The sequence below is a fragment of the Maribacter sp. UH1 genome, from assembly GCF_056839145.1.
This window is the reverse complement of record NZ_CM166387.1, coordinates 2,102,916-2,218,258: the sequence shown is the minus strand read 5'-3', so window position 1 is coordinate 2,218,258 and position 115,343 is coordinate 2,102,916. Positions and strand designations below refer to the sequence as shown.

The following is a 115,343-nucleotide window of genomic DNA, read 5'->3' as shown; positions in this document are numbered from 1 at the left end:
TAAACATCCAATTGGATAGTTATAAACGTAAATTTGCAAAAAATTGAAGGATGGATTTTCATTTCGACTTAAGAGAGATTGCTACCGCTAGTATGGTACTATTCGCCGTAATTGATATTTTAGGCAGCATACCCATTATCATTGGTCTCAGAAAAAAAGTAGGTCATATTCAGTCTGAGAAAGCATCAATTGTAGCTGCCGTAATTATGGTCGCTTTTTTGTTTCTTGGAGATGAAATATTAGGTTTAATTGGTATTGATGTAAATTCATTTGCAGTAGCAGGTGCTTTCATTATCTTCTTTCTGGCCATTGAAATGATTTTAGGTATTACCCTATACAAAGATGATGAACCCGAAAGTGCTTCAGTAGTACCCATTGCCTTTCCCTTAATTGCCGGTGCAGGTACACTAACGTCATTACTTTCTTTACGCGCAGAGTATTACGTAGAGAACATAATCGTAGCCATTGTCATCAATATAATTTTCGTTTTTATAGTTCTTAAATCATCTGTTAAGATTGAAAAGATGTTAGGTAAAAACGGAGTAAACGTTATCAGAAAAGTATTTGGAGTAATTCTTATGGCAATAGCTGTTAAATTATTCGCCGCTAATATTAATGAACTTTTCTAGACCGTTAGAAGGTTGTACTTTTATAAAAACAAGTTTATGAGCAAGACATTATCCATAATATTCATAGTAATTGCAGTAGCACTTATAGCCTATAATGTAACTCTAGTGAATTTTGCCGACCCTTTTGAGAAAAATAGTACCATAGCATTAATTGGAATAATGGCTTCATTATGCGCCATTGTGCTTCTTTTGGTATTTGTTACCAGCAGAAAAATTCAAGATAAGATCAATAAAGATTAGTTGTTAGCGTTAATTTCAGCAGATTCTTCTTGGGTAATTACACCGCCATCTAGTTCCAATACCTTTTGAAGCATAAGGTCTTCATCTGCCTTGATTTTAGCGTGTATATTGGTATTGAACAACTGTTCTGCAATATTGGCTTTTAAAAATCTTTTAATACTATCCTCGTAATCATAGAAATTCATTCTCAAATTTCTATCTACAGAATAGGTTACAAACTTCTCAAAAAGTATATCGTCAACTCTAAAATCGTTCACAAATTCTTCTTGATTATATTGAGCATATCTTTCTCTATCTTCATCTAAGTGCTCAAAAACAAAAAAGGAAAGGAAACCTAAATTATCCATACTCTCTACAGCTTCTTCTTCATTGCTACCAATGGGCACAAAAACATCAGGTATAATACCGCCACCACCATATACTACTTTTCCTTTAGGAGTAGTAAATTTTAAAGAATCTGCTACCTTAATACTATCTACGGATATCATTTCACCACTATGGAACCGATCTGTAAAACGTTGATAATAATCTTTGGTACCGTTAGCGTACGTTTTTTGAATACTTCTACCCGTAGGAGTATAATATCTAGAAACAGTAAGTCTTACAGCAGAACCATCACCTAAAGCCATTTCTCGCTGCACCAAGCCTTTACCAAAAGAACGGCGACCAACAATAGTACCTATGTCATTATCTTGTAAAGCACCTGCTACAATTTCACTAGCAGAGGCGGACCTTTCATTAATCAAAACATAAATTGGCTTATCTTCAAAACTACCGTGATCCGTGGCAAAACTCTTATTGATCTTTCCTTTCTTGTTCTTGGTAAATAAGATAAGCTTACCGTCTTCAAGAAACTCATCAGCCATTTCTTCTGCCATACCTAAATAACCACCAGGGTTATCACGTAAGTCTAACACTAATTTATCTGCACCACGCTTCTGTAATTTTATCAAAGCATCCTTAAATTCCTCATAAGTAGATTCTGCAAAACGATTCACTTTTATATACCCAATATCCTTAGTTAACATGTAAAAGGCGTCAACACTTTTTAAAGGCACTATACCACGCCTAACCTTGACATTGAAAGTTCTATCTTCTGATTTTCTGTATACTTTAAGATCAATAGATGTACCCTCTTTACCTTTCAGTTTTTCAACAATAACCTCACTAGGAAATTCTTTCCCAAACAAGGTATCCTCATCCGCCATTAAAATACGATCACCTGGCAAAATACCTTTAGAATAACTTGGACCGTCTTTAACGGTTTTGATAACAGCTATAGAATCTTTATAGGTATAAAAATTAATACCGATACCTACAAAATCGCCCTTCATATTTTCGGTTACACCAGACATTTCTTTTTCTGAAATGTATACAGAATGAGGATCTAATTTTTCTAGTATACTATTTACCGTAACATCTACGATACTATCTGTATTTACATCATCTACATATTCATAATCTATGTAATCTATAAGCCTGTTGAGTTTGTCTTTTTTAGAATTGGTAGAAAAAAGACGTTCTGGAGAGTCATTAAAATTCAGTTTTCCGCCTATAAAAAACCCTAATGCAAGTGCAGAAGCGATAATTAAAGGAAATAGAGCACTGTATTTTTTATTCATCATTAATGTAAACGTTAGATAGTAACATTTATTTCTGGCATATGTTGTAATTCAACTCCAGCTTTTGCTAAAAATTTTAATCCTGAATCATCTTTATAGCCTACCTGATACACTACACGTTTAATGCCAGATTGGTGAATTAGCTTACTACATTCTCTACAAGGTGATAAAGTAATGTACAATGTAGCCCCTTGGCATGATTGTGTAGAACTGGCTACTTTAAGTATGGCATTAGCCTCCGCATGTAAAACATACCATTTGGTATACCCTTCTTCATCTTCACAGTAGTTCTCGAACCCTGTTGGGGTGCCGTTATATCCGTCAGAAATAATCATTCTGTCCTTAACTATAATTGCACCTACTTGTTTCCTTTTACATGAAGACAATTTACCCCATTCTTTAGCCATTCTTAAATAGGCTCTATCATATTTTAATTGTTTCTCTTTCTTCATTTACAGTAAGCTTTATTCAAGCACTTATCCCTAAGGTAGTTGCTTTGATCAGTATCAACAATATCTTAGGCTAAACTTTAACAATCTAAAAAGGAAATGTTTCATAAAGCAATGGTAGCGTTATAAGTATAATCAAAATACTACCTACCATTACAAATAAACTTTGTTTCACCTTTAATATGGTTTGGATCACATAGGCCAACATCAATACCAGCAAAACTATAACTACTTGAGATAATTCAATACCACCGGCAAAACCTAATAACGGGGCCAGCTTGTCTTCTTCTCCCATAATCATCATTTTAAAATAATTAGAGAATCCAAAACCATGTACTAGTCCAAAAACACCGGTAACGAGAACATGAAACCAAATAGTTTTATCGTCTTTTTTATCTGTACTACCCACTAAATTAAAAAGAGCCGTGCTAACAATGGTAACAGGTATTAAAAATTCAATCCAACTAGCATCTATCACCATCACTTCGTAAACAGAAAATACTAATGCCAAACAGTGGGTAAAAGTAAAAACAGTAGCCAAAAGCAATACATTTTTCCAACTCTTAAAAGTAAATGGTAGTGCCAGCGCAGCTAAAAATAATATATGGTCATATGCATTGATATCCAACACATGTTGCAAACCTAATTCTATATAAAACCAAAATTCTTGCATTCCACTATATCTATATAATTAGTATTCTAATTTAATCCACGTTCTTTTTGAATGGTCTCATAAGCCTCTTGTACTTGCTTAAACTTTTCTTCTGCACCTTTCTTAATAGCCTCGTCTTTTGTATTCACCCTATCTGGATGATATTTTTTAGCCATTGCCCTATACGCCTTTTTCACTTCGGCATCCGTAGCGGATTTTTGAATATCCAAAATTTTATAAGAGTTGTTCGCAGATTTAACGAACATGGCCTTTATACTTTCAAATTCGTTTAAAGAAACCCTAAGATATCCTGCTATTTCCCTAATTTTCTGAATTTCAGGATTGCTAATATTACCATCTGCTTGTGCAATACCGAATAAAAAATGAAGCAATTGTAAACGTACTTCATAACGCGTACGCTGCGCCAAAAAAGTACATACCTTCTGTGCAGATATCTGACCTTTCTTATTGATCTCGTTAAAACTTCTAAAAATAGCGTTCGCTTTGTCCTTACCATAGGTACTTACAAAATACTGACGAACATAATCCATTTCTGACTGGCTAGCTTGTCCATCTGCCTTAATAACGATAGAACAGAGCGATAAAAGATTCAATTCAAAATCTGCCGCAGTTACATTTGGTCTAGTATAATCTTCAAACACGCTACGCGCACTGCCTTTATTAGACCCAAAAAAGCTATCTATAATACTACCGGCAAAGAATCCTAACACCGCTCCAGATAATCCTCTAAAAGAAAAGCCTATTATGGCTCCCAACCATTTAATCATTTCGTATGCTCAATTTTGCCAAAGATAAAATATTACGAATAGAAAGTTAGGCCAATGAAAAGTTAAGGTCTGAAGCAGTGCTGCGACTAATTGATTATCTTTGTGATAGTTTAATTAAAACATTAAGAATATGTACCCTGCGGAATTAGTAAAACCAATGAGAGATGACCTGGCTTCTGCCGGATTTGAAGAATTATATACAGCAGATGCGGTAGCAAATGCCATCAATAAAGAAGGAACAACTTTAGTTGTTGTAAATTCTGTTTGTGGTTGTGCAGCGGCAAACGCGAGACCTGCTGCCAAAATGAGCTTGCAGAACGATAAAAAACCAGACTTTGCAGTAACCGTTTTTGCTGGTGTAGATAAAGAAGCTGTTGATGCAGCAAGAAACCTAATGGTTCCTTTCCCTCCATCTTCACCATCTATGGCATTGTTCAAAAACGGAGAGCTAGTTCACATGATCGAGCGTCACCATATTGAAGGTAGACCAGCTGAAATGATCGCTCAGAATTTAGCACAGGCTTACGACGAGTTTTGCTAAATTTTACGGCATAAACAATATTCCTACAAAATAATAGGATTAAAAAACCGCTCTAATTGAGCGGTTTTTTATTTTTGTAAGATGCAGAAGTTGCTTTCTTATATATTAACACCCATTTTTTTTATAGCATTTGGTCTATGTCTTGGGATATTTCATCCCATTCAATGGTTAGGTTTTAAACTTTTTGGATATGAAGGCTTAAAGCCCACAGTAAGCAAGCTTAACTTTTGTTTAATGCGTAGTACAAACATTTTAGGTACTACATACAACTTCACCAATAATTTTGATTTACCAACAGATAGACCTTTGATCATTGTCACCAACCATCAAAGCATGTACGACATACCGCCCCTAATCTGGTATATGCGTAAACACCATCCAAAGTTTGTGAGTAAAAAAGAATTGGGAAAAGGCATACCTAGCGTCTCATTTAACCTAGTGCATGGTGGATCTGTACTTATAGACAGAAAAGATGGTAAATCTGCCATCATGGAAATTGGGAAACTTGGTACTTATATTGAAAAGCATAACAGAAGCGCAGTTATTTTTCCGGAAGGGACCAGAAGTAGAGACGGACACCCAAAACCATTTAAGCCCATGGGGCTTAAAATGCTTCTTAAAAAAGCTCCTTCTGCACTGATTGTTCCTATAAGTATCAATAATTCGTGGAAATTGGTTCGCTTCGGGCAATTTCCAATGGGATTGGGAGCTAAGGTTCGTATAGAAGTTCAGCAACCTTTAGAGAATAAAGGCAATTTAGATGACCTGATCCAACAAATTGAAGCATCCGTAGTTAGCGGGATAAATTCCTTTAAATGACCCATTCAGAAATTGTAGAAGAAACCATAATATTTGTCAAAGAAACCTTGAAAAATGCCGAAGGAGGGCATGACTGGTTTCACATTCAACGTGTATTCAATAACAGCATGTTAATTGCAAAAGAAGAAGATGACATCAATATTTTAGTCGTTAGCCTAGGTGCACTTCTTCATGATATTGCAGATGCTAAGTTTAATGATGGTGATGAAGCTTTGGGACCAAAAATGGCAGAAGATTTTTTGTTGAGTCTTGGTGTACCTAAAAGAACGATCAACCATGTAACCAATATTATAAAATACAGTTCATTTAAAGCCAGCTTAACAGACGGCAAGATGAAGAAGAAGCTATTTACTTCTAAAGAACTCAAAGTAGTACAAGATGCAGATCGTTTAGACGCTATTGGAGCCATTGGAATTGCTCGTGCATTTAATTATGGTGGATTTAAGAATAGAGCCCTCTATGACCCTAGTATACCGCCTAATTTAGAAATGACCAAAGAAGAATATAAGAAGTCAGAAGCACCTACATTGAATCATTTCTACGAGAAATTATTGCTTTTAAAAGACAAAATGAATACCGAAACAGGTAAACGTTTGGCGGAAGAACGTCATCAATACATGATAGATTTTTTAGAACAATTTTATCAAGAATGGAATCCTTTAAAAAATTTAACTTAAATTCACAACGTAATTCAACAACATCAAACCATTAAAAAGGGTCTCAACATACATTGAGACCCTTTTTTCATTTTATAATATCTTCAATTATTTTGTTGGCAACTCTCTAGTCAACCAACCACTTCTACTTGCGGTTACAATTGCATAAGGAGTTATCCAAAAAAGACCGAACGTAAAAAGTACGCTGTATGAATATGCCCAAACCGACTCGGAAATCGAGTATCTTTTAGCATAGAACAATACTGGAAAAGTTGATAAAACCAATATACTTACAAAAGTAGAACTTAAGAATAATAATGGGTGAGTGAACACAAATACCAACATGAACAATACAAATGGGTAGCATAATACAATTCTTGAGAATTGGCTAAAGAACAATAATCTTGTACCTGTTTTTGGCCCTTTTCTAAAGTTTCTAAATACATACTTAGACATTTGAATGTTCTCACGTACATTACTTCTACCCCATCTAATGAACATTTTGTAAAGCCCTTTATACTTTTCAGGAACATTAGTATACGCAAATGCATTTCTTTGGAATAATACGTGGAAACCTTGCTTTAAAATCATGTTTGTCATAGCTCTATCTTCACCTATATCTGAAGCTTGACCCATAAAGGTTTGATTGATCCACTCATCTAAACAACCGAATACTGCAGTAGCTCTGTAAGCTGCTAAAGCACCTGGCGTACACAATACGGAGTTTAAAGTACTTTCAGATGAACGTACAAACTCAAAACTAAGTGCAAAACTTACGTCAAGCATTTTAGGCAAAATCTTATCGTTATTCAATACACGAATATTACCTGCAACAGCACCACAATTTTCATCAACGATAAACGGACTTACTAGATTTCTCAAAGTATCCTTATCAACGATAGAATCACTATCAACAGTTACAAATATCTCACCTGTACCTTCATTAAAACCTCTGTACAATGCATGACGTTTACCCATGTTTTTAGGTTGTTGACAAATAGAAACTCTATCGCCCAATTCCTTTTTAGCTTCCTGCATCCAAGTCCAGGTATCATCTTTACTACCATCATCAATAGCCAATAGTTGAATTTTATCTTCTGGATAATCACTTTCTGCTAAACTTTTTAAAGTTGCCCAAACTTGTTTGCCTTCATTATACGCAGGTACAATAACGGTAACCGTCGGTAACTCTTCATTAGATACCGATGGAATAGCCTTATATTTTAGAAATCTAATAAATGTGTAAATAAAGAAACTCAATTTAAAAACGAAAAAAGCAGCAGCTACGATCATGAATATAAATCCGATCATGGTACTTCTTCTTTCCAAATGCAATTGTGTGAAGTCGTTTTGTAGAATATAAGCTAAGTAAGCTGAACCAAACATTAGCACGAATGTGCTTCCCATTACAAAAATACCCCATGCATTGGCATTTTCAATTAGATGTTTCATTCTAGAAAAGAAAGGCTTCTTCTCTGTTTTATTGGTAGTGTTTTTTAAAGTTTTCATATTCCCTTTGGTAGTGTTCTTGGTTTTCATAAATAGTTCTAGTATTTATTTCTGCCCTATCTACGCTTAGAATTACCTTTTGGATTTTATTTTAACAAAACTTTTTAAAGAAATTGTTTACCCTAAACTATTGCACGCTTTTTAAACTTCACCTGCTAATTTAAAACCATAAATTTTTGACTTATTTGCAATATTTAACTCGTTTCCATACAGTTATAGCTATTATTAATTACACTTATGAAATAAGAATTCTAAAAAAATAATGGCGATTGGAAATTGGCAGGACAATCAATACACAAGTGTAAAAAAGGTTAACCTTAGAATAGTTTTAGCTGCCCGTCTTTATAAGATTCGTGTAGATTGGTATTTAATTTGGGAAAAGATTTATCTTTAAAATAGGTTCGCTTTGCCAACCTTACCATATCATGAATTTGAGTAGCAATTTTACCATCTCCCCTGCTTCTTACACCAAATCTACTGTCGTTTAAATTACCTCCGTGGCAATTTTTAATTTGGTTCAGAACTTTATCTGCCTTGTCAGGTAATGTTTTATGAATCCAATCAGTAAAAATCTCACCAATTGCTCCGTTTAGTCTAACTACGGTAAATGCCATTGACAAGGCACCATTTTCTGAAACCGTTTTAGCCAATTTCAAAATCTCATGACTATTTATTCCCGGTATAATTGGTGCCAACATAGCATTGACCGGTATACCGTTTTCAGATAAAATACGTATAGCTTCAAGCCGTTTTTTATTGGTTGTAGTTCTAGGCTCTAAAATTCTTCTTGTTTCTTCGGATAAGGAGGTAACAGAAATGTTTACACCTATTAATCCGTATTCATTAAGTTCTTTTAAAATATCCAGATCTCGCAAAATCAAAGCATTTTTAGTTATGATGCCCACCGGATGCCTATATTTTAAAAATACCTCTAAACATTTTCTAGTTAGTTCAAACTGCTTTTCTGCAGGTTGATAACAATCTGTATTACCCGACATGACTATGGTACACGCCTTCCAACTTTTACTTCTTAATTTAGCTTCCAAAAGTTTTGGAGCATCATGCTTTACCAGAATTTTTCGTTCAAAATCCAATCCTGCACTATATCCCCAAAATTCATGTGCATTTCTGGCATAACAGTATATGCAACCATGCTCACAACCTTGATACATGTTCATGGAGTAACTCATACCAACATCTGGACTAGTTACTTTATTGACTATCGTTTTTGGAAAAATAGGAAGGTATTGGGTTTTATTTCTATCAGCAACTTCCCCTTCTACTCGGCAGAATTCGAGAAAATCATCTCTAGTTTCATAATTATATGCAGAAAATTTATTGCTAGTATTTTTCTGGGCACCTCTTCCTTTAACCGAAGAATTGTATTTCATTAAATAGGATTTATTCCAAAATTATGGAATAAATCCTAATATTATATTTATTTAACACCCACTTGAACCAATTGTTTTTTGGTTCCTCTTTTTGCGTAGAACATTAATTCATCGTTCTGTCTATCAATATAAGGTACAGATACCATCAAAGGCAAACGAGCTTCTGTATCGTCAATAACCTTGTTGTATTTCATATGTCCGTTTTCATCCAATCGAATTAAAAAGACATTCCTATTTCTACTAAGTCCTTGCTTGAACATGATCCGGTCTTCACTCAACTGCTGCGGATTTTCTGATGACGTACTAATAAAAAAGTAGGTTGTATTATTTTTTGTATAAGCACTATAAGAAGCATAAGCACCGTCGCCCTGTGTTACCTCTGTCTTGTTGATATTTCTTGCCCAAATTAAATCTCCCGAAGAGCTCAATTTTGCACTGATAATATCATTATGGTGATATCTAGTTACCGCAACGCGCCCACCACTAGAGTTAGATTGTACACTTTTACTTGTAAAGTACTCTTCAGCATTAAATAGAATATTCCCTTCATTGGTAATATCCATTCCTTTAAACACTAAATCTTTTATAGCCTTGTCATCTTCACGTCCAAACTTATCCATCATAAACTGTTCAGAAAACTGGTTAAATTTTTCAGTCTTCATTTCTAGAGTTTTCGGATGTAAGTTGAAATACGATATTCCGTTATAACGATTATCTTTTCTATCCGCATAAAAACCGATACAGAGCAATTCATCACCTCTAAAAATGGGTTTTAAAGATTCTGGAAATTTACCGGGAGTATAAAATGACTGAGTGCTTCTACCACTATTAGAAATTCGAATCATTTCGTATTGAAACTTACGCTCCGTAGCATTGAAACGTTTCTTTTTAAAATATGCCTTACCTACCAAATACACATTCTGCAAATCTTTTGAGAAGGCTATATTTTCAAATGCATAATTCTTTTCGGCTACCTCATCAGAAAAATCATGCTCCATTAACTTGTTTAAGTTGGCATTGAATACATGAATTGTGTGCTGATCGATCTTTCTTTTCTTATAATGTGTAGTTATGGCAAATGCCGATTTATCATCATTGAATAAAATAGAAGTGGTAAAGCCAGATGAGAAGTTTCTGTTATAGAAATTTCTATCTAAAGGCTGTTCTACTGGCTCAGACGCTATAGATAACAAGGTTTCTTTTGTAAACTGAAATTGAGAAAACGGGCTTCTATGCACTTCATATTGATAACTTCTGGTATTATAGTTGTACTCTAAAAACAACAAATAAACCTGCCCATTACGAACATAGGCGTCTATGAAATTGGCATTTTTAAGTTTATAATTATATTCAGAGACTAGCTCTAAATCCTTATTATAATGTTCAATAAAATACCCTTTTGGTCTTAGTACAATACCTGTATAATATGCACGGACCACAACAGTACCTTCGCTACCATCATCTGCGATAGCAAGCATGTTAGAGTATCTATATTTATCATGAAATTTTTCACCAATAGTATAGGATACAAGTTCTTCTTGAGCAAAGGAGCTTATAACATTAATAAGAAATAAAAATAAAAAAGCGCTACGTTTTAACATAACCAGATTGGTTTATGTCATGAACCTGGAAACTCTGCTTTTCTTTTCTCTAAAAACGCAGTGGTGCCTTCGGTAAAATCATCTGTTCCAAAACAGGCACCAAAAGCTTCAATTTCCTGCTCATAACCATTTACAGTATTCTTAAAACCAGCATTTACTGCTTTTATTGCATGTGAAATGGCTACAGATGAGTTATTGGTTATTCTAGATATAATTTTATGGCACAATGGCAATAATTCTTCTTGCGTAGTAACATGGTTTACCAAGCCATAAGCGTTTGCCTGTTCTGCAGAAATCATACCTGCGGTCATGATCATTTCCATAGCTCTTCCCTTACCCACTAATTGCGGTAAACGTTGTGTACCACCGTAACCAGGTATAACACCTAAAGACACCTCTGGTAGTCCCATTTTGGCATTATCACTTGCCACTCTAAAATGACAGGCCATTGCTAGTTCTAATCCGCCACCTAAGGCAAAACCGTTTACTGCTGCAATTACAGGTTTGGATAAGTCTTCTACAAAATCGAACAATTGTTTCTGTCCCTTAGCCGCTAATTTTTTTCCTTCTTTTTCACTGAAATCAGAAAATTCTGAAATATCGGCACCAGCAACAAATGCCTTTTCACCACTACCGGTTAAGATAATAGCCTTAACACTCTTATCTTTTTTTAAATCTTTAAAAGCATCATGCAATTCGCCTATGGTTTGCTTATTCAAAGCATTTAATTTAGTAGGACGATTAATAGTTACAATTGCAGTAGTATCCTCTTTTTTAATTAATAACGTTTCGTATGACATTGTTGTTGATTTGTTGAATTATACATTTTCTTTGGGAAACTTTACACAGAAGACCGTACCCTTACCTAAATGAGATGTAAAGTTGATTGATCCCTTGTAAGTTTCCACGATATTTTTTACCATTCCTAATCCTAGCCCCATACCACTAGTTTTAGTGGTAAACTTAGGTTCAAATATTTTTTCTTCATTATCCTTTTCAATACCATAACCATTATCTGCCACAGATATTTTAACCATATCACCTTCAGATGCCACACTGACCAAAACTCTTGGAGATACCACATCTGGTACAGCTTGAATAGCATTCTTCACCAAATTGGTTACTACACGTATTAACTGTGTACGATCTAATTTCGCAATTATTTCCTCTTCCTCCGCAATGAAATGAATATAATCTTCATTAAAGATATCTAAAGCCAGTTTTACAATTTTAACCACGTTCAGCGTCTCATTCTGTTGCGCAGGCATCTCGGCAAAATTAGAGAAGGCAGATGCTATGCTACTCATAGTATCTATTTGCTGAATTAAAGTGTCTGAGTATTCTCTAAGTTTTTCATGAATCAACGGGTCTTCTGGATCAAATTTACGTTCAAAACTCTGTACAGTAAGTCGCATTGGCGTAAGTGGATTTTTTATCTCGTGCGCCACTTGCTTTGCCATTTCTCGCCAAGCCTGTTCACGCTCACTACGTGCCAATTTTACGGCGCTCTGACCTAATTCATCTATCATACCGTTATAAGCGGCAATTAACTTTTCTATCTCCTCACCAGGATTGTCAATATAAATCTTCTTGTTCTGTTTGCTTAAGTTGGTTCTACCCATCATGGTAGATATAGTCTCTAAAGAACGGGTTATATACTTGGATATAAAAAAAGCAAAGGCAATTGCCATAAGCAACATCAACAAGTACACCCCAGACAGGCGGAATAGAAATTCCTTTAATTCATAGTCGTTAAAAGAATTATCTTCAAAATAAGGCAGATTAAGAATACCAATAGGTTTAAATTTTTGATCGGCGATATAAGAAAAAGATGCTTTGTACTTATCACCTGCCAAAGCATTTTCGCGTACATAATGCTTATTAGGACTAATCTCCAATTTATTCAATATCTCAGAATCCAGACACATTGAAATAGAATCATTGGCAAATTTTGGACGTGAACTTTTTATAAGTTCCCCATCTAAGCTATAAATATTGAAATTCATGTTTTGCACAACGGCAATCTCATAAATTTCATTTTTAAATATTAAATCTAGATTTTCCGTAGTTACGGGATAGGTCGTTTTCTGAATGGCAAGATCAATACTCTGTCGTATCTGCTCTTCTTTACGTTCCATTCTATTTTCATGGTAATCCTTAGACTGTTCGCGATATTGGTATACCGTAACACCAGCAATTAATACCGATGCAATTAGCACCAAAAATATCATGGATAAGAAAATACGTGACCGTAAAGATACTCTAGTTAACAAGCTTCTGGTATTTCGTCTAAAGTTAGCAAATATCGCACCAAAAACGGGCAAATTGGAAGTTCAGTCAAAAAAACCTAATTTGAAATACATAAAAATGTAAAAGTTATCGAACAATAATTTTTTTGCACGTAATTTCTTACTTTTATTTGCGTTAATATACAGTACTTATTTAAAAGTTAGCATGTTATTGAAATACTACTTTACTTTTATTGCCTTTTTTGTAGTAATTACATTTTCCTGTTCTGCTCAGTCTGAACAGCAAGAATCTCCCCATTTTCAGCACATACAAGATGGTATGTCTCAAAGTAGCGCTACCGTACTTTTAGAAGATAATTTTGGTTTTATTTGGATAGGAACCAGAAATGGGCTTAATAGATATGATGGAAAAGATTTTGAAATTTACACCAAAAGTTTAGATGGCATAACTGGTCTAAAACATGAATATATCGTAGCCTTACATGAAGATGGACAAAATATTATCATCGGTACAAATGAGGGTCTTAGCCTTTATGATCGTAGTTTAAATATCATAACTCCATATCCGTTCATCAATGAAGGTGAAAACATTAAAGACGAAGTTTTTGAGATAATAGTTAAAAAAGACGGTATACTTTGGTTGGGGTCAGAATCTAGTGGTTTTTATAGTTACGAGCTAGAAACTGGTAAAGTAAAACATTTCCCTCCCCCTAATAAACATATAAATATTGGCAATCCTAGACTTAATAAAGTTATTAAAATTGATGTTTTAGATGCTAACCGCGTTCTAGTTGTTTTTACCTATAATACCGTTATCCTTAATTATGAGATGGAGATTATTAGTGAAATATTGCAAACAGAGGCAATGATCACCGGCATAAGATCATCAGATAATAGTTTATTAATAGGTTCCGGAACTGGCTCTCTATTTAAGCTGGATATAGCAGACAATTCAATTAGTTTCACCAAAGAAAAAGAGGTTAGTCCTGGTTTTGGCATACGATCTTTAGAAAAAAATCTTGATGATGAATTGTGGATAGGCACAGAAAATAACGGTTTATATATTTACAATGACAATCTAGATTTTATAAGACATATTGAGTACAGTGTTACAAAACCCAATTCCATTTCCGGTAATTCTATATGGGCTTTATTATGTACACGAGACGGTACAATGTGGATAGCCCCTTATAAAAGCGGGCTAAACATTTATGATAAAGAATACTATAAATTTAGACATGTAAATTCTGACCCATTCAACCCAAAGGGACTAAGTAATAAATTAGTGAACTGCTTTGCAGAAGACGATAAAGGCAACTTATGGATTGGCACAGATGGTGGAGGTATTGATTATTGGGACCGTGCATCAGATACATTTGAAAATTATTCGCTAAGAAATAAAACATTTCCCAGTAATGTGGTTCTTTCCATAATACAGACTAAAGATGACGAAATATGGGCAGGCACATGGACTAATGGTATAGCCGTTCTCAATACAAAAACAAAGAAAACAAGTGCACTAACCTCTGAGAATTCATTTTTAAAATCAAACATAATAATTGATCTTTTAAAAGATAAAAAAGAGAGAATTTGGATAGTAAATTACTTTTCTGGTGTACAGGTTTATGATCCCAAAACCAAGACACATGAAAATATAACGCTTAAATCAGAAATTGACGGAAGTATAATTAATTCCATATATCAAATCTTTGAAGACAACCAAGGTAATATTTGGATTGGGACATTAAATACCGGTTTATTTAAATTAACAAAAAATGGTGACGAATGGTCAAGCGTTCATTATCACTCCAAAAATTCTTTAAGTAATAATTTTATAAATGTTATCATTCAAGATAACGAAGATACTGTTTGGGTAGGTACACAAGGTGGACTTAACAAATACAACCCAGAAACAGATTCATTTTTAGTGATTGCTAAAGCTGATGGTTTAAAAAACGATGCGATTAAAAGTATTATAGATGATAGAAATAATCACTTATGGCTTAGCACCGAAGAAGGAATTATTAGATATAACAACAAAACAGGTGAAACAATTAATTACGATGTTGGTGATGGTCTTCAATCAAAAGAATTTATTGCAAGTTCATCTATAACTACTAAAAAGGGTGAATATATATTTGGTGGCATTAATGGCTTTAATATTTTTACTGCAAGTGATGTTGAAAAAAGAAAAGATACACTTACACTGTTTGTCTCTGGATTGAAACTTTTTAATCAACCCGTTTTGCCAAATGATGACTTTGGAATATTAGAAAAAGATATTAGTCAAGTAGACTCCCTAACATTTAACTACGATCAATCTGTTATAAATATAGATTTTAAAGCCCTTACTTTTAGACACCCAGAAAGTGTTAATTATGCATTTTACCTTGAAGGTTTTGAAAAAGATTGGAATTATGTTGGCAACCATCCAACAGCAACATACACAAACTTAAATCCTGGAGAATATACATTAAGAATAAAATCCACTAATTCTGATGGCGTTTGGGTTGATAACGAAATAGATCTTAACATTACCGTGACACCACCCTATTGGCAAACTTGGTGGTTTAAGGCATTAATGATCGCTCTAGTATTATTGATATTCTATATAGCACAACATATTAAACTACAAAATATCAGAAAAAATCAACGAAGTCTAGAGTTGAAAGTTGACGAACGTACTAAAGAACTACAATTTCAAAAAAATAAACTTGTAGAAGCCGCAGACAATTTAAAATCAAAAAACGAAGAAATTCAACGTTTTACATACGCAGTATCCCATGATTTAAAGAGTCCGTTAAGCAACATTAAAGGATTGGCCAGTCTAATACCATTAGAAATGGAATTAGAAGACCACCCAGATGTAGCTGAGTACTTGAGTTTAATTGACGTTTCTTGTAATAATATGAACGAGTTAATATCTGACATTACTGAAATAGCTAGGTTAGGTAAAATTGAAAATAAAAATGAGCTTTTAAAAACAAATGAAATATTAGCGCTGTCAAGAAATCTTATTAAAAGCCAGCTCAAGAACAAAAATATAGAGCTTACCATAGCTGAAAACCTTCCCAGCATTTTTGGTGACCTTAATAGAATAATACAAGTTTTTGGAAATTTCTTGGACAATGCCATAAAATATATGGGCAATCAACCTAACCCTAAAATAATTGTGGATTTTGAGGAAGATGGTGACAATAATATCTTTTTGGTAAAAGATAATGGTTTAGGTATGGACGAGCAGGCATTAGAAAAATTGTTCACACCATTTGAAAGATTTCATGATAACGTAAAGGGAACAGGTTTAGGCTTGTATATGGTTAAACAAATTGCCATTTCTCATGGTGGTACCATCATAGCAGAATCTGAAGGTAAGAACAAGGGAGCAACCTTTAAGCTTGTACTACCAAAAGCTAAAATTGCGGCAAAAAAAGCAAAAACATCTATGAAGTCGTAAATTAACAAATAAATCGTTTTCGTTTAATTTACAATTATGGATAGTTACGCTTCGGGATTCTTGTTCCTTATTCTTTTGTAGAGTTTTATACCCAGCATTAAAAGTATTCCTAAAACTATAATACCCACTACCCCAAAAATCCAATTAAAAGAACTTTTTAAGATTACCAAGAAGACAACTGCGAATAAAATTAGCGTGGCACCTTCATTCCATATACGCATGAATTTAGAGGTGTATTGAATATCATCTTGTTGAAACTTCTTGAAAATTTGATGGTTTTTTAGGTGATATAATATCAGTAACACTACAAAACCAAGTTTTATGTGCATCCAAGGTTGCGTTAGCCATCCTGGGTAAATAATAAGCAACCAAATAGCAAAAAATATGGCTAAAACAGCCGATGGCCAGGTAATGATATACCACAAGCGTTTGGTCATCAACTTTAATTGTTTGGAAAGAATTTCCTTTTCAGGTGATGCTTTTAGTTGAGCTTCTATATGATAAATGAATAATCTAGGAATATAAAAAAGCCCTGCAAACCACGTTATTACGAAGATGAGATGCAGGGATTTTATATAATTGTAATATTCTGTCATAAGGCTTATAAAAACAAGCTCAAAGTTAGTAAAAGCGAATAGAACTTATCTTATAATCTTATAGCACCCACTCCTGCATCCCATAACGTTTTATTGTAAGCAGGTATAGCTGTATTGATGAATTGCTTTCCTTTAGCTTTTAAACCAGTCCATTGTGCATCTAATTCAGCCTTAAGGTCTTTACTTGCCTTGTTTAATCTTGGAATACTACTATTTGTTTGATTGATCATGAATATATATTCCGCAGAAAACTTATTTGGGAAATTCTCTACATCATCATATGCTTGAGATTTACGCTGTACCATATCGGCATCCCAAGCTTTCATATCCGCAAGTAATTTTTTGCCCGCTGTTTTAACGCTAGGGTCCGTAACTTTTTTCAATACTTCAGTCAAATCTTTTTGAGCTGCATACAACTGATTGATCATATTATGCATTTCTGTCAACTCTGCTTCTGCGGTAGTCATAAACGCATCAAATTCTTCATACTGACCAGGTTTTGTCTCATAGGTTGGCACCTCTTTAATTGTTCCGGTCGTAGAAACTGTTTGCCCGTCTACTATTAATTTAAAAGTATACGTACCAGGGGAAACTTTATGTCCGCTAAATCCTGCTTCAATATATACATCAGGTACTCCTGGCATAATTGGGTGTTTCATATCCCAAACAAAACGATTCAATCCTTTTTTCTTACTCAATACTGGTGCAGGTGGCGCACCACCACCATTATGTTGTTTGTATGTAGGATCTTTTTCTGAACTAATGGTCCTAATCATTTTGCCTTTAGCATCTGAAACTTCTAAGGTAATTGCCGTACTATCTGCTAATTTTGGGAGCTCATAATACAATACCACCCCGTTAGCTGGATTAATGCCGTTAAATGCATCACTACCCGAAAATGTATCTGAATTACCACTCAACGGACTTCTCCAAGAACCGTTATAAGCATCTTTGGGCTTTAAAATTTGAAGGCCCGTTTTAGAAGGTTGGTATTGCCCAAGTGCAATTACATCATCTAGAATCCAGAAAGAGCGACCAGAAGTAGCCACTACCATATCACCTTTGTGCATTTTTAAATCTGTAATAGGTGTTTTTGGTAAATTCAATTGAAAAGGTTCCCAAGATTTACCTCCGTTCCATGATGCATAGATACCTTTCTCCGTACCGGCGTAAAGTAAATCCTTTTTGAACTCATCTTCACGAACTACACGCGTAAAAGCACCATAAGGAATTCCGGAATTTATAGCTGTCCAAGTTTTACCATAGTCTGTTGTTTTATAGAAACCGGGCGTATAATCATTAAACTTATACCTGGTCGTTGCAATGTATGCTGTAGCCGGGTCATGCGGAGAAACCTCTATCGCATTAATCAAGCATTCTTTTAATCCTTTAGGCGTTACATTTTCCCATGTTTCGCCTCCATTTTTAGTCAAATGCACCAATCCGTCATCACTACCTGTCCAGATAAATCCTTTTTCATGCGGAGATTCTAGTATGTAAGCCAGCGTACCATAATTCTCGGCACCTACTGCTTCATTAGTATACGGTCCACCACCATTACCTTGTTTGGCATCTATATTGCGTGTAAGGTCATCAGAAATTTTATCCCAAGTTAGACCCATATCACGGGTTCTAAATACATATTGCGCTCCGTGATAAAAGGTGCCCAATTCATGCGTAGAAGCTATTATCGGAGCATTCCAATTAAACAAATACCTCATATCCCTAGCCTCACGACCTAAATATTGAATAGGCGCTTGCATGATTTGAGTTGCCGCTTTAGACTCCATATCCATCACCTCTACCGTACCTAAATACTGACCTCCCATAACATATCTTGGGTTGTCTGGATCAAAGGCTAAAAAGGCACTTTCACCACCCGCAGAATCTGTCCAATCTCTTGTAGTAATGCTACTGCTACCTGCAGACAGACTAGCTATCTTCACAGACCTATTATCTTGTTGACCTCCATAAATATTATACGGAAACAGATTGTCCACACTAATACGATAAAATTGAGCTGTAGGCATGTTATCTTGAGTGGACCAAGTTTTTGCATAATCAAAAGAAACGGCAGCCCCACCATCATTAGCGATTACGATATTCTTAGAATTATTTGGATTGATCCATAGATTATGATAATCCCCATGTGTTCCTGAAAGCGTTTCCCAAGTTTTTCCACCATCTTCAGAACGAAGCGCAGGTGCACTTAAAACATACACCGTATCTTCATCGTTTGGATCTATAAAAACCTCAATGTAATACCAAGCGCGTTGTACCAATCTATTGTCTCCACTAACCATGCTCCATGATTCACCGGCATCATTTGAAACGAAAAGTCCACCTTTATCTGCATCTGAATCACTTTCAATAAGTGCATAAACTTTGTTAGAGTTTGACGGACTAACCGCTATTGCCATTTTTCCTTTTTCCTCCGGAAGCCCATTATGTATTTTCTGCCAAGTTTCTCCAGCATCCGTAGATTTATAGAGACCACTACCTGCACCACCACTAATAACCATATTTGGTTTACGTTGATGTTCCCACATAGCGGCATACATAATTTCAGGATAATTGGCATCCATAGAGAGCTCAGAAGCACCAGTTAAATTATTAACGAAAAGCGTGTTTTTCCAAGTCCTACCACCATCAACAGATTTATAGATACCACGTTCTGCATTACCCTCAAAAAGAGCACCCTGTGCAGCCACGTAAACAATATCAGGATTTGTAGGATGGATGATAATTCTTGAAATATGCTGGGTTCTTTCAAGTCCCATTTTCTTCCAAGATTTACCCGCATCAGTAGACTTATATACTCCGTCACCATAAGATGTCATAACACCACGTGGTGCATGTTCTCCCATACCTACATAAACGATGTTTGGGTTAGATGCCGATACCGAAACCGCACCAACAGAGCCCAGTTCAAAATAACCATCAGAAATATTTTCCCAACGTTGCCCGGCAGATTCTGTTTTCCAAACTCCGCCACCAGTTGTACCCATATAGTAAGTCATGGGGTCACCGATAACTCCAGTTGCAGTTACCGAACGCCCACCTCTAAACGGACCAATATTTCTGAATTTTAAAGGTTGAAAATAATCGTTGGCATTTTGGGCAAAAGTTATGGTGATTGCCAGTACCGCTATAAAAAAGAGTAGTTGTTTTTTCATTTTAGGTTATTTGGATGTTGTTTTAGGCATTCTAAATTGTCAGTTTGAGCGGTTTTATAGGAGTAATGCATAAAGAAAAATTATATCGAAAACCATTTTGAACACAAAAGTTTCTCGATACTAATTTTTTCATACTTCAAAAATTCACTCGAAATGACCGTTTTTGACTTTACTTACTTTCATCAATGAACAAATAATTCAAATTAAGCGCGTTAAATCCTTTATTGAATTCTTGAAGTTCAGATGATATTACGCTATCAAATATTTGAAGCTCTTTATTGATCTTAGCTGTCAATTCGTTCTTTACAGCAATATCTTGTTCCGTTGGCGGAAAATCATCTATAGAAACCAAACTATTTAAATGACCTAACTTATTGGTCAATTTAATTGGAAAATTTAAAGGATCCTGACCACTTCTATTTTGAGTTTGGTATAATGCCTTCTCTACCTCACCCAGCTTTTCTTTCATGGCTTTGGCTTTCTCTACCAAATCTTTGGTACGATCATCATCCTTATATTGTTCTGTAAACGAATTCAGTTGCTTCGTAACATTTCTTATTTTCTTAATAGATTGATGTGCATTTTCAATGGTAGTATTAATATCTGTGATAAAATCGAATTGTTGTTGCATTTCCGCTACTGAACTTTCAGCTCTTGGGTCTGGTAAAATGGTGAACGTTTCGCTACTATTTGTTCCGTTCACATTTAAGTGTACTTTGTAATCCCCAGGTACGGCTTTTGCACCATCAAAATTGGCCCACCAGAAAATCATTCCTTCTAATTTGGTAGCACCTTTACCACGCGTATCCCAAACAAAAGTGTTGCCTCCTTTTTTAAGGTCTAGTTTCTTCGCTTCGACTCCGCTCAGCGACCCACCTTTCTTCAAATGGTTTTTATAAAGCGCCAATGTATCACCAGCCATATTAGTATACGTTAATTGAACAGTGTCTTTTTCAGAATAGTTCTTCAAAAGAAAATGGGTAATAACACCGTTCTCCAAATTCTGACCTGAAGTTTTTGATGGCTTCTTACCTGCCCTACCTTTTGTACGATACGAATCTTTTGGCTTGAACAATATGGTATTCGAATTCTTCTTGCTTTCATCTAATTGATGCAACACCGTTAAATCATCTATTATCCAAAGGCTACGACCTTGCGTTGCCACAATTAAATTATCATCTTTAATAGTCAAATCTGTAATTGGCACAATAGGTAAGTTCATTTGAAAAGGAGACCAACTAGCTCCGTCATTAAAAGAAACGTACATACCTGTTTCGGTACCTGCATATAGTAAACCTTTCTTTTTAGGGTCTTCACGAACTACTCTTGTAAAATGTTCAGAAGGGATACCGTTCGTTATTTTTGTCCACGTATTACCGTAATCCGTAGTTTTATAAAGATAAGGCTGAAAATCACCTAGTTTATATCTTGTTGCGGCAACGTAACATGTTCCCTCATCAAAGCTTGATGGCTCTATACTGTTTATCATATTCCACTCTGGCATGTTTGAGGGCGTGACATTGTCCCAAGTTGCACCAGAATCTTTAGAAACATGAATTAATCCGTCATCACTACCTACCCAAAGAATACCTTCTTTCAACGGACTTTCATTTGCCGTAAAAATGGTACAGTAGTATTCTACACTGGTATTATCTTGAGTTATTGGCCCTCCACTAGAACCCAATTTAGTTGGATCATTTCTAGTTAAGTCTCCACTTAACACTTCCCAACTTTGCCCTTCATTTTCCGTAACATGCACGTAATTGGAAAATGTATATAATTTCTTAGGGTTATGTCTACTGAATAGAATAGGGAAATTCCACTGAAAACGATACTTCATAGCTTCTGCACCGGCACCCATTGGGTTGTCTGGCCATACATTAATACCCCTTACCGTTTTGTTTTTGTGATTGACCCTGGTTAAAAATCCGTCATAACTACCACCATACACAATATCATTATCTTTTGGGTCCACAGCAATCCAAGCAGATTCGCCACCTGCCGTAGTCTCCCAATTACTATCATCAATAGTTCGCCCATCACTTCTATGATCAATACGTAAGGTTGAATTATCTTGCTGTGCTACATAAATTCTATATGGAAAAGAGTTATCTGTTGTTACACGATAAAATTGTGCCGTAGGCTGATTGTAGTAAGTACTCCAGGTTTCACCACCATCATAAGAAATTTGAGCACCACCATCATCGCCAATGATCATACGTTGTGAGTCTTCAGGGGAAATCCATAAATCATGATGATCACCATGAGGCGCATTGAACGTATTGAATGATTTACCTCCGTCGGTCGACTTGTGGTAATTTACATTCAACACATACACTACATCTTCATCTTGCGTATCGGCATATACTCTTGTGTAATACCAAGCTCGTTGTCTTAGCTTTCTTTCGGAATTAACGATTGACCAAGATTTACCTCCATTTTCGGAACGGTACAAACCACCTTTTTCCTTATTCTCTACTATAGCCCAAACCTTTTCTGAATTCTTCGGAGATACGGCTACCCCGATAATACCCAAAGTATCTTTTGGAAAACCTTCATTTTTTGAAATCTCTGTCCAAGTTTCTCCACTATCCATACTTTTCCAAAGTGCAGAACCGTCACCACCACTTATTAAACTGTAAGGGGTACGTTGTGCATGCCATGTAGAAGCATACAAAATTCTTGGGTTGTTAGGATCAAAGGTCAAGTCTACCGCACCCGCTTGCTCATTTACAAATAGCACTTGTTTCCAATTTTTACCACCGTCTGTACTTTTATAGATACCTCGATCTTTCGTTGGTTTGTAAATATCCCCTAGAACCGCTGCATATACCGTATTATAATCTGTAGGATGCACACGAAGTCGTGGTACGTGCCTACTATTTTTCAATCCGGCAGTAGCCCATGTTTTACCTCCATCTTCCGTTTTCCAAACTCCGTAACCTGATGACACGTTACCTCTTAAAGTTTTTTCACCACCGCCAACGTATATTACGTTCGGGTCACTTTTTGCAACCTCAACGGCACCTATACTACCACCGAAATATCCATCGGAAATATTATCCCAAGTACGACCACCATCCAATGTTTTCCAAACTCCGCCACCTGCTGCGCCAAAATAAAACAAATTAGGCTCGCCAGGCACGCCAGTAACAGCTGCAGATCTACCACCACGAAACGGACCGATCAATCTATAGTCCAAGCTAGAATATAGCTCTTCAGGATACGTTGGTGCTGTACTTTGAGATTTATTTCTTCTTTGAGATAATAATGATAATGGTAATAGAAAACAAGCCAGCATGAGTATGCCAGCATTGGTAAGGTGCTTTTTCATTTTGATAGTTTGATGTTAGTCTCCTCTAAAATTAAACATTTTGTTACGCAAATGTTGATTTTAAGATTTTATTAGCATCTCTTAAGAAGTACATTTATCAAATTATCAATCCAACTATCTTTTCAATCATTAATTATCAAAAGCAAAAACAAAATACTACTTTCTTCCTATACACAATCAGGTTCGATAGAATCTCATAAATACAATCAGATTTAAGCTGATTGGTCATATTTTACAAACTTAGAATCATTTTCTTTAAGAAGTTTTAAATAGGTAATTTGATTAGAAATCAATTCTTTAAGTTTCCACACCAATAAAAAAATGGCACCGGCAATTAATTGCGATAAAATAAAATTCATAATCGTATTCTTTAGCGTTTCTAACACTACTTACGAAAGAATTTTGAAAAGGTTTTATTTATCAGGGGCTTAAACCAAATTGGTATTAATCTCTTTTCGCAAGTAATACCCTGTAACAATAGTTGCAAGAACATCTGCAATGGGGAAAGAAATCCAGACACCAAGTTCTCCTAGATAATTTGGCAGAATTAAGATTAGAGGAATAAAGAAAAAGCCTTGTCTACATAACGTCAATAACAATGCGGGCACGGGTTTTCCTATTGCTTGGAAATAAGCGGCACCAATAAGTTGAAGTGCAATAATGGGAGTAGCAGCAAATACCCAACGCATAGCAGACGGTGTGTTTTCTAAAACAAAGGCGTTTGTTTCAAGCTCCAATGCACTCATATCTGGTTTATGGCTTAAAAAGAGACCGGCTATTTCTGCAGGAAAAATCATGAGTCCCGCGAAAACTAAAGTCGCCAATAGTGCAGCATATTTTATTGCGGTATATATAGATTCCTTTACCCTATCATATTTTTGAGCACCATAATTAAATCCTGCAATTGGCAAGAAGCCTTGTGTGACCCCAAATACCGGAAAAAGGGCAAACATCAACATTCTACCGATTATGGCATATACCGCTACCATAGCTTCTCCTCCCAAATCGAATAAAATATTATTCATCAACAGATAAATAACACTCACAACAGCTTGGCGAGAGAGCGTCACGACGCCAAGTGAGCTAATCTCTCTGATTATAGAAAATTTGATACGTAAATACTTCGGGCTTAGTTTTAATTCTGACTTATCGGACAGGAAAAAATAAACAATGTACATGAAGCACAGAAAGTAACTAATAGTGGTTGCCCAAGCGGCTCCTTCCATTCCGTAATCCATCACATTAATCAGCAAATAATCTAAGACTAAATTACCAATAGAAGGAATAATCATTGCAATCATAGCAAATTTTGGTTTGCCTTCCGATCGTATTACATTATTACCCATCATATTAAGACCTAGGAACGGTACACCATATAAAACAATAACATAATAGATTTTGGCCAATTCAAAAATGGAGCCTTTACCACCAAATGCAGGTATCAATGTGTCAACAAAGGTGAGCCCTACAACCACCATTAAAGTGGTGATCAAAATCGTAAACGATATCTGATTACCAAATGTACGTATTGCTTTTTCCTTATTATTAGCACCCAGAGCACGAGAAATAATACTGGCACCACCAATACCGATAGCCATACCCAATGCTCCTATAAAAAAGGAAATAGGTAACACTACGTTAATTGCCGCAATGGCAATTGAGCCGATCCAATTACCAACAAAAATAGAATCGACCAGTACGTTTAGCGACATTACCAATATACCTATACTTGCAGGTAATGCCTGTTTAATGAGCAAACTTGATATAGATTCCGTGCCCAATTGTTCTGCGGAAACGTTTGCCATTAGTGTGGTTTTTAATTAATTATATGCCTAGATTAAATTGCTAAACCGTAATCTCTTTATTTTGTTGAATTGCTGTGGCAATGTGGTCCCATAAATTAATGCGCTGTTGCAACGCTTTTTCAGAGCATTCTAAAACGTCATGCCATTTCGTCTCATCATCTCTGCATAATTCTTGAATCATTTTTAGTGATAGCGGACCGTGGTCATCCCCATCTAACTCAATATGCCTTCTTAAATAGTACTCCAGCTTAGGATATGCATCTTTACCAGCTTGATCAACAATTTTCAGAAACATATCTGGTATTAAATCTTCTCTACCAAAAGTAAAAGCTGCTGCAATTTTATGAGGTTGTTGTGTATTAATGGTTTCAAAAGTAAAACTCAAGAATGACTTAACCGCATCATTCAAATCAGAATTATCAATTGTTTTAAGAACGCCATTCAACTCATTCATTCCATTTAGGAAACCTGATATTTTAGTAGTATCCGCGCCTACCTCAACCATAGCGTCCAGGTACATTTCATAATGACTTTTTAAAACACCTAACTCATTAACATCAGTTTCCTCTTCAAGAACGATCTCATTAATAAACCGTGCGGTATTTGTATTCTTTACCGGTTTCCATGGCAATGAAATACAAGTTAAATTAATCTGTAATGCCTTTAAAAGCGACATAAAATCCCAAACGGCATATACATGGCTTTCCATGAATATTTGTATATCAGTTACTGATTTCAACTCCTTATAAAGTGCGTGATTTCTTAATTTTTCTCTTAACGGTTGTAATATAATTTCTATTTCTTGGATTTTCATAGCAGTGATTGTCTAAGAATTATAATATTTTATGTGCTTGGAGCTACATCTAACTTATCGGTAGATTGCCAATCATTTACCCATTTTGCCATAACCTTTACCCAAGCGTCGTTGTCGTTCATACAAGGAATATGCTTGTAATCTATACCACCAGCTTCCATAAACTGCTCTTTACCTTCCATTGCAATTTCTTCCAATGTCTCTAAACAATCACTAACAAATGCAGGGGTGATTACAGCCAATTTTTTCTTGCCTTCTTTAGCTAGTCTTTCAAACTCATAATCGGTATAAGGTTTTAACCATGGATCACCAGCCAAACGAGATTGGAACGAAGAACTTACTTGCTCTTCTTTTAAGCCTAAATATGCTTTTACCATTTCAGTAGTATCATAAACCTGATGTCTATAACATGTATTATGTGCAACAGAATTTACATTACAACACGTACCATCTATTTTACAATGAAAACTAGTAGGGTCACTTTTGCGAATATGACGCTCAGGAATACCATGATATGAAAACAAAATATGGTCATAATCAAAACCTTCTAGCCCATCTTTTATACTTTCTGAAAGCGCTTTAATAAACTCCGGATGCTTATAAAAAGCAGGTAACGTTGTAATTTTCATATCTGGAAAACCTGCTTCTTGCTCTTCCAACACTTTTACGACTACCGTCTCAAAGCTAGACATTGCATAATGCGGGTATAACGGCACCAAAAGCACATCATCAACTCCCTTGTCTTTAAGCTCCTGCATAGCTTTTTTAATAGACATGCTACCATAACGCATACCTAAAGCCACGGGCATTTCGGTCTGTGTTTTTAATTTATTTGAAAATCGCTCAGATATCACGACTAACGGAGAACCTTCTTCCCACCATATTTTAGCATACGCTTCAGCGGATTTCTTTGGTCTGGTCTGCAAAATAATTCCCCTTACAAGAATTGTTCTTAACCATTTTGGAGCATCGATTACTCGCTCATCCATTAAAAATTCATCTAAATACGGCTTAACATCCTTTGCGGTAGGACTCTCTGGCGAACCCAAATTGACCAATAATACTCCTTTCATAGCGTATGTGTTTGTTATTCGATTGCAAAAATAAGACATGCAAATCGATGATATTTTAATTTTCGGCAATAGTTTTTCTATACTCTCATAAAGCAATCTAATAACTGGTCAAATAATTTTTAGTACTGTTTAATTTTAGTAAGTTGTAATTCGTCAAAAACTATAACACATTTTATAATGAATACATTTTTTGATACAGTGCCAACGAATGCACTTTACTTTTTTATAGCCTCCACTTTAGGTGTTCTAATTGCGTATTGGATTATTTCTTTTTTGATTAAAAAATTTGGCAAAGACCCCAAATACTTAATACCACACGGTACGTTCAAAAAAATAAGCAGTCCAATATTTTTAATTATAGTTTCTATCTGGCTTCGATCACCCTCATTGCGCACATTGTTGCAATTAGAAGATTATAGCTATTATTTTAAAAAGGCAAGTACCATTCTATTTATTCTATCACTTACTTGGTTATCACTAAATCTTTTAAAAATTGTTAAGACCATAATAGTTAGTAATTACGATGTCAATGTAAAGAACAATTTAAAAGCAAGAAAAATTTACACCCAGTTCAACATTCTGGAACGCATATTTATTTTCATCATTATCATTTTTGCCGTTGGCGCAGTGCTCATGAGTTTTGAGAGTATTCGCGAATTAGGGGTCAGCATTTTTGCATCGGCAGGTGTTGCTGGTATTATCATTGGTTTTTCCGCACAAAAAATGATCGGTACCGTATTAGCGGGAATACAGATTGCAATTGCGCAACCTATTAAAATAGATGATGTTGTTATTGTTGAGGGAGAATGGGGATGGATTGAAGAAATAACCTTAACCTATGTTGTTGTGAAAATTTGGGATAAGAGAAGACTCATTGTTCCAACACCTTATTTTATTGAAAAACCATTTCAAAACTGGACCAAGACTTCGTCTGATATTTTAGGGACTGTTTTTCTTTATACAGATTACAACGTATCTTTTGATGCACTTCGTGAAGAATTGACCAAAATTCTTAATAGTACGGATCTATGGGATAAAGAGGTCAACGTACTTCAAGTAACGGAAAGCAAGCAAAATTCAGTAGAAATCAGAGCCTTAATGAGTGCCAAGGACTCCCCTACCGCATGGGACTTACGTGTACTTGTACGTGAAAAATTAATTACTTTTTTACAACAAAATTACCCTGAAAGTATTGCAAGAAATAGGGTTATGCTGGAAAAGGATACTAATATCCATTCTAAATAAAATGTATCCTAAATAGGGTAAAATATTAAGTGTTTAAAGCCGTTAATTTAATATTAAAATTATGGAATGAAAGTTTTAAAGTTCGCATATTTAAGTTTGATCGTATTTTCTTTTTTTAATTGTTCAAAAAACGAAGAAACAAAGGAATCAATCATACAACCAGAAGTCAACAAATCAGAAAATCCAGTCTCCTCACCTGAAATTATTGAAGAGGAAGTATATTTAACTGTAAATATTGACGTAAATAAAAATACTACCGATAGCGAAGATTGGATAATCATTCACGATGACAACAATAATTTGGTTGATTATAAATCATATGACAGTGGAGACGAAATAACTTTCAGTGCTTATCCCGATTCAATTACATCCTCATTGAGTATAACAGAGTTTAGTCAAGTTATAGATTATGTAAATGATTTAAATGATGGAACAAGCCCACAGACACGCTCTGAAATAGGCAAGAAATATGAGATTTCAACAACTAATGGCCTTAAAAAAGGAGATGTTTTTAACATTAATTCAACTGTATTAAATGAACCACAAAATCGAACTAAAATTGGCGAGTTCAATATAACGATTGAAGATATACCTCAAATTAAAAATTTAAATATTTCTACAAAAAATGGAGTTATACCATATAGCTATTCTCCTTCTTGGGAAGGAAATGAGCTAATAGATTATACTGAAACATTAATACAGAATGAAGGGGAACAAGAATATTTAATCTCCATAATAGACGGAAACTATACAAATAAGTATATTCTTTTTTCTAATCCTGAAAACCAAGATTTAACTATAAATTATTCTGAATTCAAACAATTTGAATCTACATTAGAAGTAGAAATTCCTTTAAATTCAAGTTATTTAATTAATATAGGAGGATTTGATATTGATGAATCCTTTAATTACTTCGGAGGTTTCAAATTACTAGATATTTCTTTAAATAGGAATAATATAAATTTAAACTTCATTACTTTAAGTTATCTGAGTAAATTTTCAAATTATCGTACACACTTTATTTTAGAGACATCAGATTACAGTTATTATAAAACTCAGTTTGGCTCAAAATTAGATAAGCTTATCATACCTAAAAATCCTAATTTCATAATAAATAACGAATCATCCTTTGAAAATTTTAGTTTTAGCACAACAAGTGATTTTAAATCTTCAATTTATACTTGGAGACATATTGAAGGTAATTACCCTTATGGTAATTACAACATAACTTCTCGAAGTATTGAAACTCCTAAAAACACAAAAAAGATTGTTGGTAGTATTCCATTAGAAATATTAGAAAAGTATCCAGACATAAATCTTGACAAAATTAAACCTTACAAAACTTTCTTAAATTTACAAGACATTAACTTTAATGAAACTTATCCATCAATGGAAGGAATTTTAATTTATAATAATTAAATGTTTAGAAGATTTATAACTGTCTTATTGATTTTCATAGGTCAAATTTTACTAGCCCAACAAATCACCTGCTCTCCAAAAGACAAAGCTACAGTTGAAAACAAGCTAGTAGAAATTGATGGAATGTATGATGGCAATTTCGGTGAAACTATGGTGAGCGTTGGTAAAACGTTTATGAAGACTCCTTATGTAGCAAAGACACTTGAAATTGGCGATACGGAAACATTGGTCGTAAATCTTCATGGATTAGATTGTACCACCTTTGTTGAAAATGTGCTAGACCTTTCAAAACTTTTAAGAGCTGACGACCTTTCTTTTGATGCATTCATTAAAAACTTAGAAACAATCAGATATAAAGACGGCGAACTAGAAGGTTACGCTTCTCGTTTACATTACTTTTCTGAATGGATTGCAAACAATGCAGAGAAAGGACTTTTAAAAGATATCACCGGTGAAATCGGTGGTGCTGAAATCACGAAAGACATTAATTTTATGAGTACCCATAGAGATTTGTATCCGTTTTTGGCTGATGACATGAATTACTCAAAAATTAAAGCTTCTGAAAACTATTTAAACAATCAGGCTATTTGTGTATTGGCACAAGATAAGATTGCCGAAAACGAACATTTAATTAAATCTGGAGACATTATAGCACTTGCTACTTCTATTAACGGATTAGATGTTACCCATACAGGTATTGCCACTCGCGAAAAAGATGGCAGAATTCATTTACTGCACGCATCTACAGGATTAATGCAAGTTGAAGTTTCTAAAAAACCACTCGCAGAATATTTAAAAAGTATTAAAAGCAACACAGGTATTATGGTGGCGAGACCACTCTAAAATTCTAACTTCCAGATAAGGCCAATAAATATTTCTTTGGTGTGGTATTATACTTTTTCTTGAAAGCAGCTATGAAATGACTAGAAGTACTATACCCTACTTTGAGCCCAATTTCATTGACATTATACTGACCGGTTTCTAAAAGTCGTTTCGCATAATCCATCTTATGATCAAATAAAAAACTGTAGACAGAATCGCCATAAATTTGCTTAAAACCTTCCTTTAAGCGCTTTAAACTTAAACCGACCTCACTTGATAATTCTGCCAATGTCGGTGGTTCTGCCATATTAGCTAATACGATTTCCTTGGCTTTTTTAATTTTTTTTACATTTTCCTCGTCGGCTAAATAAGGGCACTGTTCAATATCGGCATTTGGACTCCTATTAAAATACAAGGCTATCAATTCATAAATCTTACCTTTTACATAAAGCGATTTTATAGAAGGATGTAAATTATAATTCACGATCTGACTCAAAATAACCGCAATTGATGGTGAAAAAGGCTCTTGAGAATAGTATTTTTTCTCCTTATTATCTGCACTTAAAAACGGAATGTAATCTGCCTCTGCGGTAAATAAGGAATGAAATTTTCGCAAGGTCATTACCACTGAAACCAAAGATGATTTCGGATTAAGATTTAGATTCAAAGGTAAGTCTAACTGTGTGTTAAACAACAACAAAGAATTTTCCTCCTTTACATCTAAGCTATAATTTCCTTGGTTAAAATTATAGGTACCGCTACCCTTTAAACAAAAGTGAAACTGTATAAATCTTTTACTGATATCACGAGAATATTCAACTACCTTATCTTCATCATTTTGAAATTTAAGAACGTAAAATCCGTCTTCGATCAAAACTTCGTCATATGACCCTTGAGCGTTACTTTTTATATCCATTTTCTTCAATTGATTTTATATCTATTTAGAAAGTATCTAAATAAAATTGTACCTATTCACTGAAACCACCATAAAATTATGGCTAAAAAACTGATAAATATCATATTTTGATCAAAAATTCGGCAGACGACATTAATTGTACCTCTAGCGTTGTTTTTATTGAATGGATGCTCATATTTTTGTATCCGCTTTATGAAGGACTATCACATTTCTAAACATAACTCCTTTTACACCATTGGTCTTAACTATAAAAAGGCTGATGCTGAGGCTCGTGGTAAATTTAGTTTAGACGAAGTTGCTGTAAAGTCACTTTTAGAAGAAGCTAAAAATCAGGGCATAGATGGGTTATTGGCAACATCAACATGTAACCGAACAGAGTTACATGGTTTTGCACAACACCCTTTTCAACTTATAAAATTATTATGCGACCATTCTAACGGAACTGTTGAAGCGTTTCAAGAAGTAGCATATGTGTATAAAAATAAAGAAGCTATCAATCACTTGTTCCGTGTAGGTACCGGTTTGGATAGCCAAATACTGGGTGATTTTGAAATCATCAGTCAACTAAAGCAAAGTTTTAAGCGTTCTAAAGAGTTGGGAATTGCCAATCCGTTTATTGAACGTCTTTGCAATAGCATTATACAGGCGAGCAAACGTATTAAGAATGAAACTGAAATCTCATCTGGTGCAACATCTGTAGCTTTTGCTTCGGTACAGTATATTATGCGTAATGTAGAAAATGTTTCAGAAAAGAACATTCTCTTATTCGGGACAGGAAAAATTGGTCGTAATACATGCGAAAATTTAATTAAGCATACAAAGAATCCACATATTACTTTAATTAATAGAACAAAAGGCAAAGCCGAGCAAATTGCCGGTAAGTTCAATCTTAAGGTGAAGGATTATGGCGATTTACAGTCAGAAATAAGAACTTCAGATATTTTGGTAGTTGCTACAGGTGCTCAAAAACCAACGATTACCAAAGAATTAATATACACCAATAAACCGTTATTGATTTTAGATTTATCGGTGCCAAAAAATGTGGATGCCAGCGTTTCGGAAATGGATAATGTTACTGTAATCCATTTGGATCATTTATCGCAAATGACGGATGAAACCCTAGAGCGTAGAAAGCAATTTATTCCAGAGGCGGAAGCAATAAACGAAGAGGTGAAAAACGATTTCAACCAATGGTTAGAAACTAGAAAATTTGCCCCGGTAATTAAAGCTTTAAAACAGAAATTGAAGACCATTAAGGATGAAGAGCTAGACTACCAATCCAAAAAAACGGTCGATTTTAATTCGCATCAGGCAGATGTAGTAACCAATCGCATCATTCAAAAAATAACCAAACAATTTGCAAATCATCTTAAGGATGACACGGTAGATTCCAATTCAAGTTTAGAATTTATCCAAAAAGTATTTCAATTAGAATTGGACGAAAAATGAGTAAAGTAATACGATTAGGCACACGCGATAGCGAATTAGCGTTATGGCAGGCAAATACCGTAAAAGATCAACTTCAAGCATTAGGTCATAAAGTAAAATTAGTCCCTGTAAAATCCACGGGAGACCTTATACTAGATAAGCCTTTATATGAATTAGGAATTACGGGAGTGTTTACCAAAACATTAGACGTTGCCATGATCAATGGCGATATTGATATTGCCGTACATTCTATGAAAGATGTACCTACCGCACTGCCAAAAGGCATTGTAAAAGCCGCTGTTTTAAAACGTGGTAATTACATGGACATCATGGCGTTCAAGGACAATGAAGAATTTTTAGGTTCTAGAGATGCCGTTATTGCTACCGGAAGTCTTCGTAGACAAGCGCAATGGCTAAATAGGTACCCAACACATGCCATTGTAGATTTAAGGGGAAATGTAAATAGCCGTTTAGAAAAGTTGTACAACAACGAATGGAACGGTGCTATTTTCGCAGCTGCAGGTTTGGAACGTATTGGTTTGGAACCAGAAAATACGATCGGACTTACGTGGATGCTACCAGCCCCTGCACAAGGAGCTATTATGGTAGTTGCCATGGAAAATGATGAAGAAATTCGTGAAGCTTGTGCTCAACTAAATCATGAAGAAACCGACACTTGCGTAAGCTTGGAAAGAGAATTCCTTAGAGAGTTGGAAGGTGGTTGTAGCGCACCGATCGGTGCATTATCCTACATCAACAAAGAAAACATTGTTACCCTAAAAGGGGTTTTACTAAATGTTGATGGAAGCAAGAAGCTAGAAGCTGAATTAACCGCACCACTAGGTAAACACCAAAATTTAGGTATTGACTGTGCGAAGAGCATTTTAGCTAGAGGAGGCAAAAGATTGATGACAGAACTGGCAAATGCCGGTTTAGAGATTAATGTTTTTTCTACTAAGAAACTGACTCCGCAACAACAGTTGTTATTGAATATATCCGTGAATGCAGATTCAGACGATTTTATAAAAATTAATCCGAATCGTATTTCACCCATCATATTGAAAAAGACCCACAAAAACGTTGTCTTTACCAGTAGAAATGCAGTTGAAGCTGTTCTAGCCAGTAGAAGTGCCGCAGAATTAGATTTTGAAAATATTTACTGTGTAGGCAGAAAAACGCGAAGGCTATTAAAAAATGCATTCGGTAAGATCACGCATTATGAAAACAATGCAAAAGATTTAGCCAACCACTTAGTGGAGTTTATTGATGGCACAGAGGTCACCTATTTTCATGGTAATTTAAGTTTAGAAGAATTGCCAAGCATCTTAGAGGAAAACAATATTGAGGTAAACGCCATAGAAGCCTACCGAACTAAACTATCCGGTAAAGCCATACCAGAAAGCGCAAAAGGCATCATGTTCTTTAGTCCGTCTAACGTAGAAAGCTATTTAAAAGAGAATTCTACTGACAGGGTTGCCTACTGTATTGGTGAAACTACTGCAAAAGCTGCTAGAGAACATTTCAAGGAAGTAAAAGTTGCCAAAATACCAACGGTAGAAAGTGTTATTGAATTGGTGAATGCGGATTATGAAGATTAGCTAATGGCTGTTGGCTATTGGCTGCTAGCCTTTGGCTGTACAATAAATTATGAGGGACTTTAAAAAGCTTGAAATATGGAAATATGGAATCACCATAGTTAAGCATGTTTATAGTTTAGTTCAAAAGTTACCAAGCGAAGAAAAATTCGGACTTAAATGTCAACTTTCTAGAGCCGCAGTATCAGTTCCTTCAAATATTGCAGAAGGATGCAGTAGAAATAGTGAAGTTGAATTTAAACGCTTTTTAGAAATTGCACTAGGTTCTCTTTTTGAAGTAGAAACTCAATTAATAATATCAGAAGAATTGAAATTTTTAGATAGCGGAGACTTGAAGTCAATTTTTGAATTGATTTCAATAGAATCTAAAATGATCAATAGTCTAATTAGTAAAATAAAAAATAGCTAAAAGCCAAGGGCTAGCAGCTAAAAGCTATTACAAGAATATGAGCTTAAAAAACGACTTATTTCTAAAAGCCTTAAAAGGTGAAACGGTAGAAAGACCACCAGTGTGGATGATGCGTCAGGCAGGTAGATATTTACCTGAATTCATGGCCATCAAAGAAAAATATGACTTCTTTACCAGATGTCAGACTCCAGAATTGGCATCAGAAATTACGGTTCAACCTATTCGTAGATACGGTATGGATGCCGCTATTTTGTTTAGTGATATTTTGGTAATTCCACAGGCAATGAACATTCATGTGGAAATGAAGCCGAATTTTGGTCCGTATTTACCGAACCCTATTCGCAATCAAAAAGATTTGGATAGCGTTATTGTACCAGATGTTCATGAAACATTAGGTTATGTAATGGAAGCCATTAAAGCGACAAAAGAGAAACTGAATGATGAAGTTCCGTTAATAGGTTTTGCAGGTTCCCCTTGGACGATTTTATGCTATTGTGTACAAGGTCAAGGAAGCAAAACGTTTGATAAGGCTAAAGAATTATGCTTTACACAACCTGTTGTTGCACATGAATTACTTCAGAAAATTACAGATACCACTATTGCATACCTTAAAGCAAAAGTTGCTGCAGGTGTAAATGCGGTTCAAGTATTTGATTCTTGGGGTGGCATGTTATCGCCTACCGATTATCAAGAATTCTCATGGCAATACATTCAGCAAATTATCGATGCTTTAAAAGATGAAGCTCCGGTTATTGTTTTTGGAAAAGGATGTTGGTTCGCACTAGGTGATATGGCAAAATCAGGCGCTTCTGCATTAGGTGTAGACTGGACCTGTTCCGCTAGAAATGCGCGCTATTTAAGTGGTGGAAAAATCACCCTACAAGGTAACTTTGACCCTGCACGTTTATTATCTCCACCTTCCGATATAAAAAAGATGGTACACCAAATGATCAATGAATTTGGTAAAGACAGTTACGTGGTAAATTTAGGTCATGGTATTCTACCAAATGTTCCTGTTGAAAATGCCAAGGCGTTTATTGATGCCGTAAAAGAATATAAGCAAGACTAACCTATTAAGGTTCAAAAGCTTTAAAGTAGCCGATATAATAATCGCATAATGAATTCATTTCAATTTCAAGATTTCGAAATAAATCCGATTTCAGAGAGAGATGGATGGCGTTTGTGCGATTTTATATCTACCAATGCAGACCATATTAAACGATACTTCCCTAAAACGGTTGCTGCAAATCTTAATCCCACCTTATCCAATATTTTTGTACTTGAGAAAGTTGCCGAATTTCTTTCAGGTAAAGAATACTTGTTTACCCTAAAAGAACCAGAACACAGAAAAATTATCGGTTTGGTTTATCTCAAAGAACTAAAACGAGCCGAAAAAGAAGCAGAAATTGCTTATTGTATTGACTACGCACACCAAAATAAAGGTATTACTTCTACCGCTGTTAAAACCATTTCAGAATGGGGCTTCAGCGAACAACATTTACAGCGACTCAGAATCATTGCTCATAAAACGAATCTTGGCAGTATTAAGGTAGCAGAAAATTGTGGTTATCTTTGGAAAGAGACACTATTAAAAGAACACACTCCGCCTAACGAAGACCCGTTAGATATGGAACTTTATGTTTTACAGAATGAAAGATAAATTTTACGCTTACATAGAACAACTTCAAGATACCATTACTTCTAAATTAGAGGAAGTAGACGGTACAGCTACTTTTAAAGAAGACATTTGGGTACGCCCAGAAGGTGGTGGTGGCCGTACAAGAGTTATTGAAAACGGAGCAGTTTTTGAAAAAGGTGGCGTAAACATATCCGGAGTACATGGCGAGCTTCCGGATAGTATGAAGGCATATTTTGGAGTAGAAGATGCTAATTTTTTTGCCTGCGGATTAAGTTTAGTATTACATCCAAAGAATCCAATGGTACCTACAGTTCATGCCAACTGGCGTTATTTTGAAATGTATGGTAAAGACGGCGAAATTGTAGATCAATGGTTTGGTGGCGGTCTAGACTTGACTCCCTATTACCTGTTTGACGAAGATGCCGTTCATTTCCATGAAGTTTGCAAAACTGCTTGCGACAAACATAATCCTACATTCTACGACACCTATAAAAAACGTTGCGACGAGTATTTCTGGAATACCCATAGAAACGAAGCACGCGGACTAGGCGGTCTATTTTTTGATTACTGCAAAGCAACCCCAGAAATGGATATGCAAGACTGGTACAACTTCGTAACCGAAGTAGGTAATAGCTTTTTAAATTGTTATGTACCGATTGTTATAAAAAGAAAAGACCTTGAGTATTCTAAGGAACAAAGGGACTGGCAAGAGATTAGAAGAGGTAGATATGTAGAATTCAATCTAGTTCATGATAAAGGAACTCTATTCGGTTTAAAGACAAACGGAAGAATTGAAAGTATATTAATGAGCTTGCCGCCACATGTGCAATGGGTTTATGACCATCAACCAGAAAAGGGTAGCGAAGAAGAACGTTTAATTGACGTATTGATGAAACCTAAAGAATGGGTGTAAGAATCATTCTATTTTGGAGTATGCTATACTTTACTCAACTGAGTATTGCACAAAATTCACACTACAAAGAAGCTTTTCCTGATAAAGTAACCGTGAGATTGTCTTTACAGACCACTTCTAATAGTTTTACGGTTAGGGATAAGATAACACGTAACAAAACCGAGTTTATACCCAACGACAAAAGCTATTTGGGACTGTCTGTTCTGTTTCGTTTTCTGGAAGTTGATTTTGGTTATGCCCCTAATTTTTTAGCGGAGAATAAAGATAACGGCGATTCTAAATTGATCACTTTCAATATTCGTACGTTCTTTGGTCAATACATGCAGACCTTGGACATCTATAAGCAAAAAGGATTCTTTGTTAGAACGGCAGATTTAACCTTACCTATCGATGATTTAAGGACCTTTAAAATTGGTGGAACATCTAGTTATATATTTAATCCTAATTTTTCGTTTCGTGCTATTGGGTTTCAGAATGAATGGCAAAAACAAAGTGTCGGTAGTTTTATTCCTAGCATATCTTACTACTACACTAAGTTTAGGTTAGAAGATCCCATATTGGATAATCAATTGGAGAAATCGTTAAAAGTTGCTATAGGTCCGGGTTACTATTACAATTGGATATTTGAAGAAAATTACCTCGTTTCTGCGGGAGCAACGGGCGGTTTAGGTTTCAATTATTCAAGTACGGACGGTAAGAAATCTTTTAACGGTTTGGCGCAACTTATTTTTAGAATGACTGGCGGTTATAATTCAGAGAATTTCTTTAGTGGCGTAAATATTAATACACAACTATTGAGTCACACTTCAGATGAGAATTTCATTTTGGATGACTCCATAAGTTTTCTTGAATTTTATGTAGGCTATCGTTTTGATGCACCTAAAAAATGGATTGCCAAAGCCGACGAGATAAGTCGTAAATTAGGGATTGAATAAACCTTAGTTACATGAAGCAAAAAATTTATCAAATAGATGCATTTACATCCAAACTATTTGGCGGTAATCCGGCAGCGGTTTGCATTCTTGAAAGTTGGTTAGAAACCGATTTAATGCAAAAAATAGCCGCTGAGAATAATTTGGCGGAAACGGCATTTGCGGTTAAGAATACTAATCATTATGAGCTACGTTGGTTTACCCCAGAAATAGAAGTGGACTTATGTGGGCACGCTACCCTTGCCACTGCCTTCGTCATCTTTAATTACTACGGTTACAATGAAAATACCTTAAGGTTTATTTCACCAAGAAGTGGAGAGTTATTAGTTCAAAAAAGTGAATCGGGATTATTAACTATGGATTTCCCAACGGATGATGTAACGCCCGTTTCAGAACAAACTAACATATCAAAAGCAGTTGGCAAGCAACCTGTAGAAACCTATAAAGGCAAAACTGACTACATGCTTATTTATGAATCTCAGGCTGAAATAGAAGCTATTGCTCCTAATTTTCATTTATTAAATGAATTGGATTGTAGAGGGGTGATTATCACGGCAAAAGGTAAAGAAGTAGATTTTGTATCTCGTTTTTTTGCACCGCAATGCGGGATTCCTGAAGATCCTGTTACGGGTTCTGCGCATACAACACTTACACCATATTGGTCAGAGAAACTGAATAAGAAAACACTATCTGCAAAACAACTATCTGAACGTGGTGGCGATATACAATGCGAATATCTTGGAGACCGCGTAAAAATATCGGGTAATGGAGTTTGTTATTTAGTGGGTGAGATAGAAATTTAGATGCTGTATAACTCTAATTGACCAATACAACCAATTATTTAAGTTCTATATAAGTAAAAACCTGTTCGTTATTAGCAATTGCCAATAACGAACAGGTTCCTAACTAACTAAATTGAAAAAATTACTCTTCTACTGACTCTAAATTATCATCAGAGTTACGATCGATCAATTTATTATACGGATCAATACCTGCTTTTAAAGGCTTTTCATCCGTAACAATAGTAAATGTATTATCACCTGCTGAAAGCCACTTTAATTCAAAGTAAAAAGGGTTCTTGATGGTTACACCATCATCACCGGTGATATCTTCCCCAAAGAGCCCTACATCCACTAGGTTCTTCTTATCGTCAATCAGTTTTTCTTTACCCGTATCATCATAATAAATCTTCTTAGAATTTACTGTAAAAGTGGTTTCCCATTTACCATTATCTAGCTTTTTGGTTTTAGCATCCATCACACGATTTTCATAAAGAACTATCTCTTTAAAACCATCATCTACCTTATATTTTAATGAATCTGGAGTAACATTATAAATCGCTTTATAGAAATCTTCAGAATTGGCATAAACCCCTTTTTCAAAATACTTGTATTCATTCAAGAATTTTTTAAGTCCTGCATTTATAACATCTTCACCAATGACATCTTGCAAATCATACATAATCATAGAACCTTTTTGGTACCAAATGTGCTGACCGGTTTCAACATCCATTAATGAACGTTCTGGTTTAAAACTGAATGATCTTCTAGACAAATAGGTATCTAAAGAAGGCTTTAAAAATCCTTTTATACCATTTTCACCATATTCATGCTTTAAAGCCATTAACGAAACATACTCCGCTAAAGTTTCGGAAATGATATTTGCACCTCTTGTTTTACTCGGAGTAACAATATGACCCCACCATTGGTGTGCAATTTCATGAGCTGTTACCCTGAAAGCATAATTAAAATCACCTTCGTTAGAAAAATCTGCTACAAAGCCAAAATCTTCGGAGTAAGGTATTGTTGTCGCAAAAGATTGTGCAAAAGTCGTGTGCGCCGGAAACTCAATTATCCTAATTACAGAATATGGATATTCATAAAAGTTTTTAGAATTATAATCTAACGAAACTTTAACCCCTTTTATAAATGAAGCTAAGTTTTTCTTGTGCTTTGGAGAGTGATACACTTCAATAGTCACTTTCTTTCCACTAGGTGCAATCCAAATATCTTTTTCAATATCATAAGTTGCTGAAACAAAATTGAAGAAGTAATCAGATTTATCTTCCAATTTGTAGTTAAAATAGCTTCTATCATCCTTATCCCATGTTTCAACCAATACACCTGGCGCAACAGCAGTTTGCCCTTTTGAAGTACTAATTGTAGCTTCAAAATCCATATAATTGCTATCCTCATTAAATAAGTTCTTTTTCAAAGCAATGCTATCTGTTCTTGGCGGATAAAGAAAGTCTAATTTCTCTAAACCGTATTTTTCACGAGCACCGTTCTCTGTCAAAGCAATATCATAATGAAAACTTGGAAAAATAGCATCATTAAAGAAAGAACCATTATTCAATACAGCAGTTTCCCTATCCATTGAAAACCCATGTGTTCTTACCTTGGTTTCAATAACCAAATTAGCAGTATCTTTTGGCTGTAAAGATTCTGGTAGCTTGTAAATGAACAAACGATACAATGAATCGCTCAAAAACGGTTTTAACTCTTGGTCGTTATAAACCACCTTTGTAATCTTAGTATCATAAGTAGGAAACTTAATTTCCATTAAAACCGTATCTATTGGTTCTTCTGAAGGATTAACAACTGTAAACACCCCCTTTGCATCTACACCACGTGTATCCGTATAGATATCTATATCAGCTTTTAAATCGATTACTTGAATATGGGGCTTATCTATATACTTACCATATGCCTTTTCAGCATCTGCAGAAAGCTTCTCACTAGAATCGCTATCAACCATATGGTTCAGAACTTTTATATTGTAAAAGCTATAAGCACCTACAGAAATAAAAGCAAATAAGAAAAATAAGGTATATGCAACCGTTTTACCCTTAAATCTACTTTTAGCTAATTTTAAACGCTCTTTTGCTGAAGAATAAAAACCTCTACTCCAGAATACACTACCAATAGCAGCCAATGTCCCTGTTAAAAGAACCCAATATAAATTCAACCAAAACTGACCGGTTAGGTAATGTCCAAATCCATTTAAATCACTTATAAAACTAGGTGTGGTCTCTCCAAAAGCTAAAAGTGGGTTATCTGTTTTCAATACTAAACTTACCAAAATTGGTATTCCCACATAAATTATAATGACAATAAAATGACCTAAAAATTTATTGTTCACTAGCACATGAACAAAAAACGCCAATAACAGTGTAGCAACATATAAAGGAAATAGAGACGTAAAATTATAGGTAAGGTACATACCCAATTCATAATCAAAATAGCCATTACCTGTTTGATACGTAATACCAACCAGTATATTGATTAAGGTTAGCAATACGGCAACACCAATTAGCGAAATAATCTTTGAAAGATATAGTGTAGTATTACTTACGGGTAGCGCATCATAAAACTCAAAAGTCTTATTACTTCTTGTACGATGAACTGCTTCACCAGAATAAATTATAAGAATAATTGTAGAAAATAAAGCTATACCAGCAGAAACATATGCAACCATAAATCTAGTAAGTGGTAATGATGGCGTACCATTATATTGATTATTTTGATAGGTTATAAAACCAGCTACAATAACCCCTATAATAATTAAGACAAGAAATACAGGTTCTTTAACGATAGACAAAAATTCTATTTTACTTAAAGACCACAAATTTTGTCTTTGCGCTTTTTTACTAAATTCTTGAACAACACTAATTGTTTCTGAAGATGCTTTTAGATCATTATCTTCTTTTACATTCTTCTTTTTCTTGGAGGATAAAAATCCTTTATATGAAAATTTAAAAAGTGTAAAGACAAATATTAATATTCCCAAAGTCAGCCATAATAGACGATTTAGCATAAACTTACCCGTTAAAGCCAATTGGTTGGTATTTAATTCGTCAACAGACCAGTATTTGGTCAAATACCCATAAGCAGATTCTCCAAAAGGATCAACATAGATACTAAGCCATTCTGTATCTAAATTAGACAACAACTGTCCGGATAATATGGAAGCTATCAATATTACAATACCTCCTAAATATAAAATTGGCATTCTCTTAAAAAATGTCATTAAACAAAAGAAAAGACTACCAATAAAAAAAGAATTAAAAACCAATAAGTATAAAAATGGAAAGAAGTACGACCAAAAATTAAAATCGGTATACGTACCATAGTCCGGTCTATCTAACAAGGCTCCAAGTACAAAACCGAACATAGCGCCAAACATCGCTGCAATGTTCATTATGGTAACAATTGTAAAACTACCCCAAAAACGACCCATTATGTAATTCTTTTCGGAAACAGGAAAAGTAAAATAGGTCTGTGCAGTTTTATGTTCTTCATCTCTATACACGGGCACACCCATAATAGCGGCATAAAAGAATAACGCTATAGTACTTAAACCACCAAGAACTCCTACAATGGCACTAGGGCTATTGGTGAATTCCGCAGTAGCAGATTCTGAAAATACCCCAAGCAAACAGGGTATTAGAAACATGATAAATATGTAGATATAAGTGACCGGTCTTCTAAGCCTATATTTTAGCTCAAATAAGAATATTTCTTTCATATTAAACAGTTTGTGGTTGGTTAATACTATAGAAATAAAAGTCCTCTAAATTATTGGCAACTGGCTCAAATCCTTCACCAGGTACATCTTCTGCGAACACATTTATATAAAGATTACCACTACGTAAATAAGTAGATAAAACATTGTATTCCGATTGGTACAATTCAGTTTCCTCTTTAGAAATATTCTTACGATACACCTTACCGTTTAAGGTATTAGATAATTCTAACGGATGTCCTTGAACAACCACTTTACCTTCATTAAACACTGCCATGTTGGTACATAAATTAATAACATCATCAACAATATGCGTAGACAAGATAACAACAGCATCTTCACCGAGTTCACTTAATAAATTATGAAAACGGTTACGTTCTAAGGGATCAAGACCAGCAGTTGGCTCATCTACAATAATCAATTTAGGATTCCCTATCAAAGCTTGTGCTATACCAAAACGTTGTCTCATACCACCAGAGTAATCCCCTAGATTACGCTTGCGAAATTTGTACAGATTTACTTTGTTCAATAAATCGGCAACGTATGCTTTACGATCCGTTTTACTTTGAATCCCTTTTATTTTTGCAATATGATTTAGCATCATTTCTGCAGATACCTTTGGGTAGACTCCAAAATCTTGAGGTAAATACCCCAATATTTTTCTAAGCTCATCTGGTTGAGCAAACACGTCAATATCGTTGAATTTAATATCACCACTATCCGCTTGTTGTAAGGTGGCAATTGTTCTCATTAAGGAAGACTTACCTGCACCATTAGGACCAAGTAAACCAAACATTCCCGTACCAATTTCCAGGTTAACATTGTTTAGGGCTTGCGTTCCGTTCGGATACGTTTTATTCAAATTTGTAATCGAAAGCATAATTAAATCGGTTTTCAAGGTTAGTATTCAGATGTCTAATACGTGTCTAAAATTTTCAAAAAGTTACATCAAGAGGTAAGAAATTTATTTATACCCTATAATTTTACTTACAAAGTAGCGGTAATTATTCTTATTCTAGGTCAAATCAGAATCAATTAAAAAATAAAGTCACCAAGCGCATATTAATAGCCTCCTCGTCATTTTAAAAAATTCAACCCAAGTTGCGCTATAACCTATTAGTGCTGCTTATATATATCGTTTTAAGAACCTTTAAAATTTCTATTGCCAGTTATGCCATGAATATGACAACTGTTATCTTTTAATAATTCTTTACAACAATAATTTTTTAACCGCTACCCCAATAAATTAAGCAATAACCCCCGTCCCCATTATTCAAATTCCCCTATTTTTGTAGAAACTTAGAGATATATGCTTTAGTAAATTACCTCATGATAATTAAAGCAATAAAAGTTCGAATATAAATATTCAGGTATGGCAAAAAAAGGCAAGGCTAAAAACACATTGAACAAAGCAAAGCACGCCAAGCTAATGGATAGAAAGAAGAACAAATTGAAGAAAGAAGCCGCGTTAAGAAAAGAACGCCTAAAAGCAATCATTAAAAAGAGTAAAGAATCTGAATAAGCAATAAAATATAAAATTATGTACCCACTTATACGCCCAAGAAGATTACGTAGCAATGAAGCCATTAGAAGTTTGGTTAGGGAAACCATTATTTCGCCAAGTGATTTTTTAGTACCGTTGTTTGTTGTTGAGGGCAAAGGCATTAAAGAAGAAATACCTTCTATGCCAAACTACTACCGCCTTAGTCTAGACAATTTAACCAAAGAGGTCAAAGAACTTTGGAACATGGGCTTGCGTTCGGTGCTTCTTTTTGTAAAAGTACCCGATAACTTAAAGGACAACAAAGGTTCTGAAGCGTTGAACGAAAACGGATTAATGCAACTAGCCATTAAAACGGTCAAAAATGCATGTCCGGATATGTTGGTCATGACAGATGTTGCCCTTGACCCCTACTCTTCTTACGGGCATGATGGTATTGTAGCCGACGGCGAAATTTTGAATGATGAAAGTGTAGAGGTTCTAGCGGAAATGAGTGTTTCCCATGCCAATGCAGGTGCAGATTTTGTTGCGCCTAGCGACATGATGGATGGTCGTATTCTTAGCATTCGTGAGGCTTTGGAAGATGAGGGATATTTAAACACCGGTATTATGGCCTATAGTGCCAAATATGCCAGTGCTTTTTACGGTCCGTTTAGAGATGCTTTAGATTCTGCTCCGGTAGATATTAAAAATGTACCTAAGGATAAAAACACCTATCAAATGGATTTCGCCAACCGATTTGAAGCTATTCGTGAGACTCAAATGGATATTGATGAAGGTGCGGATATCGTTATGGTAAAACCAGGATTGTGTTATTTGGATATTGTACGTGAGATTAAGAACGAGGTAGATGTGCCAGTTGCCGTTTATCAAGTTTCCGGGGAATATGCCATGGTAAAAGCTGCCGCTGAAAAAGGATGGTTAGACCATGATGCCGTAATGATGGAACAGCTGACTGCAATTAAACGCGCAGGTGCAAATATCATCGCCAGCTATTTCGCTAAAGATGCCGTAAAATTATTGGGATAGTCAATTATCGGAATTACTACTCATGAATAAAATGTTTTTTATACTATTTGGTTTAATTAGTTGTTTGGCTGTTTCGCAAGAGACAACTAACAAACCGCTTTTGCTTCCGGTGGGTTCTAGTTTGCAAACATCTTCATTGGCTGCTTACGAGGTGGATTCTGCTTTTGTTTATCGTAAAGTAGATAGCATTGTAACAACTGGTATAAAAAATAACGCTTTCCCAGGTGCTCAGGTTTTAATCGCCAAAGAAGGGAATATTATTTTTCATGAGGCATACGGATTTCACACCTACGATAGCATTCAGCCGGTAGCTTTAAATGACATTTATGATCTGGCTTCGGTCACCAAAATTTTAGGTCCGCTACCTGCAATTATGAAGTTGGTTGATGAAGGCAAACTAGATTTAGATGTTCCTTTTAGCACTTATTGGAAACCTTGGAAAAGACAGAAAGATAAAGCAAATATTACGCTTCGGGAGATTTTGGCGCATCAAGCGGGACTTCAACCTTATGTCGTATTCTTAAATGAAACTTTAAAAAATAACGGTCGGTTTAAAAAAAGGTTCGTCCGCAGAAAACCGAATAACAGATTTAGAAATGAGGCATTTGATGGCATCTATGTAAAAAATAGATTCCACCGAAAAATGTACAAAATCATAAATCGTTCTGAAGTATCGGCTGAGAAAAAATATAAATATTCCGGACTCACATTTCTTATTTTTCCTGAGCTCATTACGCAAATTACTGGCGTTCCGTATGCAGATTATATGGAGCAGGAATTTTACAAACCACTTGGTATGAAAACCTTCGGTTTTCTGCCTAGCACCAAAAATTTCAATAACAAAATTGTACCTACAGAAGTAGATACTATGTACAGACATACGCTAACCCAAGGTTGGGTACATGATGAAAATGCCTCTTTATTGGGTGGTATTTCTGGCAATGCAGGGCTGTTTGGCACTGCAGATGATTTGGCGATTATTATGCAGATGTTCATGCAAAACGGACTTTATGCCGGTAAGCAATACATCTCTGAAAAGACGATTAAAGAATTTTCTAAAGTTCAATATCCAGAGAACGAAAATAGAAGAGGTTTAGGTTTTGATAAACCTTATTTGAATAACAATACCTTTAAAATTGCCAATGCCTACCCTGCACCAGAAGTTGGCGCAGCAAGCTTTGGGCATAGTGGCTTTACGGGTACTTTTGTATGGGCAGATCCTGAAAATCAATTAGTGTATATATTTCTATCAAATAGAGTGTATCCTACGAGAGAAAATCGCAATATTTACAACTTAAATATCCGTCCATCCATCCAACAAATATTTTATAAGGCACTTGATAACGCAAAACAGCACCAACCTTAGCATTTTTATTAATATCTTCGATTTATAAAACAACCCCATGGGACTACTACTTTTTTACGCATTCATTTCTATTTTCTTCTCTTTTCTGTGTTCTATACTAGAAGCAGTATTATTGAGTATAACGCCAACATTCATTAATGTAAAAATGAACGAAGGCCATGCTTATGCCAAAAAACTAGAGATACTTAAAAAAGATGTTGACCAACCGTTAATTGCCATTTTAACTATAAATACCATTGCCCACACCGTTGGTGCTATTTTGGTAGGTGTACAGGCAAAGGTGGCTTATGCAGAATTATACGGTAGCGAAACAAAAACAATACTTGGTATATCTTTTACAGAAGATTTAATGGTAGGTGTCGTATCTACTATTATGACCATTCTTATTCTAGTTGCCTCTGAAATTATACCAAAGACCATTGGTGCTACGTATTGGAAACAACTGGCTAATTTCTCTACAAAAGCTTTGAACATTATGGTCATTGCTTTAAAATATACGGGGCTGTTATGGTTGTTACGCTTGTTTACCAAAATGGTAGGCGGTGGCAATCACCACGGTAGTGTGTTGAGTCGTGAAGATTTTCATGCGATGACGGATATGGCTCATGAAGAAGGTGTTTTTGAAAAATCTGAATCTACCATCATTAAAAACTTATTGAAGTTCGATGAAGTTTTGGTAAAAGATATTATGACGCCAAGAGCGGTAATGAAAGTAGCATCTGACGAGAAAACGATTGCCGATTTCTTTACTGATAACCCTAAATTGCGTTTTTCTAGAATTCCTGTGTATACCGATAATATGGATAATATTACCGGTTTTGTTTTAAAGGATAATGTTTTGGAAGAGATGATCAACCAGAACGGAGACATTCCGCTGAAAGACATTAAACGCGAAATTTTAGTAACCCGTAGAAGTACACCGATACCAACATTATTTGAAATATTCATTCAAAAACGACAGGCCATTGCTCTAGTGGTTGATGAATATGGTTCTGTAAGTGGTATTGTAACTATGGAAGATGTTATTGAAACCCTTCTAGGGCTCGAAATAATGGATGAGAGCGACAATGTTGCCGATTTGCAGAGTCTTGCTCGCAAAAACTGGGAAAAACGCGCTCAGGCAACGGGAGTGATAGAAAAGCCAACGTCACCAGACGAATAAATAGTAAATACCCCTATGGCCGATGTTGCTTACATACAAACACCCCTTGGCGTTGCCAAAATTATGGGCGACACTGACGGCCTTACGGCTATAACCGTTTTAAATTCTGATGAACCCCTTACCGATGTGATACCGGAATCTTTAGAAGATGCCGTGTATCAACTAAACGAATATTTTGAAGGTGCAAGAACGCAGTTTAATCTAAAACTGAACCCGTACGGAACCGAGTTTCAAAAGAAAGTTTGGGTGGAGCTACAGAACATACCTTACGGAAAATCGAAGTCCTATTTAGAGCTTGCAAAATTATTAGGTGACCCCAATGCCACCAGAGCTGCCGCATCTGCAAATGCCCGAAATCCGTTATGGATCGTGGTGCCTTGCCATAGGGTTATTGGTACAGATGGTTCACTTACCGGTTACGCTGGCGGATTGCACAGAAAACAATGGTTATTGAACCATGAGAGCCCCGTGAAACAGCAAAGTTTGTTCTAAAACAACTGCTTTACCCAACTAAAAAACAAACTACTTGGTTTGTTTCCTTTCAAAATTCCCCTATATACTTCGTACACCTTGCATTTTATCGATACAATTGCGATTGCTATCGTTACTTTCAACAATTCTAAACACATGCTTCACGTAAAAAACCGACTACTTGGTCGGTTCGTTGTTTTTTAGGTTGATTCTCTTCTTGGTTCTACTTCTGGGTACTTATTTCTATAAAATTTATGATGATTATGGTTTCCCGTAATGGAGTGTGAGTTGATAATTGTAGGTTTATTCTTTAGTGGTATATTTAGTATACTGAAATATCAACAATTACATATATTCCTCGGTATTAAGGTATATATGCAATTGTGCACATATACAATTGTTGTGCGTCATTTAAAAAAACCAGAGTAGCAAATGTCTGAAATAAGAATAAAAAAAATTTCAATAGAAAACTACAGGTCTTTTAAAGAACGTCAAGTTTTTGAGTTCCCTGACAAAAATTACTTAAAACCAATTTCAATTATTGGTTATAATAATTCTGGAAAAACTAATTTAATGAATTCAATACTTTATGGTATTGGAAATAAATACACAACAAAAGAGACCTTTACTATTAATGATTTTTATAATCGAGATATAACTAATGTCCCCCAAATTATAGCATTAACAGAAAGCTCTCGGGAACAAAAATATGATGGGAAATTAGCTGATTTAACAGGTTATAGTAAACTTGAAATCCAAACAGATGGTCGAGAAATTGAAGGAGCTAAATTTATAAACCTTAAACCCAATGGTACAGATAAGAATTGGGATGCATTTGGAGCAAACAAATACTTCAATATATTTTATATAAATTTTCACAATATTAAAGAGGAAATCTCAACAAAGAAAACTAGTTGGGGAAATCTCACGTCCTTCTTAGCTAAACATATAAAAAAACTTGTTGAAGGAGATTCTGAAATGTCTGCAAAAAAAGATGTTTTCAATTCTGATACAAAAAGAGCAACTGAAACAGTTCTAGAAAATTCAGATTTAAAAGAATTTGTATCAAAAATAAAATTAAACTACACTAATAATTTAAGAAATAATAATTGTCACGTTGAATTTGGGTTACCTAACTATGAAGATATATTTCTTCAAATGGTTTTTAAAATTGGATTAAACGGTGATAATGAAAAGCAAATTCCTTTAAGTCAATTCGGGGATGGTTATATTTCAATGTTCGTTATGGCTGTAATTCAAGCAATCGCAGAATCAAATACTGAAGATAAATGTCTATTTTTATTTGAGGAGCCTGAAAGTTTTTTACACGAAAATCATCAAGATTATTTCTATAAAATGGTTTTATGTCCTCTAGCTTTAAAAGGTCATCAGGTTATTTATACAACTCATTCTGATAAAATGATAGATATTTTTGACACTAAAAGTATTATACGATTAGAATTTGACGAATCAGAAAAAAGAACTATTAATAAATATAATAAACTAGACGATTTTACTCCTAACGTAAGACCTATAATTGATTTGGAGAATTATAATAGTTATATAAAATCAGTTGAACCCAATTTAAATAAGATATTATTCAGTAGGAAAGTAATTCTTGTTGAAGGACCGAATGACTTATTAGCATATAACTTTGTAATTGAAAAAACAGTAAAAGATATTATTGATGATATAAACTATTCCAAATCATATTTGAATTTCAGGAATATTAGTATTGTTCCTCATCACGGTAAAGCGACTGCTTTATTACTTATTGATTTATGTAAACATTTTGGCTTAGAATACTTCGTTATCAATGATTTAGATTTTTCCGAAAATTTCATTAACCAATTAAATGATTTCGAAACAATAAAAGAGCTTAAAGAAAGTGATTTATATCTTAATGAAAATGGAGTCACAAGAAACTCAACTAAACGAGGTATGATAACAACTAATTGGAATTTAATTAAAAATGCACACTTAGATAATTTACACTTCAATATACCAAAACTTGAAACTGTTTTAGGTTATGAACCTAATGACAAAAATAGTATAGGGATTTGGAATAAATTAAACGAAATTGAAGATTTTGACGACACATTTTTTCCTGTTAAATTATCTTCATTTTTGGAAATTGATAGTATAGGAGAAATATCTAATGAATAAAAAACGAACGCACAACAATGGCTATAATTAATACGGGTTTTGGTGCTTAACCCAAAGTTAAGTGCTTTTAAACTAAGTCCGCCAAAACTTTTGATTTGGCTTTAGAATAAAAAAGATAAAACAAAATAAAAAGTTTTGGCTAAGTACATAATCGGAAATTAATTGTTTTTTAATCCCTTACTAACCATAGCCGAAACGTTAGCCACAAGCTAAAACCAACTTATGAATAGATTTGACAATATTCCTACAGAATTACAAAGTATTGAAAATTTTAGTGAGGACGTAAGTATTCTCGTTGGGAAAAACGGTAGTGGAAAAAGCACACTTCTAAATCAACTTGCCAAATATTATATTTCAAAAAATAAAAATGTAATTGCATTAGCTAATTCTATTCACGACAAATTCAATCTTAATCATAGAAATTTCAGTGTACTTCGAGGTCGCTCTGGAAGAAGACAAGTTAGAACTACTGTAAAAAAAGCAATGGAAGTTATCGGTAGAGATAAAAAAAGACTTAAAAATACTACATTGGCTCTTTCTTATGTTGGTTTTGAACCCACAATTGGTTTCAAACTAGAAAGATTTAATCCGCAAGCCTTGTGGAATAATGATTTAGGTATAAATAATTATGATAAAGAAAGATTAGGTTACTTGATTGAAACATCAGGAAGAGAAGGAAGAAATGAAGAAATAATTTGGCTAGATACCGACAATTTAAACTACAGCTCTTATGACAAATCAAATCTTACAGAACTATTTAAATGGGAATCATTACTAAAGAAAATTGGAGTAATTTCTAAAATTGAAGTTTATTTAAGAAAGGGAATTAGTGAAATATCAGTTCTTAATGCAAGTTCAGGTGAATTATCTCTAATTACATCAATCATCTACCTTTCAACTGTAATAAACGAACAAACAGTAATATTAATTGATGAACCTGAAAATAGCTTGCATCCACTTTGGCAAAAGGAATATACTAAAACTCTTTTAGACCTATTTTATCTATATGAGCCAAAAATAATTATTGCTACACATTCACCAATAGTGGTAAATGGTGCTGAAATTTTTTCCAAAAATGCAGATGTATTCAAAGCTCACAACTTTAACTTTGAGATACAAAAAAAAGAACCTCTAAATGTTGAGGAAATTTATTACCGCTTTTTTGATATCACTACACCTGAAAACAGATTTTTATCAAACCGATTAGTCAGACTATTGAATTTACTTGCAGAAAAGAAAATAACTCTTTCTCAATTTACAGCTGAACTAGAAACAATTAGAGAAACTGTTTATGATGAAACGCAAGATGATGCTCTTAACACAGTTTTGGGGTTAGCAGGAGAAATAGTTTTTAATAGAAATCAAATAAATTAACATTTGGAAATAACAGAAATTGACATACAGAATATAGAGAATGCAGTTGCGCAAGGTGGAAAGATTTGGAATAATCCGCTTGTGAGTGACTTTAAATCTAAAATAAAAGAATACTATAGAGTTTTAGAGAATGAACAATGCTGTTATTGTAAGAAAAATTTTCAAGGAGAGTTTAAAATGGTTATTGATATTGAACATATTCTTCCAAAAGGAAAAGCAGAATTTCAAGATTTAATGTTTGTGCTAACTAATTTAAACATTGCTTGTAAAAGATGTAATATGAATATAAAAGGCACTAAAACTGATTTTATCTATAATATAAATAATTCAGCACAAAACCATACAGATAGTAACAACTATAAGTTTATTCATCCAAATGTTGATAATTACTTTGACCACCTCAGCGTTTACCAGCATATTGAAAATGAAAAGAAACTAATTAAGTATAAAATTATTGCAGATAGTGCAAAAGGAAAATTCGCCTACGATTATTTTAGACTTAACGAATTAGAAATAGATTCTATAAATCAAGCGCAAGGTTTAATAGAAAAAACGCAATTATCAGATAAAATTGATTCTACTATCCAAGATAGATTGAGACAAGCATTTAAAAAAATATGAACAATGCCAGTGGCTAACAAAGAACTGAGGTAAAAAACAAACAAATTTTTCTTTAGCCGAAACTTATAGCATACCAACTAAATGAAAAACCTCCTACTCCTACTAACCATTATACCCCTTCTAGCATTTTCGCAAGAAACTAACGACTGCGACGAACGTACAATGCCTTATTGGGCAAATTATATCAATAGCAGAATAGAAGGCGAGAACCCTACCCTGAGAAACGCTTTTAGGGACATTCAACTAGCCGAAACCAACATAGTACCAAGCAACGGTTTTATAACCTTGAGATTGTATATTACTAAAACAGGAGAATTTTGCGAAATGGAAACATTTCAAATAGACGAAAATTACCAGCAAACGGTATTCAATAATGGCGCATTAATAACAGCATTGGAGACCATTGCACTGAGTTTAACCGATTGGAAAAGAGACAAAGAGTATAAGACCTACAACCTTATTCGATTAAAAATTAAAAACGGAAAAATTGAAGAAATTTTTTAAATACCTATTCATTTTTTTGGGGTCCATAATTCTATTTCTAGTGATTGGATCAACCATTTGGTGGCAAATAAAACCAGATACCGAGAAATCGAACTTTCTTTTAGAATCTCATCAATATGAGAAAGCACTTGAATACGACCCAGAAAACAGCGATGCTTGGATGGAGCGTTCCGTCTCCTATAATAAAGCCGGAGATTTCAATAAGGGATTCGAATATTTGGACAAAGCCGTAGCACTTGACCCAGAAAAGCATTTGGGGTATCGCGGGTGGATCAGATTACGCAAAATGCGCGATTATGACAAGGCTTTGCTAGATTTTGATACCCTAGATAGTCTTACGCCAAATGTAGTTGATGCGCCTTGGGGAGAGGGTATTGACTTTTTACGTGGAGAATGCTATTATGGAAAAAAGGATTACCCAAAAGCAATTGAAATGTTTAATAGGAATATCAAGAACCAAAAAGAAGACTGGGCAGATATTCACAGTTTTGTTTACCTGGGACTTTGCGAATATGAACTTGGGAATTACGAAAAAGCAATTGCAGAATTTCAACGCGCATTACAGCAATCTGAAAACGTTCCAGAATCTTATTTTGGTTTAGCAAAGACTTATGAAAAACTAGGGCAAACTGAAAAAGCAAGAGAACATATTGTTAGTGCAGAAGAACATATAGGCTCTAAACGAGACGATTATTATAATGAATATTTGAACGAAATCTACCTCTCAGAGATAGAGGAATTTAAACATGCTCTAGAGAATAAATAAGCCAAAAGAAAAGCAACAAGCAAAAAAACTGCGCTAAAATAGCTTGTTAAATCCGCCAAAAAACAAACCACTTGGTTTGTTAAATGCTCCAAATACCCATATAACTTCGTACGCCTTGCATTTTGTCGATAAAAAGGTGAAGATTGCCGTTTACATCGAGAATTTTGAACTTATTCTACCAGTAAAAAACAGACTGATTGGTTGGTTTGTTGTTTTCAAGGCAATTCTCTTCTGAGAGCTATTAATGACAATTAGTTCCATCTATTTAATAGCGATAATGGGTTTTCATAATAGAATGTAAGATGTAAATTGTAGGTTTATTCTTAAATAGTATATTCGCTAAATACCACTTAACAACACGACAGGAAATAAACGTACGTTAGGTAACATTAAAAAAACAAATGACAGACAACAATTTAAGTAAAAAGATTAATTTTCTAATTTTCTATTCAATAATCAGTACAACATTCTTTTTATTATTTATAGTGTATATAAATATTCAAAAAAATAAAAATCTTGATGAGTTAACAGTTAAACGTATAAACATAGTGGATGAATCTGGAACGAATTTAAGAATGGTCATCAGCAATGAAGTTCGACAACACCCAGGAATCATTAATGGAGAAAAACTCAAACCTCGAGAAAGACCGTCAGGAATTATTTTTTTTAATTCTGCTGGAGATGAATGTGGAGGATTAGTATATGATGGTAATGATAATAATGCAGGGATGGTTCTATCAGTAGACAAATTTCGTGATGACCAAATTATGCAACTTCAGTATATGGAAAATACAAAAAACAATGCAAGAAAATATGGATTGCAATTATGGGATTACCCTAAAGAAAACACCAACCAAGAACGAAACAAAAGGTTTGAAAAATTAGATTCAATTAACGATAAACTTTTAAAGAAAAATGAATATCAAAAAATGAGACTTGACAGCTTACTAATGGAAGACAGACTATTTATAGGAAAAAATTTCAACAAAGATGTTGGACTATTCATTAATGATAAAACAGGAAATCCAAGAATCAAAATATACATTGATAATAATGATACGCCTAAAATTGAACTTTTAGATATAAACGGAAAAACGATAAAATAACATCACCTAACAAGGCATATAATTAATGCCCTCCGGGACACTAATCATATACTAAAACGTTACAACAAATAGCTCCAAAAAAAATAATCCATTAATGGAAAAAGTATCTGAATCTTTAAAAAATATCATTGGAAAATGGGTAATTACAGAACTAACAAACCAGCATACTTTTTATCCACCTAATGAAGATGCTTTAAATCATATTAGTGAATGGCAATCTTTTGATATAATAAAATTAAAGAAATCCCGAGTAATTTTCTTCTATATGGAATCGGAAAGGAGAACATTGAAATTAATCCTTTGACTAACATTCAAATTGAATTCACAGAAATCTTTAGGGCTAAATTGACATATCACTTTAAAATTTATTGCAAAGACAAAATTCTTAAAGAAATTTTTTGGGAGATTTCAACAGAAACTGAATATTGCGATTTAAGTATAGTCATGGGGGAAGTATATAATTATGCTCGATGTAAAATTGAAAAACTTGATGATAATGAATTGATTCTAATAGAGAGAATTGACAATACCGAGTCGGATACTTATTTTCACAAAATCAAACTTAAAAAATTAAAGCAATCAAAAGGTTTTTTAAAACGTTTGTTCAATAGAAATTAAAATAAAGAATCCTAAAATCTTAAATGGAATTCCTATCTATTTGGAATTAAATCAAAACTTGCTTAATCGAATCCGTCGTGACTTGTTGTAACCAAACCTTAACGTAATGCGGACTTTAGGGCTTAATCAAAAGGTCTGTGTATATTTTAAATGTTGCAAAATCTTATAGATTTAGCTTTAAACAAAAAAAGAATAAGCGAAACCAAAAGCTTTAGCCGAAGCGTTTTGCTTAATCAAACCCAATTATGAGAAAAAAAACAATAAAAATCTTCGCAATTTCAATGATATCTTTATTGGCAGGGTGTACTGACAACGATGAAAGTGAGCCAATGATTACATCTACTTTATCAAATGGATTAATTGCAAAAATATTACTTGACAATAATACATCTGATTCTACTGGAAATTTAACTGATGGAGAAATTTTCGGAATTTTGAATCCGACGAAAAATAGAAACGGGATTGAAAATAAAGCCATGATATTTAGTGAAGATGAAGGACATATCGACTTTGGTAATGTTGAAAACTTAGAACTCGACTATGATTCTTCTATTTCAATATCTGTTTGGATAAAACCCAATGGAAACCAATTAAATTGGGACACCATTTTAAATCAGTATTTTACGGGACCGCAACCGTCGGCAGATGGTCGATTTTATCTTGGACTAAACCCTTCAAACGGCAAAATACGATGGAACGTATTTAACAATATCTTGGAGTCTTCAAACAGTATACCCATAGATGAATGGACTCATATAATAGTATCTTACGAGAATAGAATGACCTCAATATATATTAATGGAATTGTAGATACAACACTACAATTAAGTTCTGAATCAGCCGCACTTGGAACTGGCGCACCTTTTAAAATAGGAAAGCAAAGTTTAACAAGTTCCAATTTAAGTGGATTTAATGGAGCCATTGATGACATTTGTATATACAATCGATTATTAGAAAAAGAAGAAGTGCAGCAGCTCTTCCAAGAATAACTAAAAACCTAAACAAAATGAGACTTTAATGCGAAACAAAAAGGTCTGTGTATACCTGCCTGCAGGCAGGCAGGTTTATGAAGTCGCTAATACCGATAGCTATCGGGAATAGATTTAGTTATAAAACTAGAAAAAATAAAACTAAACTAAAAGCTTTAGCTTCGTGTGTAGAAGGAGGTATTAATTAAGAAAACTGAGTTGGAAATTAGAGAAACATATAGAAATGAGTACACCATTTCAACTGACAGGGATAAATTAGATATCCCGAGCATTCACAAATTCCTCGCAAACGAAACTGATTGGGCTAACGGAATTCCACTTAATACTTTAAAAACGTCTATTGAAAACTCTTTAAATTTCGGTCTTTATTACAAAGACCAACAAATTGGCTTTGCTAGAATAATTTCTGACTATTCCACTATTGCATATTTAGGAGATGTTTACATTCTTGAGGAACATAGAGAAAAGGGATTAAGCAAATGGCTAATCAACGAAATAATGGAGCATCCCAATCTTCAAGGATTAAGACGCTGGATTTTATTGACCGACACAGCTGAATGGCTTTATAAAAAGTTTGGGTTTACAGAAATACCTCATCCTGAATTTTATATGGAGAAACATAACCCAAATGTATATCACAGAATAAAGTAAGTACAATAAAGACTATTGTTTAACTAAAATGTTAGCGCCTATTAGTCCATAACTTTTTATACTAAACGGTATAAGAATATTCTAAACATAAATTCAATGCCAAAATATAGAGCTTCCAATTAATGAGCACCATACCAACGAGCAAAAATAACCTAAAAACCTACTGGCACACTTTTATCCATAGTTCTGCAGGGCGTTGGTTTAAGAAAGTTATCATATTGATTATTTTCTCTTTGATCATAAATCATTTATCGACACCAGAAAGTTTTCCTGGTAGTGATGTATATAGATTCCCCATTGAAGGTTTTTTGGCATCTATTGTTTTGTGTATTCTTATAGGCATCATAACCGAGGTTAACTTTCAATATTACAAGAGGAAGCATTTCATTAAAAAAGTTGAAATCACAACTATTATATGGTTTATGGCTTCAACCTTAGGATATATTACACTCATGTATATTCCTGTAAATTTTATTTTTAGTCTAGTCGTAGATGGTGAAATTGAGTTCTATTATTTACTGATAGGTTTACTCATTACCTTACTATTGAGTTTTATTCTTATAGGGTTGTCCTATGCCCAAGACATTTACAATTTATATAAGTCATCTATAAAAGATGCTGTTGTAACCATAGAAAGCGGTGCAAAAACCACAAAACTCGCTTATGAAAATATTGCATGCTTTTTTAGTGAAAATAAAATAGTATTTGCTGTTAAAAATGATGGCACAACAATAAGCACCGATTTTATATTGAATGAGCTGGAAGAAAAAATAAACAATCAATTGTTTTATAGAGCCAACCGGCAAATTATAGTTCACAAAGATGCTGTAGAAGAAATAGAAAAAATTGAAAATGGCAAACTACGTATTCAATTAAAAGCAGCTATTGAAAACGATGCTATTAAAGAAATAAATATCAGTCGGTACAAGCGAAAAGAATTTTTGAATTGGTTTCAATAATAAACACCGACTATTCAGTAATTAATTTACTACCACTCAGTAAGAACATCAATAATTAAAAGGGGTTTCAGCGTTTTTGTTCATTAATTCGTTTAGAATTTAAAAACCAAAAATAATGAACAAAGTTACCTTACGCCAAATAGTAATTCCATTAATTACCATTGCAGTTATCTGCTTTATATGGTTTGGACCACTACAATTTAGTTATATAGAAAACATAGTTGTTTCTATAATAATCATCTTATCAAATTATATAGAATACAAAAAAAAGTCATTTTCAGCGCTAGGCTTTCAACGAGAAAAATTTACAGTAAAAAACATCTTCGTAATAGCACCTTTACTTGCTTTAGGTCTCTTTATTTTTTATGTCTTTTTACTAGTTCCTGGAATTACAAAACTCACAGGAGTTCCCATAGATTATTCAAGTTTTAAAGAATTAGAAGGAAACTTTTCCGCATGCTTTGTTGCCTTATTAATCGTGTGGGCTAATGCTGGGTTTGGAGAAGAAATTATTTTTCGTGGTTATTTTATGAGACAATTTGTAAAATTCTTTGGAGAAAGCAAAGTAAGTATTGTTCTTAATATCGTCTTATTGGCTTGTTTTTTCGGCTTCATGCATAGTTACCAAGGAATAACCGGACAAATAGTTGCAGGTACCATCGGAGGGCTCATAGCGCTGATATTCTACCTTCGCAAATACGATTTATGGTTTGTAATTGCCGTACATGGTTTTTTTGATACCATATCGTTGATTTGTATTTACTACGGATTGGCATAATGATAACTGGAAAAACTAGTTACATCATGACCTACCCTGATTAGATATTCGCTGTGCATCTTATTTCATAAAAATAAAACAGTAACCCTAACAACAAAGAAAATATATTCATAATGCAAGATTTGCGTTTTACGTGTCTGCGAGCAGACACGTAAAACGCAAATCTTCTTAAATTCATAACAGATAGTAAGAAATATATCAATCTAACCTCGCATTTCAATACCAAAAAACAAACCACTTAGTTTGTTTGGTTACTGAAACACTCATTTAACCTCCTACTCTTTGCATTTTATCGATAAAATAGTGAAGGCTATCTTTTGTCTCAAGAATTTTGAGGACATTTTGATTATAAAAAACAGACCAGTTGGTTGGTTCGTTAATTTTAAGGTAATAATCTTTATAAAGCACTACTTGACTAATTAAACCTAATTTTAGATTAGGAGTATACTTAGAAAATATCAGCCGAACCGTAAACCACACTTAAATTTATTCGTGGATTACCATATTTCTTCTAAAAATATATTTTATCGCACTTATTTACGTTTAATCAATAGTTGGTTTAGATTTTAGTCTATACCAGTATACTTAAACCATTTAAAAAATAGAAGGTCTAAGTAATAACTTATAACCTTTTCCCCATGCATTTTCTGAAATCAGTATCAGTTATCTTTTCCTTTACAACAATAATTAGCTGTAGTAATGATGACCAAAACACCACAACAGCAACAACAACTTGTTTTTCGGACCAAGTCTTAGACGATACAAGAGGCGACTGCAATACAATTTTGGCTTTTAATTCTGAGTTTGAGGAGTCAATGTCAGGAGGTATTAGAACAATCACGGCAAATAGTATTCCTGAACATATGGTTGGAATTTTTGGTGGAGGTTCTGGATCACTAAATCCGAATGCTATTTCAGAACAATCTGAGACGTATAGCATCACTCTAAACCCAACTGCTGCTTCAAGCTTTACTCCCTTACTTTCTACAACTGGCGTAGGTACGAATGTAGGTCCGCAATATTCTTTTGGTGTATTATTAAACGGGGTAGAATTAGATCCTGTGGCTGCCGAGCCCTTCCCGCACGAAGGAATTATGAGTGCTAATGTAAATTGGGAATGGAATTTAGAGGCTTTAAATGTTAACTTAGGTTTAGACTGTAATAATGCACATGTACAACCCACAGGAAAATATCATTATCATGGTTCACCAACCCTTTATTTGCAGAATTTAAATATTCCAAATGATCAAATGACTTTAGTTGGATACGCGGCAGACGGATTTCCTATTTATTATAAGTATGCATTTACAGACGCTTCGGATAGTTCATCTTCTATAACTGAAATGACATCAAGTTACCAATTAAAAACGGGCGATAGAACAGGAGATGGAATAACTGCACCTTGCGATACGTACAATGGAGTTTACTCAAATGATTATGAATACAGTACAGGTTTAGGGACTTTAGATGAAGCTAATGGTAGAACTGGTGTTACGCCAGAATACCCATTGGGAACCTATTATTATGTAATAACTGATGAGTTCCCTAGCATCCCAAGATATTTTAGAGGAACACCTTCTAATGATTTTAAAATTGGTGCATAAATGAAAAATTTATTGATATGCTGTTTTGTGTGTCTGTACAGTAGTTTAGTAGTAGCGCATGAAACAAACGAAGCCTTTTTCGTAATTACACAGAAAGAGAACACCATTGAAATTAAAGCTGAGTTTCCTTGGACAATGAGAAATGCTTTGATAGCACACAATCCTTCCCTTGAAAATACGGCAAGCAAAAAAGATTTTGAGCAAACTTTCATGGAATACATTAAAGCAAATCTCATTCTAAAAAATAAATCTGGAGAGCTACTTCAATTTCAAAATTATAAGGAGTTAGATAATAACGGACATTCTAATCAAAACAGTTATTTAATAGTCTTTAACGGTAGTGATCTATTTGAAGTCACTAATACAATTATGTTCAATGTTTATGACAATCAAGTAAATTACAACAAATTAGCAATCAGTAAAAAAACGTATAAAACCTCAAAAGCGACAAATCATTTTAATGTAAATCAAAAAATGGAATCAGGTAATTGGTATTATCTTTTACTAATAATACCATTTATATTTTTGGGCAATAGATTTTATCAAAAAAACAATGACCACGGTGTGCTTAGTTAATTACTTCGGTTTTAGTTTCTTGAATGATGTGTTATATTTCATAACTTAGTATACCCAAACTCGTTCAAAAAATTTAAAACATAATAAACTCTTGACAACATCAAATTTTAATAACGTTAAGTAAGACACTAATGAAATTGTGTTAATTTCCTACTTATTAGTATCTTACCTTTCTATGCCTGATAAAATACATCTTGAAAATATCTTGTTTTTAGATATAGAAACCGCACCGGAAAAGAGCTCGTTTGACCAGCTAGATGAAAACACACAAGAACTTTGGGCACATAAATCTCAATACCAAAGAAAAGATAATGTAACCGCAGAAGAATTCTACGAGCGTGCCGGCATATGGGCAGAGTTTGGTAAAATCATCTGTATTTCTGTAGGCTACTTTACATTTCAAAAAGAGGTACGCAGTTTTAGAATTACCACCTTTCATGGTGATGAACATAAATTGCTTCAGGAGTTTAAAAATTTATTGGACGAACATTTTAACCACGTAAAGCATGTGCTTTGTGCACATAATGGTAAGGAGTTCGATTTTCCGTATATCGCTCGCAGAATGATCATTCACGGTATATCACTACCTCAAAAATTAGATTTATTCGGCAAGAAACCATGGGAAGTTCCACATATAGATACTATGGAGCTTTGGAAATTTGGAGATTACAAGCATTACACTTCTTTAAAGCTAATGGCCCATGTCCTGGGCATACCCTCGCCCAAAGAAGATATTGATGGTAGTATGGTACGTGTGGTTTACTATGAACAAAACAATTTAGACCGTATTGTAACCTATTGCGAATTAGATGTACTCACTACGGCACAAGTGTATTTAAAGCTTCGAAATCAACCTCTATTAACCGATATAGAGGTAAAGAAAGTAGCTAATGAATAGCATCTTGTTAAAATTAGCATCCGCAGATATAAAAACAGGACTAATGGTGTAATTTTGTTAGTACTATCATTTGTTCTAAACGAACCATACCTATGAAAAAAGTCATTTTATTATTCGCTGTAGTTGTCCTTTTAGCTAGTTGTGTACAGGAGAAGGAAATAAGCTCTATACATCCTGAAAACTGGACGAAGAGAAAAGCGACGATCAATGCAAAAGATTCTTTAGAGTACGGTAAATCTTATTTATCTATCTATTCTCAAATTTATAGTAGTTCTGAGCATAAGACCCATAATTTAACCGCAATGGTAAGTCTACGTAATACTAGTGACGTTGATACCATTTATATTAGTAAGGCAGAGTATTTTGATACCCATGGCGTATCATTACGTAATTACTTTAGCCACCCTATTTATTTAGCCCCTTTAGAAACTGCCGAAATCATCATAGATGAAATGGATGTTGAAGGCGGTACCGGTTCTAACTTTATTTTTGAGTGGCATGCACCAAAAGATTGTCCTGAACCCTTGTTTGAAGGTATTATGAATTCCACCGTTGGTCAACAAGGACTTTCATTTACTACACAATCCAGAAGAATAAAATAGCTTACTAGTACTTATAGAATTTCGTGCTTTTACTTACCTCAGCATCTTGAATTTGTAATATGTACAAACCTGAAGGTAAATCTGAAACGTTGATTCTAGCATCTGAGGCTTTATCCATTTTCAGCGCCACACCACACGTACTCATTATTCTATAGGTAGCAGTATCAGAAGTTTTTACATTCAATTGAATTTCATCTACTGCGGGATTAGGATACACACTAAACGGAATACTAGAATCTTCATTTAAGGCATGTAAGCTTTCTAACTCCGTTTCTTCACCTTTAAAAGTAAACGTAGCCACTTCACTATATTCTGAAGCAATGTTTTGGGAGCAGAACGTTCTTAATCTAAAAGAATAGGTGGTATCACTTAACAATCCATTCCAACTAAAGTTATTTACAGAAATATACTCTGTAGACCATTTTTCTTGGTGTACTTCTTTATACTGTATTTCATAAAGTGCGTCTTCTGAAGCATTCCAAGCCAATTTTACAGTAGCTATTTCAGCTTCATCAAGACCAACTTCTGGCGCATTTATTGAACATGTAGTCATAGTTACTCCAGAAACGATCAATGAAAAATCTTGCATATCGTTTACAAGTTCACCTTTATGTGTAACGGTAATAGTATAGGTGCCATTTGCATTTGGTATTTCAACTCTTTCAAAAGGATCCACTTTATTATCTCCTTTGGTTGCTGCGCTAGCAGCCTGGGCAGGATTTAATTTCCAAGGCAAAAAAGTTTGTCCGTTTTTAGTGATTCTAATATCAAGGTCATTCACCAATGCAGCAGTTGTGTTGTTTATTTCACCAGTATTAATAAAACTAGATTGTACATCTGTCCAAGATATTGAAGCAATCAATGTTTCATTACCTTCTGCAGTTACATCAAATGAAAATGAGTTTCCGTTTTCTAGTGTTTCTTCGGCAATGTGGCTAGAAAAATCTTTATTGTTCAATACCTCTGCGGCAGTTTTTGAATTCATGATGCCCCATCCCATTTTATAATCTGGACCTAAATCGTCAATATCATCTGCAGTATGTAAAGCCAAACCTTTTAAGGTCGCTGCTTTCATATACTCTCCATATAATTCTTTGTTGTACTGTTGTAATAACAATAATGACCCAGTAACACCTGGTGTTGCCATTGAAGTACCAGAAGAAGTTTCATAGCTAGTACTGCTGGCGGCATCTGTAGAAAGAATAGCACCACCGTTACCGGCAATGTCTGGCTTAATTCTACCATCATCAACCGGACCGAAGCTACTATAGGTACAAACATCTGCATTTTTCAAATTTCCATTTCCGTCAATTTCTGAATTTGCACCAGCAACAGTAATATTATTTTTTGAAATGGTGAAACCTAACAATACATCAAAACCATCAGCAGTATTACCATATGTAGGCTCTAAGTTATCTCTGCTCTTTTGTGCATTACCTGCAGCTGTTACCATTAAATAGTAAGGAGCATTATACATAATCTTATCCCAATCTTGAGCTACTTTCGTATAAGCACCAAAATACCAGTCTGGTACACGATCAGCTTTAATACCGTATGAGTGGTTAGAAAGTAGAAGTCCGTCTGCAGCAGCTTCGGTTACTTCAATCTTATCTCTTGTCCAATCATGTGATACTACTTTCGCCATATTAGCTACACCTTTAGCATCTCTTTTAAGTCCAGTAGAAATTATACTTCCCGTAACGTGGGTAGCATGGGTGTCAACATCAGCACTGCCATCACCAATAGTAACCCTAGAAGTATATTCTATATGATTCGTTAAGGCAACACCTGCATCCCAAACACCAACTTTCATTCCATCTCCATCTAAATGTAGCCCCAATAAACCATTTGTATTCAAAGTGCTTGCTCTAGAAGCTACCCCAGCTTGATCAGAATAGGTCTCATAATATAAAGGACTACCATCTTCTCCTATACTTTGCAGTTCAATTTTTTTACCGTTCGCTAAGGTTTCCTTAATTTTCCAGTTGTTCAGTTTAGCTACCTCTTTAAGATGAGTTCTTTCAAGAGCATATTCAGAAACTAAATTAGACTTGAAGTTTGCCAATTCAGCCTTCTTATTATTAGCGGCGATTTTTAAACGTTCTTGAGAAGCTTGACCGTTAACTTTGTTTGCGGCTGAGAACACAAAAAACAGTATTATCAAAATACTATATGTACGGTAGGTGGTATTGTACGTATTCATCCTTAGATTAATTTTGTAAGATTTGGACTACAAATTTATTAATCTTGTTTAAGGTTTCGGTGAATGACCACTTTTATTCGACGAAATACTTAAACATTATGTTGGACATGTTGTGAAAACATCAATTTATGATGTGTAAGACTTTTCTCTCGATATACGACACTTTAAGAATTAAAGGTGAACATGGCATAAACCGGAAAATGATCGCTGTAACCACCCATATATCGATCTGAAACAAAAGTTCTGTAGGGCGATCCCTTATATTTTCCTTTTTTCTCCTTCAGGGATTTATGATCAAATATAGCTGCACTATCAAAACTATGGGTATTCTTTTGGTAGTTGAAAAAAGAGTTCGATACCAAAATCTGATCAAACATATTCCATTTGTTACCATAAACAGATGATCCTGTAGTGTCTGGTATATGCAAAGTCTCAAAAGGATTGAACAAAGATGCTTCTTGTTTTAAAATCTGCATACTCTTAGAAGAAGGATCGTCATTAAAATCGCCCATAACAATAATATTGGGGTCCAATTCGGTTTCATTTAGAATCTTAATTTTCTGAACGATTTCATTTGCTGCAATAACCCGCTTATATTCCGTCTCTACTCCACCATCTCTTCTAGACGGCCAGTGGTTTACAAATACGTGCACTACTTCTTTGTTTAATTCGCCCTTTACATATAATATATCTCTGGTAGTATCCCTAACTCCGCCGGCATTATCAACCATTAAGGTAAACGGTTCTGAATGTAGAACTTTAAAAAAACGTTTTCTGTAAATAAGACCTGTATCTATACCACGTTCATCGGGTGAATCATAATGCACAAATCCATAATCCAAATTATCCATTGCGTCGGTATCTAGCAATGCTTTAAAAACACTATTGTTTTCAGCTTCTGCAACACCAATTAATGCAGGAGGGTAAGGATGGTCCTCTTCACCAATTTTGACAATGGTCTTAGAAAGTTTATCCAATTTACGTTGGTATCGTTCAACCGTCCATTTTTTTGCTCCATTTGGTGTATAATCTTTGTCCAGAATCTTAGTATTACGTTCTGGATCAAATAGATTCTCTAAATTGTAGAACGCAACCGAATAGCGTTGTTTTTTTGACTTTTTTTTAAAGAAGGGAAATCGCATGTATATTTTTAATGGTAACTACATTAAGACAAGTTCTTTAAAAAATTCGGGATAATAAATTGAACGTTCCAGAAAAGCCTTAGCGCATGTAATCTCGATTATCGAGTCAATAAAAATACAAAATAGCTTATCGGTAATTGCTTAATTTTGCACTTTACGGTATTATGATAGAAAAGAAGAGTATAGATTATGAAAAAGCGGTTCTTATTGGTGTAATCAATAAGGATCAAAATGAAGAAAAAGTAAATGAATATCTAGATGAGCTAGAGTTCCTTACTTATACAGCTGGTGGTGAAGTTACCAAACGCTTTATTCAACGTATGGATGTTCCAAATCCTAAAACACTTATTGGTAGTGGTAAAATGGAGGAAGTGGAACGTTATGTAGAGCAGCACAAAATAGGTTCTGTTATTTTTGATGATGAGCTTACCCCTGGTCAACAACGAAACATTGAAAAACAATTACGCTGCAAAATCATTGATCGTACCAGTTTAATATTGGACATCTTTGCCCAGCGCGCACAAACAAGTTACGCTAGAACGCAAGTTGAACTTGCCCAATACGAATATTTATTGCCAAGGCTTACTGGACTTTGGACGCACCTTGAGCGTCAAAAAGGGGGTATAGGTATGCGTGGACCTGGTGAAACCGAGATTGAAACAGATAGACGTATTGTACGTGATCGTATTACTTTACTTAAAAAGAAGCTAAAGAAAATAGATCGCCAAATGGAAACCCAAAGGGGAAACCGCGGTGCTTTGGTTCGTGTTGCCCTAGTTGGGTATACCAATGTGGGTAAGTCTACGTTAATGAACGTTATTAGTAAAAGTGATGTATTTGCAGAGAACAAACTCTTTGCTACATTAGACACAACCGTTAGAAAGGTGGTTATAGGAAATCTACCCTTTTTATTAAGTGATACGGTAGGATTTATTAGAAAACTACCCACACAGCTGGTAGAAAGCTTTAAAAGTACATTAGATGAAGTACGGGAGGCAGATTTGTTATTACATGTTGTAGATATCTCTCACCCTCAGTTTGAAGAGCATATAGCGTCTGTAAACCAGATTTTGTCCGAAATAAAAAGTTCAGAAAAGAAAAGCATCATGATCTTCAATAAGATTGATCAATATGAACACGAAACCATTGATGATGACGATTTGATAACCGAACGTACCGGAAGACATTTTACCATTAATGATTGGAAACAAACTTGGATGGAAAAGGTGGGAGACCGTGCCATTTTTATCTCAGCACTGAACAAAGAAAATCTAGATGAATTTAGAAAACGTGTGTATGATGAAGTAAGAGATATTCACGTAACTCGCTTTCCTTATAATAATTTTCTATATCCAGAACATTTAGATCAGTATTAGACACCGATTATAATCAAATTTATGTAGTTCATCGATGAAATTAAACCGATGGTAAATCTCACCACAATTTGAGATCAGTTCACAACATAAATTGTTTGCAACAAGACCATATTAGTTAATTTTACAGTGTACTTAAGATAAGTCTTGACCCCAAATCGATATTTAACTTATGAAAACTAAAAAGTAAAACCCCAAATTTTACGATAATACTTAACCGAAAAAAGCCCTCTATTTAGAGGGCTTTTTTTATTATATGTTATTTTCTAAATACTATCTAAGACTACAAAGAGTAGTTAAGACCTACTAAGAAATACGTTTGTAATTTGTTATCAACAGTATCAAAAGTAGTAGCAGTTTCTCCCAAAGTACCAACTGCATAGTTTAAAGCTTCTTGCTTGTTATCACGTAAACCAAATTCGAAACCTAAACCAATACCATTCCATAAAGTATAACCAAATGAGTTGATCCAAGTTAAGTTAGAAAGGTCACCGCTCTTATAACTTTGAAACATAGAAAGGTTAGACTTAAAGTTAACCGCTCCAATTTGTTTCGTGTAATCAGCAACGATTTTAGCACCTAAAGAAGACTCAAAAATTGCATCGTTATCACTGAATACAAAGTTATAGTTTAAAGGGTGAATAACAACAACTAAATCAGCAATAGGAGTCCAAGTAGCACCAACACCTAAGTCTAGGTATCCTGGATCGTTAAAGTTATTTAATATTGTTGTTCTGTACTCACCTAAACCAGAAATAGCCCACTTTTCGCTAAGCTTTCTTCCGTAAAGAGAAGAGATGTTAAATACATCTGTACCTTGCTTAAAGCTATCATCATCAGTATCGTCATTCTTATCATCGAACTTTACCCATCCTAAATTGATGTTACCAGTGTTTCTCCAGAAGAATTTCTCTTCGTTCAAATTAGCAAAAGCATTTACTGTTACACCAATGTTACCAGAAGATAAATCTGGAGTACCTTGACCGTACCAGTTGTTAAAGCTGCTTAAGTTAGCACCAATAGTACCGAATGCACCTAATTTCCATCCTGGTAATGCATCTATAGCACCCTGAATAGCGTCAGCTCTTCCTTGAATAGCTGCGATAGAATCTTTCGCTGCACCTAATTGACTTTTAAGTTCTTCTTCTGTTTGAGAAAAACCAACAGTTGCCACAAATGCAAGAGCTAGAGTTAATACAATTTTCTTCATAATAATTAATGTTTATAATTTATAGTGGCGCAAAGGTAATAATACTTCGCAACATCTTTAAGTAAGAATATGTTATTTTCTTTTATATAAAGGCACAGAAGAGCAAGCCTCACCATACATAATGGACTTTGCAACAGGTTTTAAACGCTCTGCAAGAAACAGATAAGCGTTAGCAGGAACAGGTTTTTTACTGCATCCTTTTATTATAATCAACTTATCTTGATATTCAGAAACATCTATATTTTCAATTACAGATTGATAAATACTGGTTTCTAAATCTACTAAACTACCTTGAATTGCCTTTTTAGCAATACCACTAAGTTTTACACTTAATAGCAAATATGCCCAACCCGGTACAATAGCATCTGTAGAACATTGCATGGCAACATAAGTGCCTTCATACTGTGACCAATCATGTGCGTCTACAAAAGCCCTAAATTCCTTTTCCTTTAATATAAAACCCTCATAAAGCCAGTCTTTAATATCCAGCACTACTCTATTACCCTGAGGATAGTAATCTTCTAGGTTAAAAGTAATGAGTTTGCTCTGGGCAACTTTATTTACGATTTCATCTTGCATACCTGCGTATTTTGAATCGGATTGATCTTTTGTAATTAAAGAAGTCCTAATTCCAATTTTGCTTCTTCGCTCATTAAATCTTGTGTCCAAGGTGGATCAAAAGTAATTTCAACCTCAGCATCTTTTATAGCATCTAGTGACTTCACTTTTTCCTCGACTTCTGCAGGTAAACTTTCGGCAACCGGACAGTTAGGTGAGGTTAGCGTCATTAATATTTTAACCTCATTATCTTCATTGACCAAAACATCATAGATCAATCCTAATTCGTAAATGTCTACAGGAATTTCTGGATCATATATGGTCTTTAAAATCTTAACGATTTTCTCCCCTAACTCTGCGCTGTCTTCAGCTATATTTTCATCACTCATAATCTTCTAATCTTCAATTTGTGTTTGATACGCCACTGCGTATAACTTCAGTTGTTTGATCATACTTACCAAACCGTTTGCCCTTGTAGGCGACAAATGCTCTTTTAACCCTATTTCATCAATGAACTGCGTATCGGCATCCAAAATATCCTGTGGTTTCTGATTACTAAATGCACGTATTAGAATGGCAATAATTCCCTTAGTGATTATAGCATCGCTATCTGCTGTAAAAACCAGTTTATTATCTTCTAAATCCGCATGCACCCAAACTTTACTTTGGCAACCCTTAATAATATTATCGTCAGTCTTAAATTCTTCTTTGATTAATGGAAGCGACTTCCCTAACTCTATCATGTATTCATAGCGCTGCATCCAATCATCGAACATGGAAAATTCGTCTATAATCTCTTCTTGTATCTCTTTAATTTCCATTGCTTTATTTTATGCAAAAATACGATAACAATTGAAGGATTTCAAACCTTAACATTACCTATGAAACTTTGTGTTATAACAACATACTTTTAGCTTTTAGAATACCTTGCACAAGTACGTCCACTTCTTCTTTTGTGTTATAAAAGGCGAAACTAGCGCGAACGGTACCCGGTATTTTAAAGAAATCCATAATTGGTTGTGCACAATGGTGTCCTGTACGTACCGCAATACCCAGCTTATCTAAAATACTACCCATATCATACGGGTGAATACCTTCTATATTAAATGAAATAACAGAAGTCTTATTTTTTGCCGTACCGTAGATTTTGAGTCCGTCTATCTTCAGCAACTCCTCCGTTGCGTATTCTAGCAATTCATGTTCATATCTAGCAATTTCCTCAAAGCCAATAGCATTCATATAATCCAATGCGGCACCAAAAGCAATACCACCACAAATATTTGGTGTGCCCGCTTCAAATTTATGAGGCAAATCTGCGTATGTAGTTTTCTCAAAAGTAACTTCGGCAATCATTTCACCACCACCTTGATACGGAGGTAATTTATTGAGCCATTCTTCTTTGCCATATAACATACCTTCACCTGTAGGACCGCAGATTTTATGTGCAGAACAAGTATAAAAATCAACATCTAAAGCTTGAACATCCGCCACTAAGTGTGGAGCTGCCTGTGCACCATCAATTAATACGGCAGCACCAACCTTATGGGCTTTTTCTATAATCTCCTCTATAGGATTAATAGTACCTAAAGCATTTGAAATATGGTTACAGAAAACCAGTTTTGTATTATCGGATAATAGGTCTTCATAGACATCCATCAGTAATTCCCCTTCTTGATTCATAGGAATAACTTTTAAGACAGCCCCTGTACGTTCACATAACATTTGCCATGGCACAATATTAGAATGATGCTCCATTGCTGAAACGACAACTTCATCCCCTTTTTTTATAAGTGATGAGAATCCGTTTGCAACAAGATTTATACTGTGCGTTGTACCCGAAGTAAAAATTATCTCGTAAGATTTTGCAGCATTAAAATGCTTCTGAATTTTTATTCTCGCCTGCTCATACTTATCGGTAGCTTCTTGAGAAAGTGTATGCACCCCACGGTGAATATTTGCGTTGTAGTTTTGATAGTAATCTACAATAACATCTATAACCTGCTGCGGAGTTTGTGATGTAGCGGCATTGTCTAAATAGACCAAAGGCTTACCATTTACTTCTCGCTTAAGAATTGGAAAATCTTCTCTTATTTTTTTAATATCTAACATAGTCAATCTTCTTATATACAAAGATACCCGATAATGAAAACATATCGGGTATGAAGGGTATTGTAAATAGTATTAAAATCCTTTAAAGGCTACAAGTTTGTAAGAGAGAATTAGACCACAAACCTCATTTAAAAGTTATTAATTTAAAAAACAGAATACGATGCCGATAATTGAAATACAGAATGATAAGCTTTACTATCAATAAATGAATCCCCATACAAATCTTTCAACCCTCTATAATATTGAAGACCAATATGTATATCGTCATTTATAGTATAGCCAACACCAAGAACAGCCCCATAATCTAATTTAAAATCTCCCGAAGACCTGTAGACTTCAGAAAGAGATTCAGGCAAATCATCTCCTTTAGCTTTACTTACTGTATTTAAAAGAAAACTTACTTGTGGACCTGCATTTATATAAAAACGTTCTCCTAAGTACCACTTGAATGTTAAAGGAACTGCTAAAAAATTATTTTTAGTCACCTGTTTAAAAGAGTCTATAGTTAAAGGTTCTAAATCAAAACTTCTAAAGTTAAGATCGTATTCATATACAGCACCAACAGAAGAATATAGTATTTCGGGCTGAAAATAAAATTTAGAACTCAACGGTATCTCTGCAAAAAGCCCTGCATGAAATGAAGATCTATACTGACTATCATCACCGTAAAATGAATCATTGGTATCTATATTAGATATATTTAATCCAGCTTTTACTCCAAATCTAGATTCTTGAGCCCAAATAGAGGCATTAAAAATGAGAAAAGAAAGCACAAAGAAATAATGTTTTTTCATAAGTAAATTGGTTGTTGGTTTTTTATTAGGATGTTAATTTATAGGTAAAATAAATCATAAAAAAAGCGACACTGATGAAGTGTCGCTTTTTTAAGTTTTATAACAATATACTATAAGTAAATCGTTCTTTTCTACAAATCAAATCCAAGGTTCACCCCTAGCTTCTTAGCAATCAATTTATTAATTCTAGTCTTTAGTTCTGGAATACGAACAGAAGACAATACGTTATTTGCAAAGGCATACATTAATAATGCTCTAGCTTCTTTCTGAGGAATTCCTCTAGATTGTAGATAAAACAAAGCATCTTCATCTAACTGCCCAATAGTACAACCATGAGAACATTTTACATCATCGGCAAAAATCTCTAATTGCGGTTTTGTATTGATGCTAGCCTTATCACTGATTAAAATATTATTATTTTGCTGAAAAGCATTTGTCTTTTGAGCAATTTTATCAACGATAATCTTACCATTAAAAACACCCGTAGAAGCATCGCCATAGATTCCTTTATAATCTTGATGACTTTCACAATTAGGCTCAATATGATGCACTAAAGTATGATGATCCACGTGCTGCTTTTCTCCTAATATAGTAACCCCTTTCATGGTTGAGTCTATATACTCTCCATTTTGATAGAAATTAAGATTGTTACGGGTCAATTTACCTCCAAAAGAGAACGTATGCACCTTAACAAGACTTTTATCTTTCTGATCAATATAAGTATTGTCAATCAATGACGCCGTAGGGGCATCATTTTGTATTTTATAGAAATCTACAATAGCACTTTTTGCTGCGAATATCTCGGTAACCGCATTCGTTAGTACCTCATTAGATGTTAAGCTTTGGTGACGCTCAATAATTTGAACCTCTGCATTTTCCTCTACAACAATTAAATTTCTTGGTTGTAATAATAAAGAAGCCTCATTACCTGTAGAGAAATGTAAAATCTCTATTGGTTTCTTTGGCATTTTATTCTTTGGTATGTAGATATAAGCCCCTTCTCTACTGAACGCAGTGTTCAATGAAGTTAACGACTCATCTTTAGATGCTATTTTATTAAAATAAACATCAATTACCTGCTTATACATTGGCTTTGTAAGCGCTGCACTCATTAAGCAGATATCTACACCATCATGTGTAGTTTCAGAAAGGTAAGAACTGTAAATACCATCAACGAAAACGATTTTATACGTATCGATCTCGTGAATAAAATAAGGTTTCACGTCCTTATACTCTAAAGCGTTCTGCTCTTTTGGGAAGATGCTAAAATCTATTTTTTGAATACTATTCAATGAAGTATACTTCCAAGCTTCTTCCTTTTTAGAAGGAAATCCTTTTTCCTCGAAGTTTTTTATAGCTGCCATACGAACATCGTGTACTGGATGCTCTACATCCACGTTGTTCTCAAATGCCATAAAAGAGGAAATCAATTTATCTTTTAAATCCATATTTTTTCAGTTGCCAGTTTGCAGTAGCAGTTGGCAGTTATAATCTCTAATTACTGCCACTGAATACTGTATACTTAATTACACCGCTGTTTCTTGCTTTAACCAGTCGTATCCTTTTTCTTCTAACTCTAGCGCAAGTTCTTTACCACCAGATTTAACGATTTTACCATTATGTAAAACGTGTACATAATCTGGTACGATATATTCTAACAAACGTTGGTAGTGCGTAATTAAGATTACCGCATTATCCTTACTCTTCAATTTGTTAACACCACTAGCAACAATACGCAGAGCATCAATATCTAAACCAGAATCGGTTTCATCCAATATGGCAACTTTAGGCTCTAACATTGCCATTTGAAAAATCTCGTTACGTTTTTTCTCACCACCGGAAAAACCTTCGTTCAATGACCTAGATAAGAACTTACGGTCAATCTCCAGTAACTCGGATTTCTCACGAATTAGCTTCAACATATCTTTAGCTGGCATATCCTCAAGACCCTTTGCCTTACGAGATTCGTTGATTGCCGTTTTCATAAAGTTGGTAACGGAAACACCAGGAATTTCTACTGGATACTGAAAAGATAGAAAAACACCTTTATGTGCTCTTTCTTCTGGAGAAACATCTTCTAAATCTTCACCACTTAACTCTATTGAACCTTGAGTAACCTCAAAATTCTCGTTACCGGCAATTACAGAAGCCAAAGTACTTTTACCAGAACCATTTGGTCCCATTATAGCATGTACTTCACCTGCTTTTACCTCTAAGTTAATTCCTTTTAATATTTCCTTATCGTCTACGTTAGCATGTAGATCTTTAATTTTCAACATAATATGTTACTTTAAATATTGTGGCGCCTACGGCGTTTTACTAAAATCTTAATTACTTTTTTATCCTACAGAACCTTCTAAACTAATTTCCAATAATTTTTGTGCTTCAACAGCAAACTCCATTGGTAGCTTATTCAGTACTTCTTTACTAAAACCGTTTACAATCAATGCAATCGCTTTTTCTGTATCTATACCTCTTTGGTTGCAATAGAATATTTGGTCTTCCCCAATTTTACTTGTGGTAGCCTCATGCTCTATCATAGCAGATTTGTTCTTTGCTTCAATATATGGGAAAGTATGTGCACCACACTCGTTACCCATTAGCAAAGAATCGCATTGAGAAAAGTTACGCGCACCATCTGCACGGCTATTGACCTGTACCAATCCTCTATAACTATTCTGAGATTTACCAGCAGAAATACCTTTAGAAATTATAGTACTCTTGGTGTTTTTACCAATGTGTACCATTTTAGTACCGGTATCTGCCTGTTGGTAATTATTGGTTACGGCAATAGAATAAAACTCACCAATAGAATTATCTCCTTTTAAGATACAAGAAGGATATTTCCAAGTTACTGCGGATCCTGTTTCAACCTGTGTCCAAGATACTTTAGCGTTCTTTTCGCAAATAGCTCTTTTAGTAACGAAGTTGAATACACCACCTTTACCCTCTTTATTACCAGGGAACCAGTTTTGTACCGTTGAGTATTTTATTTCGGCGCCATCTAAAGCAACAAGCTCTACAACTGCGGCATGTAATTGATTTTCATCTCTAGAAGGTGCTGTACAACCTTCTAGGTAACTTACATAACTATCTTCATCTGCGATAACCAAAGTACGCTCAAACTGACCTGTACCAGCCTGATTAATTCTAAAGTAAGTAGACAATTCCATTGGGCAACGAACACCTTTAGGAATGTAACAGAAACTACCATCTGAAAAAACAGCGGAGTTCAATGCAGCATAAAAGTTATCTCTTTGTGGTACTACAGAACCAATATATTTCTTTACTAATTCCGGATGCTCCTTTATAGCCTCTGAAATGGAACAGAAAATAATACCCTTTTCAGCTAATGTCTTTTTAAATGTCGTTGCTACGGATACAGAATCCATAACAATGTCAACCGCTACGTTTTGAAGCTTTTTTTGCTCATCTACAGAGATACCCAATTTCTTGTACATCTCTAATAATTCTGGATCTACATCATCCAATGTTTTATTAGGATCAGCTTTCTTTGGCGCAGAATAATAAGAGATAGCTTGAAAATCTGGCTTCTCATAATGAACGTTAGCCCATTCTGGCTCTTCCATTTCTTTCCAGTATTTAAAAGCTTCTAATCTCCAAAGTGTCATCCATTCCGGCTCTCCCTTTTTCTTAGAAATGGCAATTACGATTTCTTCGTTTAAACCATTGGGAAACGTTTCTGATTCAATATCTGTATAGAAACCATACTCATACTCTTTGGTTTCCAGTTCTTTCTTTAATTCTTCTTCTGTATATGCCATATATTTATAGTTAATAAGCTAAAAATAAAAGAGTTAAAAATTAACTACATCTCTTTTTAACATATTTAATATAGTTTGCCAACTGCTTTGAAATTACAACAATCTGCTCTCTATACTCTATTAATTCTCTTTTATCAAAATATCCAATTTCTTCCATTACATTAAAAAGATTCCTGACTTCACCAGAAGAACCTTTTGAAAAATAAAGAAACCTAATCAACTCTTTGTCAGTTTCTCTTTCAAAACCTTCAGAAATATTATTAGAAATTGAAATAGTTGCTCTTCTTAATTGATCAACCATTGCAAAATCACTTTTTAATGGTTGCCTATCTAACAGTTTATAGATATTTCCAGTAAATGTTATCGATAATTTGTATACTTCTAAATCTTCAAAAGAACTATACATAACAACCTTTACTTATTTTCTTTTTCTCTTTTTTACTTAACATTTATAATGAAAAACTCTCACCACAACCACACGTTCTTTGTGCATTTGGGTTATTAAAAACAAACCCTTTTCCGTTGAGTCCGCCTGAGTATTCCAATACTGTTCCTACTAAGTACAAAAAGCTTTTTTTATCTACAATAATTCGTACATTGTTGTCTTCGAATACTTTATCAGCATCATCTTTCTTGTCGTCAAAATTTAACTCGTAAGACAATCCACTGCATCCGCCACTCTTCACCCCCACACGTACATAATCCGTAGTAGCGTCAAAACCTTCCTCTGTCATAAGGTTTATTACTTTCTGTTTAGCCGTTTCTGATACTTGAATCATAATGAATTAGATTTAATCTAAATAGTTTACAAATATACGTTATAAGTCTGTTTTTTCCATAGAACCTAACATTATTATAAAGTATATACTAATAGAGAAATACTATACTTCATAAGAAAACAAATATTGCAATTCAACAAGGTCATTTACCTTTTAGCAAAGCTGTGTATTGTTAATTAAGAAACTTTGCCTTTCTATTTTGAGAACAATACTAAATGCGCCTGCATATACATAACAAAACTGAAATCTATTTCTCGAACATAATATAATTTGCATAGGTGTATAAATAAGATTTTCATACCCTAACTACACAAGCAAAATGTTAAATACAGAACCTTATATATTTCATAATTAACTATTAATCAATTAATAAGACTGAAATAATTATTGGATTACAATTCAAAACACCTTACAATACACCAGAATCTAAGAGATTTCAATTACCTTCAATACCAAATCAAACAACAACAACAACTTATGTCACACAACAAATCAAACAACAAAAACAACACCCGCCGAAAATTTATGAAAAATACCGGTATGGCGGCAGCCGGTTTTATGATTGTACCCAGACACGTTTTGGGGGGCACCGGATATATTCCACCAAGCGATAAACTAAACATTGCAGGCATAGGAGTAGGAGGAAAAGGTCAAAGTGATATTGCATCTTTTGCCGAGAGTGCCCATGTAAATATCGTATCGCTTTGCGATGTTGATAATAGACAAGCAATTACCTCTAGAGAGTCATTTCCAAAAGCCAGCTATTTTAATGATTACAAGGAAATGTTGGATAAGGAGGGTAAAAATATAGATGCCGTTTCTGTATCAACACCTGATCACAACCACGCCGTTGCAGCCTACCAGGCAATGTCTATGGGTAAACATGTATACGTTCAAAAACCATTAACCCATGATATTTGGGAAGCAAGAATGCTGACCGAAGCTGCAAAGAAATTCAAGGTAGTTACACAAATGGGCAACCAAGGTGGTTCCGGTGATGGCGTACGTACCATGAAAGAAATTTATGATACCGGAATTATTGGGGAAGTACACACCGTAAAATGTTGGACGAACAGAGCCATTTGGCCACAAGCATTACAAACACCGACTAAAAAAGACAGTGTTCCAGAAGGATTGAATTGGGATCTTTGGTTAGGCACTGCTGCAATGCGAGATTACAATAATGCCTACCTGCCTTTTGATTGGAGAGGTTGGTCAGATTTTGGAACAGGCGCACTTGGCGATATGGCTTGCCATATTATGGACCCTGTATATAGAATTCTTCCAATTTTATATCCTGATACTGTAGAATGCAGTGTTTCTGATTCATTCAGCGGAAATTTCCAATACAAAGACTACCCAAAAAGTTTCCCAAACTCAAGTAAAATACATTTAAACTACCCAAGAACGGATGGCAAAGGAAAAATAAAAGTCACTTGGATGGATGGCGGACTACTACCCGAAAGACCAGAAGAATTAGGAGATGACGAAGCTTTAGGAAACTGGGATGGTGGTGTACTTTTCATTGGTACAAAAGGAAAATTAATGGCAGATTGCTACGGTGCAAATCCGCGTTTGTTACCATTGACATTAAATGAACAATTTGAAGTAGAACAAACCATTACCCGCGTACCTGAAGGTCATTATTTACAGTGGGTAAATGCATGTATGGCAGGTTATGGCAATGCAGAAACAAGCTCTTCCTTTGATTACGCCGGTCCGTTTACAGAAAGTATCTTGATTGGAAACTTGGCATTAAAATCATATTTTGAAGTAGACCCAACCGTTGAAAATCCAAGCTTCTGGGGAGGCGGAAAACAATACTACGGCAGAAAACGTTTACAATGGGATGCAGCAAATATGAAAATCACAAATTTTGAACCTGCAAACAAATACGTGAAACGTACCTATAGAGACGGTTATTCGGTAGGGTAAACCATAAATACATTCATATTTTCAATAGTAAACCCGTAGCTTTTCAGCTTCGGGTTTTTTTATGCCATACATCTTGTTTTACTTCTTATTTTTGCATCATGCTAGAAGATAAAGAACAAGAAAGAACATCATTAGAGAAATTAGGTGAATTCGGACTCATAGAACACCTTACCAAAGATTTTGAGCTTACTCAAAAATCTACCATAAAAGGAATTGGTGATGACGCAGCAGTACTAGATTATGAAAAATCTAAAACAGTTCTAAGTACCGACCTTTTAATTGAAGGTGTACACTTTGATCTTGCCTATATGCCATTAAAACATTTAGGTTATAAATCTATCATGGTCAATCTTTCTGATATCTATGCCATGAACGCTACAGCTACACAAGTAACCGTTTCCTTAGCCGTTTCTAATAGATTTCCGCTAGAGGCACTTGAAGAGTTTTATGCAGGTGTGGCTACAGCATGTAAAACGTACAATGTTGATCTGGTAGGTGGCGATACAACCTCATCTAAAACAGGATTAATGATTAGCGTTACCGCAATTGGCATTGCAAATGAAGAGGATATCGCTTACCGTTCTGGTGCAAAACCAAACAATCTTCTGGTAGTAACCGGAGATTTAGGCGCCGCATATATGGGGCTGCAGGTATTGGAGCGTGAAAAAGAAGTTTTTAAAGTGAATCCTAATAGCCAGCCAGACCTAGAACCCTATTCTTATATCGTAGAGCGACAGTTGAAACCAGAAGCAAGAAAGGATATACCTGAATTATTAAAACAATTGGAGGTTCACCCAACATCAATGATTGATATTAGTGACGGACTTTCATCTGAGATCCTGCATTTAAGCAAGAGTAGCGGACTGGGAATTGACTTGTATGAAGACAAAATACCTTTAGACCCTACAGTAATTTCTGCCTGTGAAGAATTTAAGATAGATAGTACTTTAGTTGCTTTAAGCGGTGGAGAGGACTATGAATTATTGTTTACCATAGACCAAAAAGAATTCCCGAAAATTAAGGGCAATCCAAACTTGACCGTTATAGGTCATACTACAGGAAAAGACGAAGGTGCATTCTTAATTTCAAGGAGTAATACAAAGATTCCTTTGACCGCACAGGGTTGGAATTCATTTAACTAAAGGCAATACAAATTATGCTACCTGTTGCGCAGGCGTATGTTCGTGTGAAGCAGTATGTCTTCTTTGATAAATATGCTCTAAAGTTCTATTGATATCTTGTAATTCTGGTGTTAAAGTAGAAAGGTTACCACTTACATCGGTAGTTACTTCTTTTTGACAATGAATACATTTGTACTCTTTAATATGAGATGTCACTTTTTTAGAAATAGCATAATGATGACCAAAGATGCTGCAGAATAATTTTTTCATGCTGTAGGATGTATTTGCAAAAATTTCGATTTGGGAAATCGAGAAAATGCGATTAATATATGATGTTGAAACTCAAGGAAATTTGCTTACGCTCTGTTTCCTTTGGTTAAAGTACTACACATTAAAGCCCTGTACCAGTAATTGTTGTGAGTTTTACTTAACCTGTTGTCAACAACCTTTTTTTTGGTGTTTCAGAAAATGAAAAAGCCTCCCTTACCTGTTATTTAATAATCTTTCACTTAATTTGCACCCATGTTCAAAAAGAAGGAAACCCTAGTTACAGCCTTTGCCTTATTCTCTCTTTTTTTTGGAGCTGGCAACCTTATTTTACCACCATTATTAGGTTTTAATTCAGGTGACCAATGGCTTATAGTTACAATTGGTTTTGGACTATCTGCAGTAGCTATTCCCGTACTTGGTATTTTGGCACATGCAAAATTACAGGGGACACTAATTGATTTTGGAAACAAAGTATCACCAACGTTCAGTTTAATCTATGCCTTCTTTATTTATGCCATTGCTATTGCACTGCCTAGCCCTAGAACAGCTTCGGTAACGCATGAAATGGCCATTCAGCCTTATTGGGACATCTCCTCATGGTTTACAAGTAGTATCTATTTTGGGTTGGTTTTATTATTTGCTTTGAACCGTTCTAAAATATTGAACATACTCGGTAAAATATTAACTCCTGCAATAATTCTAGTTCTTCTTTTAATAATAGGAATTACTATTTTCTCATTTCCATTCGATTTTGGAAGCACCACAATTGCTAGTCCGTTTACCAACGGAATACTAGAAGGTTACCAAACATTCGATGCCATTGGCGCTGTTGTAGTTGGTGGCGTTATCATAATATCGATCAACCTTAAATATGTAAATGCGGCTTACGAGGATAAAAAAATACTGATACGTAACGCTGCTTGGCTGGCAGGTTTGGCGTTGTTCTTGATCTATATGGGACTCATACTTTCTGGATCTTTAGTACATTCTATATTCGATGCCGATACTACTAGAACAGAAATACTATCTGGTTTGGCTATAGAAAGCCTAGGAAACATTGGTAATTTGTTTTTAAGCATCCTAGTAGGCTTGGCTTGTTTTACTACGGCAGTAGGGATTGTAACCGGTACGGCAGATTTTGTAGCGGCTACATTTAAAGAGTCAAAATTGGCTTATACTATTATGGCAGTAATTGGTAGTGTATTAGGTGTTTTGGTTGGGCAATTTAATGTTGGGTATATTATTGCAGTAGCTGTACCTTCTTTAATGTTTATTTACCCAATTACCATCATTCTTATTCTATTAAATGCAGTACCAGATAAATATGCATCGCCACTTGTTTTTAAAGCCGTAACCATAGCTACCATAATATTTAGTATTCCAGATTTCTTAGGCAGTATAAGCGCATTAGCTCCTGCTGCAGAAACTTTCTCTTGGATTCCGCTGCAACAGTATAGTTTAGGGTGGGTTTTACCAGCGTTGGTGGTGTTTGTTGCAACCAATATTATGTATAAGGAAAAGCCGAACACACTTTAAAGCACTTACGGATTTTTCCTTTTCTTAGAGTAATAATAGAACGCATAAGCTATTAAAACCATGACAACAAAAGGTAAATAGGTGCCAATAACGACACCTATCTCATAAGCACTATTGGGTGCTTCTTGCATTTTCTCTTCAATTTCAGAAGCATCTTGAATCAAAACTAATAACCTCATATTCTAAAATTCTATTTCTAAACTAATAGGGCAATGATCACTACCCATAACCTGATCATGAATTTCGGCAGATTTTACCTTATCCCAAATAGATTCACTTACCAAGAAGTAATCTAAACGCCAGCCTACATTTCGCCCTCGTGCACCACCTCTTGCGCTCCAAAATGTATATTTATCGAACGTATTGGGGTGTAACTTTCTAAAGCTATCTACCAAGTTCACTTCTTTCAACATGTGCTCAAATCCGTCAATTTCAACTTGCGTAAATCCTGATGTTTTATTATAATTACTCTTCGGGTTTGCCAAATCGTTCTCGGTATGAGCTACATTAAAATCGCCCGTAATAATCAAAGGCTTCGATTTAGACAATTCTTTTAGGTAATTGGTAAAATCTTTATCCCATCCGGCACGGTAATCCAATCTTTTTAATCCGCTTCCACTATTAGGAATATAAACATTGATCAAATGAAAATGTTCATATTCAGAATGTGTAATTCTTCCTTCTAAATCATGTTCTTCAACCCCCATGTCCTTATCGAACTTTACAGGTGCCTTTTTAGATAATATTCCGGTACCAGAATATCCTTTTCTTTCGGCACTATTGCTGAAAAGCTTGTAATCGGTAATACCTTTTAAAGCCTCAGCCACCTGGTCATCTTGTGCTTTTGTTTCTTGAACGCAAAAAACATCTGCATCAAAATCCTTTACAATATCTTCAAAACCCTTTTTAACGGAAGCTCTTATACCATTAACATTCCACGATACTAATTTCATATTCCGTTTTTATTTGTTCATTAATTCTTCAATCTCATCTGCCTTAATAGGAATATTCGCCATCAGGTTAAAAGGCTTACCCTTTTCTTGAATGACCACATCATCTTCTAAACGAATACCCATATTTTCTGCCGGAATATAAATACCTGGCTCTACGGTAAACACCATATTCGCTTTCATAGGTGTTTTCAATGCTCCGTAATCATGTGTATTCAAACCAATATGGTGACTAGTGCCATGCATAAAGTACTTCTTATAAGCAGGCCACTCAGGATTTTCATTCTGCACATCTGCCTTATCCAATAAACCAAGTCCCAATAATTCAGAAGTCATTAGTTTACCACATTCTTTATGGTATTCTGCCCAAAGTGTACCAGGCACCAACATTTTAGTAGCCTCATCTTTTACACGCAAAACAGCGTTATACACTTCTTTTTGGCGTTTTGTAAATTTCCCGTTTGCAGGAATAGTTCTAGTTAAATCGCTAGAGTAATTCGCATATTCTGCTGCAACATCCATCAGAATTAAATCACCATCGTTACAAGGTTTATTATTCTCTAAATAGTGCAATACATTGGCATTATTTCCTGAAGCAATAATGGGTTGATATGCAAAACCTTTCGATTTATTTCTAACAAACTCGTGCAATAGTTCTGCTTCAATCTCATATTCCATCACTCCTGGTTTCACAAAACCAAGCAGCCTACGAAATCCTTTTTCGGTGATATTACAGGCCGTTTGCATAATAGCAATTTCCTCAGGTTCTTTAATTCCTCTAATTTCTTGAAGAATTGGGTTACTCTTGGCAACTTTATGAGCTGGATATTCTCGCTTGCATTTTTTTATAAATCGGTCTTCACGTGTCTGCGTTTCTACCGCTTGTCTATAATGCTCATTGGTATTAAAATATATAGTATCAGCTTCGGTCATTAGATCAAAGAATATTTTCTCGAAATCTTGTAACCAACAAACTGTTTCAATACCTGAAACTTCTGTAGCCTTCTCTTTTGTCAATTTTTCACCTTCCCAAATGGCAATATGTTCATTAGTTTCACGAACAAAAAGTATTTCGCGGTGTTTTTTATTAATGGCATCTGGAAATAATACTAAAATCGTTTCTTCTTGATCAGCCCCAGAAAGGTAAAATATATCTCTATGCTGCTCAAAAGGCAATACGCTATCAGCACCAATAGGGTAGATATCGTTAGAGTTAAAAACAGCTATGCTTTTAGGCTGCATGCGGTCCATAAACTTCTTACGGTTCTTTATAAACAGGGAGTTAGGTATTTGATCGTATTTCATGAATTCTTATTTTGATATAAAATTACGCATTATGTGTTGTTTCCTTAAAAAATAGGGCATAGAATTGTAAGATTTACAAGAACACCTACTCATATTCTTAACTACAAATTGGCTAACTTGTATACCTAAACCAAACACAAACAACTCATGAAAAAAATAGCTTACCTATTTATAGGCGCTTTATGTCTACAGGCATGCTCAGAAACCAAAAAAGAAGAATCACAAGCTGAATTATTTGCACGTATAGATACCGAAATCAAAGCAAATTCTAAAGGCTATAGTGCATTAAAAGAAGCTACTGAAACCATTGGTCACCGACTTACGGGTTCTACCAACGGTGCTAAGGCAGAAGAGTATACCTATAATAAATTTAAAGAATACGGTTTTGAAGATGTAGCCTACCAAACTTTTGAGGTAGAGGCTTGGGCAAGAGGCGAGGTTTCTTTACAGATTAATGATGAAGATATAAAAGTAGTTACTTTAGGTCACGCACCTGTAGAAGCACACGTTACCGGCGAAATTGTAGATATGGGTAATGGTCTAGATGCAGATTACGCAGCTAACCCAGATGCCGTTAAAGGAAAAATTTCATTGGTATACATTAATATTTTACCAGATAGTGAAGAAGGACTTACCAATTTACACAGAAGTGAAAAAACAGCTTTAGCCATTAAGTATGGTGCTATTGGTATCATAATCATCAACCAAGTGGACAATGGTGTTCTATTAACAGGAACTGCATCGGTTACTGGAGAATTGATTCCAATACCTGCTGTTTGTATTGGAAAAGAAGATGGTATGGCGTTGAAAGAAACTTTAAAATCTAAGAAAGCAACTGCAAAAATTGACATGACCAATACGAGTGATGTCATCAAAGCTAGAAACGTGGTAGCAACATTACCAGGCTCAGAGATTCCGGAAGAAGAAATTGTTATTGGTGGTCACTTAGATTCTTGGGATCTAGCCACTGGTGCTATTGATAATGGTATTGGTTCTTTTGCAGTACTAGACATTGCACGAGCATTTAAAGCAAATAACCTACACCCAAAGCGTACTGTAAAATTCGTGATGTTCATGGGAGAAGAACAAGGATTACTAGGTTCTAAATATTTAGTAGAACAAGCAATTGAAAACAATACGATAGACAATATCAAATACATGATGAATTTAGATATGTCTGGTAACCCTATTGGCATGAACGCTGGTGGACAGTTAGATAATGAGCAATTCTTTACAGATTTAGGAGCTGCAATTCAAAAGCAAGATACCATCTATCAAAATAAGTTTTCAAATAAGTCTGGGTTACATAGCGATCATCAACCGTTTATGTTAGAAGGTGTGCCAATTTTATCTGTGCACAGTAATCTAGACCGTTCTATTTACGGATGCTACCATTCTGACTGTGATGATTTCAATTTGGTAAATGAAGACCACATGAAAAACACGGCTCGTTTTGGTACGATGATGCTATATGCCGTTGCTAATGCAGATACACTACCTGCTACCAAAATGGATAGCGAAACCACTAAAAAATTTATGATTAAAAATGATTTAAAAGAAAAATTGATCATTGGTAACGAGTGGAAATGGGAAGAATAACCGTAGTCAAAAAAATTATCATGAGGCAGGGAATTGTACCCGCACTACTCTGCCTTTCTTTTTTAACAGGATGCTCACAGCATGTTGAAGAAAAACAAGTTGATTATTTTAAACTTGTTCGTCCAGAATTTACAGGTCAACTAGCATACGAGACCACGGATTTTGTAGAAGATTATTGGCGCGTAGTTGGCAATACCGGTTTTAATAAAACCATATACCTTATTGCAGATAGTTTAAAAGCGGCAGGTTACGTTTTAGAAGAAAAAGCTAAGGAAGGTGACCGATTTACCTACCGTATTGAAAAACGGGCAATGACCCACCAAACATGGGAGCCCTTATCTGCATCATTACAAATCGTTGGTAACGAAAAACCTTTATTATTATCAGAAACGAACCGAAACATGACCTATTTAAATTCGGTTTCAACCCCTAAAGATGGTTTAAAGGCAGCAGTAGTTTGGATTAAATCCGTTGATGAACTAGAGTCAGTTTCTGTTAAAGACAAAGTGGTATTTACAGAAATGAATGTTCGAAAGCTTTACAAATCAGCCATAAGAAATGGTGCTTTGGGGATTCTTACTTATGACAATCCAGCATATTTACAACCAGAAAAGAACACTACTTCTATACAATTTAGAAGTCTTCCTTCTCAGGATGATAGCAATTTTTGGGGCATTGCACTATCCTATGCGGCAAAAGAGAAATTAATAGCACAGCTTAAAAAAGGAAAAACAGATATTCTGGTGAATATCCAAACCAAAAGATATCCATCAGAAGAACTAACTATTGTTGCGGATATTAAGGGAAATGAATTTCCGGATGAGCGTTTGGTGTACAGCGCACATATTCAAGAACCAGGCGCAAATGATAATGCAACTGGCGTAGGCACACAATTGGAAATGGCTAGAATAGCCTCTAAATTATTTACGGATAACAAAATAGATTTTAAGCGTAGCATGACCTTTTTATGGGGCGATGAAATTGTTTCTACCAACCGGTATATTCAAGAAGACCCAGAACGAGCTAAAAGCATTAAGTGGGGAATTAGTTTAGATATGGTCGGTGAAAACACGGAAATCACAGGGGGCACTTTCTTGATTGAAAAAATGCCAGACCCAAGTGCTATTTGGACTCGTGGTAAAGACAAACACAGTGAATGGGGTGGTGAGGTCTTAAAATTAGCGGATATGAAACCCCACTATCTAAACGATTTTATTATTTCAAACTTTAAAAAGCAAGGAGAATATGCTAATTGGGTCGTAGAAACCAACCCTTTTGAAGGCGGTAGTGATCATACTCCGTTTTTACAGGCTAACATTCCCGGACTTTTACTTTGGCATTTTACAGATCAATTTTACCATACCGATAACGACCGTATTGACAAGGTATCTCAAGAAACTTTAAAAAATGTAGGCACGGCGGCTTTGGTTAGTGGACTAGAATTGGTAAATGCATCTGATGTTTTTGCCCAAGCACAAATTGAAAATCTTAAGAAGCGAGCAAATCTACGATTAGAGGACGAAGCAGAACTCAGCCAATCTGCACTTAAAAATGGAAATTCCATTAAAGAAGAAGAACAAATTATTACGGCTTGGGAAGAGTGGTATTTATCATCGCTCAATTCTATTAATGACATTAACACCAATAATAATGCTGACATTAAAGCGGCTATTTCTAAAGCCCAAAAAGAAATACAAGCGAAATCGAAAGAATTAAAAGCATCACTTCAATAGAAGTTTAGTCAAATGATATTACAGTTTGCCAAGAGCATAAGTAATCAGTAACTTACCATCAGCACTATCAACAACATGAAAATGAAACAATTTTACCTATTAGTATTCGCCAGCATTTCTATAGCAACGGCACAAATTCAACCTACCTCATCGCAAAAAATAGATGCGTCTTTACAAGCAAAAAAAGCTATGGACGCAAGTTCTTTGGTTAAAAACATTCCGCTAAAAAATATAGGTCCCTCTGTCATGAGCGGTCGTGTTGTAGATTTAGCGGTCAATGAGAACAACCCTACAGAATATTACGTTGCCTATGCCTCTGGCGGATTGTGGTATACCAACAACAACGGTAATTCTTTTACTCCCGTAATGGATGATACCCAAACCCAAAATCTTGGTGATATTGCGGTTCACTGGCAGAGTGGTACTATTTGGGTAGGCACAGGGGAAAACAATTCTTCTCGTTCATCTTACGCGGGTATCGGTATTTTAAAATCTAGCGACAAAGGTAAAACGTGGCAACATATGGGTTTGTCAGATTCTCACCACATTGGGCGTAATGTGGTGAATCCTGATAATGCTAATGAGGTAACGGTTGGCGTAACGGGTCATTTATATTCTACAAATAAAGAGCGCGGTATTTACAAAACTACAGATGGTGGAAAAACTTGGAAAAACACATTGTTCATTGATGACAAAACAGGAATAATAGATGTTGCCGTTTCGCCAAAAAACTACAACATTCAATATGCCGCGGCTTGGCAAAAAGATAGAAAAGCTTGGGATTTTATTGGAAACGGTGAAGGCTCCGGTATATATAAAAGTACAGATGCTGGTAATTCTTGGACTAAAATTTCTACTCCGACCAGCGGTTTTCCTACAGGTGAAGGTGTAGGTAGAATTGGTCTAGCTGTTTTTGATGACAATACCGTTTATGCCGTACATGACAGTCAATTTAGAAGAAACGCAACCAAGGAAAAGAAAGAGAAGCAAGCTGGGTTGACCAAAGATGATTTTAAAACACTATCAAAAGAACAATTTTTAGACCTAAACGATAAAGACCTAAACGAGTTTTTAAAGACCAATAATTTTCACGAAAAATACAGAGCTGCCAATGTAAAACAGATGGTACGTAGCAATGCCGTAAAACCAACAGACCTTGCCTTGTACTTAGAAGATGCCAACTCTATGCTTTTTGATACACCCGTAATTGGTGCAGAAGTGTACCGTAGTAATGATGGCGGTAGCACATGGTCAAAGCAGAATGAAGATTATATAGACGATTTATTCTATAGTTACGGGTATTATTTTGCGCAAATAACCGTAGACCCTAATAATGTTGATGCCATTTACTTATCTGGGGTACCAATTATAGCTTCTAAAGACGGAGGCAAAACATACAGTTCTATAAGTGGCGAAAATGTACATTCTGATCACCATGCGGTATGGGTAAATCCTAATTTACCAGGACATTTAATAAATGGAAATGATGGTGGGGTTAATACATCATATGACGATGGTAAACATTGGTTTAAAAACAATTCACCTACCGTTGGTCAATTTTATGCCATAGCTGTTGATAATGAAAAACCATATAATGTGTATGGCGGACTTCAAGATAATGGAGTTTGGATGGGACCGAATAATGCTGAAGAAAACAGCAAATGGCAACAAACAGGTCAATACCCATGGAAATCAATTATGGGTGGCGATGGTATGCAGGTAGAAGTAGATAATCGCAATGCTAATATCGTTTATACGGGATACCAATTTGGTAATTATTTCAGAATAGATTTAGAAAATGAAACACGCAACTATATTCGGCCAAAGCATGAATTAGGTGAAACACCGTATCGTTTTAACTGGCAATCACCTATTCTACTTTCCCCACATAATCAAGATATTTTATACATGGGTAGCAACAAGCTACATCGTTCCTTAAACCAAGGAGATACTTGGGAAACCATTTCTGGCGATTTAACCCAAGGTGGAAAAAAGGGTAATGTAGCATTTGGAACCTTAGCAACCATTTCAGAATCACCTTTCAAATTCGGATTAATGTATACCGGTAGTGATGATGGTTTAATTCAACGTACAGAAAATGGTGGTGGTACTTGGAATGTTATTTCTAAAAACCTACCACAGAATTTATGGGTTAGCAGGGTTATCGCTTCCAAACATCAAAAAAACAGGGTGTATGCCACTTTAAATGGCTATCGCTCAGATGATTTTACACCGTATGTATATGTAAGTGAAGACAAAGGTACTACTTGGAAAAGTATTTCGGCAAACATTCCTACCTCTCCTGTAAATGTAATTATTGAAGACCCTGAAAATGAAAATCTATTATTTGTAGGTACGGATAATGGACTATATGTTACTTTGGATAGAGGAGCAACATGGCAATCTTTTCAAAACGGAATGCCTTATGTAGCCGTGCATGATTTGGTTATACAGAAAGAAGCTAAACACTTAATTGTGGGCACACATGGTAGAAGTATTTACCAAGCCGATATTTCCGCATTACAAAGCATGACATCAGAAATATTAAACAAAGACTTACATGTTTACCCATTGGAAAATATAAAACATTCTTCACGATGGGGTAACTCTTGGAGTTCTTGGTCTAAAGCTAGAACACCAGGTTTAGACATAACATTCTACTCGGACAGAGATGATGTATACCAAGCAAAAATTAAATCATCTGATAATATTGTGGTTAGTGAGACGGAAATTATAGCCAGTAAGGGATTAAACATCTTATCATATGATGTTGCATTTTCAAAAACTGGCAAGTTAAACTACCTAAAAAAGCATAAAACTGTTTTAAAACAAGCCAAAAATGGTAGCACATATTTACCAACTGGCAGTTACAGTGTTGAAATTATTGGTAACGGAACCACTGAAAAGGTAACTTTTGATATAGAATAGCCATATGAAAATTGTAGATTGGAACGAACTACCTGATTTAGGGGTAAGTCATGACCCAAGTATAAAGAAAAGAACACTAATTGATCGTGGTGAGATACCACAATTAATGATGTATGGCACTGCTATTTTTAAACCGGGTCAAAAAGTAGAATTACACAAGCATGACACTATGTTTGAAGTGTTTCATATACAAACCGGCAAAGCCATTTTTACAATATCAGGAGAAGCATATGAAGTAGGACCCGGAAAATGCATTACCATAGCACCTGGCGAAATTCATGGACAATCCAATCCGTTTGATATTGATGTTACTTGGACCTATTTTGGCATAGCTACAGATTAAGAAATATTATTTATGGAACTCACTTTAGGTATACCTGCATTACTTTTTCCTGCCATTTCATTGACCATGTTAGCCTATAACGCTCGTTATTTGGCTATTGCGGCATTAATACGCCAACTACATCAAAAGTATCAAGAAACAGCATCTCAGTCTGTAGGTCTACAAGTGCAAAAACTAAGAAAACGGCTTACCATTATCAAAAACATGCAGGCAACCGCTATAGTAAGCTTTTTGTTGGCGGTAATTACAATGACTTTAATTTATGTAGAACTTACCTTCTGGGCTAATTTAATCTTTGGAGTTAGCTTATTCGCTTTAATGGTATCCTTAGTACTATCATTGATAGAAGTACAATTATCGACTAAAGCATTAGAAATTCAGTTGAAGGATATGGAAAAATAATTGCTGTATGTCAGCTAAAGAATCCCAACTAATAACCTTACCGTTCGTCGATGTTTTTATAAGCTATTGAGTTAATAACCAGTATATTTGCCGCCTGACAAAAAACAGGCATGAAAAGAGTTCGAGAACTCGAATTATTAAACCAAATAAAAGAGATTAGAGAGTTTGAATTTGGTGTATTCTACTTTTTTAAAAAAGGGGTAATAATTTCAGAAGTTAAAGAAGGGGTACTATTTAGATGGGAACACGCCAAAAGGGTAATTGCCGCAGCAAAGGAAATTTATGGTGTTGATCTTCCTATAATTTATTTATCCAATAGGGTGAATAGATATTATGTAGTTCCTCTTTACTGGTTAGAATTTTACAGAAACCGATACAACATTGACCATTATGCAGTTGTAGGTCAAACAAGAGGAAGTTTTCTTAGTCTATTTTTAGAGCGACTATTCTTTAGAAAAAGTATTATTAAGTTCAATAATTTGGACAAAGCTGTAGAATGGGCGACAAATTTGACTAAAAACTAAGTGTTTTACTCAAAAATCGATTTTACAATTGTTGAATGATTTACATATCTAAGGCAGAATTTAGATAAAAATCTTAAACATCTTCAAAATTGCTTTTAAAATCAATCTAAATAAACATACTAAAACCCATTAATTCTTGTTAATAACTAGCCTGTGATGTAAATTCGCAGATAAAATTAACAAATAATGAGCGGATTTTTTAAATCTTCGATTGGTAGAAAGTACGCAATGGCGCTTTCTGCTTTCTTTTTAATGTTTTTTCTACTTCAGCATTTTGCAATAAACATCTTATCGGTTTTCAGTCCAGATGCGTTCAATGAAGCTTCGCATTTCATGGGCACTTTTTGGGCCGTACAATATGTGTTGCAACCTGTTTTAATTTTCGGTGTCATCTATCACTTTGTGATGGGTTTCATTTTAGAAGCTAAGAACAGAAGTGCTAGAGTAAAAAAATATGCTAAAAACAATGGTGCTGCCAATTCATCTTGGATGAGCCGTAATATGATTTACAGCGGATTAGCTATTTTGGCTTTCTTAGTACTTCACTTTATCGATTTCTGGATACCAGAAATAAACACCAAGTTTATTGATGGAGACATGACCGGCTTACTGCCAAACGGTGAAGGCTTCAGATATTATGAGGAATTAGCTCATAAATTTGAAAACCCGTTACGTGTTGGTGCTTATGTAATCGCCTTCATATTCTTATCACTCCACCTTATGCATGGCTTTAGTTCTGCATTCCAGTCTGCAGGTGCAACCAGCATGAGAAAAGAAAAATTACAATTGTTTGCAAAAGTGTATTCGATTTTAATTCCGTTAGGATTTATTTTCATTGCCCTTTTTCATCATTTTAATCATCATTAATACCTATTACTTATGTCTGTATTAGACTCAAAAGTACCTAAAGGTCCGTTGAAAACGAAGTGGACCGATTATAAGAATCATATCGATTTGGTTAACCCTGCCAACAAACGTAATATTGATGTTATCGTTGTTGGAACAGGTTTGGCAGGTGGTTCTGCTGCTGCTACTTTAGCAGAATTGGGCTATAATGTAAAAACATTTTGTTACCAAGATTCTCCAAGAAGAGCTCACTCTATTGCTGCACAAGGTGGTATTAACGCTGCAAAGAACTACCAAGGAGATGGTGATTCTACCTACCGATTATTTTACGATACCGTAAAAGGTGGTGATTACCGTTCAAGAGAAGCTAACGTATATAGATTAGCAGAGGTATCTGCAAACATTATTGATCAATGTGTTGCTCAAGGGGTTCCTTTTGCACGTGATTATGGCGGATTATTAGATAACCGTTCTTTTGGTGGTGTATTGGTTTCAAGAACTTTTTACGCAAAAGGACAAACAGGACAACAATTATTGTTAGGTGCCTATTCTGCAATGAACAGACAAATTGCACGTGGTAAAATTACCCCGTTCAACCGTCATGAAATGTTAGATGTTGTAAAGGTAAATGGCAAGGCTCGTGGTATCATTGCCCGTAACTTGGTTACAGGTGAAATTGAACGCCACTCTGCACATGCTGTTGTTATTGCTTCTGGAGGATACGGAAATGTATATTTCCTTTCAACAAATGCAATGGGATCAAATGCAACCGCTGCTTGGAAAATACATAAAAAGGGAGCATTCTTTGCCAACCCATGTTATACTCAAATTCACCCAACGTGTATTCCACGTTCTGGAGACTATCAATCTAAACTGACATTGATGTCAGAGTCTTTACGTAATGATGGTCGTATTTGGGTTCCTAAAAATATGGAGGATGTAATGGCAATTCGCGAAGGCAAGAAAAAGCCAACCGATCTGTCTGAAGATGAAAGAGATTACTACCTAGAAAGAAGATACCCTGCATTTGGTAACTTGGTACCACGTGATGTTGCATCTAGAGCAGCAAAAGAACGTTGTGATGCCGGTTATGGTGTAAATGCAACTGGGGAAGCCGTTTACTTGGATTTTGCTTCAGCTATTGAAAGATATGGTAAAGAGCAAGCTAAGATTCATAACATCAACAATGCTTCTGCAGACAAAATATATGAACTTGGTGCTGCTATAGTAAAAGCTAAATACGGAAACCTTTTTCAGATGTACGAAAAAATCGTAGATCAAGATCCGTACAAAACACCAATGATGATTTACCCAGCGGTACACTATACAATGGGTGGTGTTTGGGTTGATTATAACTTAATGACTACCGTAGACGGACTGTACTGTATTGGTGAAGCAAACTTCTCTGATCACGGTGCAAATAGATTAGGAGCTTCGGCATTAATGCAAGGTCTGGCAGATGGTTATTTTGTTTTACCTTATACCATAGGAGATTATCTTTCTCACGAAATTAGAACAGGAAAAATACCTACGGATACACCTGAGTTTGATGCTGCTGAAAAAGAAGTAACAGATAAAATTAATTTCTTTGTAAACAACAAAGGATCACACTCTGTAGATTATTACCACAAGAAATTAGGTAATATTATGTGGGAGAAATGTGGTATGTCTCGTAACGCTGAAGGCTTAAAAGAAGCTATGGCAGAAATTAAGGCCCTTCGTGAAGATTTCTACAAAAACGTTAGTGTACCTGGTACTGCAACAGAACTAAACGCAGAATTGGAAAAAGCTGGCCGTGTAGCGGATTTCTTAGAACTTGGTGAACTTTTCGCTAAAGATGCTTTAGAAAGAGAAGAATCTTGTGGTGGACATTTTAGAGAAGAGTCTGTAGAAATTGGTGGAGAACAAGCCGGTGAAGCTAAAAGAAACGATGTTGATTTCGCATTTGTTTCTGCATGGGAATATAAAGGAGAACCTGGAGATGCTGTTCTACACAAAGAACAATTAGAGTTCAACGAAATCGAATTAAAACAAAGAAGTTATAAATAATAGTATTGAGCTATTAGAAATGATTTAGTTCATTACTTAATACTCATTACTCAATACTTAAAATATGAATCTGACATTAAAAATTTGGAGACAATCTAATGCCCAAGCAACGGGTAAAATGGTCGATTATAAAGTGACAGAGATTTCTGAACATATGTCGTTCTTAGAAATGATGGATGTTCTTAACGAACAACTAATTAATAACGGTGAAGAGCCAGTTGCTTTTGACCACGATTGTAGAGAAGGTATCTGCGGTATGTGTTCAATGTTCATCAACGGCGAAGCTCATGGTCCAGATAGAGGCGTAACCACATGTCAATTGCACATGCGTATGTTTAAAGATGGTGACACTATTACAATAGAGCCATTTAGAGCAAAAGCGTTTCCTGTTATAAAAGATTTAGTTGTTGATAGAGGAGCATTTGACAGAATACAACATGCAGGTGGTTATATTTCTGTAAACACTTCTGGTAACACACAGGATGCCAACGGTACTCCTATTTCCAAACATGCCGCAGATGAAGCTATGGATGCCGCTACATGTATAGGTTGTGGTGCTTGTGTAGCAAGTTGTAAAAATGCCTCTGCTATGTTATTTGTAGGTGCAAAAGTATCTCAATATGCATTATTACCACAAGGTCAGGTAGAGGCTGTTGATCGTGTTAAAAACATGGTTGCACAAATGGATCTTGAAGGTTTTGGTAACTGTACCAATACTGGTGCTTGCGAAGTTGAATGCCCTAAAGGAATTTCATTAGAGAATATAGCCAGAATGAACCGCGAATTTTTAAGCGCTAACGTTAAAGGTTAGTCTTTTAATCATAAAGTTTTAAAAAATCCCGACCGTAAAGGTTCGGGATTTTTTATTTTTAGATATGTCCAAAGACTATTCTAAAGAACGAATTATAGTACCAAGGTTCAACGAAGCATCAGGATTTTACACTACACCTCAGCGATCTAAGATCATGAGCAAAATTAAGGGTAAGAATACCAAACCAGAACTTGCTTTTAGAAAAGCATTATACGCTGCCGGATATAGATATCGTATAGATTTCAAGAAACTTATTGGAAGACCAGATATTGCGTTACCAAAATATAAAACGGTCATATTCATAGATGGAGAATATTGGCATGGTAAAAATTGGGAAGAGCGTAAACCAAAAGTAAAAACCAACCGAGAATTCTGGATTGCAAAAATTGAACGAAATATGCAACGAGACGTTGAAGTAAACCAAGAACTTACCGCTATGGGTTATACCGTATTTAGATTTTGGGAGACAGAAGTAAAAAAGAATCTTCAAGAATGTTTAGCTAAAACCATACATCATTTAAATACAGTTCAAATGAGATAAAAATGAATTTTATAAAGTTCATTTAATAAATGTTTAACCCTTGTGAACCCTTTATTAATAAGGCATTAACGGATTTTTACTAACATGATATGTAACTTAGTCTCAAACAAATTATTAATCGTTAAAAACTATATATAATATGAAGAGGATAGCAATATTAGCTACAAATGGATTTGAAGAAAGTGAATTAAAATCTCCTAAAGAAGCAATGGAAAAAGAAGGCTTCAATATAGAGATCGTAAGTTTAGAAAACGGAGAAATAAAAGGTTGGGCAGATGGTAATTGGTCTAACAGCTATAAAGTAGACAAAACACTAAACGAAGTTAAAGCAGAAGACTACAATGCCTTGGTTTTACCAGGTGGAGTTATCAATCCAGATTTATTAAGAAGAGAAGAAACAGCATTGAACTTTGTACGTGACTTTTTTAAATTAAAGAAACCCGTAGCCGCAATTTGCCACGCTCCTTGGACACTGATTAGTGCCGGAGTGGTAAAAGGACGAAAAATGACATCTTTTAATTCCATAAAAGATGATGTAATTAATGCAGGAGCCAATTGGGTAGACCAAGAGGTCGTAGTTGATGAAGGATTTGTAACTAGTAGGAATCCGGATGATTTACCAGCTTTTAATTCCAAATTAATTGAGGAAATAAAAGAAGGGAAACATGAAATGCAGCATGCATAATTCATTTTAGTGGAATTAAGAAGCCCAACCAGTCGGTTGGGCTTTTTTTATGTCCGTTTTTAAAATTCTTACATTTACTACTATGGACTATGAACAGCACTTAAAAGCATCAAAACTACCAGATGTAAAGACAACGATATTCACTACAGTTGGTAATCTTGCTAGAAAGCACCATGCTCTAGACCTTTCCCAAGGGTTCCCAAATTTTGAGGCTGATGAAAAATTGAAGTCTTTGGTCAATGATGCATTAACGGCCGGTCATAATCAATATGCACCTATGCAAGGGTATTATGGTCTCAGGGAAATTATTTCCGAGAAAATAGCATCGCTACATGATTATACTTATTCTCCCAATAATGAAATAACGATAACCGTTGGAGCCACCCAAGCCATTTTTACGGCTATTACAGCCTTTGTTAATAAAGGTGACGAGGTAATTGTCATAAAACCTGCTTATGACTGTTATGAGCCAGCAATTACGTTAAATGGTGGCATACCTGTTTATGTTCAATTAGATGCACCAGATTATAAAATTGACTGGACCGTATTTCAAGAAAATATTACAGATAAGACGAAAATGGTAATTATAAATACTCCCCATAACCCCAGCGGAACCGTTTTATCCAAATGGGATATGGAGCAATTAGAGAACATATTAAAACCCACCAATATCATTCTTTTGAGCGACGAGGTGTATGAGCATATTATTTTTGATGGACAAGTGCATGAAAATGCTTCAAGGTTTCCAGATTTAGCCAATAGAAGTTTTGTCTGCGCATCATTCGGAAAAACATTTCATGTAACGGGTTGGAAAATGGGCTATTGTGCAGCTCCAGCTGAATTAATGGCCGAATTTAGAAAAGTGCATCAATTCGCCGTATTCTGTGTAGACCATCCGGTGCAACGTGCATTGGCTACATATCTGAAAAATCCATCACACTATTTAGATTTGAACAATTTTTACCAAGAAAAAAGAGATTTCTTTCTTAATGGAATAAAATCGTCCAAATTTAAATGTAAACCATCCCAAGGCACATATTTTCAATTATTGGACTATACCAACATTTCAAATGAAGAAGATGAAGCTTTAGGAGAACGATTAATTACTGAAAACGGAATAGCATCTATACCAATTTCATCTTTCAATGTCGATCACAGAAATGATTATATGTTAAGATTCTGCTTTGCCAAAAAACAGGAAACTTTAGAAAAAGCAGTTGAAATTCTATGCAAGATTTAATACGTACTGTTTAAAAAGCCGCATTTACCTTAGTCATAAATTCACCAATCTTACTAGGCTCTAACCAACGTGTAACAACCACTACATCATTCTCTTTGTCTATAACAATAAAGTTACCACCAAAACCGGCAGCATAATAGATGTTTTCAGATAATCCTTCCCAATGTCTGGCACCTTTTTTATTCAACCACCACATGTAACCGTAATTCGCATTTGGGATTGAAGGAGTTGTTGCTTTATTTATCCAATTTTCTGAAATCAATTGTTCATTCTTCCACTTACCATTGTTTAAAAACAACATTCCAAAACGCGCCATATCTTCGGCACTAATAAAAATACCCGCTCCAGAATGCCCACCACCGGTTACCGATTTCATTTGTAAACCGTCAATTTCTGTCCAAGCATCATCATAACCAAACCAGCGCCACGTAGAAGAAGCACTGATCTTGTCCATAATTCTCTCTTTTAAGACCAAAGGCATTGGTTTACGCCATACATGAGTAAGTGAATATGCCAACACATTAACACGCACATCATTATATTCCATTACAGTACCTGGCTCTTTAGGTTGCGCTAATTTCCAATCATCAATACCACCTTCACTAGGTGGCCTGTCAGCCCAATCTTTTCCGCCCCAAAGTTCGCCAGACCAAGCCGAGTTTTGTTGTAAAAGATGTTCCCATGTAATTTTAGAATTATGTGCTCCATCAAAAGTGCCGTCCCAAATATAATCACCCACTAGGTTTTTTGTATCCGATATAATTCCTTCATCTTCGGCAAGACCTGCCATTGTACTTAAAAAGCTTTTAGTAACACTAAAAGTCATATCTACTCTTTTAGTATCTCCCCATTGCGCGACTATATACCCATTCTTAAGTATCATGCCTGCAGGACCACCTCTTTTCTTTGTAGGACCTAATATTTTATGAAATGGTTCTTTTTCAAATCCTTTTGCAATGGCAATACGCAAGTCTCTAGAACCAGAATATTCATTGGCTTCTGCAAATTCTACCGCTTTCTTTAAAGCTGCATCTTTAATTTTAAAATCTTTTGGAGTTTTTACTTCCCAATCTACATTTCTTTCCGGGAAATAATATTCTTGAGCATTTAAGTTTATAAAACCAATAAATGCAAAAAAAGTAAAAGAGTATAATTTCATAAGTGTTAGTTTGATGCTACAAGTTACTTAAATCATAACCCATTAACCAATCTGTTTGTTCATCTTCTCCAATATAATAAGGGTGCGTATCAAATTGTACAAAACCTTGGCGTTGGTAAAATCGGATAGCTGCAGTATTATGTTCCCAAACCCCTAACCAGAGTTTTTTTTTGCTCTTGCTCAAAGCCAAACCCTTAATATAATCTAAGATATGTTTTCCCAAACCTTTACCTTGATAATGAGCTAAAACATATATACGTTCGAGTTCTATACTTTCCTCGGTTTTAAGGTCTGTTTGTGCATCACCAACATTAAGTTTAAAGTAACCAACAACTTTGCTGTTTTGATATGCAAAATAGAAATTGCTATTCTTATTTAACAGCTCACCTTTTATTTTTTCAATGGCAAATGCTTTATCTATATAATTCTTGAAATCAACAGGATCATTATCCTTTTCAAAAGCGGTTACAAAAGTTTGTTCAGAAATAAGCCTTAATTCCTCCAGGTCTTTAAGAGAACACAATTTATATTTAAGTTCCATACCCCTAAAATAAAAAAAGGAGCAAATTACTTTGCTCCTAATCGGGGGAAATGTTATAAAAAGGTTGATTTGATAACTTATCTGTTCGTTGCACTACCGATTAAGGCAATACTTTTGTTCGTGGGCATTTTTCAATTGCGAACTCATTCTTGCTTTTCTGCAAAGACTTTACCCTCTGTTCTTACCAGAATGGTGCCTTCATCAGTTTCTTGCATTTTTACTAAATCGTCGGGGAAATCAGTGCCTGGATAGCTTACAATATATACGTCACCATTAATGCTCCAGTTAAAATCTGTCAAGTAAACAACTTGCCCATCTTTATAACCATGAAATCTACCTAAATAAACATCATTAAAAATCCATTCTTCATTATCAATTACCATCTTATTTGTATTGGTAGCCGTTTTCACGGTGTGATTCCAAATACCGATGATAGGATCGTTATTTTCTTCAATTTTTGAACAAGAGGCAACAAGTACCAACAAGATTAGGCAACTAAATACATACTTCATTTTAGGTTAAGTTTCAAAAGCGATTTGGGATTCACTTTTTATTACACTTCAAATATATGTAGTCTTTTTCTTACAATAAAGTATTTGTGGTAAAACTTATTAAAAATGTGGTGAACCTAGAGAAGTTAGTTCATCAAAGCATTTTATAGAAAATCAAAAGGGAGTATTCAAAAAACAGCAAAAAAAAAGAGCGACTTATATAAGTCGCTCTTTTTTAAAATCTTTAAAGTAATTTATAACATAAATAACTTTTTAGTAAGTCTTAGAAATCCACTAAAAAAATCATTTCTATAAACTTGTACTTTATGTTCGTTTGCTGTGTGGTTAATTTGAGAATTCATGACGGTTAAGTAATTAATAGGTTATGGGTTTAATTGAGCAATAAAGATACATCTGTTCTTCAAAATTTTGACAATAATTGTTGTGTACTCAATATAACCTGTTGTGAAAAATATGAAAAGCTTATTTCATCGATGATTCACCCACACCTATTAATCATTCATCTCTTTAACTTCTCCTTTTATAATTAAGTTACCCTCAGTTGCAGTTTTAATATCATCTACCGTAACACCAGGTGCTCTCTCTAACAATAAAAATCCATCTTCCGTTACTTCTAATACAGCTAAATTGGTAACAATCTTCTTAACACAACCCACTCCTGTCAACGGAAGACTACAACGTTTTAAAATCTTAGATTCTCCAGCTCTATTGGTATGCATCATAGCCACAATTATATTCTCTGCGGATGCAACTAGATCCATAGCACCACCCATACCTTTTACCATTTTACCAGGAATCTTCCAATTGGCAATATCACCATTCTCTGACACTTCCATAGCGCCCAGAATGGTCAAGTCTACGTGTTTACCCCTGATCATAGCAAAACTAGTAGCAGAGTCAAAATAAGATGCACCTGGTAGCGCCGTAATGGTTTGTTTACCCGCATTAATTAAATCTGCATCTTCTTCCCCTTCTATAGGAAAAGGGCCCATACCCAAAATTCCGTTTTCACTTTGAAATTCAACACTTATATCATCACGTACATAATTGGCAACCAATGTAGGTATACCAATACCAAGGTTAACATAATAGCCATCTTCCACTTCTTGTGCAATTCTATTTGCAATTCCGTTTTTATCTAACATGAGCTTATTTTTGACGTACTGTTCTTTGTTCTATTCTTTTCTCGTAATCTTTTCCTTGAAAAATGCGTTGAACGAATATTCCCGGAATATGAATTTGATTTGGGTCTAATTCACCCTCTGGCACCAATTCTTCCACCTCAGCAACTGTAATAGTCGCAGCACCGCACATACATGGATTAAAATTTCTTGCTGTTCCTTTAAATATCAAGTTACCGGCAGCATCACCTTTCCATGCCTTCACAAAAGCAAAATCTGCCTTAAAGGCTTCTTCTAGAATATGCATTTTACCATTGAACTCTCGTACTTCTTTCCCTTCAGCTACTTCGGTACCATAACCGGCCGGAGTGAAAAAAGCAGGAAAACCTGCTTGTGCAGCTCTACACTTTTCTGCAAGAGTACCCTGTGGCGTAAGTTCCACTTCCAGTTCACCACTTAGCATTTGTCGTTCAAATTCATCGTTCTCCCCAACATAAGAAGACACCATTTTTTTAATTTGATGTTGATGCAACAATAACCCCAAGCCAAAATCATCGACCCCTGCATTATTAGAAATACAAGTAATATCCTTTACTCCTAACCTTACTAATTCACTAATTGCATTTTCTGGAATACCACAAAGTCCAAAACCACCCAACATAAAGGTCATTCCGTCTTGTACACCTACCAAAGCCTCAGTTACATTTGCTACTGTTTTACGTATCATTTTGTCGTTAATTATCTTGTTACTAAAATACCGATTATAAATGGGAAAAAATAAAAAAGGTCTTAGCGAATGCTAAGACCTTTTTTAAATCATCTAATAATGTTCTCTAGAAATCTAAATCTTCCAGGTCATCTTCAATATCATTATCTTCTTTGATATCCGTAGCAAATTTTTCACAGTCAATTTCAATAGACATATTACTTGGCCGTTCAAAATCTTCTTTGGAAATACCCAGTTCTTCATCTGCATAATTTTTCGTCATATACAAGCCCCAAATTGGTAGTGCCATTGATGCCCCTTGACCATAGGTAATACTTTTAAAGTGTACAGCTCTCTCTTCACCACCTACCCAAACACCGGTAACTAGATTAGGAACCATACCCATAAACCAACCATCACTATTGTTTTGCGTTGTACCTGTTTTACCTGCGATAGGGTTTGTCAATTTATAAGGATAGCCAGTAATTATCTCATCATACTCTGGTCTCCACTTATTATAGCCAGTAGTACGTAATCGTGTACCTGACCCACCTTGAGTAACACCTTTCATTAAATCTAAAATAGCGTATGAAACATCTTTACTTAACACATCTTTAGTCTCTGGTACATATTCATACAATACGGTACCATCTTTATTTTCTATACGGGTTACCATTACCGGTTTCACGTACACCCCTTGGTTGGCAAAAGCACCATAGGCACCTACCATTTCATACACATTAACATCTACAGTACCTAAAGCAATGGAAGGTACTTCTAAAATATCACCGGAAAGACCCAAGTTACGTACCATACTAACAACAGATTTTGGACCTACCTCATCTATTAATTGTGCCGTAACCGTATTCACAGAATTAGCCAATGCCTTTTTAAGGGTGTAACTATTACCTGAATACTTAAGATTAGAATTTCTTGGGCACCATGGCTCAACATTACCATGCTTGCCAGCTTCAATACAGTATTGCGTATCTGGGCGAGTTTCACAAGGTGATAATCGTAATTGATCTATAGCCGCAGCATATACAAAGGGTTTAAAAGTAGAACCCGCCTGTCTTGCTCCTTGTATTACATTGTCATATTGAAAGTGCTTGTAATTGATACCACCTACCCATGCTTTTACATGACCCGTTTGTGGCTCCATGGACATCATTGCCGTTCTTAAGAAAGCCTTGTAATAACGAATGGAATCTCTTGGGGTAAGAATAGTATCTTTTTCTTTGGTCGGACTCTTCCAATCGAAAACCGTCATTTCGGTTTTCTTATCAAAAGACTCGCGAATCTCTTTTTCAGATTTTCCGGCAGCTTTCATGATTTTCCAACGTTCAGAATTTTTCATGGCGCGTTCCATGATTTTCTTCGTTTCTTCTGGAGTAATATCTAAGAAAGGAGCTGTTTTATTTCTATCTGGTGTATTCTGATGAAAAAATTCTGCTTGCAATTTAGTCATATGCTCATTGACCGCTTCTTCTGCATTTGCCTGCATTTTAGAGTCGATAGTAGTGTAAATTTTCAATCCGTCTAAATACAGATTATACTTATCTGGTTCATCACCTATCGCAGGTTTAGGATTTTTGTTTATCCAATCTTTCATGAATCGCTGTAGGTACATTCTAAAGTAAGTAGCTAAACCTACACTATGCGTTTCAGGATTATAATTAATATCCATCTTCATAGCCTGTAGCGAATCTTTCTCTACCTCGGTGATGTAATCGTATTTTGCCATTTGGGCAAGAACTACGTCTCTACGATCCTTTACCATTTCTTCCCTACGCATAGGGTTGAATAACGATGAGTTCTTGAACATACCAACCAACATGGCAGACTCTTCAACTTTAAGGTCCTTTGGCTCTTTACCAAAATAAATACGAGCAGCAGAACGTATACCATCGGCATTATTACCAAAATCATAAATATTAAAATACATACTTATGATTTCTTCTTTGGTATAACTGCGCTCAAGTCTAATGGCTAACACCCACTCTTTAATCTTTTGTTTTACAGCATCGAACTTACTTCTTGATCGTACACCAACAAAGAGCTGACGTGCTAATTGCTGAGAAATGGTACTTGCACCACCTTTGCTACCTAAATATGCAAAAGCCCTAACTGTACCTCTAGCGTCTATACCAGAATGATCTTTAAAACGAGCATCTTCTGTTGCAATCAAAGCATTTACCAAATTATCAGGTAACTCATCAAACTTTACATCCGTACGGTTATCATCTAAATAGAATTTACCCAACAAATTACCGTCTGAAGAGATAATCTGTGATGCCAAGTTTGTCTGCGGATTTTCTAAATATTCATAAGGTGGCAATTCACCGAATAACCCCCATGAAGCAGATAAAAATATCAAAGCCACAATAGCAATACCCGATGCAAACAAAATCCAAAACCATAAAATGAATTTAGAAAAACTATTCGTTGTTTTTTTCTTTACCTGTTTTGCCATTGTTTACGGGGTGCTTTTTGTTACTTCTATACCAACATCTGTAATACCTTCTAGACCAATAATTCCAGATACATTACCATTTTTTCGCATCGCTTGTGATACCTCAATAGTATATACGCCAGAAGATGAAAAAACGATGTTTTCTTTATACCATAATTTATTTTCCTTGATACTACCACTACCCTTACCAAGCCATGTACCATCTGGCAATGACATCGCATATTCTAAGGTATCTTTAGTTACTTCGCCCTCAGGCGTAGTCAATGAAGCAATAATAAATAAGTTGCTGTAAGGAAAAGTATTATCGTTACGAACATTGATAAAGATATCATGTGCTGCAACGGTATCCATTTTAGACAGGGAGAATTCAAGAACATTGTCTTTGTTCCACACCCCGTCTTCTAAAGTTTGGTATTCAGTTTTTATAATATTGCTGTCACAAGAAGCAAATAGCACAAGTGCTAAAAAACAACAAAATATACTACGCATCCTTCTTTTGATTTCTGTTACGATTTCTATTCTTGTTCTTATTCTTGTTGCGGTTGCGGTTTTTATTCTTGTTCCTGTTTTTGTTTCTATTTCCTCCGCCTTTAGGCTTATCAAAACGGGTAAGGCTATCCTGACCAACAACATTCTCAAAAACGACTTTTTCTTCTACGACAACTTCCATTGCGTACATCTCCAAACTAGAAACCTTCTCTTTCTTCTTGTTCTTTGCTAAAATCTCATTTACCTGATCTTTAGAAAGTACATGCCAATTACCCGGATCCTCTTTATATGAGAACCATAGCATTTCTTTGAAAATATCGGTTTTCTGGCAAAAAGCAAGTCCTTTTTCAGTAAACAGTTTGGTGTCTTGTGAAGGAAAATCTTTTAATGCGTCTAAATACACATCTAACTCATAATTTAAACAACACTTTAATTTACCACATTGACCTGCAAGCTTTTGTGGGTTCAATGATAACTGTTGGTAACGAGCTGCAGAAGTACTCACCGATCTAAAATCCGTTAGCCAGGTTGAGCAACATAGCTCTCTACCACAAGAACCTATACCACCAAGTCGCTGTGCTTCTTGGCGATACCCTATTTGGCGCATTTCAATACGAATACCGAAAGCTTTTGCCATATCTTTTATCAACTGACGAAAATCTACTCGTTCATCGGCTGTATAGTAAAAAGTAGCTTTTGATCCATCACCTTGAAACTCCACATCGGAAATCTTCATTTGAAGCTTTAAGATGATGGCAATTTCACGTGCTCTTTTCTTAATTTCTTCTTCTCTATCTCTACATTTCTGCCAAATATCAATGTCTTTCTGGCTCGCTTTTCTATACACTTTTGGCGCCTCTTCATCAGTGAAAGACACTTTTTTCCGTTTCATTTGCACGCGTACAAGCTCTCCCGTTAAGGTAACCATACCAATGTCATGACCAGATTGTGCTTGTGTGGCAACGATATCGCCAATGGAAAGTGAGAGATTCTCTGTATTTCTAAAAAACTCTTTTCTACTATTTTTAAATCTTACTTCAACAAAATCGAATGGTCGTTCCCCATTAGGGAGCGACATATTTGAAAGCCAGTCAAAGACTGTCAGTTTATTGCAACCATCTGTACCGCAAGTACCGTTATTCTTGCATCCCTTTGGTTGTCCATCCTTACCGGTAGAACAACTACTACAACTCATATTATATATATTGGTTTGGTCGAATTATATAAAATTCACCAAAAAAGGTTCATAAAAAACTTATAGGTAAAGATACAGTTTTTTTAATGTGAAATAAAAGTGAAATTAGCGGTGATGGTTTTAAATAGTGACTTTACCAATAAATGAAGACCGTGTTTAAAACTTAAAAAGACAGCGAAAAACGCTGCCTTTTTATAATATATCACATAGTTTAAGACATAAACCTTATGGAATGATAAAGCCTACTTTTTAAACTTCAGTACTTCTGATCGTCCTTTTTTAAATATCTTATTACTGACCACTTTTCCTTTTCGTAAAGCTTTTTGCTCTTCATATGGTAGCTCATGCACTTCTTTACAAGCATCTGAACAGCAATCGTTCATTTTTTCTGCACAAGATTTACATTGAATAAATAATAAATGACAAGCTTCGTTGGCACAATTAACATGCTCATCACAAGGCTCTCCACATTGATGACAATTGGCAATAACATCATCACTTATACGCTCACCCCTTCTATGGTCAAATACAAAGTTTTTACCCTTGAATTTATTTTCAAGATTATTCTTTTCTACTTGTCTTGTGTACTCAATAATTCCACCTTCTAATTGGTATACTTGCTCAAAACCTTTGTGTTTATAATAAGCACTTGCTTTTTCACATCGAATACCACCGGTACAATACATTACCAGTTTCTTATCTTTTTTATGATCTGCTAAATCGCGTTCAATAATATCCAGGGAATCTCTAAAAGTATCTACATCTGGAGTAACGGCATTTTTAAAATGACCTATTTCACTTTCATAATGGTTTCGCATATCTACCAGAACGGTATCTGGGTCTTCAATAAGTTCATTGAACTTTTCTGCACCTACATGAATACCTTTATTGGTTACGTCAAAAGAATTATCTTCTAATCCGTCCGCTACAATTTTCTTACGCACTTTCACTTTTAACTTTAAAAATGAAAGATTGTCTTGCTCAATTGCAATATTAAGTCGCACATTCTCCAGAAATGAAATACTATCTAAATGGGCTTTAAAAACATTGAAATTTTCAGCTGGTACAGAAAGTTGGGCATTAATACCCTCATGGGCAACATAAATTCGCCCAAGAACATCCATATCGTTCCAGTTGATAAAAAGGTGGTTTCTAAAAATGTTGGTATTACCAATGTGTGCATAGGTATAGAAAGAGATGGTAAGGCGTTCCTTACCCGCTTCTTCAATTAAAGCTGCTCTTTCTATTGCACTTAACGTATTGTACAGTTGCATGCTATACTAATAATTTAAGTCTGCCTTTAGACAGAAGGTTTATAGAAAAATTTTGAATGGCAAAAATAGTTATAATATTGAAAAATGCACCTATTTTATTAAGCTTAACCACCTTAAAGCATAAAAAAAGAGCCTTGATTTTAGCAAGACTCCTTATTGGTTATTCCATTCTTCTCTTTTTCATAGCATTATTGAAAAACATACATGAAGGAGATAACCACCTATAATCGCTTAAAATTAAAAGCGATTGATAACCAATTAAGTAACTTATGTTTAATAAAAGATTGCGATTAATTAAAATGGTTGCGTAATCATTTCAATATTGTTCAATTCAAAAAAGATTTGGTAATTTAGCTTTCCAAAAAAATAGAGAATGAGTTCTGAAAAAGAAGCAAAATTAAAAGCATTAAAGTTGACCCTTGACAAGATGGATAAAACCTACGGTAAGGGCGCTGTAATGAAACTGGGAGATAGCGTTGTTGCAGATGTTGAAGTGATACCTTCTGGCTCTTTAGGTTTAGATATAGCATTAGGCGTAGGCGGTTACCCAAGAGGTCGTGTAATTGAAATTTACGGACCGGAATCTTCAGGTAAAACCACCCTTACCTTACACGCAATTGCAGAAGCACAAAAGAACGGAGGTATAGCAGCGTTTATTGACGCAGAGCATGCATTTGATCGTTTTTACGCACAAAAATTAGGTGTAGATATAGACAATTTAATTATCTCTCAACCAGATAATGGTGAACAAGCATTGGAAATTGCCGATAACCTAATTAGATCAGGGGCTATAGATATTGTAGTTGTCGATTCTGTTGCTGCCTTAACTCCAAAAAGTGAGATTGAAGGTGAAATGGGAGATTCTAAAATGGGTCTTCATGCACGTTTAATGTCACAAGCATTAAGAAAGCTTACCGGTTCTATCAGTAAAACAAATTGTACTGTTATATTCATTAACCAATTACGTGAAAAAATTGGTGTAATGTTCGGTAACCCAGAAACCACTACTGGTGGTAATGCACTTAAATTCTACGCATCCGTTCGTTTAGATATTAGAAGATCTACACAAATAAAAGATACAGATGGTAATGTTCAAGGTAACAAGACCAGAGTTAAGGTTGTTAAGAATAAAGTAGCTCCACCTTTCCGTACCACTGAATTTGACATTATGTATGGTGAAGGCATATCTAAGGTTGGTGAAGTGATTGACTTAGGTGTGGAATACGAAATAGTAAAAAAGAGTGGATCATGGTTCAGCTATGGTGACACAAAATTAGGTCAAGGCCGTGATGCGGTTAAAAACCTACTTTTAGATAATCCTGAATTGTTTGAGGAATTAGATGGCAAAATTAGAGAAGCCATTGCTGCCTTGAATGCTTAAAATCAGTCTTATTTAAGCAAACATAAATGAGTTAACGCAACCATTGCAGTTACTTTTCATCTTATTACAAAATAGTTGTACGATGAAAATTAAGTTGATGTTATTGACTTTGGTCTTAGCATTTATATGCAATGGTTGTTCTATTGATGATGATGACGCCAATTTCCATTTCACAGCATTGGAAATTGTTGATGCAGAAGTACCAGAATCTTTTGATCTCAATGAGGTCTATACGATTTCTGTAAATTATTTAAAACCGGATAGTTGCACAAACTATGAAGGTTTTGACGTTGTTAAAGATTCCCTGACCGTTAGAAGTGTTGTTGCCATAGGGGCGGTAAGAACTGATTTTGAAGATTGTATGGAAGAATTAATAGAAGAAACAGCGTCTTTCAACTTCCAGGTAATTTATACCGAACCCTATACATTTAAATTTTATAAAGGAGATAATAGCGACGGAGAGGCAGAATATATGGAAATTGTCGTTCCAGTAAACAACCCTTAAAACAACCAACCATTTGTGAGTCTAGAAGAACTCATACATAATTGTAAAAAAGGAGACCGTAAAGCACAGGAACTTTTATATAGAGCCTATGCCACTACGCTATTTGGTATATGCCTTAAATACTCCAAATCAAAATCACAGGCAGAAGACACCTTACACGATAGTTTTATGACCATTTATGACAAAATAGGTCAGTTTAAAAACAAAGGTTCATTTGAAGGTTGGATGAAAAGAATTACCGTTAATACGGCGCTACAAAAATATAGAAAGCAAGAATACTTAAACGTAGTTACAGATAATACAGAAGAGGAAGTAACCGTAGATAATGCCTTTGACGATATTAGCTTACAAACCCTATTAAGTTACATACAAGAATTACCCAATAAATACCGCGCTACATTCAACCTATACGTTATGGATGGATATACGCATAAAGAAATTAGCGAAATGCTGGGAACAACAGTGGGCACCTCTAAATCAAATCTTGCCAGGGCACGCGCATTGTTAAAAGAAAAAATAGAAACTAAGATCACGCAATCAATTGTTAGTGTCTTAATTATAATATCAACACACTTTTTATAATCTCATTTTGATTATAAACAGAAATAATACTAGATGCAGAAGAAAAATATAGACGAACTTTTCCGAGATAAGTTATCGGACTTCAAGCAAACACCAGACAATAAGGTCTGGCGTGCGATTGATGCGTCATTGGACAAAAGAAAAAAGAAAAGAATCATTCCTTTATGGTGGTCATTTGGGGGCATTGCAGCTGCTATAATGATTGGTTTATTAGTATTCAATCCTTTTACCGAAGAACACACTACCAATGAAATTTTGGTAGATACTGATAACGAATCAGAAGTAATTAATGATATTCAAAGAACTACCAAAACTGAGGTTTTTATTGATTCTATAGATAACAACACCAACCCAATAGTTGAGCAATCTACTACGGTTAAAAAAGAACAATCTTCAGATGCTAAAAGCAACTCACTAAACAACAAAGATGATTATAACAGCATAGCAGTTGTTAATAATAATTCAAACCAGAACTCTGAACTAGTAAGCTCTATTGCGAAAAAAAATACAACTGCTTCGGGTAATAATGCTACAGCGCATGAAGCATTGATGGCTGAAAATACTGCTAACACATCAACTGCTAAAAATGATATTGAAAGTTCATCTAACCATATCCAAAAAACAAAAGAGACGATTGCTGACAACCATACGGATGCTATTATTCAGTCAGACTCAAATAATATGGCTAAAGAAAATGCAATAGCTGCGAATACTGTTGTCAAAGAAATTGCGGAAGAAAAAGAGCCTAACAAGAAATCCATTTTTGAAGAAATAGAAGATCAAGAAGAATTTAAAAAGCAGAAAGTTGCTAGTAATAGATGGTCTGCAGGTCCAAATGTAGCACCGGTATATTTTAATGCACTTGGAGAAGGTTCACCGGTGAACTCTATTTTTAGTCCTAATGCAAAATCAGGCAATGTAAATATGAGTTACGGAGTATCGGTAGCTTATGCAGTAACTAAAAAACTCACTATTCGTTCGGGAATCAATAAAGTAGATTATGGTTATGATACAGAAGATGTTGCTTTTTCATCTTCATCCACTTTAGAATCCAGAAGCGGACAATTAGCTAGTATTGATTATGCTGAAACTTCAAGTACCCTGAAAATTTCTAGCAATAGGGTTGCCTCAGAAAAATTCAATACTATGAATTCTGTACAAGATATTACCGCAAAAAGCCCAACAAGGGAAGGCTTTATGTCTCAACAGTTCGGTTATCTTGAACTACCTGTAGAATTAAATTATGCATTGATTGATAAGAAATTTGGAATAAATCTTATTGGTGGTGTTAGCTCACTGTTTTTATTGGACAATTCGGTTTCACTAACCTCTGGAGATTTAACTACTGAAATTGGAGAGGCAAACAATATTAACGACCTTAATTTTAGTGCCAATATGGGTCTAGGGTTAAATTATAATTTTTCACAAAACGTCCGTTTTAATGTTGAACCAATTTTTAAGTACCAACTTAACACATTTTCTGATGTTAATGGGACTTTTAGACCGTATTCAGTTGGGGTTTATAGCGGACTCACCTTTCAATTTTAGAGATTAAATATGAAGAATTACATTTTAAGTTGTTTTTGTCTTTTTAGCGGTATTATATATTCTCAAAACCAGAGTGACGCGAATATTACTTCTGAAGAACATCATGAATTAAAAATAAACGGTCTTTTTTTAATCTTGGGAGCTATTGAAGTAGATTATCAATATTTAATGAACGAGGAGTCTGCGATGGGTATCGATGTATTGTTTGCTTTCGATGATGAGACTCTTGACGTCAACTATTATGTAGCGCCCTACTATCGTCAATATTTCGGAAAGAAATATGCCTCTGGTTTTTTCGTAGAAGCTTTTGGGATGCTGAATTCTGTTGATGACTACACCTACGATTCCTATTATGACGAACCAACGGACACCTATTTTTCAAATTCTGGATACGATGACAATGTTGTCGATTTTGCTTTAGGTATTGGCACGGGTGTAAAATTATTAACCAAAAGAGGCTTTATCGTCGAAATAGATTTGGGTATGGGTCGCAATCTATTTAAAAACGATAGAGGTTTTACAATTATTGGTAAAGGAGGTATTAACCTTGGTTACAGGTTCTAGCTATTTTTAGTTAAATCATTAAGTATTGTCTCCCTAACGTTATTTCTAAGCTCTGCCGTATCTTCTGGCCGTATAGAATGTGTTTCTACGAATGAATGCACCCTAGCCCTACATTTACCTGGACCTCCACTAAAAAATGTAAAAGAGAATCGCTCCTTATTGTCATAAAAAGTCATGGGTACCACCGGTATTTTATGAGCAATGGCCATTTTAAAAGCTCCATCTTTAAACTTATCCAATAATATATGCTCTTCGGGCACACCACCTTCAGGAAAAATACAGATGCTTAAACCCTGTTGTAATCTTCTTTGTGCCCTTCTATAAACAGCCGTTCTACTTTGGGTATTATCTCTATCTACCATGATACATACGCGCTTATAAAAGAATCCAAATAAAGGTATTTTGACCAATTCTTTCTTACCTACAAATACAAACGGATTTCTACTAACGATTAACATTAGCATAATATCAAGCATACTGGTATGATTAGCCACCAACATATAGCTCTTCTTTTTAACTAACCGTTGATCATATTTCACTCTAGGAAAACAAAACATACCATACAGTATAAACCTTGCCCATAAATTTCTTGCCATCCAAAAAAACTGTGGGTACCAAGCTTCTCTTGAAGCAAAAATGACAAGAAATGGAAAAAAGAGTAGAATAGGAATGGCTACTAGAATATAAAACCAAATTCGATATATCGTTTGTAAGGCCCGTTTAAGCAATTTAAGCATAAATCAAAAGTAGTTATTTACGATAGTTTTTTTGTATTTGTTTTACCTTTGCTTTCATAGAATAAAGAAAATGGCAAGAATTTTAACAGGCATTCAAAGTACAGGAACCCCACATTTAGGAAATATTCTAGGAGCGATCAAGCCAGCAATTGAAATGGCAAATGATCCGGCTAACGAATCTTTTCTATTTATCGCAGATATGCATTCGTTGACACAGATTAAAAATGGCGCAGAACTACGCCATAACACCTACGCTGTTGCCGCAACCTGGCTTGCTTTTGGTTTGGATATAGAGAATACAGTCTTTTACAGACAGAGCGACGTACCACAAACCACCGAGTTGTCTTGGTACCTAAGCTGCTTTTTTCCATACCAACGTCTTACACTTGCTCATTCTTTTAAGGACAAGGCAGATAGGTTAGACGATGTAAATGCCGGACTCTTTACCTACCCCATGTTAATGGCTGCGGATATTCTATTATATGATGCAGATATTGTTCCTGTTGGCAAAGATCAAATGCAACATATAGAAATGACAAGAGATGTTGCATCTCGTTTTCACGCGCAATTAGGTGAAACTTTTGTTATACCTGATGGAAAGGTGCAAGAAGAAACCATGTACATACCGGGTACAGACGGTGCCAAAATGAGTAAGAGCAAGGGTAATTTAATCAGTCTTTTTCAGACCGATAAAAAGTTACGTAAGCAGATTATGGGGATACAAACAGACAGCACACCAATGGAGGATCCTAAAGACCCTTCTACTGACAATGTATTTGCACTATATAAAATATTGGCAAGTGAGCCACAAATAGAAGAAATGAGTGCTAATTATTTAGCAGGAAACTATGGATATGGTCATGCAAAACAAGCACTTTACGAAGTGATTGTAAATAAGTTTGAAGAACCTCGAGAGAAGTTTGAATACTACATGAACAATTTAAACGAGATTGATGATGCATTAGCACTAGGCGCTGAAAAAGCCAGAAAAGTAGCTGACGGAGTATTAGAAAGAGTTCGTGAAAAGTTAGGTTATTAACTACCAGCACAAAATAATTACAAATATCAAAAACCGACCTAGTGGTCGGTTTTTTGTTTTTAATAATCCACCCTTTGCAATTTGTATATCGATATTAAAATCAGAAATATCGATTAAGTGTGTATTTAATGAGGTATTTTATACAAACGACATAAAAACAAACTGAGTAGTTTGTAAAATTCTCAAATAGCCTCGAACAATTTTCCTGGTAAAGGTCTAATTACCCCCTTCATTTCCATCGTTAACAAGGTAGATGATGTTCTGTAAATAGGCAGTTTACACTCTAAGGCGATACTATCCAAAATTTGCTTTCCGTTATTCTGTAAATAGGTGTAAATACTCTGTTCTACCTCATCCAATTCAATAAACAATTGTTTTTGAATGCTCTTGTTCTTTTTTTCTTCAATATCCCAATCCAACAAATAAATTAAATCTGCCGCCGATGTCATTACGTGAGCCTTTTGTTGCTTGATCAAGTTATTACAACCTAAACTGTATTTATCCGTAGTTCTGCCAGGTACGGCAAAAACATCTCTATTATAACTATTGGCAATATCCGCAGTTACAAGACTACCCCCTTTTTCCGCAGATTCAACCACAACCGTAGCTTCACTTGCACCAGCAATTATTCTATTTCGTTTCAAGAAATTCTCACGTTCTGGGTTACTTGTACTCCAGAATTCTGTATAAAAACCACCATTCTTTAGAACATCGGCTTGGTACTTGGCATGTACTTTTGGGTAGATTTGATTTAGACCGTGCGCCAAACAACCTATGGTTTGCAATCCGTGCTTTATCGCTTCTTTTTGAATGCAAATATCTACTCCGTATGCAAATCCACTAATGATGACCGGTTCTAAAGGAGCTACTTCTTCAATAAACTGCTCACAAAAAGACATTCCATAGCTCGTAATATTACGAGTACCTACCACGCTTATTAACTTACGATTCTGTAAATCAATATTCCCTTTCTTAAACATGAGAATAGGTCCGTCTATACAATGTTTTAAATATTTAGGATAGTCATCATCTAAAAAATAGGTACAACTAATATCATTCTTAATAATATAATTGTATTCTGACTCCGCAGCTTCTAAATGCTCCAAGTCAAATAAATGTCTGATGGTATGTGTGCCTATACCATCAATTTTAAGCAGATTTTCCTTTTTATCTTCAAAAATTGCGGATGGACTACCACAATGTGAAATTAATTTCTTTGCAAGTACATCTCCAATATTTGGTACATGTTGCAAACGAAGAATTGCAATGAGTTCATCAGCAGTATGTTGTGTAGTTTTCATTTCTTGTTCACAAATAAGCGAAAAAAATATGTTAATAAAAAGTTACGAAAGGGGTTTTTATACCTCTATATTTTTTCCATATTTGTGATCCTATGGTTTTAGAACACTATATAAGCGATTTACTTTATAGGTACAACTGTGTTGTTGTTCCCGGTTTTGGAGCATTCCTTACCCAAAAAAATTCAGCCCAATTAAATGTGGTTACAAACACGTTTAGCGCGCCAAATAAATCTATTGTTTTCAATAGACAGCTCATCTCAAATGATGGCCTTTTGGTTTCTTACGTATCTAATGCAGAAAAGGTTTCTTATGAAACGGCATTGGTTGAAATTGAAAATCAAGTAAAATCTTGGCAAGAGGTTTTAGTTAAAGAAACTTCTTTGCACTTAAATAATATTGGTTCTTTAACTAGAAATCAAGAAGATAAAATATTGTTTCAACCTGCAAATGAAACAAACTAT

At 35.0% G+C, this 115,343-nt stretch carries 108 protein-coding genes (1 of these 108 only partly in view); 61 read left to right on the top strand and 47 right to left on the bottom strand.

The window, feature by feature from the left end:
- Nucleotides 1–50: 50 nt before the first annotated feature.
- Nucleotides 51–629 (top strand): MarC family protein, encoded by a 579-nt coding sequence (locus UH1x_RS09735; RefSeq protein WP_482626382.1) that lies wholly within the window; start codon nucleotides 51–53, stop codon nucleotides 627–629.
- Nucleotides 630–665: 36 nt separating this feature from the next.
- Nucleotides 666–869 carry a hypothetical protein gene (locus UH1x_RS09730; RefSeq protein ID WP_276491622.1) on the top strand — a complete coding sequence of 68 codons (204 nt, stop codon included), beginning with the start codon at nucleotides 666–668 and terminating at the stop codon, nucleotides 867–869.
- On the opposite strand, the gene UH1x_RS09725 is transcribed toward UH1x_RS09730, so the two are convergent.
- From UH1x_RS09725 to UH1x_RS09710, 4 genes are all read right to left on the bottom strand, one after another.
- The gene (locus tag UH1x_RS09725) at nucleotides 866–2,491 is read right to left on the bottom strand and encodes a S41 family peptidase (RefSeq protein WP_482626503.1); all 1,626 of its coding nucleotides are present in this window, start codon (nucleotides 2,489–2,491) and stop codon (nucleotides 866–868) included. The two genes, UH1x_RS09730 and UH1x_RS09725, sit on opposite strands and share 4 nt — an antisense overlap.
- Nucleotides 2,492–2,505: 14 nt before the next feature.
- On the bottom strand, nucleotides 2,506–2,943 hold the full coding sequence (locus UH1x_RS09720) for a deoxycytidylate deaminase (protein WP_482626381.1): 438 nt from the start codon (nucleotides 2,941–2,943) through the stop codon (nucleotides 2,506–2,508).
- A gap of 85 nt (nucleotides 2,944–3,028) precedes the next feature.
- A complete protein-coding gene (locus tag UH1x_RS09715; protein ID WP_482626380.1) occupies nucleotides 3,029–3,613 on the bottom strand; it encodes a HupE/UreJ family protein in 585 nt (194 codons plus the stop codon).
- A 26-nt stretch (nucleotides 3,614–3,639) separates the two neighbouring features.
- Nucleotides 3,640–4,380: a TerB family tellurite resistance protein gene (locus tag UH1x_RS09710; RefSeq protein WP_482626379.1), complete on the bottom strand. Its 741-nt coding sequence runs from the start codon at nucleotides 4,378–4,380 to the stop codon at nucleotides 3,640–3,642.
- A gap of 130 nt (nucleotides 4,381–4,510) precedes the next feature.
- Here UH1x_RS09710 and UH1x_RS09705 point away from each other — a divergent pair, with 130 nt between their 5' ends.
- The 3 genes from UH1x_RS09705 (at nucleotide 4,511) to UH1x_RS09695 (ending at nucleotide 6,417) form a co-directional block, all read left to right on the top strand.
- On the top strand, nucleotides 4,511–4,921 hold the full coding sequence (locus UH1x_RS09705; RefSeq protein WP_027065332.1) for a BrxA/BrxB family bacilliredoxin: 411 nt from the start codon (nucleotides 4,511–4,513) through the stop codon (nucleotides 4,919–4,921).
- A 234-nt stretch (nucleotides 4,922–5,155) separates the two neighbouring features.
- Nucleotides 5,156–5,740 carry a lysophospholipid acyltransferase family protein gene (locus tag UH1x_RS09700; protein WP_482626378.1) on the top strand — a complete coding sequence of 195 codons (585 nt, stop codon included), beginning with the start codon at nucleotides 5,156–5,158 and terminating at the stop codon, nucleotides 5,738–5,740.
- Nucleotides 5,737–6,417, top strand: a complete 681-nt coding sequence (locus UH1x_RS09695) for an HD domain-containing protein (RefSeq protein ID WP_482626377.1) — start codon at nucleotides 5,737–5,739, stop codon at nucleotides 6,415–6,417. The genes UH1x_RS09700 and UH1x_RS09695 overlap by 4 nt, the downstream gene beginning before the upstream one ends.
- An 87-nt stretch (nucleotides 6,418–6,504) precedes the next feature.
- Here the strand turns inward: UH1x_RS09695 and UH1x_RS09690 are convergent, their stop codons facing one another.
- The 5 genes from UH1x_RS09690 to UH1x_RS09670 all read right to left on the bottom strand — a co-directional run bounded on the left by UH1x_RS09690 (nucleotide 6,505) and on the right by UH1x_RS09670 (nucleotide 13,128).
- The gene (locus tag UH1x_RS09690; protein ID WP_482626376.1) at nucleotides 6,505–7,935 is read right to left on the bottom strand and encodes a glycosyltransferase family 2 protein; all 1,431 of its coding nucleotides are present in this window, start codon (nucleotides 7,933–7,935) and stop codon (nucleotides 6,505–6,507) included.
- Between the two features lie 287 nt (nucleotides 7,936–8,222).
- A complete protein-coding gene (locus UH1x_RS09685) occupies nucleotides 8,223–9,296 on the bottom strand; it encodes a PA0069 family radical SAM protein (RefSeq protein WP_482626375.1) in 1,074 nt (357 codons plus the stop codon).
- Between the two features lie 47 nt (nucleotides 9,297–9,343).
- The gene (locus UH1x_RS09680) at nucleotides 9,344–10,897 is read right to left on the bottom strand and encodes a hypothetical protein (RefSeq protein WP_482626374.1); all 1,554 of its coding nucleotides are present in this window, start codon (nucleotides 10,895–10,897) and stop codon (nucleotides 9,344–9,346) included.
- 17 nt (nucleotides 10,898–10,914) lie between these two features.
- Complete coding sequence (locus tag UH1x_RS09675; protein ID WP_482626373.1) at nucleotides 10,915–11,697, bottom strand: enoyl-CoA hydratase/isomerase family protein; 783 nt, start codon at nucleotides 11,695–11,697, stop codon at nucleotides 10,915–10,917.
- 18 nt (nucleotides 11,698–11,715) lie between these two features.
- Nucleotides 11,716–13,128: a sensor histidine kinase gene (locus UH1x_RS09670; RefSeq protein WP_482626502.1), complete on the bottom strand. Its 1,413-nt coding sequence runs from the start codon at nucleotides 13,126–13,128 to the stop codon at nucleotides 11,716–11,718.
- 223 nt (nucleotides 13,129–13,351) lie between these two features.
- On the opposite strand from UH1x_RS09670, the gene UH1x_RS09665 reads away from it, so the two are divergent.
- Nucleotides 13,352–16,603, top strand: coding sequence for a ligand-binding sensor domain-containing protein (locus tag UH1x_RS09665; protein ID WP_482626372.1), 3,252 nt, complete (start codon nucleotides 13,352–13,354; stop codon nucleotides 16,601–16,603).
- A gap of 44 nt (nucleotides 16,604–16,647) precedes the next feature.
- On the opposite strand, the gene UH1x_RS09660 is transcribed toward UH1x_RS09665, so the two are convergent.
- From UH1x_RS09660 to hemH, 7 genes are all read right to left on the bottom strand, one after another.
- Nucleotides 16,648–17,199 (bottom strand): CopD family protein, encoded by a 552-nt coding sequence (locus UH1x_RS09660; protein ID WP_482626371.1) that lies wholly within the window; start codon nucleotides 17,197–17,199, stop codon nucleotides 16,648–16,650.
- Between the two features lie 50 nt (nucleotides 17,200–17,249).
- Nucleotides 17,250–20,375, bottom strand: a complete 3,126-nt coding sequence (locus UH1x_RS09655; protein ID WP_482626370.1) for a glycosyl hydrolase — start codon at nucleotides 20,373–20,375, stop codon at nucleotides 17,250–17,252.
- Nucleotides 20,376–20,544: 169 nt separating this feature from the next.
- Nucleotides 20,545–23,676, bottom strand: a complete 3,132-nt coding sequence (locus tag UH1x_RS09650) for a VPS10 domain-containing protein (RefSeq protein ID WP_482626501.1) — start codon at nucleotides 23,674–23,676, stop codon at nucleotides 20,545–20,547.
- A gap of 245 nt (nucleotides 23,677–23,921) precedes the next feature.
- Nucleotides 23,922–24,068 carry a hypothetical protein gene (locus tag UH1x_RS09645; protein WP_482626369.1) on the bottom strand — a complete coding sequence of 49 codons (147 nt, stop codon included), beginning with the start codon at nucleotides 24,066–24,068 and terminating at the stop codon, nucleotides 23,922–23,924.
- Between the two features lie 69 nt (nucleotides 24,069–24,137).
- Entirely contained in the window at nucleotides 24,138–25,514 is a 1,377-nt protein-coding gene (locus tag UH1x_RS09640; RefSeq protein ID WP_482626368.1) for an MATE family efflux transporter, read from the bottom strand.
- Between the two features lie 40 nt (nucleotides 25,515–25,554).
- On the bottom strand, nucleotides 25,555–26,328 hold the full coding sequence (locus UH1x_RS09635; RefSeq protein ID WP_482626367.1) for a DUF3050 domain-containing protein: 774 nt from the start codon (nucleotides 26,326–26,328) through the stop codon (nucleotides 25,555–25,557).
- Between the two features lie 29 nt (nucleotides 26,329–26,357).
- Complete coding sequence (hemH, locus tag UH1x_RS09630; protein ID WP_482626366.1) at nucleotides 26,358–27,401, bottom strand: ferrochelatase; 1,044 nt, start codon at nucleotides 27,399–27,401, stop codon at nucleotides 26,358–26,360.
- Nucleotides 27,402–27,578: 177 nt separating this feature from the next.
- Between hemH and UH1x_RS09625 the strand changes: the two genes are divergently transcribed.
- From UH1x_RS09625 to UH1x_RS09615, 3 genes are all read left to right on the top strand, one after another.
- On the top strand, nucleotides 27,579–28,646 hold the full coding sequence (locus UH1x_RS09625; RefSeq protein WP_482626365.1) for a mechanosensitive ion channel family protein: 1,068 nt from the start codon (nucleotides 27,579–27,581) through the stop codon (nucleotides 28,644–28,646).
- 66 nt (nucleotides 28,647–28,712) lie between these two features.
- Complete coding sequence (locus UH1x_RS09620) at nucleotides 28,713–30,065, top strand: hypothetical protein (RefSeq protein WP_482626364.1); 1,353 nt, start codon at nucleotides 28,713–28,715, stop codon at nucleotides 30,063–30,065.
- On the top strand, nucleotides 30,066–30,908 hold the full coding sequence (locus UH1x_RS09615) for an N-acetylmuramoyl-L-alanine amidase-like domain-containing protein (protein WP_482626363.1): 843 nt from the start codon (nucleotides 30,066–30,068) through the stop codon (nucleotides 30,906–30,908). It abuts the gene before it with no gap.
- A 4-nt stretch (nucleotides 30,909–30,912) separates the two neighbouring features.
- Here the strand turns inward: UH1x_RS09615 and UH1x_RS09610 are convergent, their stop codons facing one another.
- On the bottom strand, nucleotides 30,913–31,803 hold the full coding sequence (locus UH1x_RS09610) for a helix-turn-helix domain-containing protein (protein ID WP_482626362.1): 891 nt from the start codon (nucleotides 31,801–31,803) through the stop codon (nucleotides 30,913–30,915).
- A gap of 192 nt (nucleotides 31,804–31,995) precedes the next feature.
- Here UH1x_RS09610 and hemA point away from each other — a divergent pair, with 192 nt between their 5' ends.
- The 8 genes from hemA to UH1x_RS09570 are packed head-to-tail and all read left to right on the top strand — an operon-like array spanning nucleotide 31,996 to nucleotide 39,522.
- Nucleotides 31,996–33,252 carry a glutamyl-tRNA reductase gene (hemA, locus tag UH1x_RS09605; protein WP_482626361.1) on the top strand — a complete coding sequence of 419 codons (1,257 nt, stop codon included), beginning with the start codon at nucleotides 31,996–31,998 and terminating at the stop codon, nucleotides 33,250–33,252.
- Entirely contained in the window at nucleotides 33,249–34,829 is a 1,581-nt protein-coding gene (gene hemC, locus UH1x_RS09600; protein WP_482626360.1) for a hydroxymethylbilane synthase, read from the top strand. Before hemA ends, hemC begins: the two co-directional genes overlap by 4 nt.
- A 49-nt stretch (nucleotides 34,830–34,878) precedes the next feature.
- A complete protein-coding gene (locus tag UH1x_RS09595; protein ID WP_482626359.1) occupies nucleotides 34,879–35,235 on the top strand; it encodes a four helix bundle protein in 357 nt (118 codons plus the stop codon).
- 37 nt (nucleotides 35,236–35,272) lie between these two features.
- Nucleotides 35,273–36,304 carry a uroporphyrinogen decarboxylase gene (gene hemE / locus UH1x_RS09590; protein ID WP_482626358.1) on the top strand — a complete coding sequence of 344 codons (1,032 nt, stop codon included), beginning with the start codon at nucleotides 35,273–35,275 and terminating at the stop codon, nucleotides 36,302–36,304.
- 48 nt (nucleotides 36,305–36,352) lie between these two features.
- Nucleotides 36,353–36,895, top strand: coding sequence for a GNAT family N-acetyltransferase (locus tag UH1x_RS09585; protein WP_482626357.1), 543 nt, complete (start codon nucleotides 36,353–36,355; stop codon nucleotides 36,893–36,895).
- Entirely contained in the window at nucleotides 36,885–37,787 is a 903-nt protein-coding gene (gene hemF / locus UH1x_RS09580; protein ID WP_482626356.1) for an oxygen-dependent coproporphyrinogen oxidase, read from the top strand. Before UH1x_RS09585 ends, hemF begins: the two co-directional genes overlap by 11 nt.
- Nucleotides 37,778–38,722, top strand: a complete 945-nt coding sequence (locus UH1x_RS09575; protein WP_482626355.1) for a DUF4421 family protein — start codon at nucleotides 37,778–37,780, stop codon at nucleotides 38,720–38,722. The genes hemF and UH1x_RS09575 overlap by 10 nt, the downstream gene beginning before the upstream one ends.
- Before the next feature lie 11 nt (nucleotides 38,723–38,733).
- On the top strand, nucleotides 38,734–39,522 hold the full coding sequence (locus UH1x_RS09570; protein WP_482626354.1) for a PhzF family phenazine biosynthesis protein: 789 nt from the start codon (nucleotides 38,734–38,736) through the stop codon (nucleotides 39,520–39,522).
- 121 nt (nucleotides 39,523–39,643) lie between these two features.
- Here UH1x_RS09570 and UH1x_RS09565 read toward each other — a convergent pair whose 3' ends face one another.
- Together UH1x_RS09565 and UH1x_RS09560 are read right to left on the bottom strand one after the other, a co-directional pair.
- A complete protein-coding gene (locus UH1x_RS09565) occupies nucleotides 39,644–43,246 on the bottom strand; it encodes an ABC transporter permease/M1 family aminopeptidase (protein WP_482626353.1) in 3,603 nt (1,200 codons plus the stop codon).
- A gap of 1 nt (nucleotide 43,247) precedes the next feature.
- Nucleotides 43,248–44,123 carry an ABC transporter ATP-binding protein gene (locus UH1x_RS09560; RefSeq protein ID WP_482626352.1) on the bottom strand — a complete coding sequence of 292 codons (876 nt, stop codon included), beginning with the start codon at nucleotides 44,121–44,123 and terminating at the stop codon, nucleotides 43,248–43,250.
- Nucleotides 44,124–44,615: 492 nt separating this feature from the next.
- Between UH1x_RS09560 and UH1x_RS09555 the strand changes: the two genes are divergently transcribed.
- The 20 genes from UH1x_RS09555 to UH1x_RS09460 all read left to right on the top strand — a co-directional run bounded on the left by UH1x_RS09555 (nucleotide 44,616) and on the right by UH1x_RS09460 (nucleotide 62,984).
- Entirely contained in the window at nucleotides 44,616–44,765 is a 150-nt protein-coding gene (locus UH1x_RS09555) for a hypothetical protein (RefSeq protein ID WP_167333088.1), read from the top strand.
- Between the two features lie 18 nt (nucleotides 44,766–44,783).
- Nucleotides 44,784–45,773, top strand: coding sequence for a porphobilinogen synthase (gene hemB, locus UH1x_RS09550; RefSeq protein WP_396632569.1), 990 nt, complete (start codon nucleotides 44,784–44,786; stop codon nucleotides 45,771–45,773).
- 31 nt (nucleotides 45,774–45,804) lie between these two features.
- On the top strand, nucleotides 45,805–47,139 hold the full coding sequence (locus UH1x_RS09545) for a serine hydrolase domain-containing protein (protein WP_482626351.1): 1,335 nt from the start codon (nucleotides 45,805–45,807) through the stop codon (nucleotides 47,137–47,139).
- 37 nt (nucleotides 47,140–47,176) lie between these two features.
- Entirely contained in the window at nucleotides 47,177–48,301 is a 1,125-nt protein-coding gene (locus tag UH1x_RS09540; RefSeq protein WP_396632571.1) for a CNNM domain-containing protein, read from the top strand.
- Nucleotides 48,302–48,316: 15 nt separating this feature from the next.
- Nucleotides 48,317–48,793 carry a methylated-DNA--[protein]-cysteine S-methyltransferase gene (locus UH1x_RS09535; RefSeq protein ID WP_482626350.1) on the top strand — a complete coding sequence of 159 codons (477 nt, stop codon included), beginning with the start codon at nucleotides 48,317–48,319 and terminating at the stop codon, nucleotides 48,791–48,793.
- 411 nt (nucleotides 48,794–49,204) lie between these two features.
- Entirely contained in the window at nucleotides 49,205–50,938 is a 1,734-nt protein-coding gene (locus UH1x_RS09530; protein WP_482626349.1) for an ATP-dependent nuclease, read from the top strand.
- Nucleotides 50,939–51,160: 222 nt separating this feature from the next.
- Nucleotides 51,161–52,312, top strand: a complete 1,152-nt coding sequence (locus UH1x_RS09525; RefSeq protein WP_482626348.1) for an AAA family ATPase — start codon at nucleotides 51,161–51,163, stop codon at nucleotides 52,310–52,312.
- 3 nt (nucleotides 52,313–52,315) lie between these two features.
- The gene (locus UH1x_RS09520; RefSeq protein ID WP_482626347.1) at nucleotides 52,316–52,933 is read left to right on the top strand and encodes a hypothetical protein; all 618 of its coding nucleotides are present in this window, start codon (nucleotides 52,316–52,318) and stop codon (nucleotides 52,931–52,933) included.
- Between the two features lie 81 nt (nucleotides 52,934–53,014).
- Nucleotides 53,015–53,437 (top strand): hypothetical protein, encoded by a 423-nt coding sequence (locus UH1x_RS09515; protein WP_482626346.1) that lies wholly within the window; start codon nucleotides 53,015–53,017, stop codon nucleotides 53,435–53,437.
- A complete protein-coding gene (locus UH1x_RS09510) occupies nucleotides 53,421–54,203 on the top strand; it encodes a tetratricopeptide repeat protein (protein ID WP_482626345.1) in 783 nt (260 codons plus the stop codon). The genes UH1x_RS09515 and UH1x_RS09510 overlap by 17 nt, the downstream gene beginning before the upstream one ends.
- 401 nt (nucleotides 54,204–54,604) lie before the next feature.
- Nucleotides 54,605–55,309 (top strand): hypothetical protein, encoded by a 705-nt coding sequence (locus UH1x_RS09505; protein WP_482626344.1) that lies wholly within the window; start codon nucleotides 54,605–54,607, stop codon nucleotides 55,307–55,309.
- A gap of 94 nt (nucleotides 55,310–55,403) precedes the next feature.
- Nucleotides 55,404–55,613: a hypothetical protein gene (locus tag UH1x_RS09500; protein ID WP_482626343.1), complete on the top strand. Its 210-nt coding sequence runs from the start codon at nucleotides 55,404–55,406 to the stop codon at nucleotides 55,611–55,613.
- Nucleotides 55,614–56,172: 559 nt separating this feature from the next.
- Nucleotides 56,173–56,916, top strand: a complete 744-nt coding sequence (locus UH1x_RS09495) for a LamG domain-containing protein (protein ID WP_482626342.1) — start codon at nucleotides 56,173–56,175, stop codon at nucleotides 56,914–56,916.
- A 198-nt stretch (nucleotides 56,917–57,114) separates the two neighbouring features.
- Complete coding sequence (locus UH1x_RS09490; RefSeq protein ID WP_482626341.1) at nucleotides 57,115–57,567, top strand: GNAT family N-acetyltransferase; 453 nt, start codon at nucleotides 57,115–57,117, stop codon at nucleotides 57,565–57,567.
- Between the two features lie 122 nt (nucleotides 57,568–57,689).
- Entirely contained in the window at nucleotides 57,690–58,526 is an 837-nt protein-coding gene (locus tag UH1x_RS09485) for a LytR/AlgR family response regulator transcription factor (RefSeq protein ID WP_482626340.1), read from the top strand.
- A 115-nt stretch (nucleotides 58,527–58,641) separates the two neighbouring features.
- Nucleotides 58,642–59,304, top strand: a complete 663-nt coding sequence (locus UH1x_RS09480) for a CPBP family intramembrane glutamic endopeptidase (RefSeq protein WP_482626339.1) — start codon at nucleotides 58,642–58,644, stop codon at nucleotides 59,302–59,304.
- Between the two features lie 638 nt (nucleotides 59,305–59,942).
- Nucleotides 59,943–60,908 carry a YHYH protein gene (locus UH1x_RS09475; protein WP_482626338.1) on the top strand — a complete coding sequence of 322 codons (966 nt, stop codon included), beginning with the start codon at nucleotides 59,943–59,945 and terminating at the stop codon, nucleotides 60,906–60,908.
- Nucleotides 60,909–61,484: a hypothetical protein gene (locus tag UH1x_RS09470; protein WP_482626337.1), complete on the top strand. Its 576-nt coding sequence runs from the start codon at nucleotides 60,909–60,911 to the stop codon at nucleotides 61,482–61,484.
- A gap of 175 nt (nucleotides 61,485–61,659) precedes the next feature.
- Nucleotides 61,660–62,382, top strand: coding sequence for a 3'-5' exonuclease (locus UH1x_RS09465; RefSeq protein WP_482626336.1), 723 nt, complete (start codon nucleotides 61,660–61,662; stop codon nucleotides 62,380–62,382).
- A gap of 92 nt (nucleotides 62,383–62,474) precedes the next feature.
- Complete coding sequence (locus UH1x_RS09460; RefSeq protein WP_482626335.1) at nucleotides 62,475–62,984, top strand: DUF3124 domain-containing protein; 510 nt, start codon at nucleotides 62,475–62,477, stop codon at nucleotides 62,982–62,984.
- A gap of 4 nt (nucleotides 62,985–62,988) precedes the next feature.
- Here UH1x_RS09460 and UH1x_RS09455 read toward each other — a convergent pair whose 3' ends face one another.
- Nucleotides 62,989–65,187 carry a S8 family serine peptidase gene (locus UH1x_RS09455; RefSeq protein WP_482626334.1) on the bottom strand — a complete coding sequence of 733 codons (2,199 nt, stop codon included), beginning with the start codon at nucleotides 65,185–65,187 and terminating at the stop codon, nucleotides 62,989–62,991.
- A 164-nt stretch (nucleotides 65,188–65,351) separates the two neighbouring features.
- A complete protein-coding gene (locus tag UH1x_RS09450) occupies nucleotides 65,352–66,329 on the bottom strand; it encodes an endonuclease/exonuclease/phosphatase family protein (protein WP_482626333.1) in 978 nt (325 codons plus the stop codon).
- Between the two features lie 164 nt (nucleotides 66,330–66,493).
- Here UH1x_RS09450 and hflX point away from each other — a divergent pair, with 164 nt between their 5' ends.
- Nucleotides 66,494–67,705, top strand: a complete 1,212-nt coding sequence (gene hflX / locus UH1x_RS09445; RefSeq protein ID WP_482626332.1) for a GTPase HflX — start codon at nucleotides 66,494–66,496, stop codon at nucleotides 67,703–67,705.
- 280 nt (nucleotides 67,706–67,985) lie between these two features.
- Here hflX and UH1x_RS09440 read toward each other — a convergent pair whose 3' ends face one another.
- The 11 genes from UH1x_RS09440 to UH1x_RS09390 all read right to left on the bottom strand — a co-directional run bounded on the left by UH1x_RS09440 (nucleotide 67,986) and on the right by UH1x_RS09390 (nucleotide 76,937).
- On the bottom strand, nucleotides 67,986–68,912 hold the full coding sequence (locus tag UH1x_RS09440; RefSeq protein ID WP_482626331.1) for a DUF3078 domain-containing protein: 927 nt from the start codon (nucleotides 68,910–68,912) through the stop codon (nucleotides 67,986–67,988).
- A 72-nt stretch (nucleotides 68,913–68,984) separates the two neighbouring features.
- Nucleotides 68,985–69,491: a DUF2480 family protein gene (locus tag UH1x_RS09435; protein ID WP_482626330.1), complete on the bottom strand. Its 507-nt coding sequence runs from the start codon at nucleotides 69,489–69,491 to the stop codon at nucleotides 68,985–68,987.
- 35 nt (nucleotides 69,492–69,526) lie between these two features.
- A complete protein-coding gene (locus tag UH1x_RS09430; protein ID WP_036151130.1) occupies nucleotides 69,527–69,859 on the bottom strand; it encodes an SUF system Fe-S cluster assembly protein in 333 nt (110 codons plus the stop codon).
- Between the two features lie 6 nt (nucleotides 69,860–69,865).
- A complete protein-coding gene (locus tag UH1x_RS09425; RefSeq protein ID WP_482626329.1) occupies nucleotides 69,866–70,291 on the bottom strand; it encodes a SufE family protein in 426 nt (141 codons plus the stop codon).
- A gap of 73 nt (nucleotides 70,292–70,364) precedes the next feature.
- Nucleotides 70,365–71,579: an aminotransferase class V-fold PLP-dependent enzyme gene (locus UH1x_RS09420; RefSeq protein ID WP_482626328.1), complete on the bottom strand. Its 1,215-nt coding sequence runs from the start codon at nucleotides 71,577–71,579 to the stop codon at nucleotides 70,365–70,367.
- A gap of 143 nt (nucleotides 71,580–71,722) precedes the next feature.
- A complete protein-coding gene (locus UH1x_RS09415) occupies nucleotides 71,723–72,373 on the bottom strand; it encodes a porin family protein (RefSeq protein WP_482626327.1) in 651 nt (216 codons plus the stop codon).
- Between the two features lie 131 nt (nucleotides 72,374–72,504).
- Nucleotides 72,505–73,821 carry a Fe-S cluster assembly protein SufD gene (gene sufD / locus UH1x_RS09410; RefSeq protein ID WP_482626326.1) on the bottom strand — a complete coding sequence of 439 codons (1,317 nt, stop codon included), beginning with the start codon at nucleotides 73,819–73,821 and terminating at the stop codon, nucleotides 72,505–72,507.
- A 78-nt stretch (nucleotides 73,822–73,899) separates the two neighbouring features.
- Nucleotides 73,900–74,652 carry a Fe-S cluster assembly ATPase SufC gene (sufC, locus tag UH1x_RS09405; protein ID WP_036151120.1) on the bottom strand — a complete coding sequence of 251 codons (753 nt, stop codon included), beginning with the start codon at nucleotides 74,650–74,652 and terminating at the stop codon, nucleotides 73,900–73,902.
- 60 nt (nucleotides 74,653–74,712) lie between these two features.
- Nucleotides 74,713–76,158 (bottom strand): Fe-S cluster assembly protein SufB, encoded by a 1,446-nt coding sequence (sufB, locus tag UH1x_RS09400; protein WP_396632614.1) that lies wholly within the window; start codon nucleotides 76,156–76,158, stop codon nucleotides 74,713–74,715.
- Between the two features lie 40 nt (nucleotides 76,159–76,198).
- Nucleotides 76,199–76,564, bottom strand: coding sequence for a four helix bundle protein (locus tag UH1x_RS09395; RefSeq protein ID WP_482626325.1), 366 nt, complete (start codon nucleotides 76,562–76,564; stop codon nucleotides 76,199–76,201).
- Between the two features lie 43 nt (nucleotides 76,565–76,607).
- Nucleotides 76,608–76,937: a HesB/IscA family protein gene (locus UH1x_RS09390; RefSeq protein ID WP_073241609.1), complete on the bottom strand. Its 330-nt coding sequence runs from the start codon at nucleotides 76,935–76,937 to the stop codon at nucleotides 76,608–76,610.
- Between the two features lie 477 nt (nucleotides 76,938–77,414).
- Between UH1x_RS09390 and UH1x_RS09385 the strand changes: the two genes are divergently transcribed.
- Both UH1x_RS09385 and thiL read left to right on the top strand, forming a co-directional pair.
- Nucleotides 77,415–78,872 carry a Gfo/Idh/MocA family protein gene (locus UH1x_RS09385; protein WP_482626324.1) on the top strand — a complete coding sequence of 486 codons (1,458 nt, stop codon included), beginning with the start codon at nucleotides 77,415–77,417 and terminating at the stop codon, nucleotides 78,870–78,872.
- A 98-nt stretch (nucleotides 78,873–78,970) separates the two neighbouring features.
- Nucleotides 78,971–80,014 carry a thiamine-phosphate kinase gene (gene thiL, locus UH1x_RS09380; RefSeq protein ID WP_482626323.1) on the top strand — a complete coding sequence of 348 codons (1,044 nt, stop codon included), beginning with the start codon at nucleotides 78,971–78,973 and terminating at the stop codon, nucleotides 80,012–80,014.
- Between the two features lie 12 nt (nucleotides 80,015–80,026).
- Here the strand turns inward: thiL and UH1x_RS09375 are convergent, their stop codons facing one another.
- On the bottom strand, nucleotides 80,027–80,263 hold the full coding sequence (locus tag UH1x_RS09375) for a hypothetical protein (RefSeq protein ID WP_482626322.1): 237 nt from the start codon (nucleotides 80,261–80,263) through the stop codon (nucleotides 80,027–80,029).
- A gap of 252 nt (nucleotides 80,264–80,515) precedes the next feature.
- Between UH1x_RS09375 and UH1x_RS09370 the strand changes: the two genes are divergently transcribed.
- Nucleotides 80,516–81,799, top strand: coding sequence for a branched-chain amino acid transport system II carrier protein (locus UH1x_RS09370; RefSeq protein WP_482626321.1), 1,284 nt, complete (start codon nucleotides 80,516–80,518; stop codon nucleotides 81,797–81,799).
- Nucleotides 81,800–81,804: 5 nt separating this feature from the next.
- Here UH1x_RS09370 and UH1x_RS09365 read toward each other — a convergent pair whose 3' ends face one another.
- The 3 genes from UH1x_RS09365 to UH1x_RS09355 are packed head-to-tail and all read right to left on the bottom strand — an operon-like array spanning nucleotide 81,805 to nucleotide 84,054.
- The gene (locus UH1x_RS09365) at nucleotides 81,805–81,978 is read right to left on the bottom strand and encodes a hypothetical protein (protein ID WP_482626320.1); all 174 of its coding nucleotides are present in this window, start codon (nucleotides 81,976–81,978) and stop codon (nucleotides 81,805–81,807) included.
- 3 nt (nucleotides 81,979–81,981) lie between these two features.
- Nucleotides 81,982–82,752 (bottom strand): exodeoxyribonuclease III, encoded by a 771-nt coding sequence (locus UH1x_RS09360; RefSeq protein ID WP_482626319.1) that lies wholly within the window; start codon nucleotides 82,750–82,752, stop codon nucleotides 81,982–81,984.
- Nucleotides 82,753–82,761: 9 nt separating this feature from the next.
- Nucleotides 82,762–84,054 carry an aminopeptidase P family protein gene (locus UH1x_RS09355; RefSeq protein ID WP_482626318.1) on the bottom strand — a complete coding sequence of 431 codons (1,293 nt, stop codon included), beginning with the start codon at nucleotides 84,052–84,054 and terminating at the stop codon, nucleotides 82,762–82,764.
- A gap of 147 nt (nucleotides 84,055–84,201) precedes the next feature.
- Between UH1x_RS09355 and UH1x_RS09350 the strand changes: the two genes are divergently transcribed.
- The 12 genes from UH1x_RS09350 to UH1x_RS09295 all read left to right on the top strand — a co-directional run bounded on the left by UH1x_RS09350 (nucleotide 84,202) and on the right by UH1x_RS09295 (nucleotide 97,755).
- Nucleotides 84,202–85,653, top strand: a complete 1,452-nt coding sequence (locus tag UH1x_RS09350; RefSeq protein ID WP_482626317.1) for a M20/M25/M40 family metallo-hydrolase — start codon at nucleotides 84,202–84,204, stop codon at nucleotides 85,651–85,653.
- A 20-nt stretch (nucleotides 85,654–85,673) separates the two neighbouring features.
- Nucleotides 85,674–87,386 (top strand): M28 family peptidase, encoded by a 1,713-nt coding sequence (locus tag UH1x_RS09345; RefSeq protein ID WP_482626316.1) that lies wholly within the window; start codon nucleotides 85,674–85,676, stop codon nucleotides 87,384–87,386.
- An 81-nt stretch (nucleotides 87,387–87,467) separates the two neighbouring features.
- Nucleotides 87,468–90,314 carry a VPS10 domain-containing protein gene (locus UH1x_RS09340; RefSeq protein WP_482626315.1) on the top strand — a complete coding sequence of 949 codons (2,847 nt, stop codon included), beginning with the start codon at nucleotides 87,468–87,470 and terminating at the stop codon, nucleotides 90,312–90,314.
- Nucleotides 90,315–90,318: 4 nt separating this feature from the next.
- Nucleotides 90,319–90,657 carry a cupin domain-containing protein gene (locus UH1x_RS09335; protein WP_482626314.1) on the top strand — a complete coding sequence of 113 codons (339 nt, stop codon included), beginning with the start codon at nucleotides 90,319–90,321 and terminating at the stop codon, nucleotides 90,655–90,657.
- 12 nt (nucleotides 90,658–90,669) lie between these two features.
- Nucleotides 90,670–91,059, top strand: coding sequence for a DUF2721 domain-containing protein (locus UH1x_RS09330; RefSeq protein WP_299798667.1), 390 nt, complete (start codon nucleotides 90,670–90,672; stop codon nucleotides 91,057–91,059).
- A 110-nt stretch (nucleotides 91,060–91,169) separates the two neighbouring features.
- Complete coding sequence (locus UH1x_RS09325; RefSeq protein ID WP_482626313.1) at nucleotides 91,170–91,583, top strand: hypothetical protein; 414 nt, start codon at nucleotides 91,170–91,172, stop codon at nucleotides 91,581–91,583.
- Between the two features lie 186 nt (nucleotides 91,584–91,769).
- Entirely contained in the window at nucleotides 91,770–92,450 is a 681-nt protein-coding gene (locus tag UH1x_RS09320) for a succinate dehydrogenase cytochrome b subunit (RefSeq protein ID WP_405411393.1), read from the top strand.
- 12 nt (nucleotides 92,451–92,462) lie between these two features.
- A complete protein-coding gene (locus tag UH1x_RS09315; protein ID WP_482626312.1) occupies nucleotides 92,463–94,478 on the top strand; it encodes a fumarate reductase/succinate dehydrogenase flavoprotein subunit in 2,016 nt (671 codons plus the stop codon).
- 64 nt (nucleotides 94,479–94,542) lie between these two features.
- Nucleotides 94,543–95,289, top strand: coding sequence for a succinate dehydrogenase/fumarate reductase iron-sulfur subunit (locus UH1x_RS09310; RefSeq protein ID WP_482626311.1), 747 nt, complete (start codon nucleotides 94,543–94,545; stop codon nucleotides 95,287–95,289).
- A 64-nt stretch (nucleotides 95,290–95,353) separates the two neighbouring features.
- Nucleotides 95,354–95,830, top strand: a complete 477-nt coding sequence (locus tag UH1x_RS09305; protein ID WP_482626310.1) for a very short patch repair endonuclease — start codon at nucleotides 95,354–95,356, stop codon at nucleotides 95,828–95,830.
- Nucleotides 95,831–95,969: 139 nt separating this feature from the next.
- The gene (locus UH1x_RS09300; protein WP_482626309.1) at nucleotides 95,970–96,515 is read left to right on the top strand and encodes a type 1 glutamine amidotransferase domain-containing protein; all 546 of its coding nucleotides are present in this window, start codon (nucleotides 95,970–95,972) and stop codon (nucleotides 96,513–96,515) included.
- A gap of 82 nt (nucleotides 96,516–96,597) precedes the next feature.
- Nucleotides 96,598–97,755, top strand: a complete 1,158-nt coding sequence (locus UH1x_RS09295; protein ID WP_482626308.1) for a methionine aminotransferase — start codon at nucleotides 96,598–96,600, stop codon at nucleotides 97,753–97,755.
- Nucleotides 97,756–97,765: 10 nt separating this feature from the next.
- Here the strand turns inward: UH1x_RS09295 and UH1x_RS09290 are convergent, their stop codons facing one another.
- The 9 genes from UH1x_RS09290 to trhO form a co-directional block, all read right to left on the bottom strand.
- A complete protein-coding gene (locus UH1x_RS09290) occupies nucleotides 97,766–98,914 on the bottom strand; it encodes a serine hydrolase domain-containing protein (RefSeq protein ID WP_482626307.1) in 1,149 nt (382 codons plus the stop codon).
- A 16-nt stretch (nucleotides 98,915–98,930) separates the two neighbouring features.
- Nucleotides 98,931–99,455 (bottom strand): GNAT family N-acetyltransferase, encoded by a 525-nt coding sequence (locus UH1x_RS09285; RefSeq protein ID WP_482626306.1) that lies wholly within the window; start codon nucleotides 99,453–99,455, stop codon nucleotides 98,931–98,933.
- Nucleotides 99,456–99,598: 143 nt separating this feature from the next.
- Nucleotides 99,599–99,967, bottom strand: a complete 369-nt coding sequence (locus tag UH1x_RS09280; protein WP_482626305.1) for a hypothetical protein — start codon at nucleotides 99,965–99,967, stop codon at nucleotides 99,599–99,601.
- Nucleotides 99,968–100,458: 491 nt separating this feature from the next.
- Nucleotides 100,459–101,112 (bottom strand): CoA transferase subunit B, encoded by a 654-nt coding sequence (locus tag UH1x_RS09275; protein ID WP_482626304.1) that lies wholly within the window; start codon nucleotides 101,110–101,112, stop codon nucleotides 100,459–100,461.
- A gap of 4 nt (nucleotides 101,113–101,116) precedes the next feature.
- On the bottom strand, nucleotides 101,117–101,815 hold the full coding sequence (locus UH1x_RS09270; protein WP_482626303.1) for a CoA transferase subunit A: 699 nt from the start codon (nucleotides 101,813–101,815) through the stop codon (nucleotides 101,117–101,119).
- Nucleotides 101,816–101,921: 106 nt separating this feature from the next.
- Complete coding sequence (locus UH1x_RS09265) at nucleotides 101,922–104,267, bottom strand: transglycosylase domain-containing protein (protein WP_482626302.1); 2,346 nt, start codon at nucleotides 104,265–104,267, stop codon at nucleotides 101,922–101,924.
- A 3-nt stretch (nucleotides 104,268–104,270) separates the two neighbouring features.
- On the bottom strand, nucleotides 104,271–104,756 hold the full coding sequence (locus UH1x_RS09260; RefSeq protein WP_036151069.1) for a gliding motility lipoprotein GldH: 486 nt from the start codon (nucleotides 104,754–104,756) through the stop codon (nucleotides 104,271–104,273).
- A complete protein-coding gene (locus tag UH1x_RS09255; protein ID WP_036151068.1) occupies nucleotides 104,749–105,951 on the bottom strand; it encodes a PSP1 domain-containing protein in 1,203 nt (400 codons plus the stop codon). Before UH1x_RS09255 ends, UH1x_RS09260 begins: the two co-directional genes overlap by 8 nt.
- Nucleotides 105,952–106,193: 242 nt before the next feature.
- A complete protein-coding gene (trhO, locus tag UH1x_RS09250) occupies nucleotides 106,194–107,225 on the bottom strand; it encodes an oxygen-dependent tRNA uridine(34) hydroxylase TrhO (protein WP_396632638.1) in 1,032 nt (343 codons plus the stop codon).
- A 56-nt stretch (nucleotides 107,226–107,281) separates the two neighbouring features.
- Between trhO and UH1x_RS09245 the strand changes: the two genes are divergently transcribed.
- From UH1x_RS09245 to UH1x_RS09220, 6 genes are all read left to right on the top strand, one after another.
- Complete coding sequence (locus UH1x_RS09245; protein WP_482626301.1) at nucleotides 107,282–107,452, top strand: hypothetical protein; 171 nt, start codon at nucleotides 107,282–107,284, stop codon at nucleotides 107,450–107,452.
- Nucleotides 107,453–107,598: 146 nt separating this feature from the next.
- On the top strand, nucleotides 107,599–108,606 hold the full coding sequence (gene recA / locus UH1x_RS09240; protein ID WP_036151063.1) for a recombinase RecA: 1,008 nt from the start codon (nucleotides 107,599–107,601) through the stop codon (nucleotides 108,604–108,606).
- 82 nt (nucleotides 108,607–108,688) lie between these two features.
- On the top strand, nucleotides 108,689–109,111 hold the full coding sequence (locus UH1x_RS09235; RefSeq protein ID WP_036151062.1) for a hypothetical protein: 423 nt from the start codon (nucleotides 108,689–108,691) through the stop codon (nucleotides 109,109–109,111).
- Between the two features lie 15 nt (nucleotides 109,112–109,126).
- Nucleotides 109,127–109,693 (top strand): RNA polymerase sigma factor, encoded by a 567-nt coding sequence (locus UH1x_RS09230; protein ID WP_396632641.1) that lies wholly within the window; start codon nucleotides 109,127–109,129, stop codon nucleotides 109,691–109,693.
- Nucleotides 109,694–109,726: 33 nt separating this feature from the next.
- Entirely contained in the window at nucleotides 109,727–111,241 is a 1,515-nt protein-coding gene (locus UH1x_RS09225) for a porin family protein (RefSeq protein WP_482626300.1), read from the top strand.
- A 9-nt stretch (nucleotides 111,242–111,250) separates the two neighbouring features.
- The gene (locus UH1x_RS09220; RefSeq protein ID WP_482626299.1) at nucleotides 111,251–111,805 is read left to right on the top strand and encodes a DUF3575 domain-containing protein; all 555 of its coding nucleotides are present in this window, start codon (nucleotides 111,251–111,253) and stop codon (nucleotides 111,803–111,805) included.
- Here the strand turns inward: UH1x_RS09220 and UH1x_RS09215 are convergent.
- Complete coding sequence (locus UH1x_RS09215) at nucleotides 111,802–112,542, bottom strand: lysophospholipid acyltransferase family protein (protein WP_482626298.1); 741 nt, start codon at nucleotides 112,540–112,542, stop codon at nucleotides 111,802–111,804. The two genes, UH1x_RS09220 and UH1x_RS09215, sit on opposite strands and share 4 nt — an antisense overlap.
- A 70-nt stretch (nucleotides 112,543–112,612) precedes the next feature.
- On the opposite strand from UH1x_RS09215, the gene trpS reads away from it, so the two are divergent.
- Nucleotides 112,613–113,581 carry a tryptophan--tRNA ligase gene (trpS, locus tag UH1x_RS09210; protein WP_036151051.1) on the top strand — a complete coding sequence of 323 codons (969 nt, stop codon included), beginning with the start codon at nucleotides 112,613–112,615 and terminating at the stop codon, nucleotides 113,579–113,581.
- Nucleotides 113,582–113,763: 182 nt separating this feature from the next.
- Here the strand turns inward: trpS and dprA are convergent, their stop codons facing one another.
- On the bottom strand, nucleotides 113,764–114,882 hold the full coding sequence (gene dprA, locus UH1x_RS09205; protein WP_482626297.1) for a DNA-processing protein DprA: 1,119 nt from the start codon (nucleotides 114,880–114,882) through the stop codon (nucleotides 113,764–113,766).
- A gap of 92 nt (nucleotides 114,883–114,974) precedes the next feature.
- On the opposite strand from dprA, the gene UH1x_RS09200 reads away from it, so the two are divergent.
- Nucleotides 114,975–115,343: the start of an HU domain-containing protein gene (locus UH1x_RS09200; protein WP_482626296.1), read on the top strand. Its footprint extends 603 nt past the window's final position; the window shows 369 of its 972 coding nt (coding positions 1–369); it begins with the start codon at nucleotides 114,975–114,977; its stop codon lies off the right edge, out of view.

Bases quoted from the DNA above. Each gene is read 5' to 3' on its own strand.
- hemH (WP_482626366.1), bottom strand. From the start codon at position 27,401: ATGAAAGGAGTATTATTGGTCAATTTGGGTTCGCCAGAGAGTCCTACC.
- UH1x_RS09225 (WP_482626300.1), top strand. From the start codon at position 109,727: ATGCAGAAGAAAAATATAGACGAACTTTTCCGAGATAAGTTATCGGAC.
- UH1x_RS09365 (WP_482626320.1), bottom strand. From the start codon at position 81,978: ATGAGGTTATTAGTTTTGATTCAAGATGCTTCTGAAATTGAAGAGAAA.
- UH1x_RS09655 (WP_482626370.1), bottom strand. From the start codon at position 20,375: ATGAAAAAACAACTACTCTTTTTTATAGCGGTACTGGCAATCACCATA.
- UH1x_RS09340 (WP_482626315.1), top strand. From the start codon at position 87,468: ATGAAACAATTTTACCTATTAGTATTCGCCAGCATTTCTATAGCAACG.
- UH1x_RS09685 (WP_482626375.1), bottom strand. From the start codon at position 9,296: ATGAAATACAATTCTTCGGTTAAAGGAAGAGGTGCCCAGAAAAATACT.
- UH1x_RS09480 (WP_482626339.1), top strand. From the start codon at position 58,642: ATGAACAAAGTTACCTTACGCCAAATAGTAATTCCATTAATTACCATT.
- UH1x_RS09310 (WP_482626311.1), top strand. From the start codon at position 94,543: ATGAATCTGACATTAAAAATTTGGAGACAATCTAATGCCCAAGCAACG.
- UH1x_RS09355 (WP_482626318.1), bottom strand. From the start codon at position 84,054: ATGAAATACGATCAAATACCTAACTCCCTGTTTATAAAGAACCGTAAG.
- UH1x_RS09455 (WP_482626334.1), bottom strand. From the start codon at position 65,187: ATGAATACGTACAATACCACCTACCGTACATATAGTATTTTGATAATA.
- UH1x_RS09570 (WP_482626354.1), top strand. From the start codon at position 38,734: ATGAAGCAAAAAATTTATCAAATAGATGCATTTACATCCAAACTATTT.
- dprA (WP_482626297.1), bottom strand. From the start codon at position 114,882: ATGAAAACTACACAACATACTGCTGATGAACTCATTGCAATTCTTCGT.
- UH1x_RS09690 (WP_482626376.1), bottom strand. From the start codon at position 7,935: ATGAAAACCAAGAACACTACCAAAGGGAATATGAAAACTTTAAAAAAC.
- hemF (WP_482626356.1), top strand. From the start codon at position 36,885: ATGAAAGATAAATTTTACGCTTACATAGAACAACTTCAAGATACCATT.
- trpS (WP_036151051.1), top strand. From the start codon at position 112,613: ATGGCAAGAATTTTAACAGGCATTCAAAGTACAGGAACCCCACATTTA.
- hemE (WP_482626358.1), top strand. From the start codon at position 35,273: ATGAGCTTAAAAAACGACTTATTTCTAAAAGCCTTAAAAGGTGAAACG.
- hflX (WP_482626332.1), top strand. From the start codon at position 66,494: ATGATAGAAAAGAAGAGTATAGATTATGAAAAAGCGGTTCTTATTGGT.
- UH1x_RS09350 (WP_482626317.1), top strand. From the start codon at position 84,202: ATGAAAAAAATAGCTTACCTATTTATAGGCGCTTTATGTCTACAGGCA.
- UH1x_RS09295 (WP_482626308.1), top strand. From the start codon at position 96,598: ATGGACTATGAACAGCACTTAAAAGCATCAAAACTACCAGATGTAAAG.
- UH1x_RS09540 (WP_396632571.1), top strand. From the start codon at position 47,177: ATGGGACTACTACTTTTTTACGCATTCATTTCTATTTTCTTCTCTTTT.
- UH1x_RS09285 (WP_482626306.1), bottom strand. From the start codon at position 99,455: ATGGAACTTAAATATAAATTGTGTTCTCTTAAAGACCTGGAGGAATTA.
- UH1x_RS09485 (WP_482626340.1), top strand. From the start codon at position 57,690: ATGAGCACCATACCAACGAGCAAAAATAACCTAAAAACCTACTGGCAC.
- UH1x_RS09335 (WP_482626314.1), top strand. From the start codon at position 90,319: ATGAAAATTGTAGATTGGAACGAACTACCTGATTTAGGGGTAAGTCAT.
- UH1x_RS09260 (WP_036151069.1), bottom strand. From the start codon at position 104,756: ATGCGTAGTATATTTTGTTGTTTTTTAGCACTTGTGCTATTTGCTTCT.
- UH1x_RS09330 (WP_299798667.1), top strand. From the start codon at position 90,670: ATGGAACTCACTTTAGGTATACCTGCATTACTTTTTCCTGCCATTTCA.
- UH1x_RS09720 (WP_482626381.1), bottom strand. From the start codon at position 2,943: ATGAAGAAAGAGAAACAATTAAAATATGATAGAGCCTATTTAAGAATG.
- UH1x_RS09530 (WP_482626349.1), top strand. From the start codon at position 49,205: ATGTCTGAAATAAGAATAAAAAAAATTTCAATAGAAAACTACAGGTCT.
- UH1x_RS09705 (WP_027065332.1), top strand. From the start codon at position 4,511: ATGTACCCTGCGGAATTAGTAAAACCAATGAGAGATGACCTGGCTTCT.
- UH1x_RS09465 (WP_482626336.1), top strand. From the start codon at position 61,660: ATGCCTGATAAAATACATCTTGAAAATATCTTGTTTTTAGATATAGAA.
- UH1x_RS09575 (WP_482626355.1), top strand. From the start codon at position 37,778: ATGGGTGTAAGAATCATTCTATTTTGGAGTATGCTATACTTTACTCAA.
- UH1x_RS09675 (WP_482626373.1), bottom strand. From the start codon at position 11,697: ATGTCATACGAAACGTTATTAATTAAAAAAGAGGATACTACTGCAATT.
- UH1x_RS09645 (WP_482626369.1), bottom strand. From the start codon at position 24,068: ATGAATTTTATTTTATCGCAATTAATTGCCGGTGCCATTTTTTTATTG.
- UH1x_RS09360 (WP_482626319.1), bottom strand. From the start codon at position 82,752: ATGAAATTAGTATCGTGGAATGTTAATGGTATAAGAGCTTCCGTTAAA.
- UH1x_RS09635 (WP_482626367.1), bottom strand. From the start codon at position 26,328: ATGAAAATCCAAGAAATAGAAATTATATTACAACCGTTAAGAGAAAAA.
- UH1x_RS09730 (WP_276491622.1), top strand. From the start codon at position 666: ATGAGCAAGACATTATCCATAATATTCATAGTAATTGCAGTAGCACTT.
- UH1x_RS09370 (WP_482626321.1), top strand. From the start codon at position 80,516: ATGTTCAAAAAGAAGGAAACCCTAGTTACAGCCTTTGCCTTATTCTCT.
- UH1x_RS09565 (WP_482626353.1), bottom strand. From the start codon at position 43,246: ATGAAAGAAATATTCTTATTTGAGCTAAAATATAGGCTTAGAAGACCG.
- UH1x_RS09545 (WP_482626351.1), top strand. From the start codon at position 45,805: ATGTTTTTTATACTATTTGGTTTAATTAGTTGTTTGGCTGTTTCGCAA.
- UH1x_RS09700 (WP_482626378.1), top strand. From the start codon at position 5,156: ATGCGTAGTACAAACATTTTAGGTACTACATACAACTTCACCAATAAT.
- UH1x_RS09555 (WP_167333088.1), top strand. From the start codon at position 44,616: ATGGCAAAAAAAGGCAAGGCTAAAAACACATTGAACAAAGCAAAGCAC.
- UH1x_RS09670 (WP_482626502.1), bottom strand. From the start codon at position 13,128: ATGATATTTTTGGTGCTAATTGCATCGGTATTAATTGCTGGTGTTACG.
- UH1x_RS09725 (WP_482626503.1), bottom strand. From the start codon at position 2,491: ATGAATAAAAAATACAGTGCTCTATTTCCTTTAATTATCGCTTCTGCA.
- UH1x_RS09215 (WP_482626298.1), bottom strand. From the start codon at position 112,542: ATGCTTAAATTGCTTAAACGGGCCTTACAAACGATATATCGAATTTGG.
- UH1x_RS09430 (WP_036151130.1), bottom strand. From the start codon at position 69,859: ATGAGTGATGAAAATATAGCTGAAGACAGCGCAGAGTTAGGGGAGAAA.
- hemC (WP_482626360.1), top strand. From the start codon at position 33,249: ATGAGTAAAGTAATACGATTAGGCACACGCGATAGCGAATTAGCGTTA.
- UH1x_RS09275 (WP_482626304.1), bottom strand. From the start codon at position 101,112: ATGTTAGATAAAAACGGAATTGCAAATAGAATTGCACAAGAAGTGGAA.
- UH1x_RS09625 (WP_482626365.1), top strand. From the start codon at position 27,579: ATGAATACATTTTTTGATACAGTGCCAACGAATGCACTTTACTTTTTT.
- sufD (WP_482626326.1), bottom strand. From the start codon at position 73,821: ATGGATTTAAAAGATAAATTGATTTCCTCTTTTATGGCATTTGAGAAC.
- UH1x_RS09505 (WP_482626344.1), top strand. From the start codon at position 54,605: ATGACAGACAACAATTTAAGTAAAAAGATTAATTTTCTAATTTTCTAT.
- UH1x_RS09535 (WP_482626350.1), top strand. From the start codon at position 48,317: ATGGCCGATGTTGCTTACATACAAACACCCCTTGGCGTTGCCAAAATT.
- UH1x_RS09695 (WP_482626377.1), top strand. From the start codon at position 5,737: ATGACCCATTCAGAAATTGTAGAAGAAACCATAATATTTGTCAAAGAA.
- UH1x_RS09715 (WP_482626380.1), bottom strand. From the start codon at position 3,613: ATGCAAGAATTTTGGTTTTATATAGAATTAGGTTTGCAACATGTGTTG.
- UH1x_RS09735 (WP_482626382.1), top strand. From the start codon at position 51: ATGGATTTTCATTTCGACTTAAGAGAGATTGCTACCGCTAGTATGGTA.
- thiL (WP_482626323.1), top strand. From the start codon at position 78,971: ATGCTAGAAGATAAAGAACAAGAAAGAACATCATTAGAGAAATTAGGT.
- UH1x_RS09325 (WP_482626313.1), top strand. From the start codon at position 91,170: ATGAAAAGAGTTCGAGAACTCGAATTATTAAACCAAATAAAAGAGATT.
- UH1x_RS09615 (WP_482626363.1), top strand. From the start codon at position 30,066: ATGTTTAGAAGATTTATAACTGTCTTATTGATTTTCATAGGTCAAATT.
- UH1x_RS09610 (WP_482626362.1), bottom strand. From the start codon at position 31,803: ATGGATATAAAAAGTAACGCTCAAGGGTCATATGACGAAGTTTTGATC.
- recA (WP_036151063.1), top strand. From the start codon at position 107,599: ATGAGTTCTGAAAAAGAAGCAAAATTAAAAGCATTAAAGTTGACCCTT.
- UH1x_RS09385 (WP_482626324.1), top strand. From the start codon at position 77,415: ATGTCACACAACAAATCAAACAACAAAAACAACACCCGCCGAAAATTT.
- UH1x_RS09305 (WP_482626310.1), top strand. From the start codon at position 95,354: ATGTCCAAAGACTATTCTAAAGAACGAATTATAGTACCAAGGTTCAAC.
- UH1x_RS09345 (WP_482626316.1), top strand. From the start codon at position 85,674: ATGAGGCAGGGAATTGTACCCGCACTACTCTGCCTTTCTTTTTTAACA.
- UH1x_RS09525 (WP_482626348.1), top strand. From the start codon at position 51,161: ATGAATAGATTTGACAATATTCCTACAGAATTACAAAGTATTGAAAAT.
- UH1x_RS09640 (WP_482626368.1), bottom strand. From the start codon at position 25,514: ATGGCAAACGTTTCCGCAGAACAATTGGGCACGGAATCTATATCAAGT.
- UH1x_RS09515 (WP_482626346.1), top strand. From the start codon at position 53,015: ATGAAAAACCTCCTACTCCTACTAACCATTATACCCCTTCTAGCATTT.
- trhO (WP_396632638.1), bottom strand. From the start codon at position 107,225: ATGCAACTGTACAATACGTTAAGTGCAATAGAAAGAGCAGCTTTAATT.
- UH1x_RS09395 (WP_482626325.1), bottom strand. From the start codon at position 76,564: ATGTATAGTTCTTTTGAAGATTTAGAAGTATACAAATTATCGATAACA.
- UH1x_RS09320 (WP_405411393.1), top strand. From the start codon at position 91,770: ATGAGCGGATTTTTTAAATCTTCGATTGGTAGAAAGTACGCAATGGCG.
- UH1x_RS09650 (WP_482626501.1), bottom strand. From the start codon at position 23,676: ATGCTGGCTTGTTTTCTATTACCATTATCATTATTATCTCAAAGAAGA.
- UH1x_RS09290 (WP_482626307.1), bottom strand. From the start codon at position 98,914: ATGAAATTATACTCTTTTACTTTTTTTGCATTTATTGGTTTTATAAAC.
- UH1x_RS09390 (WP_073241609.1), bottom strand. From the start codon at position 76,937: ATGATTCAAGTATCAGAAACGGCTAAACAGAAAGTAATAAACCTTATG.
- UH1x_RS09470 (WP_482626337.1), top strand. From the start codon at position 60,909: ATGAAAAATTTATTGATATGCTGTTTTGTGTGTCTGTACAGTAGTTTA.
- UH1x_RS09300 (WP_482626309.1), top strand. From the start codon at position 95,970: ATGAAGAGGATAGCAATATTAGCTACAAATGGATTTGAAGAAAGTGAA.
- UH1x_RS09450 (WP_482626333.1), bottom strand. From the start codon at position 66,329: ATGCGATTTCCCTTCTTTAAAAAAAAGTCAAAAAAACAACGCTATTCG.
- UH1x_RS09415 (WP_482626327.1), bottom strand. From the start codon at position 72,373: ATGAAAAAACATTATTTCTTTGTGCTTTCTTTTCTCATTTTTAATGCC.
- UH1x_RS09710 (WP_482626379.1), bottom strand. From the start codon at position 4,380: ATGATTAAATGGTTGGGAGCCATAATAGGCTTTTCTTTTAGAGGATTA.
- UH1x_RS09495 (WP_482626342.1), top strand. From the start codon at position 56,173: ATGAGAAAAAAAACAATAAAAATCTTCGCAATTTCAATGATATCTTTA.
- sufC (WP_036151120.1), bottom strand. From the start codon at position 74,652: ATGTTGAAAATTAAAGATCTACATGCTAACGTAGACGATAAGGAAATA.
- UH1x_RS09620 (WP_482626364.1), top strand. From the start codon at position 28,713: ATGAAAGTTTTAAAGTTCGCATATTTAAGTTTGATCGTATTTTCTTTT.
- hemA (WP_482626361.1), top strand. From the start codon at position 31,996: ATGAAGGACTATCACATTTCTAAACATAACTCCTTTTACACCATTGGT.
- UH1x_RS09315 (WP_482626312.1), top strand. From the start codon at position 92,463: ATGTCTGTATTAGACTCAAAAGTACCTAAAGGTCCGTTGAAAACGAAG.
- UH1x_RS09665 (WP_482626372.1), top strand. From the start codon at position 13,352: ATGTTATTGAAATACTACTTTACTTTTATTGCCTTTTTTGTAGTAATT.
- UH1x_RS09245 (WP_482626301.1), top strand. From the start codon at position 107,282: ATGGCAAAAATAGTTATAATATTGAAAAATGCACCTATTTTATTAAGC.
- UH1x_RS09475 (WP_482626338.1), top strand. From the start codon at position 59,943: ATGCATTTTCTGAAATCAGTATCAGTTATCTTTTCCTTTACAACAATA.
- UH1x_RS09265 (WP_482626302.1), bottom strand. From the start codon at position 104,267: ATGGCAAAACAGGTAAAGAAAAAAACAACGAATAGTTTTTCTAAATTC.
- sufB (WP_396632614.1), bottom strand. From the start codon at position 76,158: ATGGCATATACAGAAGAAGAATTAAAGAAAGAACTGGAAACCAAAGAG.
- UH1x_RS09235 (WP_036151062.1), top strand. From the start codon at position 108,689: ATGAAAATTAAGTTGATGTTATTGACTTTGGTCTTAGCATTTATATGC.
- UH1x_RS09585 (WP_482626357.1), top strand. From the start codon at position 36,353: ATGAATTCATTTCAATTTCAAGATTTCGAAATAAATCCGATTTCAGAG.
- UH1x_RS09220 (WP_482626299.1), top strand. From the start codon at position 111,251: ATGAAGAATTACATTTTAAGTTGTTTTTGTCTTTTTAGCGGTATTATA.
- UH1x_RS09500 (WP_482626343.1), top strand. From the start codon at position 55,404: ATGGAAAAAGTATCTGAATCTTTAAAAAATATCATTGGAAAATGGGTA.
- UH1x_RS09420 (WP_482626328.1), bottom strand. From the start codon at position 71,579: ATGTTAGATATTAAAAAAATAAGAGAAGATTTTCCAATTCTTAAGCGA.
- UH1x_RS09280 (WP_482626305.1), bottom strand. From the start codon at position 99,967: ATGAAGTATGTATTTAGTTGCCTAATCTTGTTGGTACTTGTTGCCTCT.
- UH1x_RS09440 (WP_482626331.1), bottom strand. From the start codon at position 68,912: ATGAAGAAAATTGTATTAACTCTAGCTCTTGCATTTGTGGCAACTGTT.
- UH1x_RS09680 (WP_482626374.1), bottom strand. From the start codon at position 10,897: ATGTTAAAACGTAGCGCTTTTTTATTTTTATTTCTTATTAATGTTATA.
- UH1x_RS09375 (WP_482626322.1), bottom strand. From the start codon at position 80,263: ATGAAAAAATTATTCTGCAGCATCTTTGGTCATCATTATGCTATTTCT.
- UH1x_RS09595 (WP_482626359.1), top strand. From the start codon at position 34,879: ATGAGGGACTTTAAAAAGCTTGAAATATGGAAATATGGAATCACCATA.
- UH1x_RS09560 (WP_482626352.1), bottom strand. From the start codon at position 44,123: ATGCTTTCGATTACAAATTTGAATAAAACGTATCCGAACGGAACGCAA.
- hemB (WP_396632569.1), top strand. From the start codon at position 44,784: ATGTACCCACTTATACGCCCAAGAAGATTACGTAGCAATGAAGCCATT.
- UH1x_RS09660 (WP_482626371.1), bottom strand. From the start codon at position 17,199: ATGACAGAATATTACAATTATATAAAATCCCTGCATCTCATCTTCGTA.
- UH1x_RS09425 (WP_482626329.1), bottom strand. From the start codon at position 70,291: ATGGAAATTAAAGAGATACAAGAAGAGATTATAGACGAATTTTCCATG.
- UH1x_RS09460 (WP_482626335.1), top strand. From the start codon at position 62,475: ATGAAAAAAGTCATTTTATTATTCGCTGTAGTTGTCCTTTTAGCTAGT.
- UH1x_RS09270 (WP_482626303.1), bottom strand. From the start codon at position 101,815: ATGATACGTAAAACAGTAGCAAATGTAACTGAGGCTTTGGTAGGTGTA.
- UH1x_RS09435 (WP_482626330.1), bottom strand. From the start codon at position 69,491: ATGCAAGATGAAATCGTAAATAAAGTTGCCCAGAGCAAACTCATTACT.
- UH1x_RS09255 (WP_036151068.1), bottom strand. From the start codon at position 105,951: ATGAGTTGTAGTAGTTGTTCTACCGGTAAGGATGGACAACCAAAGGGA.